Raw genomic sequence first — 115343 nt, forward strand, 5'->3', positions numbered from 1 at the left:
CGCTGGCCGAAGCAGTCGCCGAACGCACCGGACTGTCCCCGGACGCCCTCTACCCCCGCCTGCTGGGCGGCGTCGGACTGACGGTGCTGCGCTCCTCGATCCGCGCATGGGACCCCGAGTCACCGACCGAGGAACTGCTGGACATGCTCGACTCGTGCTTCGCCTCACTGGCCGCCGGACTGCCGCAGCCGACCGGGGGCGAGGGAGTGCGTCCGGCCGCACCGGGTACGGCCGGGTGACGGCTCAGCGGCCGCCGAGCGCCTCTTCCAGGTCGAACCGCACCGGCTCCTCCAGCTGCTCGTACGTGCACGAGCCCGGCTCGCGGTCCGGGCGCCAGCGGCGGAAGAGCACCGTGTGCCGGAAGCGCTTCCCCTCCATGTGGTCGTAGGCCACCTCGCACACCCGCTCGGGGCGCAGCGGCACCCAGGAGGCGTCCTTGCCACCGCTCCACCTGCTGGGCGCGCCCGGCATCCGGCCCTCCTCATGAGCGGCCTCGTCCTGCCAGCGGGCCCACGGGTGCTCCTCGGGGCGGTCCATGCCCAGCGGTGCCAGCTCGCGCATCAGCTCACGTCTGCGCGCGGCCGGGAACGAGGACGACGCGCCCACGTACTGCAGCACCCCCGAGTCGTCGTAGAGACCGAGCAGCAGGGAGCCCAGCGCCTCGGGACCGCTCTTGTGCGGGCGCAGCCCGGCCAGCACGCAGTCGGCCGTACGCTCGTGCTTGACCTTGAGCATCACCCGCTCCCCCGGCCGGTAGGGCAGATCGGTCCGCTTGGCCACCACGCCGTCGAGCCCGGCGCCCTCGTACTGCGCGAACCAGTCCTGGGCGACGGCGCTGTCGTAGGTCACCGGCGCCAGATACAGCGGCGGGCGCGTGCCCCGCAGCGCCCTCTCCAGGGTCCGGCGCCGCTCGGTCAGCGGGGCATCCAGGAAGCCGGTGTCGTCCAGGGCCAGCAGGTCGAAGGCGACCAAGGAGACGGGTGTGCGCTCCGCCAGCAGCCGTACCCGGGAGGCGGCCGGGTGGATGCGCTGCTGCAGCGCCTCGAAATCCAGCCGCCCGCCCAGCGGGAGCACGATCTCACCGTCCAGTACGCAGCGCTGCGGCATCCGCTCGCGCAGCCCGTCGACCAGTTCCGGGAAGTACCGCACAAGGGATTTCCCTGTCCGGCTGATCAGCTCGATCTCGTCACCGTCCCGGAAGACCAGACAGCGGAAACCGTCCCACTTGGCCTCGTACTGCATCCCCTGCGGTGCCTCGGGGATCGCGGAGACGGGCTTGGCGAGCATCGGTTTCACGGGCGGCAGCACCGGAAGATCCACACTGCCGATTCTGCGCCGGACAGTCCGGGGCCGCACGGCGTGCGGGCCGGCCGGGAGCGCACGCGGCCTCGATGGGCGACCATGAGGCCATGCTGCTGGCAGACATCGCTCGCACCTCCGCCCGGATCGCCCGGGCCACGGGCCGCAACGACAAGGTGGCGCTGCTCGCGGAGCTGTTCCGAAGGGCGGAGCCGTCCGAGGTGCCGGTGGTGGTCACCTATCTGGCGGGGCGGCTGCCGCAGCGCCGTACGGGAGTGGGCTGGCGCAGCGTGCGCGAGTTGCCCCCGGCCGCCGACGAGCCGGCGCTGAGCATCGCCGAGGTGGACGCCGCGTTCGCGCGGATCGCCGAGGTGAGCGGGAAGGGCGCGCAGGCGGAGCGCAAACGGCAGCTGGATGTGCTGATGGCGGCGGCCACCGAGGAGGAGCAGTGGTTCCTCGTCCGGCTGATCGGGGGCGAGCTGCGCCAGGGGGCGCTGGACGCCTTCGCCGTGGAGGGGCTGGCCGCAGCCGTCGCGGCCGATCCGGGCGAGGTGCGGCGGGCGGTGATGCTCGGCGGGTCGCTCGGCAGCGTCGCCCAGGCGCTGCTGGCCCAAGGGCCGGACGCACTGGCCCTGTTCCAGCTGCAGGTGGGCAGGCCGGTGCTGCCGATGCTGGCGCACACCGCCAAGGACGTGGACGAGGCGCTGGACAAACTAGGCCCGTGTGCCGTCGAGGAGAAGCTGGACGGCATCCGGGTGCAGGTGCACAAGGACGGCGACCAGGTGCGCGTCTACACCAGGACGCTGGACGAGATCACCGACCGGCTGCCGGAGGCGGCCGAGATCGCCCGCAGGGCCGACGCAGCACAGCTGGTGCTGGACGGGGAGGTGATCGCCCTCAAGGAGGACGGCTGGCCCCGGCCGTTCCAGGAGGTGTCGGGACGTGTCGCCTCCCGGCTGGACGTGGCAGGGGCCAGCAGCGAGCTGCCGCTGCATCCGGTCTTCTTCGACGTGCTGTATCTGGACGGCGAGGACCTGCTCGACCGGCCGTTCGTGGAACGGCACGCCGCGCTCGCCCGGGTACTGCCCGACAAGCTGCGGGTGCGCCGGGTGCCGGTGCCCGATCCGGCGGACGGGCCGACGCGTGTGGCGGCCCGCGAGTTCGCGGAGGAGGTGCTGGCGCGCGGCCACGAGGGAGTCGTCGTCAAGGCGCTCGACTCGCGGTACTCGGCGGGGCGGCGCGGGGCTTCCTGGCTGAAGGTCAAACCGGTGCACACCCTCGATCTGGTGGTGCTCGGCGCGGAGTGGGGGCACGGGCGGCGCGCGGGGAAGCTGTCGAACCTGCATCTGGGAGCGCGGCGCGAGGACGGCACCTTCGCGATGCTGGGCAAGACGTTCAAGGGGCTGACCGATGTGTTGCTGGCCTGGCAGACCGAGCGGCTGCGGGAGCTGGCCGTCGAGGAGAAGTCCTGGGGGGTGGTGGTCGCACCCGAACTGGTGGTGGAGATCGCCTTCGACGGGGTGCAGCGCTCCACCCGCTATCCGGAGGGCGTGACCCTGCGGTTCGCGCGGGTGGTGCGCTACCGGGACGACAAACGTGCACAGGAGGCCGACACGGTGGCGGCGGTCACGGCCCTGCTGCCCCAGTGACCGTCAGACGGGTCCTCGATCAGTCACGGCAGCCGCGGTCGTGCTCTTCGCGGAGCTGTGGCGTTCTGCGAGCAGCCTCTTGCGATGGCCGCTGCGGCGGACGGCGGTGACGACGACGATGGCGAGGCAGAGGCCGGTACCGAGAACGGGAAGCGGGAGGACCCGGTTCGAGCCTCAGGGTGACGGTGTCGCCGTTGGCGAACTGGCCCCGGGCGGATCGTCCGTCTCGTGGTCACAGCTGCGCGCGGATGCGTTCGGCGATCTGCTCGGCCTCCGACTCGTCGGCGTACCGGCCGCGCGGCCAGAAGAAACCGCGCAGACCGTCCTTGCGTCTGCGCGGCACCACGTGCATGTGCAGATGGGGCACGGACTGGCTGACGCGGTTGTTGCCCGCGACGAACGAGCCGTCGGCCGCCATGGCCCGCTCGACCGCGCCGGTGACCCGGCGTACGGCGGTGAAGTACGGGCCGACGGACTCCTCGGGCAGATCGGTCAGGGTCTCCACATGGCCGCGCGGCACCACCAGGGTGTGGCCCGGGAAGAGGGGCCGCTGGTCGAGGAAGGCGACGACGGCCTCGTCCTCGTGGACCCGGTGGGCGGGCTCCGTGCCGTCGATGATCCGGCAGAAGACGCACCCGCTGTCCCGGGCCATGGTCAGTTCAGGGTGCGGGGGTCAGGGCCGACGCGGGTGCCGTTCTCCAGGCGCTGGATCTCCCGCAGGTCCTCGCCGTCCAGCTCGAAGTCGAAGACGTCGATGTTCTCCTTGATCCGGGACGGGGTGACGGACTTGGGGATGACGACGTTGCCGAGCTGGATGTGCCAGCGCAGCACCACCTGAGCCGGGGTCCTGCCGTGCTTGGCGGCGGCCTTGCGGACCACGGGATCGTCCAGGACACCGTTGCCGCGGCCGAGCGGGGACCACGCCTCGGTGACGATGCCGTGCTCCGCGTCGAAGCTCCGCAGTTCCGGCTGCTGGAGGCGGGGGTGCAGCTCGATCTGGTTGACGGCGGGCACCACACCGGTCTCGTCGAAGAGCCGCTGGAGGTGATCGGTCTCGAAGTTGGAGACGCCGATGGTCCTGGCCCGGCCGCTGTCGTGGATCTCGGCCAGCGCCCGCCAGGTCTGCACATACAGCTCCCTGGCCGGCGCCGGCCAGTGGATGAGGTAGAGGTCGACGTAGTCGAGGCCGAGCCGCTCCAGGGAGTCGTCGAAGGCGCGCAGCGCCGTGTCGTGGCCCTGGTCGGTGTTCCACAGCTTGGTGGTGACGAACAGCTCCTCGCGGGGGATGCCGGACTCGCGCAGGGCCTTGCCGGTGCCGCCCTCGTTGCCGTAGAGCGCCGCGGTGTCGATGCTGCGGTATCCCGCCTCCAGCGCGGCGGAGACGGTGGCAGCCGCCTCGTCGTCGGGCACCTGGTACACACCGAACCCGAGCTGCGGCATCTCCGTGCCACTGTTCAGCAGGACGGTGGGGACGTGTGCGCTGCTCACTGTGCGACCTCGGCTCTCTCGGGGGCGGCTGTCGGGCGTTGTCCGTCAGCCGGGGTTTCCGCTGTGCCGAGGTCCATTCACGCACACACCGCCGGGACCGTGCCGACTCCTCGCCCGCACGAGCCCGGCGGTGTGTCCGCCGGAGCCGCTCAGCCGCGCTGTGCCCGCGCGGCCTGCTCGTCCGGGGCGGCCTGGGCGTCCCGGGCTTCCTGGGCGTCCTGCTCGTCCTGGGCGTCCCCCTGGCGGGGCGCGGAAACCGGCGCGGACGCCTCCCCCTCGCGGGGCGCGGGGAGCACCGCGAACAGCAGTGCGGCCAGCAGCGCGGTGGCGGCCCAGCCCAGCCCGTTCTCGCCGATCCAGGTGGAGTGGAGGGGGCCGGTGAACCAGTCGCAGGTGGTGAAGGCGAGCCCGAGCAGCAGGGCGATGCCCCAGGCCGTCATCGCCTGCCAGCAGTAGCCGCCGACGTACCAGTAGCGGCTGGTGCGGGAGGTGTCGAGCAGTCCGGCGGGGTCGTAGCGGACGGCCCGGTCGCGGCGCCGCAGCATGTCGACCCCGTAGACGCCGACCCAGGCGGAGAAGGAGACGGCGAGCAGCGAGAGGAAGGAGATGAACGAGCCGTAGAAGCTCTTGGCGACCAGCATCAGCAGCAGTCCGCCGACCAGGCTGATGACCGCGTTGACACTGACGGCCCAGGCGCGGGGCAGCTTCACGCCCATGGTCTGCGCGGTGAAGCCCGCCGAGTACATCGAGAGGCTGTTGATCAGCACCATCCCGATCACGGCGATCACCAGGTACGGCACGGCCAGCCACAGCGGCAGGGCCTCGCCGAGGAAGGAGACGGGGTCGTCGGTCTTGGCGAGCGCCGGGTCCTTCACCGACATCACGCCGCCCATCAGCACCATCGGCACCAGTACCAGCAGTGCGCCCGAGACGGTGGTGCCGAAGATCTTCCGTCCTTCGGCGCTGTGCGGCAGATAGCGGGCGAAGTCGGGGCCCGTCGGGATCCAGCTGATGCCGCCGGCCGCGATGGTGCCGATGCCCGCGATGAGCATGGCGGTGCCGCCCGCGGGCCGGGAGAAGACCTCCGCCCAGTCGATGGTGGTGACCAGGTAGCCCAGCACCAGGACGGTGAAGAGCCCGAAGAAGTAGGTCGACCAGGTGTTGCAGAGGTTGAGGACCTTCCGGCCCATGCCGCTGACCAGGAACGTCACCCCGACGAACAGCAGCAGGGTGACGACGACGAGCGGGGTGCTGCTCTCGATCCCGAAGAGCAGGCGGAGCACCGTGAGGACGGCGTAGGCGCCGGTGACGGCGTTGATCGTCTCCCAGCCGAAGCGTGCGACCCACAGGATCATGCCGGGGAAGTAGTTGCCCCGCACGCCGAACGTGGCCCGGGAGAGCATGGCGCCGGGCGCGCCGCCCCACTTGCCGGACACCGACAGCAGCCCGACCAGACCGAAGGAGACGCCACCGGCGACGGAGGCCGCGAGCAGCACCTGCCAGAAGTTGAGGCCGTTGAAGACGACCAGCCCGGCGCCCATGGTGAGCAGCAGGACGCTGATGTTGGCGGCCACCCAGGTGGGGAACAGCTCGCGGACCCGGCCCCGCCGCTCGTGATCGGGTACGGGCTCGATGCCGCGGCTCTCGACGGTCTCGTCGATCACGGCGGTCGCCGGCGTGGCGGAGTCAGACGTGGGGGCGGAGGAGTGCGCCGGGGCGGCGCCGTCGGCGTGGGATACGCCGGGGGAGACTGCCATGGGTAGGGCTCCGTGCGTGGTTCTCTGGTGCGACGTGCGTCGTTGCAGGGTCGTGACCTGGTGTCTCCGGCCGTCACCGGGGAGACTGCGGGGACTCTACGCGCGTTGCAAGACGCCCTCTATCGTACAGAGTCACACGATCGGCCCCCTCGGAGTCGGGTGATCCTCCAAGGGGGCCGGAAGCAGGCGGTCAGGACACGGGCACCAGCACCACCGAGCACTTGGCGTGCTGCAGGACCGCGTGCACCACCGGGCCCAGCTGGAGGCCGAGTCGCCGCTGCTGGCGCCGTACCCCCAGCACCACCATGTCGGCGCCCTCGCTCAGCTTGATCAGATGCTCGGCCGCCTGGCCCTGGTGCTGTTCGGCGCCCAGCCGCACGTTCGGATAGCGCTCCCGGAAGGGCCGCAGCGTGTCCTCCACGAACTGCTCGGCCCGCCTCGTCTCCGTCGAGGGCTCCTTCGGTGACAGCCGCAGCGCCACACCGGGCAGCATCGGATAGATCCAGCAGTGCACCACCCACAGCGGCGAACCGGAGCGCTCGGCCGTCCGGAAGCCGAACTCGACCGGCTGCGTCGCGCCTTCCCACTTCAGCCCGACGACCGTCTCCCCCGGTGTCGCACCGGGCTCGGGCATCTCGCCGCGTACGACCATCAGCGGTCCCGCCGCATGTGCCGCCAGTCGCAGGCTGACCGAGCCGAGCAGCAACCCGCGGAAGCCGCCGTGCCCGCGGGTGCCGACGACGGTCAGCTGAGCGGTGCGGCTGCGGTGCACCAGCGCGTCGGCCGCCGGTTCGCTCACGCCGGTCGCCACGACGGTCAGCCCGGGCGTGCGCTTACGGGCCCGCTCGGCGGCCTCGGCCGCGACCTGACCGGTGGCCTGCCGAAGCCGCTCCCTGTCCGCCTCGGTCTCCGGGTAGGCACCGCGCCGGGCCGAGGACCCGCCGCACAGCACCTCCAGCTCGGCGCCCCTGCGGTAGGCCTCGTCGGCGGCCCGGTCCAGGGCGCGGAAGGAGTGCGGGGAACCGTCGACGCCGACCACCACACGGCCGGTCTCGGGGGCGGGGGCGGGGGTCCCCGCGGGGGGCTCGCTGGTCTCCGACATGTCCGTCCTCTCCTCGCGTCCTCGCCTCGATGTGCGGGTACACCGCCAGTGTGGTGCACACGGGGCAGATGCGGTAGAAGCTGCGCCCGCCGTGTGGACTGCCGCCGTGCGCCCACCGCAAACAGCCACGCTCCCCCTCGGGCGACCTCCCGGGACAGCCTCCCCGAAGACCTCAGGGCAGCCTCCCGGGGTGACCCCTGAAGGCAACCCGGATACAAATTTAACCGAGTTACATTTCTCTGGTACGGTCGCCGCATGAGCGACCACCCCACCGGGCTGCGCGAACGCAAGCGGCAACGCACCTACCAGGCGATCTCCGACGCGGCCGTCGCCCTGTTCCTGCGCAAGGGCTTCGACGCGGTCTCCGTCTCCGAGATCGCGGCAGCCGCCGAGGTCTCCAAACCGACGCTCTTCCGCTACTTCCCCGCCAAGGAGGACATGGCCCTCCACCGCTTCGCGGACCACGAGGACGAGGCGGCCCGCGTGGTGGCGGGGCGCGGAGCGGGCGTCTCGCCCCTCACCGCGCTGGAGCAGCACTTCCTGGCCGGATTGGAGGCCCGCGATCCGGTCACCGGGCTGTGCGACGAGCCGGAAGTGCTCGCCTTCCACCGGCTGCTGTACGGCACCCCGACCCTGGTGGCCCGGCTGCACTCCTACACCGCCCGCTCCGAGGAGGCCCTGGCGGCCGAACTGACCAAAGGGCTCGACGGGCGGACCGAGCCGACCGAGGGCGCCGAGAGCACCGTGGGGGCGGCAGCCGACGCGGGCGCACCCCGCGCCGCGACGGCGCAGCCCACCCTGACGGCACGGCTGGCGGCCGGTCAGATCGTGACCTGCCAGCGGGTCCTCGCCACGGCCAACTGGCACCGCGTCGCCCAGGGGGCGAGCGCCGACAGCATGCACGAGTCGGCCTGCCGCGACGCCCGGCACGCCTTCGCACTGCTGCGCACCGGGCTGACGCCGTTCGCCTGACGCGCACCGCACACAGCCGACCCACCCAGCCGGAACGAGGACGAAGAGGAGCACCGCCCCATGTCCGGGGACCACACCGCCCAAGAGGAAGCCCTCCGGGCCGAACTGGCCGCCGAGCGCGCCCACGCCGACCGGTGCCGCGCCACGCTCGACCGTACGAACGCCGCGGCACAGCACCGGGTGCTGGAGGGCGCCGGTGTGCTGACTGGACAGCACACCGGGGAGGCGGCAGGCGAGGGCGTCGCGGGCGACGGAGCGAGCGCGGAGGCGCTGGGCCGCTATCTGCGCAGCCGGGCCAAGGAGGTACGGGAAGAGCCGGAGGGGCCGCCCTTCTTCGGCCGGCTCGACTTCAGCGACGGGGGACGCGGCGGCGAGGAGGCCGGCGAGCACCGCGGTCAGCGCTACTACATCGGCCGCCGCCGCGTCAGCGAGCACCCTTCGGCGCCGCCGCTGGTGCTGGACTGGCGGGCCCCCGTCTCCCGCGCCTTCTACCAGGCGACCGCACGGGAGCCGCGGGGCGTCCGCTTCCGGCGCCGGTTCGGCTGGTCGCCGAACGGCACCGGCACCGCCGAGGACCTGACAGGGCTGGAGGACGAGAGGCTGGAGGACGGGAGACCGGCGGGCGAGGGGCCGGCGGGGTCCGATGAGTCACCGGCCGGGGCCTCGGCCGCCGGATCGGCCCTCGCCTCCCGCATCGTCGCCGGCGAGATCGAACGCCCCCGGGTGGGGCCGATGCGCGACATCGTCGCCACCATCCAGCCCGAACAGGACGACCTGGTGCGCTCGGGCCCCGACGGTTCGATGTGCGTCCAGGGCGCGCCCGGCACCGGGAAGACCGCCGTCGGGCTGCACCGCGCGGCCTATCTCCTGTACACCTACCCTCGCCGCATCGAGCGCGGCGGCATGCTCGTCGTCGGGCCCAACACGGCGTTCCTCGGCTACATCTCGGCGGTGCTGCCGGCCCTGGGCGAGGTGGGGGTGCGGCAGTGCACCGTAGGGGATCTGCTGCCCGGCCATCCGGTGCGGGCCGAGGACAGCCCGGAGGCGGTGGAACTCAAGCACAGCGCGCGTATGGCGGCTGTACTGCGGCGCGCCCTCTACGCGCGCGTACGGCTGCCGGACGGCCCGGTGGCGGTGCCCGACGGCTCGTACCGCTGGCGGCTGGACGAGGACGAGCTGCGCGCCGTGGTCGAGGAGACCCTGGCGCAGCAGCCGCCGTACGAGGTCGGCCGGGAGCGGGTACGGGCGCGTACCGTGGCGCTGCTGCGCGACCAGGCCGAGCGCCGCGCCGGTCCGCCCGGGGGCGAGTGGCTGCGCCGGATGGGCAGGGTCAAGGCACTCTCCGGTTTCGTGGACTCCGTCTGGCCGAGGGTGAAGGCCGAGGAGGTGGTGGCCGGACTGCTGGGTGACGCGCGGACGTTGGCCGAGGCAGCCGACGGGCTGCTGACCGAGGACGAACAGCGGGCGCTGCTGTGGCAGGGCCGCCGCCCCCGGTCGCCCCGGACGGCACACTGGTCGCAGGCGGATCTGCTGCTGCTGGACGAGGTGGCGGGCCTGATCGCCCACCCCGAGGAGAGCTACGGACATGTGGTGGTGGACGAGGCACAGGACCTCTCCCCCATGCAGTGCAGGGTCCTGGCGCGCCGCAGCCGCTTCGGCTCGCTGACCGTGCTGGGCGACCTGGCGCAGGGCACCACCCCGTGGGCGGCCCGCGACTGGCCGGAGCAGCTGGCGCACCTGGGGGTTCCCGAGGCGACGGTCGCCCCGCTGACCACGGGCTTCCGGGTGCCGTCCGAACTGCTGGCGGCGGCCAACCGGTTGCTGGACTCGCTTCCGGTGGACGTCCCGCCGGCGCGGTCGCTGCGCACGGGCGGCGAGCTGAGGACGCTGCGGGTGCCGGGGGCGGACGGGCCGACCGGCGCCGTGGCGGAGCGGGTCGCTGCCGCGCTCGGGAGGGAGGGCTCGGTCGGGGTGATCGCGGCCGGGGCGCGGGTGGCGGCCGTGCGCCGAGCGCTGGCGGCGAACGGGATCGCGGCCGGGACGCCCGGCGCCGAACAGGAGGGTGAGCGGGTGACCGTGGTGGACGCCGAGTCGGCCAAGGGACTGGAGTACGACCACGTCGTCCTGGTGGAGCCCGCGGAGATAGCGGCGGGCGGGCCGCGCGGGCCGCAGCGCCTCTATGTGGCGCTCACCCGCGCGGTGTCACGGCTGGAGATCCTGTACGCGGCCGAGCTACCCGAGGCCCTGCGAGGCTGAGAGGGCGGCGGGGGTGCGGGCGGGGGCCGCCAGATCGCGGAGCCAGTCCGGCTGATCGGCGATCTCCAGGAGGAGGAGCAGCCGGGTGAGGGGGTGGTCGCAACTGAGGCCGTTGTCCACCGGGTCCGCAGGGGCGGGGAATTCGGCGCCTGGTGTGGTCACTGGGACTCCTGTAGACGGACGGAGCACGTGAACTCCGCTGTCGAGTCGTGGAGTTGAGCCCTTCTGCTGGGGCTCCGGTGTGGAGTACGACGGGCATTGTCGCGGTTCCGTACTTACTTCTGCAAGTACATCTGCAAGTACATCTGCAAGCACGCTCGGCTATGAGACGCTTCCAGACGTCGCAACCGCCCACGGGGGAACGCAAGTGACGTAGGGAGAGACGTACATGCAGATCGAGAACGGCATCGAGGCCACGAAGATCGAAGGCGCGGTCTGGCGCAAGAGCCGCCGCAGCAACCCGAACGGCAACTGTGTCGAGGTCGCCACTCTTCCCGGCCAGGGAGTCGCCGTCCGCAACTCCCGCTTCCCGTCGGGCCCCGCCCTGGTCTACACGCCCGCCGAGATCGCGGCCTTCGTCCAGGGCGCCAAGGACGGCGACTTCGACGACCTGCTCGACTCCTAGCACCCCACCCACCACCCGCCTGCACGCGGTTCCCACGGCCGGGTCGCAGGTCCCACAACTGAACAGCACCACGGGCACCGCCGCCGCACGACACGGACGTGCGGCGGCGGTTCACGCACAAAGCCCCCGGTACGGGGGCGACGGCGCGGCACGCGCGTACGGCGGGCGCGCCCGGCACGACGGCACCGAAGTGGCCCGAGCACGTCCACGCCACCGAAGGCTCCAAATCCGGTCGCGTAACCGGTATGGCTGTACGCTCAGTTGACGGAGTGGGACACTGAGCATCCGTAGAGTCACTCAGGGAAGCAAGGCGGACGCGATGGGAGCACAGCCGCGACGCGAGGCGTCGCCCGGACGCATCCAGGACCACCCCGGGGTGGACCCACGATCCTGCGCATCGTCCTGGGCACCCAACTGCGCCGGCTGCGCGAGGAGCGGGGCATCTCCCGTGAAGCGGCGGGCGAGGCGATCCGCGGTTCGCACGCCAAGATCAGCCGCCTGGAGCTGGGCCGCGTCGGCTGCAAGGAGCGCGACGTCGCCGACCTGCTGACGCTGTACGAGGTCTGGGACCGGGAGGAGCGCGAGGAGTATCTGGAGCTGGCGCGGCACGCCGGCTCGCCGGGGTGGTGGCAGAAGTACAGCGATGTGATGTCGCCATGGTTCGACCGGCTGCTCGGCCTGGAGGAGGCCGCCGCGATGATCCGCGCCTACGAGGTGCAGTTCGTCCCCGGCCTGCTGCAGACCCGTGACTACGCCCGCGAGGTCATCAGGCTCGGCCATCCGCGGGACGACAGCAGGCGCAGCGAGCGCCGGATCGAACTGCGCATGGAGCGGCAGTCGATTCTCGACAAGCCGCACTCGCCCCGGCTGTGGGCCGTGATGGACGAGGCGGCGCTGCGCCGCCCGCTGGGGTCCCGGCAGGTGATGCGCGCCCAGCTCGAACACCTCATCGAGGCCGCTCGGCAGCCCAACATCACCCTGCAGATCGCGCCGTTCAGCATGGGCGGACTCGCCGCCGCCGGCGGCCCGGTGACCATTCTGCGCTTCCTGGAGCCCGACCTCCCGGACATCGTCTACCTCGAACAACTCACCTCGTCCCTCTACCTGGAGAAGCGTGACGAGGTCGAGGGCTATCTGGTGGTCATGGACCGGCTGTGCGCGATGGCCGAGCCCCCGGCCAGGACCGCGGCGTTCCTGGAGAAGTTGCTCAGCGACTACTGAGCCGTCGCCCCTCCCGCCTCCCCTTCACCTTCCCCTCCCCCGGTCGGCCCCGCTTCCGCCGCCGCCTTCCCGGGCCGGTTCCGTGCCGCCGTCGAGCCGTGCGGCCTCCCGGAGTCGTCCGCACCCTGACGGATCACCTCCGAGCCCCGGTCGATCTTTCATTCACCTCTTCTCACCTGCTCGTTCACAAAACCTCCTTTGATCACAAGCCTGGAAGAAGACATTTTTCCGTAGAAGAGATTGCTTGACCGGGTTCCGAGCGAGCTGTTAGAAAGCATGCCGTCAAAGCGCACCGCCGACGGCGGGGCGCTGCATCACGGGGGATCTTCACGGGGGAATCTTGGGCGGCACAGCCATGGGGAATTCCGGCCCCCGTCAAGCCGGAAGTACACGGGTCGACAGCTCATTCCCGTAACGCCGCAGAAGCACTGACCACGTCCGCACGGTTGCTCACACGTGCGGCCCGGTCCTGCCCGGCGCCTTCTTTCGCACACCCACCTGCCGGTACCGACGTGCGCCGCACGCCTGCCCGGCTGCCTCTTCTGCCTTTTTCGGCCTACTGAACGGTGTGGACGTGAAAGCGTATCTGAGCATTTTACGTATCGGGGACTATCGGCTCCTGTGGTCGGCCCTGGTGCTCAATCTCCTCGGCGACGGCGCCACCTATGCGGCCCTCGCCTGGATCACTCTCGAAAAGGCGGGCGCCGCCGGCCTCGGGGTACTGGGCGTCTGCCTCACACTTCCGGTGATCGCGGGCGGCGCCATCGTCGGCCCTCTGCTCGACCGGTTCTCCCGGCGCAAGCTCTTCATCTACGACTCGATCTTCCGCGGCGCCGTGGTCGCCCTCATCCCGGTGCTGGCCGTGGCCGGTGTGCTGGAGGCCTGGCATCTGTACGTGGTCGCTCTGGTCTACGGCCTGCTGAAGATCATCCCGCTCGCCGGGACCCCCGCCGTGCTGCCGGAACTCGTACCCGCGGACAAGCTCCAGGCGGCATCCGGTCTGGAGGCCACCGCGATGGGAGCGGCCAACGTCCTGGGGCCGCCCATCGGCGCGGGACTCATCGCCCTGTTCGGCGCGCCCAACGTGCTGGTGCTCGACGCCGCAACCTATCTGCTCTTCGCCTTCCTGATCAGCCGGATCAAGGCACCGCTGGCCCGGCCGGAACCGTCCGGCGAGGCGGGGTCGCAGCAGCGGAAGCCGGGCTGGACACCGGTCTTCCTGCTCATCGTGCGGGACCGCTTCCTGCTGGTGCTCACCTTGTCGTTCGGCGCCTTCAACGTCTCGGCCGGGGCGCTGGTGGTGGCGATCCCCTGGCTGACCAAGTTCGAGTTCGGCAGCGGGCCCGGAGTGCTCGGACTGATGCTCGCGGTGATGGCGGCCGGCGAGCTGATCGGCTCCCTGGTCTCCGGCGCCGTGGAGACCTCCGAGAGACAGATGCTGCGCATCGGGGTGCTGCAACTGCTCTCCGGGGCCGTGCTGTTCCTGCTCATCCCGACCGCGCTGCCGTGGATCCTGCTCGGCCTCGCGCTCAACGGCATCCTCTCGGCGCCGATGACGGTGCTCGGCGGAGTCGTCCGGATGACCAGGGTGCCCAACGAGATGCGGGGCCGCGCGATGACGCTGATGCGCACGGTCATGGCCGGTGCGCTGCCCGCGGGTTCGGCGCTGGGCGGTGTGCTGCTGAGCGGCAGCCACTACACGGGGCTCATCTTCGTCGTCGCCGCCCTGGCCACCGCGCCCGGTGTGCTGACGGTCGTGCTCTTCCGCAACACGCCCTTCAGACTGGAGGTGACAGCAGCCGATGACCAGCGTGCACAGCGGGACTCCGACCCCGACGACGCAGGCACCGTCCCCGCAGCCTCCTGACGCGGCACCCGCCACCAACGGCGACGCGGTGCTGCTCGTCACCGATCATCCCCGCACCCGAAAGGCGGCCCGTGGCCCCTGGGCCCGGGTGCGGCTGACCGGCGCCGGTGCCCCCACCGCCCTGGCAGCCTTCGTCATCGTGCTGCACCGCTGGACCGGGCAGCGGCGGCTGAGGGTGGACATCGATCCGGCCGTCGGCGGCGCCTGCGCACTCACCGTCGAGGTCACCGGGCACGAACCGGTCGCCGCGCTCGCCACGGAAGTTGCTCGGACCGCACCCGCCCCACCCGGCCCGGGAAGCGCCACAGCGGTACGGTTCGCGGACGGTGCCCTGCCGAACGAGGGGCCGGACAACGCGCCGTACGAGCTCTCCCTCACCCGGGACGGTGCGGACCTGCTGCTCGGCTACCGCGCCTCGCTCTTCACCCGGGAGACCGCCGAGCGCTTCGGCCGCCATCTCCGGCGGGTGCTGTGCTGCCTGGCGGACCGGCCGCGCACCGCCGTGCGGGAGGTGGAACTGCTGGACGAGGGGGAGCGGGAGCTGGTTCTGCGGACGTTCAACGACACCGCCCGGCCGTACCCCTCCGCCGCCACCGTGCACGAGCTCTTCCGGGAACAGGCGCGGCGCGCCCCGGCGGCGGTCGCGGTCACCTGGCGGGACCGTACCTTGAGCTACGCGGAACTCGATACGCACAGCGACCGGTTGGCGTACGCGCTGCGGGCGGCCGGAGCGCGGCCCGGGGACCGGATCGGGCTGCACACGGGACGCACCCCGGAGCTGCTGGTCGGTGCGCTCGGCATCCTCAAGGCGGGCTGCGCCTATCTGCCGCTGGACACCGGGTATCCGGCGGAGCGCACCGAGTGGCTGCTCGCCGACTCCGCCGTCCGCGTCCTTGTCGCCTCCGCCGACCCGCCGGTGCCGTTCGCCTTCGCGGGGAAGATCCTCGCCCCGCAGGACGAGGCCGCAGGGCCGGGACAGCCGTTGCCCGTCCCGGCCGACTCCGCGGCACAGGACCTGGCCTACGTCTGCTACACCTCCGGGACGACCGGGCGGCCCAAGGGCGTCGAGGTCACCCACCGCAATGTGGTGCGGCTGGTCCGGGGCACGGACTATGTGCGCTTCGGCCCGGACATGACCGTCATGCCGACCGGCTCCATCGCCTTCGACGCCAGCACGTTCGAGCTGTGGGGGCCGCTGCTGAACGGCGGACGGGTTCATCTGACCGACAGCGACACGGTGCTGGACGCGGGCTCGCTGGGCCGGGAGCTGGCGGAGCGGGGCATCACCACGCTGTGGCTGACCTCACCGCTGTTCAACCAGCTCGTGGAGCAGGATGCGGCCGCACTCCGCCCGCTGCGGGAGCTCGTCGTCGGCGGGGACGCCCTGTCCGCCGCCCATCTGGCGAAGGCGATGGCCGCCTGCCCCGAGCTGGTGCTGGTCAACGGCTACGGCCCCACGGAGAACACCACCTTCTCGGTCACACACCGGCTCTCCCGCGCCGACCTGGGGCGTATCCCGATCGGACGGCCGATCGCCAACTCCACCGCACATGTGCTGGACGAGGCCGGGCAGCCGTGCCCGGTGGGGGTACCCGGTGAGTTGTACCTGGGCGGGGACGGGGTCGCCCGCGGCTATCTGGGGCGGCCCGAACTGACGGCGGAACGTTTCGTCGAAGACCCGTTCACCCCGGGCGGCCACCGCCTCTACCGCAGCGGCGACCTGGCGCGCCGGCGCTCAGACGGCGTCCTGGAGTTCCTGGGCCGACGTGACCACCAGGTCAAGGTCCGCGGCTTCCGGGTGGAGCCGGCCGAGGTCGAGAGCGTCATGCTCACCCACCCGGAGGTGGCCGAGGCGATCGTGACGGCCAGGACCCGCCCGGGGCGCAGCGACACCTGTCTGTACGGCTACTACACGGGGAAGGCCGGGCAGCAGCCACCGGCGCCGGAGAAGCTGCGGGCCCTGCTCGCCACAACGCTCCCCGGACACATGGTCCCCTCCTATCTGGTGCCGTTGCCCGAGCTCCCCCTCAATCCCAACGGCAAGGTGGACCGGGCCCTGCTGCCCGACCCCGACGGCTCCCATCTGCTGGCCGGGACCGCCTACGTACCGCCCACCGACGAGACCGAACGCGTCCTGGTGGAACTGGCCGAGGCCGCGCTGGGCATCACCGGCATCGGAACCTCCCACGACCTGCGGGACCTCGGCGCGGACTCGCTCACAGCGACGCTGCTGGCCGCCGGTGCGCGACAGCGGCTCGGCCGCGCCTGCCCGGTCAGCGCCGTACTGCGCTGCGGCACCCCGGCCCGGCTCGCCGCGCTGCTGCGCGACATTGCGGCCCACCCGGTTCCGCGGATACCGCGCGCTCCGCAGCAGGAGACGTATCCGCTCGCTCCGCAGCAGCGGCAGCTCTACTTCGAACAGATCAAGTACGAGCGGGCGGTGCACTACAACGTGCCGGTGACGCTCGGGCTGCCGGCCGACACCGACCCGCAACGGCTGGCCGCGGCGCTGCGGCGGTTGGCCGGGCGGCACGATGCGCTGCGGACCCGCTTCGTCACCGACGGAGGCGGGATCAGGCAGCGCGTCGAGCCCACCGTCGACGTTCCGGTGCGGGTGACCGAGGGGCCACCGGGGCCGCTGCCGGACTTCGTCCGCCCCTTCGATCTGGGACGGGCCCCGCTGTGGCGGGCCGAGATCCATCGAACGGCCACCGAGGTGACGCTCCGCCTCGATCTGCACCACATCGTGGTCGACGGGTTCTCCCTCGTCCCGCTGTTCGCCGACCTGTCCGCGCTCTACGGGGGCGAGGAACCCCCACCTCCGTCACTCCGGTACCGGGACTACGCCCAGTGGCTGGCCGGGCCTCAGGGTGCGGCGCTGCGTGCGGCCCAGCGGCCGTACTGGCAAGGGGTGTTCGCCGCTCCCCTCGACACCACGGACCTGCCGACGGACGCACCGCGGCCCGCGCTGCGGGCCCTCGACGGAGATGTCGTCTCCTTCGATCTGGGCCAGGTGCGGACCCGGCAGCTGCGCGGGCTGGCCCGCGACCACGGCGTGACCCTGTTCGCGGTACTGGCGTCCGCCCACAGCATGTTGCTGGCCGCGCTCAAGGGGGCCGCGGACGTCACGCTCGGTGTTCCGGTCTCCGGCCGTACGGTTCCCGGGCTGGAGGGGACGGTCGGCATGTGCGCCGGCACCGTGTGCCTGCGCTCGGCTCCCGAGCCCGGTCTGCCCTACGGGACCTTTCTGCAACGCACCGCGCAGGCGGCCGAGGACGCCTTCGCCCACCAGGACTTCCCGTTCGAGGACCTGGTGTCCTTGGCGGCCCCGGTGCGCGACTACAGCCGTACGCCGGTCTTCGACGCACTCATCGCCCTGCACAGCGGGCGCTATCTGACGGTGGACTTCCAGGGCGCCAGGGTGCCGGTGCGCCTCGAGCAGACCGGCCAGGCCGTCTTCGACCTCAACATGCAGATCCATGAGGACGCCGGCACCCTGCGCGTCGCCTGGCAGTACGCCGCCCGGCTGCTGCGCCGCGACACGGTCGAGAACTGGCGCGACCGCTTCATCGCCCTGTTGGACGCGATCGTCGCCGATCCTGCCGCTCCGCTCGGCGCGCTCGATCCCGCGCTCACCGCGGCGCGCTCCACCGCAGCGCGGACAGCGCCCGGTTCCACCTCAGCCTCCGACTTCGACTTCGACTTCGATCTCTGACGTCTCGCTCAGCTCCTTCGAGTACTTCAAGTCGGCTTCTCACCACAAGTGCAGGAGACATCCATGCCTCTGCTCCCATCCCAAGCAGCATCCTTCGCACCGTCACCGCAGACCACCTACTGGCGATCCCAGTTGGGCTCACTCACTCGGACGTGCGGATTCTGGCCCGACTTCCGTCCGGGCACCGGCCCGGACAGCGCCTCGGCGGCGGACGCCACCGACCGTGCCGGCCGGCACGCCGCCATCACCGTTCCCCTCGGCAGCACGCTCACCGAGCGTCTGGACCGGATCACCCGCAGCTGCCCCGAGATGCTGTGCGTGGTACTCACCTCGGCCCTGGCCGCACTGCTGGGCCGCTGCACCGGTCAGGAGGAGGTGGCCGTCGCGCTGCCGAAGCGGGGCGCTGCCGCGCGGTTCGCTGGCGGCCCACTGCTGGTGCGTACGGATCCGACCGGGTCGCTGCGCCAACTGCTGACCCGGGTCGGCGACGCGGTACGGGAGGCCGAGCGCAACCAGGAGTGCGACGTGGCCGCCCTCGCCGCCGAACTGGGCCGCTCCGATGCCTTCGACACCGGAGTGGCGCTCGACGGCTTCCACGATCCCGATTTCACCGCGCCCGGCGTCATGGTCACCGCCGCCCGGCAGGACGGCGAGCTGACGGTGACGCTCACGTACGCCGCGGACCGCTTCGCCGAGGAGTCCGTACGCCGCCTCGGAGCCCAGTACGCCCTGGTCCTGGACGGGGCGACGGCCGAGCCCGACCGACCGGTGGACACGCTCGACCTGTGGACGAGCGCGGACGAGAAGGCCGTCGCGGCGGCCAACGCGACCGAGCGCGACTTCGCCGCGGACGCCACGCTGCACGGTCTGTTCGCCGAACAGGCCGCCCGCACCCCGGACGCGCCCGCGCTGCTGACCGAGGACACCACCGTCACCTACGGGGAGCTGGAGGCACGCGCCAATCAGCTGGCGCGCACCCTGCGGGAGCGCGGCATCGGCCCGGGCTCGATCGTGGCGCTGCTGACCGAGCGGTCGACGGAGATGATGACCGCCGTCCTCGCCGTGCTGAAGTCCGGTGCCGCCTACCTTCCGGTCGACCCGTCCTATCCGCGGGCCCGCATCGATCATCTGCTCACCGACAGCGCGGCCCGGCTCGCCCTCCATCAGCGGCGGTTCGGCGCACTGGTGGGCGCCGCCCCGGCCCTGGACATCGAGGACCCGGCGTCGTACGCGACCTCGACCGAACCGCTCCAGCACACCGGCGGGGCGCGGGACGCCGCCTACGTCATCTACACCTCCGGGTCGACGGGCCGTCCCAAAGGCGTGGTGGTCGAACACCGCAGCGCCGTCAACCGGCTGCAGTGGATGCAGCGCGCGTACCCGATCGGCGCCGACGACGTCGTCCTGCAGAAGACGTCCATCTCCTTCGACGTGTCCGTGTGGGAGCTGTTCTGGTGGTCGTCGACCGGAGCGGCGCTCGCCCTGCCGGCGCCCGGCGCCGAGAAGGACCCGGCCGCGCTGCTGGCCGCCATCGACCGGCACCGGGTGACCACCATGCACTTCGTGCCGTCGATGCTCGGCATGTTCCTGGGCCATCTCGACCGGTTCGGCGGTGGAGCGGCCACCCGCACCCTGCGGCAGGTCTTCGCCAGCGGAGAGGCGCTCACCCCCGCGCAGGCCGCGCGGTTCGGCGCGCTCGTCCCCGACGCCCGGCTCGTCAATCTGTACGGGCCGACCGAGGCGACCGTGGACGTCACCCACCAGCCCGTGGAGGGGCTGACCGGCCGGGCGCGGCTGCCCATCGGCCGGCCGATCGACAACGTCCGGCTGTATGTGCTGGACGACGAGGGACGGCAGGCGCCGGTGGGCATCCCCGGCGAGCTCCATGTCGCCGGTGTGGGCGTGGCGAGGGGCTACCTCGGCAGGCCGGAACTGACCGCGGAGAAGTTCCTGACCGGGGACGCGGTGCGCGCCGCCACCGGTGAGGAACGGCTCTACCGCACCGGCGACCGGGCCCGCCGGCTGCCCGACGGCAGCCTCGACTACCTCGGCCGGGTCGACGAGCAGGTGAAGGTGCGCGGCTTCCGGGTGGAGCCCGGCGAGATCGAGGAGCGGCTGCGCACCCACCCGGGGGTACGGGATGCGGCAGTTGTCGCGGTCGACGACGGCTGGCAGACCTCGCTGCGGGGTTTCGCCGTACCGACCGACGGGGTGACCGGGGCGACCGGCGGGGCGGGGGCCGCCGGAGCGTCCGAGGCGGAGCTGAAGGAGCATCTGCGGGCCGCGCTTCCGGAGTACATGGTGCCCGGCAGGATCCGGGTGCTGGACGAGCTGCCGCTCACCCCCAACGGCAAGCTGGACCGGGCGGCGCTGCGCAGCCCGGACGCGCTCCGCAGGAAGGCACCGGCACATGTCGCCCCGCGCAACGGGACCGAGGAGGTGCTGGCGCGGATCTGGCGGGAGGTGCTGGGCCGGGAGAAGGTCGGGGTGCACGACAACTTCTTCGCGCTGGGCGGCAACTCGATCCACTTCGTCTCGGTCCTGGCCAAGTCCCGTGAGGCCGGGCTGGACTTCACCTTCCAGCAGCTGTTCCAGCACCAGACGATCGCGCTGCTGGCGGCGTCGATGGCGCAGGCGCCGGGTGCGGCGGCGGTGGAGGACGTCGCGGCGCGCGGTGCCTTCCAGCCGTTCGAGCTGATCTCCCCGCAGGACAGGGCACGGCTGCCCGAGGACGCCGAGGACGCCTATCCGCTCTCGATGCTGCAGGCCGGGCTGATCTTCCAGACGGAGATCACCGGCGGTCTGGGGCAGTACCACGACGTGCTCAGCTACGCGGTCACCGGCGCCTTCGACGCGGCGGCCTTCACCGAGGCGGTGCGGCTGCTGACGCTGCGGCACCCGATCCTGCGGACCACCTACCACCTGACCGGCTACAGCGAGTTCCTGCAGATCGTGCACCGCCAGGTGCCGCCCCCGCTGACCATCGAGGATCTGCGCCACCTGGACCATGCGGCGCAGGAGGCGTGGCACGAGCAGTGGCTGGCCCGCGAGAAGTCGCGCCGGTTCGAGTGGGAGCGCGGCGGCCTGGTCACCGTGCACATCCAGGTGCTCGGGGACGAGCTGTACCGGTACACGGTCAGCCAGCACAACTCGGCGCTGGACGGCTGGTCCATCTCCCTGCTGCACACCCAGCTGTTCGAGCTGTACCACCAGGTGCGGGAGGGCCGGGACACCTCCCGCCGCCCGGTCGACAACCATCTGCGCAACTTCGTCGGCCTGGAGAGGGAGGCGCTGCGCTCCGAGCGGTCCGAGCAGTACTGGCGCGGCGTCTTGGCGGACCCGCAGCCGGCCGACGTACCGCACAAGCCGGACGCCGTCGACACCGACGACTTCCGTGTCGTACTGCGGGACGTACCACTGCCCGCGGGGCTGACCCGGCGCGTCGAGGCGAGCGCGGACGCGCTGTCCGTGCCGGTCAAGGATGTCCTGCTGGCCGCCCACATGAAGGTGCTCAGCCTGGTGTCGGGCCGGCAGACGGTGCTGACCGGCTACGAGCACAGCGGCAGGCCCGAACTGCCGGACGCGGAGACGACGCTCGGGCTGCATCTGAACACGGTGCCGTTCCAGGTCGAGGTGGCCTCCGGCAGCTGGGCCGAGCTGATCCGGCGGGTGTACCGGGCGGAGCTGGAGCTGCTGCCGCACCGCCGCTACCCGATGGCTCAGATGAAGCAGGACCTGGCCACCCAGCGGCAGCTGTTCACCACCACCTTCAACTTCACCCACTTCTATCTGCTGCGGAACCTGCGGCAGCTGCCGGAGTTCTCGCTGCTGGAGATGCGGGTGGACTCGGAGACGGAGTTCCCCTTCCGTACCGAGTTCTCCCGCGACTTCCTCGACGACGAGCTGCGGCTGTGCCTGCACTACCACACACATCTCTACGACGAGGCGCAGATCGACCGGATCGGCGACTACTTCGTGCGCGTACTGGAGCTGATGGCGAGCGAGCCGGACGCGCCGCACACGGCACATCAGCTGCTGGCGGACGAGGACCGGGCCCTGCTGGGCGGCGGGGCCTCGGCCGGGGAACAGCCCGTACCGGTGCCGCAGCCCGGCCGGCCGGCGTCCCGGCAGACCGTCGCCCGCATCCGTACGGCCTGGCAGCACGTCCTGGAGCTGCCCGAGGAGGAGATCCGCGAGGCGGACGACTTCTTCGCGCTGGGCGGCAACTCGCTGTCCGCCCTGCGTGTCGTACTGGAGCTGGAGGGCCTGGTCACGCTCTCCGATCTGACCCGTGTGCCCCGGCTGGGCGAGCTGGCGGCACTCGTGGACGGCGGAGCGGAGGGGGACGACGCGGACGAGGAACTGCTGCAGCTGCTCTCCTCCACCACCGAGGGCGCCCGGGCCGCGGTGCTGTGTGTGCCGTACCCGTGCGGCCATCCGGTCAACTTCAAGCCGCTGGCGGAGGCCGTGGACAAGCGCACACCCAAGCTGGCGGTGTACGGGCTCGAACCGCCGGGCCACAACCCGAGCCGGCCGGGCAGCTTCACCGATGTCGCCGAGACGGTGGAGCGGGCGGTGGCACAGATCGAGCGGACGGCCGAACTGCCCGATCTGCCGCTGATCCTGTGGGGCCACTGCGGTGGCGCGGCAGTGACCGTGGAGCTGGCGCGGGTGCTGGAGGAGCGCGGCTTCGATCTGCGGCAGGTCTTCATCGGCTCCAAGCTGCTGCCGACGGCGGCCGACATGCGCGAGTCGATCGAGATGATCGAGAGCTGGAGCGACGACGACATCGTCAGCTACATGGTCGAGGAGACCGGTTACAGCGAGATGGACGGCCTCGACCACCGCTACACGTCGTTCATGGGCCGCCTCTTCCGGCACGACGTGTGCGGTGGCTACCGCTACTTCATCGATCTGACCGAACAGGATCCCAGCTGGCGGATCGAGGCGCCGTTCACCGTCGTCGTCGCCGAGGACGACAAGGGGCTGGCGCACGCCGCCGAGGAGTACCGCTGCTGGGAGCGGGTGGCGGCACGGGTGGGCTTCCACCGGCTCGGCTCCGGCGGCCACTACTTCGTGCGGGGCAACCCCGCCGAGACGGCTGAACTGATCGAGCGGGCGTGGGCGTCCGCGGCAGAGTTGGAGGGCTGACATGCCGGTTCCCGTATCCATGCCGATCCCCGTGCTGTGCTTCCCGTTCGCGGGCGCCGGGGCGTCCGCGTTCCGCCGCTGCCAGGAGTACGGCAGCGACACCGTTTCGATCACCCCGGTGCAGCTGCCGGGCCGCGAGGAGCGGTTCGGTGAGCCGCTGTTCACCGACGTGACGACAGCGGTGGACGGGCTGCTGCCCGAGGTGCTCGACCAGCTGGCCGGTGCGCCGGCCGTGGCGCTGTTCGGCCACAGCCTCGGGGCCGTGCTGGCGTACGAGATGGCGCACCGGATCGCCGCGCTGGGCCGCCCCGAGGTGGTGAAGCTCTTCGTCAGCGGATCACCCGGGCCCTGGACGCGGCGCGGAACGCGGGCCACCGGACTGTTGGACGAGGAGTTCCTGGAGCAGGTGCGGGAGTTCGCCGGATACACCCACCCCGCGCTGGAGCACCCGGAGCTGCGGCAGATGCTCCTGCCGCCGCTCCGTGCCGACGTGGAGATGCACGAGAACTATCTGGCGCCGTCCGACGAGCCGTTGACCGTGCCGGTCGTCTCGATCCGCGGGCAGGACGACGAGCTGGTCTCCCGCGAGCAGGCGGCCGAGTGGGACCGTGCCACCTCGGACGGCTGCGAGCAGGTCGAACTGCCGGGCGGCCATATGTATCTGGTGGACGACCCGGCCGGACTGGTGCGGCTGCTCGATCAGGAGCTGGCCTCGCAGGGGGTGGGGCTGTGAGCGCACTGCTCACCACTCCCCCGCCGGGCGGGGCCACCTCGGCACCGCTCGCGGGCAAAGCGGCGCTGATCACGGGCGCTGCCCGCGGCATCGGCCGGGCGTGCGCGCTGGCGTACGCCCGGGCCGGGGCCGATCTGCTGCTCACCGACATCGGCCACGACCTGGACGGCGTGCCGTATCCGCTGGGCAGCACCGGCCAGTTGGCGCACACCGCCCAGCTGTGCCGGGAGCTGTCCGCCGCCTCGGTGGTGGTCACCGCCGAGGCGGACGTACGGGATCTGGACGCCGTGCGTGCGGTGGTGGACGGCGCCCTGGACCGGTTCGGGCGGATCGACGTGCTGCTCAACAACGCGGGCATCGCGGCGCCTTCGGGCAAGACGGTGCACGACATCACGCCCGACGAGTGGGAGCTGATGCTCGACGTCGACGTGTCGGGCGCCTGGCGGATGATCCGCGCTGTCGGTGCCGCCATGACGGAGCAGCGTGCCGGCAGCGTCATCAACGTCGCCTCGACAGCCGGCCTGGTCGGCTACCGGCACTTCGCGGGGTATGTGACCGCGAAGCACGCGCTGGTCGGGCTGACCAAGTCGGCCGCCCTGGACTTCGCACCGTTCGGGGTACGGGTCAACGCGCTGTGCCCCGGCTCGGTACGGGACGACGACGCGGCCGAGGGGCGGATGCTCAGCGAGATCGCCCGCTCCCTGGACGTGCCGGTGGCCGAGCACGAGGAGACGTTCGTGGCGGCGCAACCGATGAACCGGCTGATCGAGCCCGAGGACGTGGCCGGGGCAGCCGTATGGCTCGGCTCCGACGCCTCGCGCCAGGTGACGGGCTCCACGGTCACCGTGGACGGCGGGTTCACCAGCCGGTGAGCGACAACGAGAACTACTGGCGCCACGGGGACTGCAGGAACCACGGGGACCACGGAGATCACGGGGACAACGGGGAGACGAAGACGATGAACGACACGGGCAGGCTGTGCCGGGCGCTCGCCGTATGCCTGCACAGCGGAGCGGACCCCGAACGGCTGGGCCACGAGCTGGCACGGCTGGCGGCCGGCGCCAGGCTGTGGGTGGACGACATCCCCGGCGGCGCCGACACCTCGCTCGCCGCGGTGCGCCGGGAACGCGAGCTGTCCCGGCCCGTCGACCCGCGCACCGGGCCCGGGATGCGGGCGGTGCTGCTGCGGTACACCGACGGAACGGCGGAGCTGGTCGTGGTCGCCCACCAGGCGGTGGCGGCCGAGCCGTACGACCTGGCCCGTGCCCTGCTGGGCGAGCCGGTGGACCTGTCGGCATGGCCCGGGGGCCCGGCCGCGGAGCGGGACGAGCGACTGCGGGCCGCGCTCGCGCGGCTCGACCGGCACCCGGCCCCGGAGTGGGGGCTCGGCGACCCCGGCGACCCGACGGTGGGGCAGCGGCGCTTGACGCTCCGGGCCCACGGCGACGTACCGGCCGCGGTCACCCTCCGGGCGGCGCTGGGGCTGGTGCTCGCCCGCTGCACCGGGCGCCTGGAGGTGGAGCTGGGGGTGGACGCCGAGCACGAGGTGGCGTTCTCCGCCGCACCGGCGCAGACCGTGGCGGAGTACCTGGAACAGGTCGGCCGGGCGCGCCCCGCGCCGGGCGGCACACCGGCCGTCGGGCTGGTGGTCGCACCGGCCGCCGAGATGATCGGCGGGACGGGAGCGAAGGCCGAACCGTTCGAGGTCAGGCCGTTCCTCGCTCCCCTCCACCCGCTGTCGCTGCACCTCACCGACGACGGCTCCACCGAGCTGAGCGGCAGCTGCGCCTACCGGCGCGCGGCGTTCGGCGACGCGGCGGTGGAGTGGTTCACCGGCATGCTGGCCACCGCGCACCGGGCGCTGGTCACGGCCGCCCCCGACACCCCGGTGGGCGAACTGCCCCTCTTCGACGAGGAGCAGCGGTTGGCGCTGGCCCGGCTCGGCGGGCTGGGGCGCCCACTGGACGTACCCGCCGAACGGATCGAGCAGGCCGTACGGCGCAGGGCCGAGCGCTCTCCCCACCGGCCGGCGGTCACCTGCGAGGGAGAGGGCCTCACCTACCGCCAGCTCGACCAACGTGCGGACCGGTTCGCCGCCGGGCTGCGCAGCCGCGGGGTGCGGCCCGGGGACCGGGTGGGCGTCTGTCTGGAGCGGTCACTCGACCTGGTGGTGGTGCTGCTCGCGGTGCTCAAGGCGGGCGCCGCCTACGTACCGATGGACCCGGCGTATCCGGCCGAGCGGCTCGCCTACACCGCCGAGGACGCCGAAGTCCCCCTCGTCGTCACGGACACGGATGCCTTCCCGAAGCTGGACGGGGTGTGCCTTGTGGGCCCCGCGGCACTCGACGGCCCGCACCCGCAACCGTCCCCGGACGGCACGGCGCACCGGCCGTCACCTCAGGACGCCGCCTACCTCATCTACACCTCCGGCTCGACGGGCCGCCCCAAGGGGGTCGTCGTACCGCACCGCAACGTCGCCGCCCTGCTCGCCGCCACCGAGGGGGACTTCGGGCTCGGCGAGGAGGACGTGTGGACGCTCTTCCACTCCAGCGCGTTCGACTTCTCGGTCTGGGAGATCTGGGGCTGTCTGACGACCGGCGGCAAGCTGGTGGTGGTGCCGTACTGGGCGGCACGGGAGCCGGCCGAGCTCGCCGCGCTGCTGGACCGGGAGCGGGTCACGGTGCTCAACCAGACGCCGAGCGCCTTCGCCCAGCTGGCGCAGCTCGACCGGGCCAGCCGGATCACCGACTCGTTGCGGCTGGTCGTCCTCGGCGGTGAGCCGCTCGACACCCGGCCGCTGCGGTTCTGGTTGGACCGGCATTCGGAGCGGGACTGCCGGCTGGTCAACATGTTCGGGATCACCGAGACCACCGTGCATGTGACCGCGCAGATCGTCACCCGCGGTGCGGCGCTGACCGGTTCGCGCTCGGTGGGCCGCCCGCTGCCCGGCTGGCATGTCTACGTCCTCGATCCCGACGGCCGTCCGCTGCCACCCGGCGTGCCGGGTGAGATCCACGTCGGCGGGGCCGGGGTGGCCGGGCAGTACCTCAACCGTCCGGAGCTGACCGCGCGGCGGTTTCTGCCGGATCCGCACGCGCCGGGGCCGATGTACCGCAGCGGTGACCGGGGCCGGCTGCTGCCGGACGGGCGGCTGGAGCACCTGGGACGGCTGGACAACCAGGTGAAGCTGCGCGGCTTCCGCATCGAGCTGGACGAGATCCGCGCCCAGCTGCTCGACGCGCCGTCGGTGACGGCTGCCGCCGTGGTGCTGCGCCGCGAGGGTGGGGATACGGCCGGGGCCCGGCTGGACGCCTACGTCGTCCTCCGGGCGGACGGGTCCGACGGCAGCCGGGCCGACGCCGCGCAAGAGGTGCGGCAGCACGCCGCGCGCTTCCTGCCCGCGCACATGGTGCCGTCCACCGTCACGGCGCTGCCCGCGCTGCCGCTGACCCCCAACGGGAAGGTGGACACCGCGCGGCTGCCGGCCCCGCTGCGGGGGCCGTCGGGGAGTGCGGAGGAACCGGCGGGGGACGACATCGAGTCGCGGCTGCGCGCGGTGTGGGAAGAGGTCTTCGGCTTCCGGATCGGCCTGGACGACGACTTCTTCGCGCTGGGCGGCAACTCCCTGCTCGGGGTACGGCTGCTGGCGGCGCTGAAGGCGGCCGGGCTGCCCGGCTTCCCGCTGCCGCAGCTGTATCTGCACCGTACGGTGCGCCAACTCGCCCCGCTGCTGGCCGAGGAGGAGGTTCCCGCATGACACTGCTGCTGGTCGGCGCCGGTTCGCAGGTCTACCGCGAGTATCTGCTGGCTTCGGTCGCCACCGAGTACGACGTCCATCTGCTCGCGGACCGCGCGCCGGCCTGGGAGGCGGCGTATCTGTCCGGGCACTCGGTGGTGGACACCTCGGACGTGGCCGCCATGGCGACGGCTGTCCGCCAGCTGGCGGTCGAGGGGGTACTCACTTGGGACGACACCCGGGTCGTGCAGACCGCTGAACTTGCCGAGCTGCTCGGGCTGCCCGGCAGCACCTCCCGGGCGGCGCTCGCCTGCCGGGACAAGCGGGCCACCCGCCTGGCGCTGGACGAGGCGGGGGTGCCGCAGGCCCGCTCGGTGCTGGTCACCTCGCTGCCGCAGGCGCGGGCGGCGGCGGCCCGGGTCGGTTACCCGCTGGTCCTCAAACCGCGCGCGCTCAACGCCAGTACGGGCGTCGTGCAGGTGCCCTCGGCGGACCGGCTGGCGAGCCGCTTCCGGCTGGCCCGAGGCGCCAGGACGCCGGGGGCGGTGGAGGTCGTCCCGGGCGACGTACTGGTCGAGGAGTATCTGGACGGCCCCGAGATCAGCGTGGACGCCGCCTGGTTCCGGGGCCGGATGGAGCCTGCCTTCGTGGCCCGTAAGGAGTGCGGATTCCCGCCGTACTTCGAGGAGACCGGCCACCTCGTCGACGGTTCCGACCCGCTTCAGGGCGATCCGGCGGTGCTGGAGGTGGTGGCGCGGGCGCACCGGGCGGTGGGGTTCGCCACCGGGTGGACCCACACCGAGCTGCGGCTGACCGCGCACGGTCCGAAGATCGTCGAGATCAACGCCCGGATCGGCGGCGACCGTATACCGGACATCGGCCGGCTGGCGCTGGGCACCGACGCGGCACTGACCGCGGCCCGGGTGGCCTGCGGCGCCGAGCCGGACATCCGCCCCGGGCGCCGCCGGGTGGCCGGGGTGCGGTTCTGCTATCCCGATGCGGACTGCCTGGCCCGCCAGGTGCGGATCGACGCCGCGGCGCTGCCGCCGTCGGTGACAAAGGCGCTGCCGATCGCACTGCCGGGGCAGGAGCTCCGGCTGCCGCCGCACGGTCAGGTGGCCGGCCGGTACGCGCTGGTGACGGCGGTGGCGGACACGCCGCAGGAGTGCCGTGCGGAGCTGGAGAAGGCTGCGGGGGCGGTACGGCTGGAGGTGCTCAGACCGCTCGCGGATCCGCGCACACCGAACGCCTAGCAGCCGCCCGGCTCCCCCCCCCCTCGGGGGAGCCGGGCTAGGGCTTCCGCGCCACCCCGCCGAACTCGAACCAGGTCTCGTCCTCCAGCTGGCGCGCGCACAGATCGGAGTCCGGGCGCCAGTTGTTGATCTCGACCAGGCCGGGCTCCAGCAGGTCGAGCCCCGCGAAGTACGGTTCGACCTCGTGCGGTTCACGGACCCGGCCCCAATTGCCGTGAGTGCTGCGGTTCATGAAGTCGGTGACGAAGTCGCGGGTCTCCTTGTCGTGGCTCACCAGCTGGTTGAGCACGACGAAGCTGCCGGAGGGGACGTGCTCCAGTGCGCGGCGTACGACGGCGGCCGGGTCGGAGGCATCGGGGATGCAGTGCATCACCGAGATGAACAACAGCGCGACCGGCTGCGACAGGTCGAGCAGTCCGCGCACCTCGGAGCTGTCGAAGATCGTCTCGGTGTCGCGCATGTCGGCCTGGATCACCCCCGTGTTGACGTTCTCCTCCAGCAGCGCCCGGCCGTGGGCCAGCACGATGGGGTCGTTGTCGACGTAGACGACGCGGGCCCGCGGGTCGGTGCGCTGTGCGACCTGGTGGACGTTGTCCTGGGTGGGCAGGCCCGAGCCGTGGTCGAGGAACTGGCGGATGCCGTAGTCCTCCGCCAGGATGCGCACGACCCGCTGCAGGAAGCGGCGGTTGTTGCGGGCGAGGGCGCCGGTGCGCGGCACTTTCTCGTCCAGCGCGGCGACGGCCTCGCGGTCGACCGCGTAGTTGTCCTTGCCGCCCAGATAGTGGTCGTACATCCGGGCCACGCTCGGGACAGTGATGTCCACCACGTGCTCCCCGTTACCGGTTCCGTCTTCCCGCATGTGTGCCCCACTGTGATCACCGGCGCACCGCACGCCGACCGCGCGGGCGCCTGTCTTCGCAGGAAGCATGCCATGGGGGTCGCGGCCGGACCAACGCCAAGTCGCTTTCGGGCGTGGGAATTTGACGCGTTGCGGGTACAGACCGGGATGAGCCGGGAGGGTTGCGACGTGCGCCGGGCCTGGGGTCAGTCGCTCACAGGGCGCCGGTCATGCCCAGTTCGGCCCAGACGACGCGGCCGCACCGGGTGCCGTGCGCGGAGACGCCCCAGCGCTGGGCGAGGGCACCCACCAGCTGCAGCCCCCGGCCGTTGACCTCGTCCAGGGTCGCGCTGCGGGGCTGCGGCGCGCAGTTCTGCGCGCCCTCGTCGGAGACCTCTATGCGCAGACGCTCGCTGTCCAGGTGGATGCGGCACCTTATGCGCACGGTGTCCGTGTGCAGTACGGCATTGGTGACGAACTCGGAGATCACCAGCTGCGCCGTGTGACCGAGCTCCTCGGGAAAGCCCCAGTGCTGCAGTTTGCTGCGCAGCCGGGCGCGGGCGCGGGCCACCGACGCGGTGTGAGCTGGGAGCTCGAATCCCTCCTGACGCGCTTCCTCGGCCGGTGCGGCCGACGGTGCGGTCAAAGAGAGCTGCGCAGGGGGATACGAGGAGGCCACGGGGGAACGCCTTCCGTCTACCTGTGAGGGGAGGGGACGGCTGCCGGGAACTGCTCCGCACAGGGCCGCCCCAGCGGGCCGGTACACCCGTGCGTCGACCGGAGGGCATCCGCTGGCCGGCCCTCAGGTGACGCGGGTGATGCTGTGCGGCTCCGGTGCCGGAGCCTCATGAGCTTGGTCACGCTGTTCACTATGCCCAGCATCTTTCACAGATGGCAAGAGGAGTTCTGCAATTCGCAGAATCGCACGGGCAGTATGGCTGCTGCATTGGACGCATGGCACACTGCTGACGCCAGGGTCCACCGGGGAGGCAGTCCAAGGAGGCAGTAGTGGCCGAGGCTCGTTCCGCGCCGACTGTGGGGCAGATAGTGCTCGGTCTACGCCTCCGCGATCTCCGCGAGCGCGCGGGGTGCTCCTTCACGGAGGCCGCGTACGCACTGAGTGTCAACACGACCACGGTGCGTCGCATGGAGAAGGCGGAGGTCGGCCTCAAGCCGCCCTACGTGGAGAAGCTGCTGCGGATGTACGGGCTCTCCGAAGAGGAGACGGCCTCCTTCCTGTCCCTGGTGGACGAGGCCAACCGGCCCGGCTGGTGGCACAGCTTCCGTGACGTGCTGCCGCCCTGGTTCAGCCTCTACGTGAGCCTGGAGGGCGAGGCCAGCCTGATCCGGGCCTACGAACCGCACTGCGTCCCCGGACTGCTCCAGACGGAGGAATACGCACGCGCCCTGCTGCGCACCGGATTCCCCTCCGCCGACGAGGAGGAGCTCGACCGTCGGGTCCAGCTGAGGATGGGGCGCCAGCGGCTCCTCCAGGACCCCGACGCGCCGGTGCTCTGGGCCGTGCTCGACGAGCAGGTGCTGCGCCGCCACGTGGGCTCCCCCGCGGTGATGCGCGAGCAGATCGACCGGCTCGTCGAGCTGTCCAAGCAGCAGAACATCACGCTGCAGATCATCCCGTTCACCGCAGGTGCGCACCCCGGCATGTTCGGGCCCTTCCAGCTCTTCCGTTTCGACATCCCGGAGCTCCCGGACATCGTCTACACGGAGGGGCTGACGGGAGCCACGTACCTGGACCAGCGTCCCGACACCGCCGCCTACCTGGAGGTGTTGGACCGCATGGGCGCTCAGGCAGCGCCAGTACCACACACCGAGACTGTTCTCGGTGAGATCCGCAAGGAGTTTTGAACCATGGGTCATTCAGGCCACCCCCCACACATATACAACGGCATGCCCGCCAAGCACCTCGGCACCGAGGGCTGGCAGAAGCCGTGGAGCGGCACCAACGGCGGCAGCTGCGTCGAAGCGATGAAGCTCGGCGACGGCAGAGTCGCGCTGCGTCAGTCGACCGACCCGGAAGGCCCGGCGCTGATCTACACCACCCACGAGTTCGAGACCTTCCTCCAGGGCGCCAAGCAGGGCGTGGCCGACTTCCTGCTGGCCTCCGACTGACCGCACGCCCAGCCGTGGACCCGGAGAACGGAGAGGCCGCATGACCGCAGAGGGGAAACTCCCCGGCATAGACACCACCAAGCCGCACTCGGCCCGGATGTACGACTACTACCTGGGGGGCAAGACCCACTACGAGGTGGACGTACAGGCGGCCGAGGCGGTTATCGCGACCGTGCCGTTCGCCGGCGCCATGGCACGCGCCAACCGTGACTTCATGATCCGCGCCACCCGCTGGCTGGCGGCCGAGGCGGGCATCAGGCAGTTCCTGGACATCGGCAGCGGCATCCCCACCGAACCCAACCTCCACCAGGTGGCGCAGTCGGTCGCCCCCGAAGCACGGGTCGTCTACACCGACAGCGACCCGATCGTGCTCCAGTACGCCCAGGCGCTGCTGCACAGCGCCCCCGAGGGCCGCACCGCCTACCTTCAGGCGGACGCCGCCAAGCCGGAGACGATCATCGACTCCGACGAGCTGCACGCCACGCTCGACCTCAGTCGGCCGGTGGCCCTCTCGGCCAACGCGCTCTTCCACTTCGTCCCCGACGAGTGGGGCCCGTACAAGATCCTCGCCGGTCTGCTCGACCGGCTGCCCTCCGGCAGCTATCTGTGCCTCACCCACACCACCTCGGACATCGACGACCCGGCGCTGGCGGCGCTGGGCCGCCAGGTGGAGGAGATCTACGCGAAGGGCGGCACCACGCTGCGACTGCGCAGCCGTGCCGAGATCGGCCGCTTCTTCGACGGGCTGGAGCTGGTGGAACCGGGACTGGTGATGGCGCACGACTGGCGCCCCGAGCCCGGCGCGACCACCGATCTCGAGGAAGGCCGACCCAGCATGATCGCCGGTGTGGCCCGCAAACCCTGAACCGGCGAGGACCACCACCACAGGACCGAGGGGGAACAAGATGTCCGAGCAGGACGCACCACCGATCGACACGGCCAAACCGCACTCCGCGCGCATGTACGACTACTACCTCGGGGGCAAGACGCACTACGAGGCGGACGTGCAGGCTGCCGAGGCGGTGGTCGCCAAACTGCCGGAGATCGTGACCGCGGCCCGGGCCAACCGCGATTTCATGATCCGTGTCACCCGCACCCTGGCTGCCGAATACGGGGTGCGGCAGTTCCTGGACATCGGCAGCGGCATCCCCACCGAACCCAACCTCCACCAGGTGGCGCAGTCGGTGGCCCCCGAAGCGCGGGTCGTCTACACCGACAACGATCCGATCGTGCTCCAGTACGCCCAGGCGCTGCTGCACAGCACGCCCGAGGGCCGCACCGCCTATCTGCACGCGGATGTGACCCGGCCCGAGGCCGTGCTGGAGTCGGAGGAGCTGCACAAGACGCTCGATCTGGACCGCCCGGTCGCCGTCTCGGTCAACGCGCTCATGCACTTCATCCCGGACGCGCAGGAGCCCGGACGGATACTGCGGGCCCTGCTCGACCGGCTCGCCCCCGGGAGCTTCCTGTCGCTGAGCCACGGCATCGGGGACGTCCCCGACAAGGAGGGCTCCGAGCGGATCGACGCCGTCGTGGAGATCTACAAGCGGAGCGGCACGGTCCTTGCCCCGCGGAGCCGGGAGCAGGTCGCCGGGTTCTTCGACGGGCTGGAACTGCTCGATCCCGGCGTCACCCAGGTGCATCTGTGGCGTCCCGACACCGACCCGCACGGCGGACTGCCGGAGGGCACCTTGACGCTGTACGCGGGGGTGGCCAGAAAGCCCTGAGCCGGTGGCCCGGCAGCGGAGCCGTTGACAGGGGATTCCCCCGGAGCGACCATAAGCAAGCGCTTAGAAACCGAGCGCTCCATGCTCGCTGCCACGCTGCCCCCGGGGATCGGACCACCTCATGCCCTCACCCTCGCTGCTGCTCTCCCGCCGCGACCTCGACTTCCAGCTCTACGACTGGCTGGACGTCGAGTCGCTGACCCGGCGCGCACGCTACGCCGAGCACTCCAGGGAGACCTTCGACGACGCCCTGGAGCTGAGCGAGCGGATCGCCACCCGCCACTTCGCGACGCACAACAAGAAGAACGACCAGGAGGAGCCCTGGTTCGACGGCGAACGGGTGCACACCGCCAAGGAGGTGTCCGAGGCGCTGGGGGTGTTCGCCGAGTCGGGCCTGCTGGCGGCAGCCGTGGACGAGGAGTTCGGCGGCATGGGAATGCCGCACACCGTCGCCACCGCCTGCTTCTCCTACTTCCACGCCGCCAACGTCGGCACCTCGGCGTATCCGTTCCTCACCCTCGGCAACGCGCGACTGCTGTGCGCACACGGCACCCGCGAGCAGATCGACACCTATGTACGGCCGATGCTCGAAGGGCGCTTCTTCGGCACCATGTGCCTGTCCGAACCGCAGGCCGGGTCATCGCTGGCAGATGTCACCACCCGCGCCGAGCGGCAGGAGGACGGCACCTACCGCCTGTTCGGCACCAAGATGTGGATCTCCGGCGGCGACCACGAGCTGTCCGAGAACATCGTTCACCTCGTGCTCGCCCGCGTCCCCGGCGGACCGGCGGGCGTCAAGGGGCTCTCGCTGTTCATCGTCCCCAAGTACCTGGTCGAGCCGGACGGCTCGCTCGGTGAGCGCAACGACGTGGTGCCGGCCGGGCTCAACCACAAGATGGGCTACCGGGGCACCACCAACACATTGCTCAACTTCGGTGAGGGGGCGCGCCACCGCCCCGGCGGAGAACCGGGCGCCGTGGGCCACCTGGTGGGCGAGGAGCACCGCGGGCTGGCGTACATGTTCCACATGATGAACGGCGCCCGCATCGGTGTCGGCGCCGGAGCGATGGCGCTGGGCTACACCGGCTATCTCAAATCCCTGGCCTACGCCCGCGAACGACCGCAGGGCAGGCCGCTGGCGGCCGGCGGCAAGGACGCGACGGCACCGCAGGTGCCGATCGTCGAGCACACGGACGTACGCCGGATGCTGCTGGCGCAGAAGTCCTATGTGGAAGGTGCGCTGGGCCTGCTGCTGTACTGCTCACGGCTGGTGGACGAGCAGCGTTCGGCGCCCGCCGAGGAAGACCGGGAGCGGGCCGGGCTGCTGCTGGACGTACTGACCCCGATCGCCAAGAGCTGGCCGTCGCAGTGGTGTCTGGAGGCCAACAACCTCGCCATCCAGGTGCACGGCGGCTACGGCTACACCCGCGAGTACGACGTCGAGCAGCACTACCGCGACAACCGCCTCAACCCCATCCACGAGGGCACGCACGGCATCCAGGGCCTCGATCTGCTGGGCCGCAAGGTGGTGCAGGGCGGCGGGGCCGGGCTGCGGGCCCTGGGCGAAGCCGTCCACGACACGCTGCGGCGCGCCGAGGCGGCGGGCGGCGAGGCCGCCGAACTGGCCGGTACGCTGCGCGCCCACTGGGAGCGGGTCACTGCCGTGACCGCACGCCTGTGGGAGGGCGGCGACCCCACGGTGGCGCTGGCCAACTCCTCCGTCTACCTGGAGGCTGTCGGCCACGTGGTGGTGGCGTGGATCTGGCTGGGGCAGTTCCTTGCCACGCTCCGCGCGGACACCCGGTCCGACAGCCCGGAGCAGGAGGCGTTCCTGCAGGGCAAGCGGCAGGCGGCACGGTACTTCTTCCGTGCGGAACTGCCGCGTACGGGCCCGCAGTTCGATCTGCTGGCAGCCCTGGAGACCGTCACGCTGGACACCGACCCGGCCTGGCTGTGAGCCGGGCCGCAGGCCGCCCCGTGAACCGCCGGACGGCAGGCCGCACGTGAGCCGGGGCCCGGGCGGGGTTCATCCCTCGCCCAGGTCCCGCTGCTCCAAAGGGCGGGTCGCCGGACCCTGTATCACCGATCCGTCCGTACCGAAGCGCGAGCCGTGGCAGGGGCACTCCCACGCCGACTCCGCGTCGTTGAACCGCACCAGGCACCCCAGATGGGTGCAGCGCGGCGAGACGGCACGCAGTTCGCCCTCGGTCGTCCGGTGCACCGCGCAGCGCCGCCCCTGCACCCGCACGATGGCGCCGGTGCCCGGCGGAATCTCCTCCACCGAGTCCACATGACTGGGCCGTAGCCGGTCCCCCACGAAACGTCGGGCCACCGCCGACTGGAGGCGCAGCAGCGCGGGCGCCTCCCTGGGCCTGAGCCGGACCGGGTCGTACAGCCGCGCCCACGGCGGCGGCGACTCGCCGGTGAGCTGCGCGGCCAGCAACTGCCCTGCCAGCACGCCCGCACTCATCCCCCAGCCGCCGAAGCCGGCGGCGACATGGACGTGCTGGGTGGCGGCGTGGAACCGGCCGATGTAGGGCACCCGGTCGGTGGTCTCGTTGTCCTGGGTGGCCCAGCGGTGGGCGAGACGGGCGTTGGGGAAGCGCTCGTAGGTCCAGGCCGCGAGCCGTTCGTAGCGGGCGCCGACCGAACCGATGCCGGGCATCCCGGGGGTGAACTTCTCCCCCGTGACGATGAGCAGCCGGCGCCCCTCACCGAACGGGTAGGGCGCGGTACGCACCGAGCGGGTGCCGCGCTCCGGGCACAGATAGGTGCCGCCGGGGTCCTCGTCCTCGGGCAGCAGCGCGGAGATCACCAGCTCCCGGCGCGGCTCCAGCCGGGAGAACATCAGCGCCCTGTCGAAGACCGGGTAGTGGGTGGCCACCACCACGTCACGGGCGACCACCTGGCCGCCGTTCTCCGTGTCCAGTCGGCACGGGTCGCCCTCGTCGAGCCCGACGACGCGGGTGCGCTCGTACAGCAGCCCGCCGTGCCGCCGGATGTCGTCGGCCAGCGCCAGCAGATACTTGCGCGGATGGAACTGCGCCTGGTTCTCGACCCGTACGGCGGCGCGCACCCGGAAGGGCAGCCCGGTCTCGGTGACGAAGGACGCCGGCAGCCCGGCCTCCGCCGCCGCCTCCGCCTCCGCCCGGACCTCGTCCACGTGATCGGCCGACTCGACGTAGGTGTGTGCCGGTACCCGCTCCAGCTCACAGTCGACACCCAACTGCTCGCTGACCGCGGCCACATGGTCGACCGCGCCCTGCTGCGAGAGGGCGTAGTGCCGCGCCTGCTCGGCGCCGCGGTGGGTCCGCAGCCAGCTGTAGATCAGCCCGTGCAGCGCGGAGAGCTTGGCCGTGGTGTGCCCGGTGACGCCGGCCGCCAGCCGGTCGGACTCCAGCACGGCGACGCCGCGCCCCGCGCGGGCCAGCTCCCACGCCACCGAGAGGCCCGCGATACCGCCGCCCACCACGGCCACGTCGACCTCGATGCGGCCGTCGGGCGGCAGCGGTGGGTAGGGCGCTCCCGCGGCCGAGAGCATCCAGTAGGACTCGTATCCGACGGGCAGTGTGGTCACCGCCGCCTCCCTTCGGCCCCGGTTCGTCGTACCTGTGGTTCCCGCTGGCACGCCGCTCACCCCCGCTGATCCTCCGGCATATCGCCTGGATTCGGCTGAAAAAACGCTCCGCGGAAGCGTTTCCGGCAGCGGAATTCCTCCAACTCCTCCCGCACGGCGCTCCGGGAGCGCTACGGTGTGTGCGCGCGGGGACGGTCGGTTGTTTGCTGCACGCCGGGAGGGTTCCGCGATGGGCGACAAAGGACATTCGACGCCTGCTCACCACCTCGAAGAGCTGCTGGCCCGCGCCCAGAACCCGTTCGACGTCCGCGACGAGGTGCTGGCCCGACTACGCAGCGCGGTGATGTTCCAGGTCGAGCTCTACGGCTGGCGGCATCGCAATTCCCCGCCGCCCGCGCTGCGATGCAGCAGTTTCCGCCATGTCTTCCTGCTCGCCGACGGCTCCAGCCTGCTGCTGTGGGAGTTGTGCTACGACAGCCCGGACGACAGGGGCGAGTTGTACGAGGTGTACGACGACGCCGCAGCGCTGCGCCGCTCCGAACACCGTGTGCACCGCCGGATGGGCGAGGAGGGCGAACCGGAGGGCGCGGGCCGGGCCGCCGTCCCGTTCGACTTTCTGACCGGCGCACCCGGCACCGCCTACCCGCGCCGGGAGTACCCGGAGGGCGACTCGGCCGAGCACGCCCGCAGGCTGCTGCGCCGGGCCGAGAACCAGGACCGGCCGGGCGAGGAGACGCTGCGGCTGCTGTCGACGGCGCTCGGCCACCACATCCTGCACGTCCCCGGCCCCCGGGTGCACGCCGGCGACTGCCAGGTGTGGTGCTCGGTCTACGAGCACGCCTTCCTGCTGGCCGACGGCACCGAGGTCAGCCTCTACGAGCTGGAGCACAACATGACGGGCAGCGGTCGTCTGGCGTGCGAGGTGTATCTGGACGAGTCCGTGGCCGACCAGGCAGCACACCGCCTCGCACGGGAGCGGGGTTTGGACCTGTAGACCCGGCCACGGTTGTCCGTGGGCCGCCGACCAACGGAGGATGGGCCATGTCCCCTCGTGGACGCCACCGCCGCCCTCAGCAACGCGCCACATCCCGCGTCTCCTTGCAGGTGACGGCGGGCGGCGCCGGATTAGCCATGCCCCTCGTCGGGGCCCATGTCGCCCAGGCGGCACCCACGGACGTGTGGGAGAAGGTCGCCGCGTGCGAGAGCAGCGGCAACTGGAAGATCAACACCGGTAACGGCTACTACGGCGGTCTCCAGTTCAGCCAGAGCACCTGGGAGGCGTACGGCGGCTCGGCCTACGCCGCCCGGGCCGACCTGGCCACCAGGAGCCAGCAGATCGCGGTCGCCGAGAAGGTGCTCAGGGGCCAGGGGCCGGGCGCCTGGCCCAACTGCGGCCCCCGGGCGGGGCTCTCCCGCGGCGAGGCGGCGCCCGGCAGTGCGGCAGCGGCTGCCGGACAGCCGACCCAAAGATCCCAGGCGCAGCAGCAGGCGCCGAAGGCGCCGAAGAAGGCCGCCGACCCGGAACGGGAGCGGGCCGCCAAGGAGAAGGCGGACCGCGCCAGGGCCGAGCGCAGCAAGAAGCTGACCACCTATCACGTGGTCGGCGGCGACACGCTGTCCGGCATCGCCGACGAGCACCAGGTTGCGGGCGGCTGGCACGCCCTCTACGACACCAACCGCGCCACCATCGGTGACGATCCCGATCTGATCCTGCCCGGCCAGCGCCTGAGCCTGACCGGCAGTCCGCGGCGGACGGAGCGCGTTCCCTCGCAGCCCACCGCCCCCGAGCGCTCCCCCGAGGCGGACTCCCCGCACAAGCGGGCCCCGCAGAAGCAGAGCCCTCAGCAGCGGAGCCCCCAGAAGAAGGCGCCCCAGCAGAAGACGCCGCAGCAGAAGACGCCGCACAAGCCGGCGCAGCAGCAGGCGCCCGAACGCGAGGCTCCCGAACGCAAGGCGCCGTCCGCCACCGCGCCCGTGACCGGCGTCGGCCCCAGCACCCCCTACGGCGCCTCGGGCAGCAGTTGGTCCTCCGGGCACCACACCGGGGTCGACTTCCCCGTCGGCACCGGCACCAGCGTCAAGGCGGTCAGCAGCGGCACGGTCGTCTCGGCGGGCTGGGGCGGTGCCTACGGCTACCAGGTGGTGCTGCGGCACCCGGACGGCAAGTACAGCCAGTACGGCCATCTGTCGGCCATCTCCGTGCGCTCCGGGCAGTCCGTGGACACGGGCCAGCGCATCGGCCGCTCCGGTTCGACCGGCAACTCGACCGGCCCGCATCTGCACTTCGAGATCCGTACCGGGCCCGGCTACGGCAGCGACATCAACCCGCTGACGTATCTGCGGGGGCGCGGGGTGCGGATCTGACCTCCTCGCCGTCCGTGCCGCCGCCCGCCCCGGCCAGCTCGACCGTGCGGTCGCACCAGCGCTCCAGCAGGGTGCGGTCGTGGCCGACGGCCAGCAGCGCGGCGCCGGAGCGCTGCCGGTAGTCCTCCACCACGGTGACGAGCGCCGCCGTGGTGGAGGCGTCCAGCATCGCCGTCATCTCGTCGCAGACCAGTACCCGGGGCCGCAGCACCAGCGCGCGTGCGACGCAGGCGCGCTGCAGCTGCCCGTCGCTGACCTCGTGCGGGCGGCGGTCGAGCAGGTCGCCGCCGAGGCCGACGGCGTCCGCCAGCTCGCGCACGCGCTCGGTCGCCTCCCGGCCGCGTCCCGTGGCGCGCAGCGGTTCGGCGATCAGCGCGGCGAGGGTGAGCCGGGGGTCGGCGGCGAGCCGGGGCTGTTGGAAGACGACGCCCACGGCGGTGCGCTGCGCGCGCGGCGCCCGGTGCCGCCAGCCCCGGGCCGGTTCACCGCCGAGCCGTACGGTGCCCGCGTAGGGGCGGTGCAGCAGCGCCGCGACCTTGGCGAGGGTGGACTTGCCGCAGCCGCTCGGCCCCAGCAGTCCGACCGCCTCGCTCCCGTGCACGGTCAGCGAGACGTCACGCAGCACGGGCGCGCGCCGCTCGTATCCCGCGGTGATGCCGCTCAGCTCCAGCGCGGGGTGCGGGTCCGCGGTCATACCTTGCTTCCTTCGCTTCCTTCGCGTCGGCCGACGGCGGGCCGGGCGCCGGTGACGGGGTGGTGACAGGCCACACCTTCCTCCGCCGCCGGCAACCGGGCGCACTCGGCGCTCGCCCGGGTGCAGCGGGGCGCGAAGGCACAGCCGTCCGGGAGAGCGTCCAGTTCGGGCGGCATACCGGGGATCGGGGTGAACGCGCGTTCGGGCAGCGCCGCCAGCAGACCACGGGCGTAGGGGTGGCGGGGGCCCGGCTCGCCGAAGAAGTCCCCTGCGTCGGCCAGTTCGACCACGCGCCCGGCGTACATCACCGCCACCCGGTCGGCGACCCGCTCGGCGGCCGCGAGATCGTGGGTGATCAGCAGCAGGCCCCGCCCGTCGTCGGTGTGGGCACGCAGTTCGTCCACGGTGCGCTCCACCAGGTCGCGGTCGAGTCCGGTGGTCGGCTCGTCGGCGAGCAGCAGCGGCGCGTCGCCGACCAGCGCCAGCGCGGTGGCGGCCCGCTGGGCGAGCCCGCCGGAGAGCTGGTGCGGGTAGCGGTCCAGGTGGTCGACGGGGAAGGCGGCCCGCTCGGCCGCCGCCCGGGTCACGGCGGCCAGCTCCCGCCCCCGGGCACCGGTCAGCTCCCGTACCGTCTCGGCGAGTTGGGAGCGCACCGTGCGCACCGGGGTCAGATGGGCGGCCGGGCTCTGCGGTACGAGACCGACGCGCCGCCCGCGCACCGTGCGGGCGAGGGTGGCCTCGTCGGCAGCGAGCAGATCGAGCCCGGTGCCCTGCCCGGGACCGTACAGCAGTGCGCTGCCGTCGGTGCGGGCGTTGGCCGGGAGCAGCCCGAGCAGTGCGGAGGCGAGCACCGACTTTCCGCAGCCGCTCTCCCCCACCAGCGCCAGGCACTCCCCGGCCGCCAGGTCGAAGGAGACGTCGCTGACGGCGGCGATCCGGCGGCCGTGGCGCATCCCGAAGCGAACGGTCAGCTCCCGCACCCGCAGCAGCGGGCGGCGCGTGCCGTCCGTGGTGGCCGTGTCCTGGCTCACAGCATCAGCTCCGATCGGCGCCGCGGGTTGATCCGCTCCCGCCATACGCCGGCCAGTGAGGCGATGGCGAGGGTGGGGATGATGAGGAACAGGCCGGGGAAGAGTGTGGGCCACCAGTCGCCGGCCAGCAGCGTGCCCCGGGCGCTTTGGATCATGTTGCCCAGGCTGGCGCGGTGCGTGGGCAGTCCGAGGCCCAAGAAGGAGAGCGCCGACTCGTGCCAGATGGCGTGCGGCACCATCAGCACGGCGGCGAGCCCCGCCTGCGGCAGCACCCCCGGCAGCAGATGGCGTACGGCGACCCGCCACCGCGAGGCGCCGCCGGAGACCGCGGCGTCGACGAAGTCCCGGGAGCGCAGGGACAGCATCTCGGCGCGGACGATCCGTGCGGTGGACAGCCAGTGGGTGAGCCCGACGGAGGCGACGACGGGCCAGACACCGGGGCGGAACATGGCGACGATGAAGATGCCCAGCAGCAGGTGCGGTACGGAGGAGAAGACGTCCACCACCCGCATCACCATCCGGTCCGTGCGGCCGCCGGCGGCCCCGGCAGCCGCACCGACGGCGGTGCCGATGACGGTCGCCGCCAGCGCGGCCACCACGCCGACCAGCAGCGAGACGCGCAGCCCGTAGACGCAGCGCAGCAGTACGTCGCGGCCCACGTCGTCGGTGCCGAACGGGTGGGCCGCCGAGGGGGCATGCAGCTTGTTGGCCATGTCGACGGCCTGCTCGTCCAGCGGGAACAGCAGCGGCACCAGGAGTACGGCGGCGAGCACGGCCACGAGCACCGCGGCCGAGGCGCGCACGCGCAGCCTGCGGCCCCTTCCGGCTCGGAGCGTCGGGCCGCCCTTGAGTACGGCGCTCACATCTCCTCCAGGGCGACGCGCGGGTCGGCCAGCCCGTACAGCAGGTCGGAGAGCAGGTTCCCACCGAGCACCGCCACCGTGGCCAGGGTGGTGAGGGCCGCCAGCAGCGGGAAGTCCGTCGCGGTGGCGGCCTTGACGGTGACCGAGGCGATACCGGGCCAGCTGAAGACGGTCTCCACCAGCAGTGCTCCGGTGATGAGTTCGGGCACCCGCGAACCGACCAGCGTCAGCAGCGGCAGCAGTCCGGAGCGCAGCGCATGCTGCAGCAGCACCGTGCGCTCGGCCAGCCCTCGGGCGCGTGCCCCGCGCACGGCGTCCTCCTCCAGCGCGTCGGCGACACCCTGGCGTACGTACAGCAGGAACCACGGCACCTGTGAGAGCCCCAGCACCAGTGCGGGCAGTGCGAGATGGCGCAGCAGCGCGCCCGCGGTGACGATGTCGCTGCCGGAGTCGGTCAGCCCACCGGCCGGCAGTACGTCGAACCGGACGGCGAACAGCCAGATGCCCAGCAGCCCGATCCAGAAGGGCGGTGCGGCCTCCAGGGTGTAGGCGAGCGAGGTGACCGTCCGGTCCAGTAGCCCGCCCTTGCGGCGTGCCGCGGCGACGCCGAGCGCCGTACCGACGAGGACGGCGAAGGCGAAGCCCACCGCGCACAGCAGCACCGACCAGCCGAGTCGTTCACCGATGACCTGGGAGACGGGCTGCCGCAGCGAGGTGGAGTCCCCCAGGTCGCCCGACAGCGCGCCGGTCAGCCAGTCCCACCAGCGCTGTGTGAAGGGCCCGTCGACGTCGAGATTGCTGCGCAGTTGGTCCAGCGTCTCCTGCGAGGCGCTGAGTCCGGCTGCTCCGGCGTACTGCTGCACGGGGTCGAAGGGGGACGCCGCCGCTACGGCGAACACCCCGAAGGTGACCGCCGCCAGAATCGGCACCGCGGCCATGAGGCGCCGCCCCACCATGCGCATCACGGCGCCCCATCGCGCCCGCTCTGCATTGCTGTGCTTGGGCAGTCTGCTCCCCCAGCCTCCGGCCGGGAGGCGCCCCCAGGGGCGCAGGGTGGGCAAGCGCAGCACCCACCACCGGCCCGCACCCGACGGGCGCCCACGCTGCGGTGCCGGGTGCGGCCGGTTCGCGTCTGCGGCCTGCTCGTGCCCACCCTCCCCCAGCCTCCGGCCGGGAGGTGCCCCCACGCCCCTGCGGAACGACTGCCCACAAGCGGATACTCCTGCTCTCACGCCTCCGGCTTCCAGTCCTGGAGGTTCCACCAGGGGCCGGCGCCGATGCCGTGGTCGTGGGGCTCGACCTGGGTGGTCAGGCCACGCCACTTGTCGTCGATGACATAGACGTGGTCGATGTGGGTGAGGAAGGTGTAGCCGGGGTTCTTCGCCAGCGCCCGCTGCACCTTGTCGTAGGCGTTCTTGCGCACCTCGGGGTCGCGGCTGCGGCGGGCCACGTCGAGCTGCTTGTCCACGGTCTTGTCGTGGTAGGCGGCGAGGTTGTTCCAGCCATCACCGATCTGCGAGGAGTGCAGTGTCGGGTAGAGGTCGAAGTCGGGGTCGGCGGGGAAGCCGTTGCCCATCAGCATCGCGTCGTGGTCGAGCTTGGGGCGGACGACCTCCCGGCTGCCGGCCTGGACCTTGACGTCGATGCCGGCCTTCTTGGCGTCGGAGGCGTAGGCCAGGGCGTGGTCCTGCCGCAGCTTGTCCCCGGAGAAGTACCAGAGGGTGAACGCGGCGCGCCTGCCGTCCTTGACGCGGATGCCGTCCTTGCCCGGCTTCCAGCCCGCCTCGCCCAGGATCTTCTTGGCGCGGGCCAGGTCGTGGGGGCGCTCGGTGCCCTTGGCGAACCAGGGACTGTCGGTGGGCAGCGGACCGTAGGCAGGCTTGCCGGCACCGTTGAGGACGGACTTGACCAGGGCCTTGCGGTCGACGGCCAGGTCGAGGGCGCGGCGGACCGCCTTGTCCTTGGTGACCGGGTTGCCGCTGGGGAGCGTCACGGCGCGGTAGTCGGCGGTCTTGGCGCTGAAGGTGCGCTTCTCCTCATCCTCCTCGTACGCCTTGGCGAGGTTGGGCGGGAGGATGGCGCCGTCCAGGTCGCCGGAGCGCAACCGGGTGGCGCGCACGTCGTCGTCCTCGATGACGGCCACGGTGAACCGCTCGACCTTCGGCTTGCCGCCCCAGTAGTGCGGGTTGGCCTTGAAGCTGAGCTTCTCGCCCTTGCGCCAGCTGGTGAGCATGTACGGCCCGGTGCCCACCGGCTTGGTGTTGTAGGAGCCGGTGTTGACGTCGGTCCTGGAGGCGACGGCCTTGGAGGCGATGGGCAGCACGGTGCGCTCGGCGAACGCGGCGTAGGGGTACTTGAGCCGGAAGACGACCCGGTGGCGGCCCTGGGCCCGGACGCTCTCGACGGCGTCCAGTTCGCCCTTGGACGCGTTGTTGGTCTTCTTGTCGAGGATCGTCTCGTAGGTGTAGACGACGTCCTCGGCGGTGAAGGGCTTGCCGTTGCTGAAGGTGACGCCCTTGCGCAGCTCGTAGGTGTAGGTGCGGCCGTCCTTGCTCACCTTCGGCAGCCGCGTGGCGAGTGCGGGCCGCAGATGCATCTTGGCGTCGTGGGTGAGCAGGCCGTCGAATATCTTCGAGTTGCCCTCCTTGCCGTAGCCCAGCAGCGGGCTGAGGGTCTCCGGCTCCTGGGCGACGCCGACCGTGAGCGAGTCCGTGCCGCCGCCCGGACCGTCACCGTCGCCGGGCGCGGAACACGCCGGGGCCCCCGCGAGCACGACCGCGGCGAGGGCCATCGCGGTGGCTGTCCGTACCGTCCGGGCAGTCATCTGTGGCACACTCCTTGTTCGAGATCACACGCTCTTGCAACTCGTTCGCAATTAGACTGATTAAATCACGGGGCCTGCGGTGCGCTATGCCCCGATACCTCCCGGCTGGGCTGTCAAGGCCCGCGCAAGATCCAGCCCCAGTAACGCTGTTTCCTTCCACGCGCCGCTTCTCGGTCAGTAGCCTCAGGGCCCCGACCGGAACTCCCCGGTGAATGAAGCGAGCTGGAGACCCTTCGATGGAACGTCCCGCCTGGGCCCCGCAGGGCATCGACCTCACCGTGCCGAGCGTGTCGCGGATGTACGACTACTACCTGGGCGGGTCGCACAACTTCGAGGTCGACAGGGAGACGGCACGGCGGGCGATCAGGGCCTGGCCCGGACTACCCAAGATCATGCAGGCCAACCGCGCCTTCATGCGCCGGGCAATCCGCTTCGCCGTCCAGGAGGGGATCACCCAGTTCCTCGACATCGGCTCGGGCATCCCCACCTTCGGCAACGTCCACGAGGTGGCCCACGCACTCGACCGCGACGCACGGGTCGTCTACGTCGACAACGACCCGGTGGCCGTCGCGCACAGCCGCGCGGTGCTGGAGGGCGACAGCAGGGTGGGCATCGTCTCGGCGGACTTCCGCTCACCGCAGGACATCCTGGAGAGCCCCGAGGTGGAGAACCTGCTGGATCCCCGCCGGCCGGTGGTGCTGATGCTCGTCGCACTGCTGCACTTCATCGAGGACCGCGACGAGCCCCGCAAGTGCGTGGCGGAGCTGGCCCGGCACCTGGCGCCCGGCAGTCTGCTGGTGCTCACCCACGGCTCCCCCGAGGGCGGGCCCGTGCGCGACGGCGGCGCGGCGCTGCAGGAGGTCTACAGCACCGCGAGCGCCCCGCTGGTCATCCGGTCCAAGCAGGAAGTGGCGGAGTTCTTCGAGGAGTTCGAGATGGTGGAGCCGGGTCTGGTCGCAGTGCCGCGCTGGCGCCCCGACAGCCCCACGGAGCACGAGGACCCCGTCGTCTTCGGCGGATTCGCGGGAGTGGGCCGTAAGGCGGGATTGTCCGAGTGACCTCCCAGGACGAGCCCGCGCAGCACGAGGGGCATACGAGCTCGACACACGGCGGCACCGGCCCGGCGGAGGGCGAGGACGGACCGCGCCGCTTCGCGCGGATCTGGAGCCGCACCGTCTACCCGGCCACCCAGACCTCGCTCTCCCGAGCCGAGCTGGAGGACTTCCTCCACCCGCTGGCCATCCGGCTGGGAGAGGCGCTGCACGCCTACCCGTTCAGCCCGGCACCCGCCCGGGAGGTCGGCGAGGTGCTGGTGAACGAGGCGCACTGCACCAGCCCCGACGCGCTGCCGCACATCCTCGGCGTCGTCGAGTCGTATCTCGTGCTCTACGCCGGAACGCCCGGCTCGCTCGGCGTCGACGAGGCCCGCTCGCGCTGCGCCCGGCTCCAGCACGCCATCGCCGCGGGCTTCGCCCTCGCCCTGCGCGAGCGCACCTTGGCCGAGCAGGAGGCACTCTCGCGTGCGGCGCTGGCCGCGCAGACCGCCGTCGAGGAGGCCCTGCACGCCTCCGAGACCCGGTTCCGTGCCGTCTTCAAGGAAGCCACGATCGGTATCGGCATCGCCGACATGAACGGCCGGCTGCGCGACGCCAACGGCGCACTGGCGCGGATGTTCGGGCACTCCGAGGAGGAGATGCGCCGCCGCAACATCAACGACTGGGTGCACCCGGACGACGCCCCGGACGTGTGGCGGCTGCACCGCGAGCTGGCCGCCGGCCGGCGCGACCACTTCCGCGTCGAGAAGCCCTACCAGCGTCCCGACGGCACCGTGCTGTGGACCAATCTGACGGTCTCGCTGCTGCGGGACGCCGACGGCGAACCCCGCTACCAGCTGGCCCTCATGGAGGACATCACCGAGCGCCGCCTGCTGCATCTGCGGCTGCGCTACGAGGCGACCCACGACGAGCTGACCGGGCTGCCCAACCGCACGCTGTTCGCCGAGCGCCTGGACCGCATCCTGACGCCCGGCAACGGGGTGGCCCGGTTCGGGCTGTGCTATCTGGACATCGACGGCTTCAAGACGGTCAACGACAGCCTGGGCCACGCCGTGGGCGACCAGCTCCTGGTCGCCGTCGGCGAGCGCCTGCAGTCCTGCACCACGGCGCCCGCACACCTGGTGGCCCGCATCGGGGGCGACGAATTCGCCGTACTGATGTCCGACCCGCAGGGGACGGAGGAGGTCACCGGCCTGGCGCGGGCGCTGCTGGCGGCGCTGGCGACCCCCATCTCGGTGGACGGGCGCGAGCTGTCCGTACGCGCCAGCATCGGCATCGTCGAGGGCGCCTCCGGTCAGCTGGAGCCCGCCGAGGTGCTGCGCAGCGCCGACATCACCATGTACCGGGCCAAGGACTCGGGCGGCAACCGCTACGAGCTGGCCGACCCCGACTCCGAGGCCCGCGCCATAGACCGGCACAGCCTCACCAACCGGCTGCCCGCCGCGCTGGAGCGGGACGAGTTCTTCCTGGAGTACCAGCCGCTGATCCGGATGAGCGACGGCCGGGTGGACGGGGCCGAGGCACTGGTGCGCTGGAGGCATCCGGTGCACGGCCGGCTCGGCCCGGACCGGTTCATCCCGCTGGCCGAACACACCGGGCTGATCGTGCCGTTGGGTCGCTGGGTGCTGGAGCAGGCGGTGGCGCAGACCTGCACCTGGGCGAGCGGACAGCCGCTGCGCGTCAACGTCAACCTCTCCCCCCGGCAGCTGCACCACCCGGATCTGGTGCCGGACACCATCGCCGTGCTGGAGGCCGCGGGCGTGGCGCCCTCCTCGCTGTGCCTGGAGGTCACCGAGAGCGCGCTGATCGGCGCGGACGAGGACGAGCTCAAACCGCTGTGGCAGCTGGCCGAGATCGGCGTCGACATCGCGCTGGACGACTTCGGCACCGGCTACTCCAACCTCGCCAATCTGCGCAAGCTGCCGGCGACCACGCTCAAGCTGGACCGCTCCTTCACCCAGGGCCTCCAGCGGCATCCGGCCGATCCGGTGGACCTCACCTTCGTGGAGGGCATCGTCTCGCTGGCGCACGCGCTCGGGCTGGCCGTCACCGTCGAGGGGGTGGAGACCGAGAGCCAGGCCGACCAGCTGCGCAACCTGGGTTGCGACACGGCGCAGGGCTGGTACTACGCGCGTCCTTCCTCGCCCGGCGAGTTCGCCAAGGAGTGGACGACGACGGGCTGACGCGGCACGCGCGGCAGGCTAGGGCGCCAGATCCAGGTGGCTCTCGAACCACTCGACCAGGTCGGCCTCGACCTCGTCCCGGTTGGTCTCGTTGAGGATCTCGTGCCGTGCGCCGTCGTAGGCGCGCCAGCTCAGATCGCGCGTACCCAGGTAGCGGAAGTCCTCCAGCAGTTCGTAGACGAGCGTCATGCCCTGGTTGCACGGGTCCTGGTCGCCGACGGCGATGTGCACGGGCAGTCCGCGCGGAATACGGGCGAACTGCTCCGGGTCGTTGATCTTGCGGGAACCGCGCACCCAGTCCAGGGCCAGGCCCGCGCCGAACGGGAAGCCGCAGCGCTCGTCCTGGGCGTAGGCGTCGACCTCGGCCTCGTCGCGGGAGAGCCATTCGAAGCCGGTGCGGTGCTCGAACGGGTCGTTGAAGGAGCTGAACAGCACCGCGGTGAAGTCGGACGGTGCGTCCCTGCCCCGCTCGGCGATCTCCCGCTCCAGCCGCTGCACGGCGGCTTCGGTCTCGCAGCCGGGCAGCGAGCGGAAGGTGCCCGACAGCACCAGCCCGGACAGCCCCTGGCCGTACTCCTGTGCGTAGTCGCGGGCGAGCTGCGAGCCCATGCTGTGCCCGAGCAGGAAGAGCGGGGCGTCGGAGGGCATATGGGCACGGACCCGGTCGCCGACCTCCTTGAGATCGGCGACCGTGGTCCGCCAGCCCTCGGCGCCCACGGCGCCGTAGCCGCCGGTGTGCGCGGCCGTGCCGCCGTGCCCCCGGTGGTCGGAGGCGACGACCGCGTAGCCGCCTGCCGTCAGCCGGCGGGCGAACCGGTCGTAGCGCAGCGCGTGTTCGGCGGCGCCGTGCGCGAGCTGGACCAGGGCGCGGACGTCGCCCTCGGGGAGCCAGGTGTAGGTCGCCACCCGGGTCCCGTCCGCCACGGTCGTGAAATCGTCCCGCCGCTCCGCCACGCTCGGCTCCTCTCCGCTCGCCTGCCGCGTTCTTCCACGCGCCTGCCGCGTCCGCTACCGCCCGCGGATCACCGCACCGCGCGCAGGCGGTAACCGTAGCGGTAGGTGCGGTCCGCGTGAAGGAGGTACTTCTCCAGCGGAGCGGCGCCCCACGAGTCGTTGCCGCCGACGCCCATCTGCCGGTGGTTGACGCCGAGCACCGTCTCCTTCCTGGGCTTCAGCTCGTAGGGGTGCTCAGGTCCGTCGAGGTCGGCGGGGGTGTACCGCAGGGCGCCGAGCTCCAGATGATCGCCGTCCTCCGTGGTGACGCGCAGCCCCGAGCCGTGTTTGCCGGTCAGCTCGCCCCAGCGCACACCGATGACGTTGCCGCACTCCTGCGGGCGTACGTACGGCGTGAACCGGTCCGCCACCTCGGAGCGGTGGCGGCCCACCCGGGCCCCGGTCGCACGGTCCTGGTAGTTCTCCTGCGGGCCACGGCCGTACCAGCTGAAGGTGGACAGCCCGGCGGGGAGGGTGAGCAGCGCTCCGACCACCGGCAGATCCGGCAGGCCCTTGCCGGGCTCCAGGGTGTGGGCCACGCGCACCTCGCCGTCGCCGCGCACGGTGAAGACGGTGCTGTACGCGCTGGTCGTGGGCGCGGTGGGCAGGGTGCTGCGGACCTCGACGGTGACGACCGAGCGGCTCTCGCGGGCCACCTTCACCTCGTTGGTGGTGCGTTTGCGGCCCGCCTCCTTCCACGTCTTGGCGGTCTGATGGAAATTCCGGCCGCGGTCGTTGTCGGTGGGGGCGCGCCAGAAGTTGGGCACCGGGCCCTCGGTGAGCAGGACGACGCCCTTGTGCCGGAAGTCGGTGAGGGTGCCGCTGGTCTTGTCGAGGGTGAGGGTGAAGTCCCGCCCGGAGACGGTGACCTGCTTGTCGCTCTCCTCGTACTCGACAGGCGGCAGCTTTCCGTCCCCGGGCTCCCGGGGGGCGGGCGCCTGCCACGCCTTGAGCTGGAACTGGCCGCCGGCCACCTCGTGCCCCGCCTCGGCCCAGGAGGTGCCGTGCCGCAGCACGAGGGAGAGGTCGAGCCAGTACTCGGCGCCCGGCCGGGGCCGCCCGGGCCGGTCGAGGGGCAGGCGTACGGTGCCGGTGCCGCCGGGCCCGGTACGGGGCGGCCGTACGGTGCCGTGCTGGACGCGCTCGCCGTCGCGGGTGACCTCCCAGCGCAGCTCGTAGGCGTCGAGCCCGCTGAACAGCTGCTTGTTGGTGATCTCCACCTCGCCGTCGGCCGCCTTCTTTCCCGCGAAGCCGATCGGCTGGTACACGCGTTTGACCTCGTGCATTGCGGGATTGGGCGTGCGGTCGGAGCGCACCACGCCGTTGCAGCAGAAGTTGCCGTCCGTCGGATAGCCGGGAACCCAGTCGCCGCCGTAGGACAAATAGCTGCGGGAGGCGTCGCCGGGCACCGGCTTCTTGATCGTCTGGTCCACCCAGTCCCAGATGAAGCCGCCGTGCAGGTTGGGGTACTTCTCGAAGAGGTCCCAGTACTCCTGCAGATTCCCGGTGCTGTTGCCCATGGAGTGCGCGTACTCGCACAGCATGAACGGCTTCTCGTTGCCCGACCTGCCGTACTTCTCGACCTCGTCGGGCTTGGCGTACATCCGGCTCTCCACATCGGCGACGGAGCTCATGCCCTCGTAGTGCACCGGCCGGGTCGCGTCGCGCTGGTGGAACCAGTCGGCCATCTTGCGGAAGTTGTCGCCGCTGCCCGCCTCGTTGCCCAGCGACCACAGCACGACACAGGGGTGGTTCTTGTCGCGCTCCAGCATGCTGCGCGCCCGGTCCAGGCATGCCTCGGTCCACTCGGGGAGGGAACCGGGGAGGGTGTCGCGGACCTCGTGGGTCTCCAGATTGGTCTCGTCGACGACATACAGGCCGTACTCGTCGCACAGCTCCAGCCAGCGGGGCGAGTTGGGGTAGTGCGAGGTGCGCACGGCATTGATGTTGTGCTGCTTCATCAGCTTGATGTCGCGCAGCATCGTCTCTTCCGGTACGGCCTGCCCGTGCACCGGGTCCGTCTCGTGCCGGTTGGTGCCCGCGAAGAGCAGCGGCTTCCCGTTGATCTCCAGTTTGCCGGGGCCGAACGTCAGCTTGCGGAAACCGAACCGCACCCGGTGGACCTCGCTGCGGTCGCCGCCGGGGTCCCGCACGCTCAGCACCAGCGTGTAGCAGCTGGGGCTCTCGGCCGACCACAGCTGCGGCCGGTGCACCGTGCCGGTCAGCTCGACATCGGCGATGCCGCCCGCCGGAGGTTCGGCGCTGCCGGTGAGGGGGCCGGTCCGCACCCGGTGCCCGTCCGCGTCGTAGAGGACGCCGGTGACGGTGTACTTCCCTGCCGTCCCGCCCGTGGTGTCCCGTATCCGGGTGCGGACGGTGAGCTCTGCCGTGGTGAGCGCGTCGTCGAGCGCGGTGCGCACCTCGGCGTCGTGGAGGTGGACGCGGGGCACGGAGTACAGATACACGTCGCGGAAGATCCCCGACAGGTCGATCATGTCCTGGTCTTCCAGCCAGCTGCCGTCCGACCAGCGGTAGACCTGTACGGCGAGCGTGTTGTCGCCGTCCTTCAGATGCTCGCTGATGTCGAACTCGGCCGGGGTGTAGCTGTCCTCGCTGTAGCCGACCTGCTCGCCGTTCACCCACACGAAGAAGGCCGACTTCACCCCCTGGAAGGAGATCAGGGTGCGCCTGCCGCGCCAGCCGCGCGGCACCTCGAAGGTGCGGCGGTAGGAGCCGACCGGGTTGAACTCCTTGGGTACGGCCGGTGGTTCGGGCTTCTCGTACCCCGTCCAGGGATACTTGATGTTCAGATAGATGGGCTCCCGGTAGCCGTGCATCTCCCAGTTGGAGGGCACGGGCAGCCGGTCCCAGTCGCCGTCGTCGTAGTCGGCGGCCTGGAACCCCTCCGGACGCCGGGCGGGGCTCTCCGACCAGCGGAAGCGCCAGTTCCCGTTCAGCGAGCGGTAGTACGGGGAATCCTCGTGCCTGCCCTTGAGCGCCGATCGTGGGTCGCGGTAGGGGATGAGGGCGGTGCGTGCCGGTTCGCGGTTGACCTGGAAGACGGTGGGGTCGGCGTCCCACTCCCGCCCCTCGGGGTCCGCGGCCGGTCTCCGGCGCCCGGCGGCGAAGGCCGCCTTCTGCTCACGGAAGGCGGCCAGACCGGCCACCGCACCACCGGTCGTTGCCAGAAAGCTCCGTCGTGCCCATGGCTTCGCATCCATGGCTCCACAAGACACCACAGAGCCAAATGGATATCAACGCTTTCGCACAGCTTCTTTCAGGACGGGTCCACTCCTCTCCCGGTGCCGACCGACGCCCTCCGCCAGGCTCGCGCCCCGTCGGAAAGCCGCCGCCGACCCCGGAGCTCCCTTCGCCGGCAGCTCGCCGTCGCCGCGTACCGCGCGGGAGTCCCGCGCCTGCGGGACGGCACGGTTCCGCGTGGGCAGCGGCGGGCGTCCCGCGGTCTCGGCGCCACCGTCCCCCTCCGCCGCGGCAGGCGCCCCGAAGGGCAACGGTGCGGCCGGCCCCCGCCCCTTCCCCCGGGCCCGGGCGCGGGGCCGCGGATCGGTACCGGCTCCGGGGCCCGCGTCCCCGTCCCCGTCCCCGTCCATCTCCGTCTCCGGCGCGGGGGCGGGTTCGGGCGCGGGTTCGGGCGGGACGGCCGGGGCGTCCTCCCGGGACCGGCCCAGCAGGCGCCCGGGCAGCACCGCGACAGCCTGCACACCGCCGTAGATGTTGTGCTGCAGTTGGACGACGATGCCGTGCCGACGCGCCAGGGCCGCCACGACGTAGAGGCCGATACGCCCGTCCCGCACCAGCTCGGGCACGTCGATGCCCTCCGGCTCGGCGAGCACCGCGTTGAGGCGGTGCTGCACCTCGGGGTCCATGCCCGGCCCGCGGTCCTCGATCTCGACCGCGAGCCCGGCCGTGACGCGCTGGGTGCGCACCAGTACCTGCGACCGGGGGTCCGAGAACGCCGTGGCGTTCTCGACGAGTTCGGCCAGCAGATGGATCACATCGGCGACAGCGTGCCCGCGCACCAAACCCTCGATCGGGGGCACCAACTGGATGCGCGTGTAGTGCTCGACCTCCGCGACGGCCGAGCGCAGCACCTCGGAGAGGGAGACCGGGCGGGTCCAGTGGCGGTGGGCGAGGGCGCCACCGAGCACGGCGAGGTTCTCCGCGTGGCGCCGGGTGCGGGTGGCGAGGTGGTCGACGTCGAAGACGCCCTTGAGCAGGTCCGGGTCCTCGACCTTGTTCTCCAACGCGTCGATGAGCTCGATCTCCCGGTGCACCAGGGACTGCACCCGATGGGCGAGCTGGACGAAGACCTCGGCCCGCTCCGCACCGCCACCGCGCGGTCGGGCCGCCAGCGCGACCGCCTCCACGACGGCCGACTCCGCGGCGCACTGGGCGAGCGCGGCCTGATGGCCGAGCAGGTCCAGCGCGTCGCCGACCGGCTCGTCCCCGGGAGCGGGGGTGCGGGTGACGGGCCGCTCGCCGTGCCGCAACGTCCACAGCATCGAGCGGAGTTCGGCCTGGCCCCGTACCAACGACCGCCGCAGCGCGGCACACCGTGCGGCCGTACCACGCGCTTCGGCCGCGGCGAGCACCCCTTGGACGCCGAGCACCGCGCAGACCAGCACGGCCCCGGTGATCAGCACCGCCCACAGCAGCGCGCCGAGCTGTCCCGCACCGGCCCCGCCCCGCAGCACGCAGCCGACCACGACGGCGCCGATGACCGCGACCAGCCCCGAGGGGAGCACGGCGAGCCGTACCAGGCGACGGCGTACGGCGGCGTCGCCCACGCCCTCGCGTGGCCGGGCCTGCGTCCGGGGCCTGCCGTGCCGCCGCCGTGCGGGGACGTTTCTCCCGGTGGTTCGGGTCGGTGGAGCGGCCGGGGCGGCGCGGGAGACGGTGCGTGGTTCCCCGTTTCCGTTCTGCGCCGGGTGGCTCGGAGATTCGGGCATGGGTTCCTCGGAAGAGTTGAGGCAGGTGAGAGGCCGACGAGCCGCGAAGGGGCCGGCCGGGCCAGCAGGCCGCTACCGCGGAGGTGGGAGGGAGGCGTCGACCGCTGGTCACGCTAGCCCGCGGTCCCGCCCCGCCCTGGCCCTTGCACCGGATTCGCCAGGGTTCGCCAGCTCCCAACGAGTGAAAGCCGATGGATTCCGCTTGACAGCCGGCGCCCGCGCAACTCGGCGCCTCCCGCGCCCCCTTCGCGCGCGGGTCAGTACGCCCGGACGGTGACGTTCACCCGTCCCCGCAGCCCCAGCGCGGGCGGCGCCGAGCCGGGCTCGGTACGGGGCACGCCGTGATACGCCAGCCGCGCGGGCCCGCCGAAGACGAAGGCGTCCCCGCTGCGCAGCTCCACGTCCCTCCCCCAGACTTCGTCCGGGGGGACCCCCAAGGGCCGCCCCCGCCCCTCGGTGTTTCCGAACCGGAAGACGCAGGCGTCCCCGAGGCTGAAGGAGACGACGGGCGCGGCGGAGCGCTCGTCGCTGTCCCGGTGCATGCCCATGCGCGCGCCGTCACCGTAGAAGTTCACCAGCGCGATGTCGTACTCGACGGCACACGGCACGGCTCCGAACACCGGCTCCCCGGCCACCTCGGCGGCGGCGTCCACGGCGGCCCGTGCCCACCGGCCCAACCAGTCGGGGAAGGGCTTCACCGGCTCTCCGCCGCCGTCCACGACAGTGGCGGCGTAACCGTACGGATACCAGTGCCGTCCCAGGCTGACCTGCCGCACCGACATCCGCGAACCGTTGGGCATCCGTACCGTCCGCAGCCCCGCGGGCGGCACCGCCCACCGCCGGCACGCCGCGAGCAGCTCGCGCTGCGCGCCGGGCGCCAGCCGACGGGGCAGATGCACGGCTCCCGCGGCGACCTGCACCGCAGGCGGAGGGAACAGCTCCTCGCTCACCCGGCCAGCGTACGGCCTCCCAGCACAGGCGGGACCGGGCGCCGGGCGGCGGGGCGTCGTCGTGCAAGTCACCACGCAAGGACTGATCGCCTCAGGCATCCATGCCTTATGGTCGAACGGACGGTCGTCGCAGATGCTGGGAGCGCGCGTGAGTGTGGAGTCCGCCGAGACGGTGCTGACGGGGGTACGCAACTTCCGGGACGTCGGTGGCCTGCCGACGGTGGACGGGCGCCGGGTCCGGCGCGGGGTGCTCTTCCGCAGCGGGCACCTGGCGCAGGCGACGCCCGAGGACGCCGCCTTCCTCGGCGAGCTCAAGCTGCACACGGTCTTCGACTTCCGCAACTCCGCCGACCAGGCGCTCGACGGCCCCGACATCGAACTGCCCGGCGTCCGCAACGTCAATCTGCCGCTCTCCGACCCGGCCGACGGCGCCGAGTTCTGGAAGATGGTGCGCGACGGCGAGCTGGACCAGCTCCGGGCCGTCCTCGGCGACGGGCTCGCCGCCCGGCGGATGACCGACTCCTACCGCACCATGATCCGCGAGCGCACGGCCGAGCACAGCCGCATCCTGCACGCGCTCGCCGAGGACAGTGTGCCCGCGCTGATGCACTGCGCGGCCGGCAAGGACCGGGCGGGCCTCTCGATCGCCATCACGCTGCTGGCGCTCGATGTCGAGCGGGCCGCCATCGAGGAGGACTACCTCCAGTCCAACCAGCCGCACCGGCGCTACAAGGTGTACCGCAGCAGAAAGTCCAAGGCGGGGATGTCGCCGGAGGTCATGGAGCTGCTCGCCCCGCTCTTCGATGCCCGCGCCGCCTATCTGCACGCGGCCTTCGAGACCATCGACGAGACGTGGGGCGACGTGGAGACCTATCTGGCGCAGGGCCTCGCGCTCTCCCCCGCCACCCGCGCCCGGCTCAAATCCCGCCTCCTGGAGCCGTAGGCACCACCCGCCACTGGCCGCACCCGGCGCGCCCCCGGCTATGCTGGCCGTGCAGCTGGTTCGCCCCGTCCGCCAGGCGGGAGGCGTCGTAAGAGGGAACCCGGTGTGAATCCGGGACTGCCCCGCAGCGGTGAGCGGGAACGACCGCCGTCACACGCACTGGACCGAGGACCGGTCCGGGAAGCGACGGCCAGTAGATGCCCGCCGGGAGACCGGCAGGCGTGCCCGCGAGTCCGAAGACCTGCCCGCTGCCCGTACGCGTCCACCCGCGTACGGTCCTCCCGGAGACCTCGAGGGCGGGTCGGAGAGCACGCGCACAAGGCGACGGACACCAGCCACGCGTCCGTCCGCACCGTGTCGCCGCCATCCCTTCGCGTCCTCGTCCCGTTCCGGGAGCGCTGAGACACTCGCGAAGGAGAGTTGCGTGACAGCGACAGCAGCGAACCCGGGCGCCACCGCCCCGACCGCGCCGGTGCGCGCCACCGTGCACGGCTACCCCCGGCAGGGGCCGAACCGTGAGCTCAAGAAGGCCGTCGAGGGGTACTGGGAGGGCCGCGTCACCGCCGAGGCCCTGCACTCCACGGCCGCCGAACTGCGCCGCGGCAACTGGCGGCAGCTGGCCGACGCGGGCATCGACGAGGTGCCCACCGGGGACTTCTCATACTACGACCACATGCTGGACACCACCGTCATGGTCGGTGCCCTCCCCGAGCGGCACCGCGCAGCGGTGGCGGCCGATCCGCTGGCCGGCTACTTCGCGATGGCCCGCGGTACGCAGGAGGCGGCGCCGCTGGAGATGACCAAGTGGTTCGACACCAACTACCACTACCTGGTGCCCGAACTGGGTCCGGACACCGTCTTCCGGGCGGACGCCGGCAAGCAGACGGCCGAGCTGGGGGAAGCCCTGGCGCTGGGCGCCGCGGCGGCCCGGCCGGTACTCGTCGGCCCCGTCACCTATCTGCTGCTGGCCAAGCCGGCGCCCGGGGTCGCCCCCGACTTCGAACCGCTGACACTGCTGGAGCGGCTGCTGCCGGTCTACGCGGAGCTGCTCGCGGACCTGCGTGCCGCCGGTGCCCGATGGGTGCAGCTGGACGAGCCCGCACTGGTGCAGGACCGCACCCCTGGCGAGCTGGCGGCGGCCGGGGAGGCGTACCGGGCCCTCGGCGAGCTCGCCGACCGCCCGCGGCTGCTGGTGGCCTCCTACTTCGACCGGCTCGGTGAGGCGCTGCCCGTGCTGGCGAAGGCGCCCGTGGAGGGGCTGGCCCTCGACTTCACCGGTCCGGCCGCCGCCAACCTGGACGCGCTCGCCGCGGTCGGCGGGCTGCCCGGCAAGCGGCTGGTCGCCGGCGTCGTCGACGGCCGCAACGTGTGGATCAACGACCTCGAGCGGTCCATGGCCACCCTCGCCACCCTGCTGGGCCTCGCCGGGCGGGTCGATGTGGCGACCTCCTGCTCGCTGCTCCATGTGCCGCTGGACGCACGGGCCGAGCGCCGGATCGATCCGCAGGTCGCCCGCTGGCTGGCGTTCGCGCGCCAGAAGGCGGCCGAGGCCGCCACCCTGGCGCGCGGCCTGACAAAGGGGACCGGCGCGATCAGCGCCGAGCTGGCCGCCAACCGCGCCGACCTGGCCTCCCGTACGGCCTCGCCGCTCACCCACGACAAGGCCGTACGGGCGCGCAGCGCCGCCGTCACCGAGGCGGACACCCGCCGTGCGCTCCCGTACCACCGGCGAACGGCGGCACAGCGCACCCGGCTCGGTCTGCCGCCGCTGCCGACCACCACCATCGGCTCGTTCCCGCAGACGGCCGAGCTGCGCAGGGCCCGCGCCGATCTGCGGGCCGGCCGGATCGACGAGACCGCCTACGAGCAGCGGATCGCGGCGCAGATCCGGGAGGTGGTCGCCTTCCAGGAGCGGGCCGGACTCGATGTGCTGGTGCACGGCGAGGGCGAACGCAACGACATGGTGCAGTACTTCGCCGAACAGCTCACCGGGTATCTCGCCACCCGGCACGGCTGGGTGCAGTCGTACGGCACCCGCTATGTGCGCCCGCCGATCCTCGCCGGAGATGTCGCCCGCCCGCGGCCGATGTCGGTCCGCTGGACGCAGTACGCCCAGTCGCTGACCTCCCGCCCGGTCAAGGGCATGCTCACCGGTCCGGTCACCATGCTCGCCTGGTCGTTCGTACGGGACGACCAGCCGGTGGCCGAAACGGCGCGCCAGGTGGCGCTCGCGCTGCGCGACGAGGTGTGCGAGCTGGAGGCCGGCGGGGCCGCCGTCATCCAGGTCGACGAGCCCGCGCTGCGCGAGACGCTGCCGCTGCGCGCGGCCGACCGGCCCGGATATCTGGCGTGGGCGACGGCCGCCTTCCGGCTCGCCACCAGCGGGGTGCGCCCGGACACCCAGATCCACACCCATATGTGCTACGCGGAGTTCGGCGACATCATCGGGGCGATCGAACAGCTCGACGCCGACGTCATCAGCCTGGAGGCGGCCCGCTCCCATATGCAGGTGGCGGACGAGCTGGCGGGCCACGGGTATCCGCGTGAGGCGGGCCCCGGCGTGTACGACATCCACTCACCGCGCGTTCCCGGTCCCGAGGAGCTGGCGGCCCTGCTGCGCAAGGGACTTACGGCCATCCCCGCCGACCGGCTGTGGGCGAACCCCGACTGCGGTCTGAAGACCCGCGGCTGGCCGGAGGTCCGTGAGGCGCTGCGGAACATGGTGGCCGCCGCCCGCACGGTGCGCCGGGAGCTGCCGCGCCAGAGCTGACCCTCTGGGGCCTGCGTACCCCGCGCATGGAGAGGTGCGCGGCTGGTCACGGGCTGCCCCGTCCTGTGCGTTGCAGGCTGCGGCGTACACCGTGGCTGGTCGCGCCGTTCCCCGCGCCCCTTCGGGGCGCGGGGAACCCCTCAGCGGTTGGCCACCGCCTGGCGGACCAAGGTGCGCCCGAAGTCCCACATCAGGCCGCCGTTGTGCGCGTCCTCCATGACCTGCGTGAACGCGCTCACGAAGCGGTCCACTTCGGCCTCGCCGATCACCAGCGGCGGGATCAGCTTGATGACCTCCAGATGGTCACCGGAGACCTGGGTGAGAATGCGGTGCTTCTGCAGCAGCGGCACGACGACCATCTGTGCGAACAGCCCCTTGCGCGCGGCCTGGAGCATCGTCCAGCGGCTGCGCAGCTTCAGCGATCTGGGCCGGCCGAACTCGATGCCGATCATCAGCCCCCGACCGCGCACCTCGTGCAGCAGCTCGTAGGTGTCCACGAGCGCCGCCAGCCGGGTGCGCAGCAGATCGCCGGTGCGGCGGGCGTTCTCGGTGAGGCGTTCGTCGTCCATGACGGCGAGGGTGGCCAGACCCGCCGCCATGGCCTGGGCGTTGGCGCCGAAGCTGGCGGAGTGGACGAGCACCCGGTCCATGGACGAGTAGACCCTTTTGAAGATCCACTCCTTGCCGAGCGTCGCACCCACCGGGACGTAGCCGCCGGACAGCGACTTGGCCACGCACACCAGGTCGGGCTCGACGTCCTTCTCGTGCTGGTAGGCGAAGAAGTCCCCGGTACGGCCGAGCCCCGTCTGCACCTCGTCGACGATCAGCAGTGCCCCGTACCGGTGCAGCAGCTCCCGTGCGGTGCGCAGATAGCCGGGCGGTGCCGCGTGCACACCCTTGCCCTGGACGGGCTCGACGACCAGCGCGGCCACGTCCTTCTTCCGCAACTGACGCTCCAGCGCCTCCAGATCGCCCAGCGGGACGGAGGTGTCGGGCAGCAGGGGAGCGAAGCCGTCGCGGAAGCCGTCCTCGCCATTGACGGAGAGCGACCCGGCGGTCAGTCCGTGGAAGGCGTGGGCGCAGTACAGCACCCTGGGCCTGCCGGTGGCGCAGCGGGCGAACTTGAGCGCGGTCTCCACCGCTTCGGTGCCGCTGTTGCCGAAGAAGACCCGGTCGAGCTCCGGCGCGTACGAGAGGAGCTTCTCGGCCAGCAGTCCGGGCAGTGGCTGGCAGTCGAAGCGGGTGAGGTCGGCCAGCTGTGCGTCCAGTACGTCGTGCAGTGCCTCCCGTACGACCGGATGATGGCGGCCCACGCCCATGACACCGAAGCCGGCGAGCATGTCGAGGTAGTCGTTGCCCTCGGCGTCGTAGAAGTAGGCCCCCTCCGCCCGCTCGTAGACCTTGTCGAAACCGATGGTGCGCAGCATGCGCGGCAGCTGGTGGTTGAGGTGGCGCATGTGCAGCTCATAGCGCTCGCCGCCCCGTTCGGCCAGCAGCTTCGTCAGGTCGAAGCCGGTCACGCCATACTCCCCTCACCCGTGCGGGCCACGCCCACGCGTGCCGCACCCCGCGGGCCCTTCGCGCTCTTCGGCCGCCGGCGCCCGCACCCGGCCCGGCCGCCCTCCTCGACAGGCGCCGGGTCCGCCCACGCGGGGTGACCCCAGGGACTGGCCTCGGCCCGCAGCCCGGCGGGTGCCCGCTGCCCGGCGGACAGCGCGTCGAGGTCGGGTAGCCCGTCGACGGGCTCCGGCAAGGACATGGTCGGCCCCCCTGCTCCAGCGGTTCGGTCCGGTGATCCGGGGCGGTGGCGGCGCCCGGTGCGTCAGCGCGACGGGCTTCCCGCGGTCTCACGGGCGGCGCGCAGGGACTCCTTGAGGGAGCCCATGGTCGCAAGTACGGCGGTCGGCTCGTAACCGCAGTGCGCCATGCAGTTGGCGCAGCGGGGGTCCTTGCCACGGCCGTACTTGTCCCAGTCGGTCTCCTCCACCAGCTCACGGTACGTGGGCACATAGCCGTCGCTCATCAGGTAGCAGGGGCGCTGCCAGCCGAAGAGGGAGTAGTTGGGAATGGCCCATGCGGTGCAGTCGAAGTCGGCCTTGCCCTCCAGGAAGTCGAGGAAGAGCGGGCTGTGGTTGAGTCGCCAGCGCTCCCTGTTGCCCCCGGAGAACGCCTTCTTGAACAGCTCCCTGGTCTGTTCGACTCCGAGGAAGTGCTCCTGGTCGGGGGCCTTTTCATAGGCGTAGGCGGGCGAGACCATCATCTCGTCCACCTTCAGTTCGTCGTTGAGGTAGTTGAGGACCTCGACGACGGTCTGCGGGGTGTCGGTGTTGAAGAAGGTCGAGTTGGTGGTGACCCGGAATCCGCGGCGCTTCGCCTCCTTCATCGCCGCCACCGCTTCGTCGAAGACGCCCTCCTTGGCGACGGATTCGTCGTGCCGCTCCCGCAACCCGTCGATGTGCACGGCGAACGCGAAATACGGGGAAGGCTTGAACTCGTCCATCTTCTTGCGCAGCAGCATGGCGTTGGTACACAGAAAGACATATTTGCGCCGGGCCACCAGCTGCCGCACGATCTCCCCGATCTGCGGGTGCATCAGCGGCTCGCCACCCGCGATGGAGACCATCGGCGCACCGGATTCCAGCACCGCTCCGACCGCCTGGGCCACCGGCATCCGCTGCTTGAGCACCCCGGCCGGGTGCTGGATCTTTCCACAGCCCTCACATTTGAGATTGCAGGCGAAGAGTGGTTCGAGCTCCACGATCAAGGGGAACTTCTCCCGCTTGCGGAGCTTCTGCTGAAAGAGATACGTCCCGATACGGAGTGTCTGGCGGAGCGGCATGGCCATTTCTGGCTCACCTCCAGGGGAGCAGCAGGGATCGGTGCCATTCAAGGAATGCGGGCAGGACACCGCGAAGGACGCGGAATGCCGATATTCCACCCCGCAGTGTCCCGATGCGGATCAGTTCATGGCCCGGAGCGTCCACCACCACCCGTACGGCCGCAACCGGACGCCGGGCCGTGCCCGCGGCGGCGACGTCCAAGGTGGCGGCGGACTCCATGTCGGCGGCGATGGCTCCGGCGTCGTGCAGTGCGGTTCTGGCCTGGCCCCGCACCACCTGGTCGGTGCCCGCCAGAGTGCCCACGTGGACCGTGCCGTACCGGGCCAGCGCGACGGCCAGCAGTTCGGTTCCGGTGCAGGGCGTATGTCCCCGCGCGTCGCGGGTCTGTGCGGCCACGACCAGGTCACCCGGCCGCATCCCGGGCACCAGCCCCGCACAGAAACCGGTGGCCAGTACGGCGGTGCCGCCGGGCACGGTCTCCTGGGCGAGTGCCCGGGTCGTGGCGCGCCGCGCGGCCTGGGCGCCCATTCCGCTGCACAGCAGCCGCACGTTGTCGGGGCCGGTTCCCCCGTTCGGGTCGGGGATGCCCGGGCCTCCCAGGCCGCGGCGCAGCGCGAGGTGCTCGATGCCGAGCGCACACGTCAGCAGCAGCGGGTGGGGGGCTGCCGGGCTCTCCATCACACGTCCCGCCGCACGACCCGCTCCAGGCCGTCACCGTGCAGATAGCGCCCCAGGGCGGTGAGTGGGAAGACCATCCGGTAGAGGTGGTAGTTGATCGAGAAGTCCCAGGGGAAGCCGGTGCCGGTGAAGTACGGCTCGTCCCAGTAGCCGTCCTCCCGCTGGGTGGCGGCCAGCCATTCGACACCGCGTTCGACGGCCTTGCCGTCCTTCTCACCGGCCGCCAGCAGCGCCATCAGCGCCCACCCGGTCTGCGACGCGGTGGAGGTGCCGTTGGCGGCCCACTCGGAGTCGATGTAGGAGCGCAGGTCCTCTCCCCAGCCTCCGTCGTCGTTCTGGACGCTCTCCAGCCAGTTGACGGCGCGCCGGATGGCGGGGTGCGAGGGGGGCATCCCGGCAGCGACCAGCGCCGGTACGACGGAGCCCGTGCCGTAGAGGTAGTTGACGCCCCAGCGGCCGAACCAGGAGCCGTCGGTCTCCTGTTCGGCCAGCAGCCAGGAGATGGCCTTGCGGGTGCGCGGGTCGTGCTGCTTGCCCTCGGCGGCCAGCATCTCCACCACATGCGCCGTCACATCGGCCGACGGGGGGTCGATGACCTCGCCGAAGTCGCAGAACGGCAGCCGATTGGGGAACTTGCTGGTGTTGTCGACGTCGAAGGCGCCCCACGCGCCGTCGCTGGACTGCATACCGAGATTCCAGCGCACTGCGCGGCCGATGGCCCGCTCGACCCGCTCGGGGTCGGGGTGCTGGATGCGGCGCAGCGCCAGTGCGACCTCGGCGGTGTCGTCGGTGTCGGGGTAGTTGTCGTTGTGGAACTCGAACGCCCAGCCGCCGGGGACCAGTTGGGGACGGCGCACGGACCAGTCGCCGGGCCGTACGACCTGCTCGCCGAGCATCCAGTCGGCCGCCTTGACGAGTGCGGGGTGGTCGCGGGGCAGTCCGGCGTCGGCCAGCGCGATGGACGCCAGGCAGGTGTCCCACACCGGGGACTGGCACGCCTCGACCATCCTGGTGTGCTCGTCGGGCCAGACGGCGAACCGGTCCAGCGATTCCAGTCCGGCCCGCATCACCGGGTGGTCCAGGTCGTAGCCGAGCAGCCGCAGCGCGATCAGCGAGTAGACGGCGGGCGGCTGGATGCCGCCCCAGCAGCCGTCGTTCTCCTGGCGCTCGATGATCCAGCGTGAGGCGTCCTTGAGGGCCGCGCGGCGCAGCCGGCGGGAGGCCACCTTGCGGTAGGCGTGCAGCGCGCGGTCGATCCGCTGGAAGGCGCCGTCCCAGGTGGTGGCGGGCGCCATCGGGGTGTGCGGCAGCGGGCGGGCGGGATCGCGGTGCAGCTCGTCCAGCCGGAAGGTCGCGGGATGGACGGGGCGGAAGGCGGAGACGACGGTGAGGGGCACGATGGTCTGCCGGGCCCAGCAGCCGAAGTCGTAGATGTTGAGGGGCACCCATTTGGGCAAGTAGATGATCTCCGGGGGCAGCTCCGGCAGGTCCTCCCAGCGCCACCAGCCGAACAGGGCGAGCCAGATGCGGGTGAAGACCCTGCTGCGGGCCACTCCCCCGCGCTCGCGCACCCACTGTGCGGCGCGCGTCATATGGGGTGCCTCGGGGTCGTCTCCCGCGAGCTTGAGGGCCACATATCCCTCGACGGTGGCGGACAGGTCACCGGGACCGCCGTAGAAGGTGGCCCAGGTGCCGTCCGCGCGCTGCTGCGAGCGGATGAACCGGGCGGCCGCTGCGGTGGTGCGCTCGTCGCGGACGCCGAGGAACTCGCGCAGCAGCAGGTCCTCGGCGTCCATGGTGATGTTGGTTTCCAGGTCGCCCTTCCACCAGCCGGCCTCGTCCTGGCGGGCGAGCAGATGGTCGACGGCGCGGGCCGCGGTCCGCTCCGCCAGCGCGGTCACACCGCCGGTTCCCGCAGGGGCCGCGGTGGCAAGGTCGCGCTCTTTGTTCTTCGTTCCGGAGACGCCGGGTCCAGCGGGTCCGTCCGTCGTGGCTGTCATCCCTTCTCCTTCCGAAGTGTCCGATTGCTCGGAGCGGCGAGTGGGAGTTGTGCTCACCCCCGCCGTACGACGACGAAGTCGGCGAGTGCGGCGAACCGGTCGCGCACCCTGCCCGGCATCTCGACCGAGTCGAGCGCCGCCAGGGCCGTGGTGTGCTGGCGCTGGGCCTCCTGCGAGGTCCACTCGCGGCCGCCGGCCTCCTCGATCAGCGCGGCCCGCTCGGCGAACTCCGCCTCCTGGAAGTCCTCGAACTCCGCCTGGCTCTTCTTGGCGTCCTCCGTCATCAGCTTCGCGAGCCGCGCCGCGGCGGGGCCCTGGGAGCCGAGTGCGGCGGCGACGGGCAGCGACTTCTTGCGTTGCCGCAGGTCGCTCCAGGTCTGCTTGCCGGTGGCCTGGGGGTCGCCCCAGATGCCGAGCAGGTCGTCGACGGCCTGGAAGGCGAGGCCCAGATGGTGGCCGTAGGCCTCCAGCGCGTCCGCCGTGCGGTCGTCGGCACCGCCGAGCACCGCGCCGATGGAGGCGGCGCAGGCCAGCAGCGCGCCGGTCTTGTTCCCCTCCATCTCCAGGCATTCCTCCACCGTCACCAGGTCGCGGTGCTCGTAGGAGATGTCCTGTGCCTGGCCGTCGATGAGCTTGCGGGTCGCCACCGTGAGCCGCCGGGTGGCGCGCCCGGCCTCCACCGTGCCCAGCTCCAGCAGTATCTCCCCGGCGAGTGCGAACAGCGCGTCTCCCACAAGGATGGCCTGCGCCGGCCCGTGCACCTTCCAGACCGTGTCGCGGTGGCGGCGCTGTTCGTCGCCGTCCATCAGGTCGTCGTGCAGCAGCGAGAAGTTGTGTACCAGTTCGACGGCGACGGCGCCGGGGATACCGGTCTGCGGCGGGCCGCCGGTCACCTCGGCGGACAGCAGCGCCAGCGCGGGCCGTACCGCCTTGCCGCCCGCGGCGTCCGAGGGGCGGCCGTCGGCGTCGATCCAGCCGAAGTGGTAGGCGGCGACGGTGTCCATCGGCGGGGCCAGCCGCTCGACAGCAGCGCGCAGTACCGGGGTGGAGAGGGTGCGCCCACGCTCCAGCAGTGCGCTCACGTCCCTGCCGGCCTCTTCGCCCTTCACGCCCTCGTCGTCCTCGTTCACGAGTTGTTGGTTCGGCGGGGTCACAGGGTCTCCTCTGTGCGGTGCTGTCGTGCTGGCTGTGCTGGCCGGGATGCCTGGGCCGGCCGGACCTACTGCGTCAGTGGTGCTCATGGGCCCTTCCTTCGATGCCGGGGACCGGTTCCGACCCGTACGGGCGGCCCAGTGCGACGAGGGCTTCGCGCGCGGCTGTGGCCCCACTGCGGACAGCGCTTTCCATGGTCGCGGGCCAGCCCGTGGCGGTCCATGCGCCCGCGAGATAGACGCCGGGGGCCGAGGTGCGTGCCGCGGGGCGCAGCCGCCCGACCCCGGGCGCCGGGTCGAAGGTGGCGGTGCGCTCCCGGGTGACGAAGAAGTCCCGCACACCGGCGCCCCTGGCGGCGGGCAGCAACCGCTCCAGCTCGGGCAGGTACCGCTCGCGGAGCGCGGCGACCGGCAGGTCGATCTCGTCGTGCGCGACCGACTGGGAGAGCGCCAGATACTGGCCGCCGCCGGTGAGGCCGGAGGCCGCGGTGCGGTCGAAGACCCATTGGACGGGTGTGCCGAGTGCGGCGAAGAAGGGTCTGCGCAGCACCTTGCGGTCGTAGACCACATGGACGTTGAGGATGGGCGCCGTGCCGATGTCCAGCAGCCTCCCCGGGTCGGCGAGGGCGCCGGCGGGCAGCAGCCGGTGTGCCTCGCGCTGCGGGACGGCGAGCACGACCGTGCCGGCCGCCAGTTCGTCGGCGCCGCTGCCGCCCTGATCGACCGTCACCCGCCAGCCGCCCTCCTCGGCGGCCTCGACGGCTCGCGCCCGGGTACGCAGCAGGATGCGCACCCCGGCCTTCTCCAGCGCCGTGCGGGCGAGGACGTCGTGGATGTCGCCGAGCGGGACGTGCGAGAAGCCGATGTCGGCGGCCCCCGGTTCGGAGAGCAGACCGGTCTTGAAGACCATCGCCGCCAGCCCCATGGAGGCCTGCGGGGCGCGGGCGTTGAGGGTGGCGGTGCCCACCAGGTCCCACAGCGCCTCGACGGTGCGGGCCGACTGGCCGTGCCGGTGCAGCCAGGTGCCGAAGTCGATGGCGTCCAGCGCCGGGTCGGCCGGGTCGAGCCCCTTGAGGGCGAGCGCCGCGCGGGCCACCGCACCGCGTTCGGCGAGCGAGAGGTGCGGATAGCCGGCCAGGCTCGCCGCCAGGTGCAGCGGTACGGGCAGCGCGGTGCGGCGCAGCCGTCCGAGCCGGGGGCGGCCGCCGCCGACGTCGAGGACCGGCACATCCAGCCGGTCCTGCAGCGGGGCGAGCCCGGCGGCGCCCACCCGGTCCAGGAACCAGCTGTAGGCGGTGCAGCAGCGCAGATGGACGTGCTGGCCGTTGTCGACGGTCAGTGGTCCGGCGGCGGAGTCGCGCCGGAAGGAGAAGGCGAGCCCGCCCAGCCGGGGGCGGCTCTCCACGAGGGTGGTCTCCACTCCCGCCTCGGCCAGCCGCAGCGCGGCCGTCGTTCCGGCCAGACCGCCGCCGAGGACCACGGCGCGGCGCGCCCCGCCCGACCGCTCACCGGACCGCACATCGTCCGCCGTCATGGACGCTCCTCCCCCTGGGTCCGGTGCGTGGGTGTGCTCCGCTTCCGCTGGGACGCCCCACCGTCGCGGCGGGTTGCCCGGCGGCGGGCCGGCAGCGGCGTCGTCCGCAGCGGCATCAGGCGCTCCGCCGCGACGTCTGGCGGGAGACCAGCCGCGCGTCGAAGCCGGACAGGCCGCGCACGGCCACGTACGCCTTCTCGTGTCCCGGCAGGGAGACGCGGCCGCGCAGCACCGCGGCGGGGTCCGCCGCGATGCGGTCGAGCAGGCGATGGTAGATCCCGGCCATCGCCGCGACGCAGGCGCCCGAACGCCGATCGAGCATCGGCAGCAGTCGGTAGCCCTCGGCGAAGAGCGCGCGTGCGCGCCGCACCTCGAAGTGGACCAGCCCGGTGAAGTCGGCGCCGGGCGGCACCGTGTCGGTGGTAAATCCCGCGGCACAGCCAAATTTCTCGAGATCCTCCGAGGGCAGGTACGTTCGTCCGCCCTCGGCGTCTTCCCGCACGTCCCGGAGGATATTGGTCAGTTGGAGGGCGAGCCCGAGGGTGTCGGCGTACTCGGAGGCGCGGGACGTCTCGCGTGCGCCGGGTACGGTGCCGAAGACGCCGAGCGAGAGCCGGCCGATGGCGCCGGCCACACAGCGGCAGTACACCTTCAGCTCCTCCCAGGTCTCGTAGCCGGCGCCGCGCACATCCATCAGCACGCCGTCGATGAGCTCGTCGAGCGCGTCGAGCGGGATCGGGAAGCGGCCCGCCGCGTGGCTGAGTGCCACCGCGACCGGGTCGGTGTCGTCCGGGGGGACCTCGCCGTCCTTGATCCGGGCGAGCAGTGCGCGGGTCTCCTCCAGCCGCCGCTGTTTGGCCTCCGGGGCGAGGCCGCCGTCGCCGATGTCGTCCACCCGCCGGGAGAAGGCGTACAGCGCGGACATGGCCTGCCGCTTGGCCGCGGGCAGCAGCCGGATGCCGTAGGCGAAGTTACGGGCCTGCGCCCCGGTGACGGCCTCGCAGTAGCGATAGGCGGCGGTCACCTGAGCGGGGAGCTGCTGCGCGGGCCTGGCCCGGGGCCGCTGCGCTCCGGCGGCCTTCTCCGGCTTCCCCACCGTCCCGGTCACCCCTCTCCTCGCAGGCTCGCCCAGGACTCGCGCAGCACAACTGCGGCGCCGGCCCGGGGGGCTCCCGCCAGTACGTCGTACCGCGCGGCCCGCAGGGCGGAGGCCGCCGCGCGCCCGCCGCCGGTGAACCCAGCCAGCAGCAGCCGGAGTCTGCCGTGCACGCTGCGCACCAGCGGGGTGCCCTCGTCCAGCAGGCCGAGCGCGCGTTCGGTCTCGTAGGCGATCAGGGCACGCACCGAGGCGTTCGCGGTGGGGGCCGCCAGATCCGTCTCGGCGACCCGGAAGCGGGCCATGTCCTCGGCCGGCAGATAGATCCGGTCCCGGGCCAGGTCCTCGGCGACGTCCTGGAGATGTTCGATGATCTGGAGCCCCGTGCAGACCGCGTCCGAGCGGCGTACCCGCTCGGGTGTCATGGTGCCGGTGATGGCGAGGACGAGACGGCCGACGGGGTTGGCGGACAGCTCGCAGTAGGCCAGGAGTTCGGCGTAGGTGGCGTAGCGGCGGACCTTCTGGTCCTGCCGGTTGGCCTCGATCAGGGCGAGGAACGGCTCGGGGGTCAGCCCCCGGCGGCGGACGGTGGGCACCAGGTCGCGCAGCAGCGGGTGGCCCGGCCCGTGTCCGGCACCGGCTGCGCCGTACGGGGAGGGTCCGTCGGACGGGGGGCCGCCCGGGATGGCGCCGTCGAACACCCGGTGGACGTCGGCCTCGAACGCGTCCAGCATGGCGAGCGGGTCGTCGGCCTGGCCGGGGGCGAGGCCGAGGGAGGCGGCGTGCGCGGGACCGGAGTCGCCCAGGTCCCCGTCGCCGATGTCGTCGACCAGACGGGCGAATCCGTAGACGGCCATCAGATCGTCCCGCCAGGCACGGGGGAGGAAACGGGGCGCCACCGGGAAGTTCTCCGCCTTGGCCTTGGAGAGCACCGCGCTCGCGTGCGCGTCCTCCTCCGCGGTCACCACGTGCTGCCCATGGCCATTGCCGTCACATCTCCGTTTCTACACCGCTGCGCCAGAAGATCCTATTTCGGACACGCCGCACGCGCTGGCCTGCGAAAGCGGCCGACGGCACAGTCCGGCCGGGCCCTGTTCGCCCGACTTACCGCGAATCAGCACCGAAACAGCTTACGCCGTACATCAACCCCGTGTGTGCGGGGTGAGGGTCCTGGGCCGGGCCGGATCCCGACCCCGCGTCGGGGCCGCATTTCGCCCGGACGGGTATCGAACACCCCCGGAACAGCCGGACCCCCGGGCGCGGTACGGCGACACCTCGGCCGGTGGAGGGGGTTCGGCCGCAGGGCGGTGTTCGGCCACAGCGCGAGTGCGACCGCAGGCGGAGGTTCGGCCACCGGGGTGACCGGGCCACCCGCCCGGCACCGGAGGACCGGCAGCCGGTGACGGCCGGGGCGCCGCGACGGGGGGGGGCGGTGGGCCCGCCGACGGGTCGGCGCGACGGCGCGACGGCGCGACGGCGGGTCAGCGGGTCGACGCGACGGCGGGTCGACCGTCAGGGGGTGGTCAGACCGGCGATGACGTCGCGCAGGACCCGCTCGATGACATAGCCCGCCTCCTCCTCGGAGAGCACATCCAGCGGCCCGTCGAGGAAGAGCATCGCCGTGCCGTGCACCATGGCCCAGGCGCTGAGCTCGGCTCCGGGCCTGCGCTCGGGCGGGATCAGGCCGACGGTGACCGCCTCGTCCAGCGTCTCGGTGAGCATTTCGAACGAGCGCGCCTCCCAGCCGGGCTGGTGGCCGGCTTCCGTGACGGCACCTTCCTCGGTGACGCCGAAGCCGCCGAGGGCCTTGCGACAGAAGGCCGTGCGGTAGAGACCGGGTTCCTGCCTGGCGAAGCCGATGTAGCCGCGGCCGAGTCCCAGCATGCGCTGCCTGGTCGCCTCCGGGCCCGAGCCGCGCACCTCGCGCCCACCCGCCTCCATGCACTCGACCAACCGCTGCTGACCGTGGTCCTTGACCGCTCCCAGCAGGTCGCTGTGGCTGTCGAAGTGCCGGTAGGCAGCGGTGGCGGAGACCCCCACCTTGCGGGCGGCGGCGCGCAGGACGACGGCGTCCGGGCCGCCTTCGGCGGCCAGCTCGATGGCGGCCCGGATCAGCGCGTTGCGCAGGTCTCCGTGGTGGTAGCGGCCTTTACCGGGGCGTCCTCCTGCCGCTGCGCCCGTGGCTTCGGTGTTCGCGTTCGCCTGCATGCCTCCATCCTGCCCGATGTTGACAGCAATAACATCCATGGCATGATGCATGTTGACGCCGTGAACATCTGGTCGGCGCCATCCTTCCATCCTCACTAGCGCTCCCGGGGGACCCGACGTGCTGGACCGCATAGCCAACCTGACCTATCGCAGGGCACGAGGTGTGCTCGTGCTCTCCCTGCTCGCGGTGGTGGCCCTGGCCGCCGTCGGTTTCGGCGCCTTCGGCAAACTCCAGGGCGGCGGGTTCGACGACCCCGACTCGCCCTCCTCACGCGCCGCAGCGCTGATCGACGAGAAGTTCCACGGCCAGGACAACCTCGTCCTCCTCGTCCGCGCCAAGGACGGAGACCTCCGGGCGCCCGAGGTCGAACAGGCCGGACAGCGGCTGACCCGCGGCCTGCGCAAGGAGCCCGGCGTCACCCAGGTGACCTCCTACTGGGCACCCGGCGGTTCGGCCCTCACCTCACGCGACGGCGCCCAGGCGCTGGTGCTCGCCCACATGGACGAGAACGACACCGAGCGCGTCTCCGAGGTGACCGAGAAGTGGACCGGCGAGCGGGGTGCCGTCCAGGTCCGCGCGGGCGGCGGAGCCGCACTCAACGAACAGATCAACGCGCAGGTCTCCAAGGACCTCGCGATCGCCGAGGCGATCGCCGTACCCGTGACGCTGCTGCTGCTCATCGTCGCGTTCGGCAGCGTCGTCGCGGCGTTGCTGCCGCTGGCCATCGGGCTCGTCGCGATCCTGGGCACCTTCGCAGAGCTGTATGTGCTCGGCAGCATCACGGACGTCTCCGTCTTCGCGGTCAACCTCACCACCGCGCTGGGCCTCGGGCTGGGCATCGACTACGGCCTGCTGCTCGTCAGCCGCTTCCGCGAGCGGCTCGGCGCCGGGGACGAGACGGCACAGGCGCTGCGCACCACCGTGCGCACGGCGGGCCGGACCGTGCTGTTCTCCGCCGCCACCGTGGTCGCCGCACTCGCCGCACTGCTGCTCTTCCCACCGTTCTTCCTGCGCTCCTTCGCCTACGCGGGCATCGGCGTGGTCGCCATCGCCGCGCTCTCCGCGCTGCTGATCGTCCCGGCGCTGCTGGCGGTGCTCGGGCCCCGCGTCAACAAGGGGCGGCTGCCGTGGGCGGACGCGGTGCGCAAGCCGGAGGCCCCGCTGTGGGGCAAGCTGGCCCGCACGGTGATGCGGCGGCCCGCGCTGACCGCGCTGCCGGTGCTGGCCGTACTGCTGCTGGCCGCGAGCCCACTGCTGGGCGCCACGTTCGGCACCCCCGACGCACGGGTGCTCCCCGAGAGCGCGGAGAGCCGCCAGGTCTCCACCGCGATCCAGCACGACTTCGCGGGCAACGACGCGGCGGGCGTCTCGATCGTCGTCGAGGGGCGGACCACCGGCCAGGCCGTGGACGGCTACGCCGCCCGGCTCTCCCGGCTGGAGGGCGTCACCCGTGTCCAGGCGGCCACCGGCACCTACGCCCAAGGGCGCTCGGTACGGGCGCCGGGCGCCGCGAGTGCCGCCTTCGAGCAGAGCGGCACCCACCGGCTTACGGTCACCTCCGGCCTCACACCCGCCTCGGACAAGGCGCAGGACCTCGTACGCGAGATCCGCGGCCTTTCGGGGCCCGGTGGGGCCAAGACCCTGGTCGGCGGCCAGGACGCACAGCTGATCGACTCCAAGAAGGCCATCGCCGACAAGTTGCCGGCCGCCGTGGCCTGGGTCGTCGGCTCGACGTTCGTGCTGCTGTTCCTATTCACCGGCAGCGTCATGCAGCCGCTGCGCGCCCTGGTGCTGAACGCCGTCAGCCTGACCGCCGCGATCGGCGCGATGGTGTGGATCTTCCAGGACGGGCATCTCTCCTCGCTGCTGGGCTTCACCCCGATGCCGATGGACACCTCCATGACGGTGCTGATGTTCTGCATCGTCTTCGGCCTGTCCATGGACTACGAGGTCTTCGTGACCAGCCGCATCAAGGAGCTGCACGACGCCGGGGCCGACAACCGCGAGGCGGTGACCGGCGGGCTCTCCCGCACCGGACGGATCGTGACCATGGCGGCCGGACTGCTGGCGGTCAGCTTCTTCGCCTTCGCCACCAGCAGCGTCTCCTTCATCCAGATGTTCGGCCTGGGCAGCGGGCTGGCCATCCTCATCGACGCGGTGGCGGTTCGCGGGGTGCTGGTACCGGCCGCGATGCGGGTGCTCGGCCGTACGGCCTGGTACGCCCCGGCCCTGCTGCGCAGGGTGCATGCGAAGGCCGGGCTGAGCGAGGGAGCGGACCCCGACACCGCCGAACCGCCGCACGGGCGGCCCGACGAGCGGGAGCCCGCCCGTACCGGGGTGTGACCCCGGGGCCCGCTCACACCGAAGCGGCCCGCTCCACCGGTGGCCACCGGTGGAGCGGGCCGCTTCGGCGCTTGCGCCAGGCAGGGGCCCACCAGCTACTTGCTGGTGAACTTCTCGTACTCCTTCAGGACCTCTTCGGTCGGCCCGTCCAGCATGAGCTCGCCCTTCTCCAGCCACAGCACCCGCTCGCACGTGTCGCGGATGGACTTGTTGTTGTGGCTGACGAGGAAGACCGTGCCGGCTTCCTTGCGGAGCTCGCGGATGCGGGCCTCGGAGCGCTTCTGGAACCTCTTGTCACCGGTCGCCAGCGCCTCGTCGATCATGAGGACGTCGTGGTTCTTGGCGGCGGCGATGGAAAAGCGCAGCCGGGCCGCCATGCCGGAGGAGTAGGTCCGCATCGGCAGGGTGATGAAGTCGCCCTTCTCGTTGATGCCCGAGAAGTCGACGATGTCCTGGTAGCGACGGGCGACCTCCTCGCGGGACATCCCCATCGCCAGGCCGCCCAGAACGACGTTCCGCTCGCCGGTCAGGTCGTTCATCATGGCCGCGTTGACGCCCAGCAGCGAGGGCTGACCGTCGGTGTAGACCTTGCCGCTCTCGGCCGGCAGCAGCCCGGCGATGGCCTTGAGCAGCGTGGACTTCCCCGAGCCGTTGGAGCCGATGAGCCCGATGGCCTGGCCCCGGTACGCGGTGAAGCTGACGCCCCGCACCGCGTGCACCTCGCGCATGCCGCCGCCCGGCTTGCGGCGGACGATCCGGTTGAGGGCCGCGGTGGCGCTGCCCTTGCCCTTGGAGCCGCCGTAGACGCGGTAGACGATGTGCAGGTCCTCGGCGATGACGGTGGGCACCCAGGGGCCAGGAGTCTGCGCCGCCTCCGCCTCCGTCTTGGTGCCGGACTCGGCGGACGCTCCGCTCTGCTCGGTCTGCTCAGCCACGGCCATAACGCTCCTCCGCCTTCCAGAAGAAAACAAATCCGCCGATGCCCACGACCACGGCCCAGCCCAGCGCGAGCGCCCAGACGTGCGGGGGGAGCTGGCTGCTGGGGTACTCCTCGATGAAGGCGAACCGCATCAGGTCCATGTAGACCGCGGCGGGATTGGCCTGCAGCAGGTCGGCCAGCCAGCCCGGAGCGCTCGCCCGCTTCTCCAGCATGTACTTGAGCGGGAACATCACACCGGACGCGTACATCCAGGTGCGGGTTATGAACGGCATCAGCTGTGCCAGGTCGGGCGTCTTGCTGCCGAGCCGGGCCAGGATCAGCGCCAGTCCGGTGTTGAAGACGAACTGGAAGGCCAGCGTCGGGAGGATCAGCAGCCAGGAAAGCCGCGGCAGCTCACCGAACCCGAGCAGGATGACGACCAGCACGATCATCGAATAGAGCAGCTGCTGGAGCTGCTGGAGCGCCACCGAGATCGGCAGTGCCGCGCGCGGGAAGTGCAGCGCGCGCACCAGCCCGAGGTTCGAGGAGATCGCCCGCACCCCGTTGAGCACCGAGGTCTGGGTGAAGGTGAAGACGAACACCCCGGTGATCAGGAACGGGACGTAGTTGTCCTTGCCGCCCGGGGTGCCGTCCCGGCCGCCGAGCAGCACACCGAAGATGAAGTAGTAGACGGCCGCGTTCAGCAGCGGTGTGGCGACCTGCCACAACTGGCCCAGCTTCGCCTGGCTGTACTGCGCCGTCAGCTTCGCCCGGGAGAAGGCGAGAATGAAATGCCGCCGCGCCCAGAGCTGCCGCACGTAGTCGGGCAGCGAGGGGCGCGCTCCGCTCACCGACAGGCCGTATTTGGCCGCGAGTTCGGACGGAGTCAGACGGTCGTCCGGTGACGGCGGAGGCAGCACGCCGACCGAGCTGTCGGCGCTGTCGTGGGTTGTCTCGCTCACGTTGGAAACTTTCGTCCTCACACTGCGCAAGTGGATCCGGGGCTGATGCTCGTCAGGGACGAGCTTGTCAGATCACGGGCGGGCGTCCCAGCCGCGTCAGACGCCATACCGTACGCCACCGCATCGGCCTGCGGGCTCCCGCGGGCGTGGTCCAGCCTTCCTTGAAGCCGCCCAGCCAGGCCCGCAGTGCCGGCATGGAGGGGCGCCGGGCGAGCGTGAGCAGCAGCCACACGCCCAGGTAGACGGGGACGAGCAGCGCGGGAAGGTTGCGCCGGGCGAGCCAGACGCGGTTGCGGGCCACCATCCGGTGGTACACGGCATGCCTGCTGGGAGCGGTGGTCGGGTGGTGCAGCACCATGTCGGCGCGGTACTCGATGCCCCAGCCGGCGTCGAGCGCACGCCAGGCCAGGTCGGTCTCCTCATGGGCGTAGAAGAACTCGTCGGGCAGACCGCCGACTTCGGCCAGCACCTTGGTGCGCACGGCGTTGGCGCCACCGAGGAAGGTGGTGACCTTCGAGGAGCGCATCGGGTCGGAGGCGCGCAGCCGGGGCACGTGGCGGCGCTGGGTGACGCCCGTGTCCGGGTCGGCGATGCGGAAGCTGATGATGCCGAGTTTCGGGTCGGCCTCGAACGCCTCGCGCACCAGTTCGGCGGTGTCGGAGGAGGGCAGCAGCCCGTCGTCGTCCAGGAAGAGCAGCGCGTCCACCTCGGCACCCGAGGGGCCGAACGCCTCGATACCGACATTCCGCCCACCGGGGATGCCGAGATTTTCCGGAAGCTCGACCTTCCGTACACCGTCCGGCAGCTCGGGCAACGGCGCGCCGTTACCCACCACGACGACCTCGATCGGCTCGCCGTCCTGCTTGGCGACCGACTCCAGCAGTGCGCGCAGCTCCTCGGGGCGGTTGCCCATGGTGAGTACGACGGCACCCAGTCGCATCGCTTTCCCGGCCTCCGTCACTTCTTCCCGCCTCCTGTCACTTCAGCGGTCACTTCAGCCTGCTGGAGGCGAGGATGGACACCAGGTGCAGCAGCGTCTGCAGCACCGCGATACCGGCGAGCACCGCGACGCCGAGCCGGGTGAGGAACAGATCGCCGCGGATCTGGTCCACGACCGCCACCACCAGGATCAGCAGCGACGCCTCGATCCCCAGCACCAGCCGGTGGAACTTCAGCGCCGCGGCGGCCTTGCGCGCCAGCGCCAGCCCCGAGGAGCGCGGCTCGGACGCCGACTCCTTGACCGGCGGCAGCCCGCCCTGGTGGCGGGCGACGCCCACCAGGTCGGACTCCGCCTTGATCAGGATGGCCCCGAGCGCGGCCAGCGTGCCCAGGAAGGCCCACAGCCAGTCGATCCGGCCGCCGCCCCACAGGTCTGCGGCACGCAGCCCGAAGCCGACCAGCACCGCCGCGTCGCACAGATAAGCGCCGACGCGGTCCAGGTAGACCCCGCCCAGCGAGAACTGCTTCTTCCAGCGGGCCACCTCGCCGTCGACACAGTCGAGCAGCAGGTAGAGCTGGACCATCACCACACCCAGCACCGCGCCGACGATCCCCGGCACCAGCAGCGCCGGCAGCGCCAGCACTCCGGCGAGGGTCATCACATACGTCAGCTGGTTGGGGGTGATCCGGGTGTTCACCAGGTGCCGGTCGACGCGCAGCGACAGCTCGCGCATGTAGAGGCGGCCGGCCCAGTGCTCACCGCTTCGCCGGTCCTTCACCCCGGCGGGGTGGACGACCGGCCGCAGCTCAGCTACCGATGGTTTGTGCATAGTCCGCGTACGCGTCCCTGATCTGGTCGGTGGACAGGTCGAGGTGTTCCAGGATCGTGTACCGCCCGGGGCGGGTCTGCGGCGCGTACGCGACGGCCTCGACGAACTCGTCCGGGTCGAAGCCGATGTCGGCGGGCAGCACCGGCAGCTTGTGCCGACGCAGCACCTGGACCATCAGCTTGGCCGTGTCCTTGTCCCCGCGCAGATAGGTGGCGAAGGCGGCGCCGAGGCCGCACTGCTCGCCGTGCGGAGCGGCACGCTTGGGGTAGAGCAGGTCGAAGGCATGGTTGATCTCGTGGCAGGCGCCCGAGGCCGGACGGCTGTCCCCGGCCACCGACATCGAGATGCCGGTGAGCACCAGGCCCTCGGCGAGCACCTGGAGGAAGTTGTCGTCGCTGACGTCCCCCGGGTGGTGCAGGATCGCCTCTCCGGCCTGCCGGGCCATGGCGGCGGCCAGCCCGTCGATGGCCTCGCCGCGCACCTCGTGCCCCAGCTCCCAGTCCTTGACGGCCGAGACGTTGGAGATCACATCGCCGATCCCGGAGCGGATGTAGCGCTCGGGGGCCTCGCGGATGACGTCGAGGTCGATGACGACGGCGATCGGGTTGGGCACCCCGTAGGAGCCGCGGCCCGCGTCGTTGTCGAGGGTGGCGACCGGTGAGCACAGTCCGTCGTGCGACAGATTGGTGGCCACCGCCACCAGCGGCAGGCCGATCCGGGCCGCCGCGTACTTCGCACAGTCGATGATCTTGCCGCCGCCGAGTCCGACCACCGCGTCGTAGCGGCCGGACTTCATCGCGTCGGCGAGCTTGATCGCGTCGTCCAGCGTGCCGCCGCCGACCTCGTACCAGGAGGCGTTGGGCAGCAGAGGTGCGAAACGCTCGCGCAGCGCGGCACCGGAGCCGCCGCTGATGGCGAAGGCGAGCTTGCCGTTGGTGGAGATCCGCTGATCGGCCAACAGGCCCGCCAGGTCGTCCAGCGCGCCGCGGCTGATGTCCACGACGACCGGCGACGGGATGAGGCGGGTCAGTACTGGCATGCGATCTCCCGGCCCTTGGCGAGGTCGTCGTGGTTGTCGATCTCGACCCACTTGACGTCCCCGATGGGGGCGATGTCGACCTTGAAGCCGCGGTTGACCAGCTCCTGGTAGCCGTCCTCGTAGTAGAGCTGCGGGTCGCGCTCGAAGGTGGCCTTCAGCGCGTCGGCCAGCTCGGCGCCGGCCTCCGGCTCGATCAGGGTGAGGCCGATGTACTCGCCGGTCGCCTCGGCGGGGTCCATCAGCTTGGTGATGCGCTGGACGCCCTTGGCGGGGTCGACGACGACCTTCATCTCCTCGTCGGCGAGGTCCTTGACGGTGTCGAGGGCCAGGATGATCTTCCGGCCGTCACCGCGCGCGTTCAGCAGCGTCTGCTCGACCGAGACGGGGTGCACGGTGTCGCCGTTGGCGAGCAGCACGCCCTCCTTGAAGACATCCCGGGCGCAGTAGAGGGAGTAGGCGTTGTTCCACTCCTCGGCCTTGTCGTTGTCGATCAGGGTGAGCTTGACGCCGTGCTTGGCCTCCAGCTCGGCCTGCCGCTCGTAGACGGCTTCCTTGCGGTAGCCCACGACGACCGCGACATCGGTGAGACCGACCTGTGCGAAGTTGGCCAGGGCGATGTCGAGGACGGTGGTCTCGCCATCGACGGGCACCAGGGCCTTGGGCAGGGTGTCGGTGTAGGGGCGCAGACGCCGTCCGGCGCCGGCGGCCAGCACGAGGCCGATCATGCGGGTTCTCCTTCGTCGTGTACTGCGGGTGCTTGCGACGACACCCAGAAACGGATGCTCTCGACGAGCACCACGGCCGCGATGACCACGGCGAGCGTGGTCAGCGCGAAGATGAAGCCTTGTGTGCGGCCTCCGCCGCCCAGCCAGAGGGCCGCGGCGACGGTGACCAGCAGGGTCCGTCCTTCGTGCCCCCCGACCGCCCGCACCAGCCAGTGCGGAGGCGCTCCGGTGCCACCGCGGATGCGGTACACCGTGTCGTAGTGATGGTAGGCGAGAGCCGCCACCAGCCCGAATGCCGCGGGAAGCGCGCCGTCGGTCTCCGTACGGGCGGCCAGCACCAGGATCGTGCCGTATTCCGCGATACGAAAGAAGGGTGGCAGCAGCCAGTCGACGGGGCCCTTGAGGGGCCTCGCGAGGGCGACCCCGGCGCACAGGGCGTAGACCACGGCGGCCGGTACGGGCCAGGGGCTGCCCAGTGGCGCGGCCCACGCGGTGGCGAGGATCACGGCACCGCCGAGGAAGGCGACGGCGGGCGCGGCAGCCGGGGGCAGCGGGAGCGGGCGCAGCAGCCGGGCACCGAGTTCGGCGAGGGGGCCGCTGTCGGTGAGCGCGCGGACCCCCTCGGCCGCGCGGTCGGTGCGGGCCCTGCGGTGCAGGGAGCGCAGCAGCCGGCCTGCCGTGGTGTAGCAGGCGGCGAGGGTCCCGGCGACGAGCAGTACGAGGAAGGTGATGCGCGGTGTGGTGGCGGCCGTCAGCACGGCGATGAGGGCCCAGCGCTCCCCGATGGGCAGCACTATCATCCGCCGGGCCCACACGGTCCACCCCGCGCTGTCCAGCCGGCTGGAGAGCGCGGCGGTGCGGCTGGTGGTGGCGCCCTCGTCGCGCGCGGCCTCGTTGAAGGAGAAGTCGACGGTGTGCCGCGCGGTCATCAGCAGCATGGCGCCGAGCGCGAGCGCCCACACGTCGTCGTGGCTGCCGCGTGCGGCCCCGAGCGCCAGGCCCGCGTAGTAGGCGTACTCCTTGGCCCGGTCGAAGGTGGCGTCCAGCCAGGCGCCGAGCTTGGAGTACTGCAGGTCGTAGCGGGCGAGCTGGCCGTCCGTCGCGTCCAGCACGAACGAGGCGATCAGCAGCACCCCGGCGGTCACGAAGCCCCACCGCTCGCCCGTCGCGGCGCACCCCGCGGCGATCAGCGCGGTGAGCAGCGAGGCCGTGGTGACCTGGTTGGGGGTCAGCCCGCGGCGGGCGCACCAGCGGGCGAGGTAGCGCGAGTAGGGGCTGACGCAGAAGGTGGTGAAGAAGCCGTCGCGGGACTTGACCGCGGAACGCAGCCGGACGGCTTCGTCGTCGACGGCGGCGACGGCGGCCTCGGCTTCCTTGCGGGCCGTCTCGTCGGCGGGCACCGTCGCCACGAGAGTCCCCAGCTCGGGCCGGTGGATCTCGACGCCCGCCGCCTCCAGCGCTGTGGCCGCCTCCTGGGGGCCGCCCGTCAGGTCGGGCGGCAGCGCGCGCCGCGCCTCGGGGGTGACACCGAGCACACCGGGCAGCGCGCCCGCCTCGAAGCGGGGGTCCTTCAGGGCGAGCCGCAGCGCATGGGTGTGGCCGACGAAGCGCGGGTCGATCAGGGCGAGCCGTTCGTTCGCCGCGGCGGCGGCAAGGTGGGTGCTGACCTCGGCGGGCCGGGAGGCCACACGCACATCGAAACCGAGCGAGCGCAGGTCGGTCTCGAGCGACGACCCGGCAACCGGCGGACCGGTGAGGATGGCGGTCGACAGAACGAACTCACTCCTTGGAAGCTGGCATACCCGCGCGAGAGGGGACAACTGAGGCAGCGGGCAGCGTGCGCCGTCACCCGCAAGGGGTCGGCGGCACGTCGGCAGAGAGTATCGGATCGCCGGAGGGAGCCTTCACCGAGCGTTCATCGCCCCGGTGTTGCCCGGGAAGCGCCCGCGCGCCCCAGCATGGTGGATCATGGGCTCGCGCCACAACCGGGGCCGATAGGGTTCGGGACATGACGTGGTTGATCACAGGCGGCGCGGGGTACATCGGCGCGCATGTCGCACGAGCCATGACGGCCGCCGGTGAGCGGGCCGTCGCGCTGGACGACCTCTCCTCGGGGCTGGCCGAGCGGCTGCCCGCCGAGGTGCCGCTGGTGCGCGGCTCGGTGCTCGACCGTCCGACGCTGGACCGCGTGCTCGCCGAGCACGACGTGAGCGGTGTGATCCATCTCGCGGCCAAGAAGCAGGTCGGCGAGTCCGTCGAGCAGCCGCTGTCCTACTACGAGGAGAACGTGCACGGTCTGGTCACCCTGCTGGGCGCGGTGGTCGACGCGGGGGTGGGCCGCTTCGTCTTCTCCTCCTCGGCCGCCGTCTACGGCATGCCGGACGTGGACCTGGTCACCGAGCGGACCCCGACGGTACCGATGAACCCGTACGGCGAGACCAAGCTGGCCGGCGAGTGGCTGGTACGGGCGGCGGGCCGGGCGCACGGGCTGTCCACCGCCTGTCTGCGCTACTTCAACGTCGCCGGGACCGCGGAGCCCGAGCTGGCCGACAGCGGAGTCTCCAACATCGTTCCGATGTTCTTCGACGCGCTGACCCGCGGCGAGGCCCCCCGGATCTTCGGCGACGACTATCCGACCCCGGACGGCACCTGTGTGCGGGACTACATCCATGTCCAGGACCTGGCCGAGGCGCATGTCACCGCGGCCCGCGCGCTGGCGGCGGGCGGCACCGGCGCGGGCGGTGATCTGACGCTCAACGTCGGTACCGGCGCGGGCGTCTCCGTGCGGGAGATGGCCGAGCTCGTCGCCGAGGTCACCGGCAGGCGGGAGCCGGCGCCCCTGGTGGTCGCGCGCCGCCCCGGTGACCCGGCACGGGTGGTCGCCTCGGCGGACCGGATCCGCAAGGAGCTGGGCTGGGAGCCGCACTGCGGGGTGCGCGAGATGGTCGCCTCGGCGTGGGAGGGCTGGCTGCTGCGCCATCCGGAGGCTCGTACCTCGACGGGTTGAGGCCGCAGAACGACAGCAATGGGCACAGATGTGCGCGATATAGACAGAATCCCGCAGAATGCGGAGTTACCGCGTCGCCTGCGGCACACTGGATCACGCTGCCCACAGGCCCACCCGAAGGATCACCATGGCGAACAGCTCAGCGGCCCCGATCATGCTCGAACTGGTCGACGAGGACGGGACGACGATCGGTACCGCGGAGAAGCTCTCCGCCCATGTGGCCCCCGGGCGGCTGCACCGCGCCTTTTCCGTCTTCCTCTTCGACGAGGAGGGCAGACTCCTCCTCCAGCGCCGTGCGCTGGGCAAATACCACTCTCCGGGGGTGTGGTCCAACACCTGCTGCGGCCATCCCTATCCCGGTGAGCCGCCGTTCGCCGCCGCCACCCGGCGGGTCGGCGAGGAGTTGGGGGTGGCGCCCTCGCTGCTGCGGGAGGCCGGCACCGTCCGCTACAACCACCCGGACCCGGCCTCGGGGCTGGTCGAGCAGGAGTTCAACCATCTGTTCGTAGGGCTGCTGCGCCAGGAGCCGCGGCCGGACCCCGCGGAGATCGCCGAGACCGCGTTCGTGACCTGGGACGAGCTGGACAAGCGGCATGCGACGGACACGTTCTCCACCTGGTTCATGACCGTGCTGGACGCGGCCCGTCCGGCCATCCGCGAGGTGACGGGCGGCGCCGGGAGCTGGTGACCGCCGCAGGACCGACGCCGGTGCTCACCGAGGAGGAGCAGTACCGCGCCACCGGTCCCTCATCGCAGGGCGCGGGGATCGGCGCCCGCCGCTTGCGGGGACAGCGGCAGTGCGGCCCACACGACCTTGCCACCGGTGCTGGTCTGCTCCACGTCGCAGACGCCGCCCGCCTCGAAGGTGAGCGTCTTGACCAGCAGCAGACCCCGGCCACCGGTGTGCTCCCGGAACGGCTCGGCCTCCAGCGCCTTGGGCCGGTAGGGGTGGCTGTCCTCCACGGCCACCCGGAGCCATCCGCCGTCCAGCGCGACCTCGACCGCGATCTCGGGCGACAGCAGCGCCGCGTGCTGCACGGCGTTGGTGACCAGTTCCGAGAGGATCAGTAGCGCCCCCTGCAACGCCTCCGCCGGAACACCGGCGGGCCGGCGCTCCAGCAGATCCCGCACGGCATGCCGCAACCGGGGCACCGAGGAGGCGGTCGCCGGCGCGGTGAACCGCCACTCCCCTTCCTGGGCGGGGCCCGGCGCGGTGGAATGTGCGCTCCCCGGCGAGCCCTCATGGCCGCACCCGAGTGTTCTGGGCGCGGACCTGCGCTGCCGCTCCGCCCGCTCCCGCAGCGGCAGGACGGTGGCGACGGCACTCACCGCGCCCGTCCCCACCCCGCTGCGCACCGCGCTCAGGGATTCGTTTCTCTCCCCGGCTGGTGGAGCCTCGTCGACAACGCCGGTCAGCTGCCCACCGCGGCTCTCCATCTGAGCACCCACTCTCCTGCTCCGTACCGGATGTACTTGCAGATGTACTTGCATTGCATGGTGGTACCGCGCGCGGCGGACCTGGCCGGGTGACTGCAAGTTGGCACGTATCGATGGCATTTGACAGAAGACTTACGCCACGGTCAGCTCCATGACAGATCGTGGAACGCCCCGGATACGATCACGCCCATGGAGCCGACCCTCGCACCTGGTGGGACCGGCCACCGCCGAGTTCCTTCACCAAGAACGCCGCCACTCCCTCTGCGGCCTTGCCGCCGTCGGCCGCCTCGCGCTGCCGATGCTCGACCCGGCCCGGTCCGCAGCGCCCGTCCGGCGTCGACCGGTTCCCCGCTCCCTTGATGGGGCGCAGCCTTCAAGCGTGACGTACCCAGCGGTAGCGTACGGGCATGACGCCACTTCCCGAACGCGCCGGGCGGCGCTGCCACAACGCCCTGAACGCCCTGCACTCCGCGCTCTACTTCTCACCCGCGCTGGGGAAGGAGCTCTCGCCCTACGGCATCGACGACCCGCACGCGGTCAATCTGGCCGCGCGGTCGGCGCCGCTGGGCGCCGTGGGCGCGGGCACGGTGACGGCCACCTTCTACAACTACAGCCACGCGCTGGTCGCCCGATTCGTCCCCGAGGTGTGGGACGCCGCGTCGCCGGAGACCGTACTGGCCGCACGGCTGCGCGCCGCCGACACCACACTGCGCGACCTGCTGGGCGAGGAGGCCGTGCACTCCGCGGAGATGACGGAGGCCGCGCGGCTGGCGCTGCGCGCCGCCGAGGGCTGCACCCGCTCCGGGCGCCCGCTGCACTCCGCCAACGCGGACCTGCCCGTGCCACCGGTGGACCAGTCGCCGCACCTGGCGCTGTGGCACGCGGCGACGCTGCTGCGCGAGCACCGCGGGGACGGCCACATAGCGGCCCTGCAGAACGCCGAACTGGACGCGTTGGAGGCCGTGGTGAGCCACACCGCCAGCGGACGCGGAATGAACCCCAAGTGGGTGATGAGCACCCGTGGCTACAACGAGCGGGACTGGGCGGCGGCGCAGCAGCGGCTGACCGGGCGCGGACTGCTGGACGCCGACTGTGAGCTGACCGAGCAGGGCGTGGAGCTGCGAAAGCACCTGGAGGCGGAGACCGATCGGCTGGACCGTCGGCCCTACGAGCTGCTGGGCGCCGAGGGCGTGGCGCGGCTGACGGAGCTGGCGGGCGGTTTCGCGCGGACGGCGACCGAGGCGGGCGCGTTCCCCGCCGATCTGATCAGCAAGGGCTGACCGGCAGCACTACGACGGGCCGGCGCCCCCCGGCGGGGGCCCGCCGTCGCGCCCGCCTGCGCGGGGCTGTCCGACCCGCCTGCCACAATGCATGCCTACCGGGGGACCACAGCACCGAGAAGGCGGAACGAACCATCGTGACGACGACCATCGAAGGCAGGATCGCCGAGGAACTCGGCGTACGCGAGCGGCAGGTCCGCGCCGCTGTCGAGCTGCTCGACGGCGGGTCGACCGTGCCGTTCATCGCGCGCTACCGCAAGGAAGCGACCGAGACGCTCGACGACGCGCAGCTGCGCTCCCTGGAGGAGCGGCTGCGCTATCTGCGGGAGCTGGAGGAGCGGCGCGAGTCGATCCTGGAATCCGTACGCGGGCAGGGCAAGCTCACCGACGAGCTGGCGGAGCAGATCCGCGCCGCCGACTCCAAGGCGCGCCTGGAGGACATCTACCTGCCGTACAAGCCCAAGCGGCGCACCAAGGCGCAGATCGCCCGCGAGGCCGGTCTCGAACCACTGGCCGAAGGGCTGCTCGCCGACCCGACGGTGGAGCCGTCCGCCGCGGCTGCCGCGTTCGTCGACGCGGACAAGGGCGTCGCGGACACCGCCGCCGCTCTGGAGGGTGCGCGCGCGATCCTGGCCGAGCGCTTCAGCGAGGACGCCGACCTGATCGGCGAGCTGCGCGAGCGCATGTGGGAGCAGGGCCGGCTGGCGGCCAAGGTGCGGGAGGGCAAGGAGGAGCAGGGCGCCAAGTTCGCCGACTACTTCGACTTCTCCGAGGGCTTCACCGAGCTGCCCTCGCACCGGGTCCTGGCGATGCTGCGCGGCGAGAAGGAAGAGGTCCTCGACCTCACCATGGAGCCCGAGCCGGCCGGCGCGCCGAGCACGGTGCCGGAGGGGCCGAGCTCCTACGAGCGCTCCATCGCCCACCGCTTCGGGGTGCGCGACGAGGGCCGCCCGGCCGACGCCTGGCTGGCCGAGACGGTGCGCTGGGCATGGCGTACGCGCATCCTGGTGCATCTGGGGATCGACCTGCGCACCCGGCTGCGGACGGCGGCCGAGGACGAGGCGGTGCGGGTCTTCGCGGCCAACCTGCGCGACCTGCTGCTGGCCGCGCCCGCGGGCACCCGTGCGACCCTCGGTCTGGACCCGGGACTGCGGACGGGTGTGAAGGTGGCCGTGATCGACGCGACGGGCAAGGTGGCCGCCACGGACACCATCTACCCGCACGCCCCGCAGAAGCAGTGGGACCAGTCGCTGGCGAAGCTGGCGGCGCTCGCCGAGGCGCACAAGGTGGAGCTCGTCGCGATCGGCAACGGCACCGCGTCCCGCGAGACCGACAAGCTCGCGGGTGAACTCATCGCGGCCAGGCCGGAGCTCAAGCTGACCAAGGTGATGGTCTCGGAGGCGGGCGCCTCCGTCTACTCCGCCTCGGCCTACGCCTCGCAGGAGCTGCCCGAGCTGGATGTGTCGCTGCGCGGCGCCGTCTCCATCGCCCGCCGGCTGCAGGACCCGCTGGCCGAGCTGGTGAAGATCGACCCCAAGTCGATCGGCGTGGGGCAGTACCAGCACGACCTGTCCGAGGTGAAGCTCTCGCGCTCGCTGGACGCCGTGGTGGAGGACTGTGTGAACGGCGTCGGAGTGGACGTCAACACGGCCTCGGCACCGCTGCTCTCCCGCGTCTCGGGCATCGGCTCGGTACTGGCGGAGAACATCGTCGCGCACCGCGACGCCAACGGCCCGTTCAAGAGCCGTCAGGAGCTCAAGGACGTCGCACGGCTCGGTCCCAAGGCGTTCGAGCAGTGCGCGGGCTTCCTGCGGATCCGCGGCGGGGACGACCCGCTGGACGCCTCGGCGGTGCACCCGGAGGCGTACCCGGTCGTGCGGGACATGGTGACGAAGGCGGGCACCGATGTGCCGTCGCTGATCGGCAACGCGAAGGTGCTGCGCGCGCTGGATCCGAAGGAGTTCGTCAACGGCTCGTTCGGTCTGCCCACGGTCACCGACATCCTGCGCGAGCTGGAGAAGCCGGGCCGCGACCCGCGTCCCGCGTTCCGCACGGCGAGCTTCAAGGAGGGCGTCGAGAAGCTCGGCGACCTGTCCAAGGGCATGGTCCTGGAGGGCGTGGTCACCAATGTCGCCGCGTTCGGCGCCTTTGTGGACGTCGGGGTGCACCAGGACGGTCTGGTGCATGTCTCGGCGATGTCGAAGACGTTCGTGAAGGACCCGCGCGATGTGGTCAAGCCCGGCGACATCGTCAAGGTGCGGGTGCTGGACGTCGACGAGGCGCGCAAGCGGATCTCGCTGACGCTCCGGCTGGACGACGAGCCCGAGTCCGGTGGCGGTTCCCGACGGGGCGGCCGTCGCGGCGGTGCCCCCGCGGGCGGCGGCGCCCCGCGCCAGCGCCAGGGCTCGCCCAAGGGCGGCGGCAACAACGGCGGCGGCAACGGTGGTGGCGGCAACAAGCGCCGCGGCCAGGGCTCGTCGGCCCCGGCGCCGAACAACAGCGAGATGGCCGAGGCCCTCCGCCGCGCCGGCCTGGCCTGACGACCCGCGGACCGTCCCGTCCACCCGCCCCCCTTCCGTCCGTCGGGACGGCGGGGGCCCGGCGGTGCCGCCGATCGGCTGAGCCCGGTCGGCGGCACCGGGCGGGAGGGCCGGCAAGGGGCGAGCCGCACCGGTCCTCGAGCGCCCGGTGACCTCAGGTGTCGGTGCCGGGCATCTTGCCGTTCTGGTCGGAGCCGGCGGCGGCGCCGGTCATCTCGTACTCGGTGCCGAGGAGCTCGGCCTTGCCCTTCGCCGGGATGTGGGCGCTGGATATGTGCAGCCAGTCCACGAAGAAGGAGGGCGCCGAGGTGTTGCCGACGTAGACCTTCATCGAGTCGGACGGGTGGATGGTGGCGGTCACCTGGGTGCCCCGGTCGTGTTCGCGTACCTGGGTGCTGAAGACGGCGAACGAGCCGCCGTCCTCGGTGCGGAGCGCGTGGATCTTCTCGTGGGTCGCCTCGCCCCGGCTGTAGACGGCTTCACCGTAGGGGCGCAGCAGCTTGTTCTGCGAGCCGGGGATCTTGCCGATCGAGTCGGTGGACTTCGAGGTGCGGAAGCCGCTGTTGGCGGCGCCCTTCTTGGTGTAGAGGTCCAGCAGGGAGTCGGAGAGGGAGTCCGGTGCCATGGCACCCGACTTCTTCGCCGTGTCGGAAACGGGCTTCACGAAGCCGTCCTTGTCCTTGGCGAGCTTCGGCAGCCGCTTGCTCTCGCTGTAGCTGCTGGAGACCATCTTCCAGTCGCCGCTCTTCTGCTTCTCCATGATGAGGACGCCGGGGTACTTGCCCTTCTTCTCCCCCGGTGACTTGGAGTACGCCACCATCGCGAACCAGTCGGCGGAGCCCTTCCGGGGGATGTGGAACTTCCGGTCGACGTAGTGGAACGGTTCCCGGTAGTCGGCCCGCTCCTTGGCCGACCAGTTCTTCTGCATCTTGTAGACGGCCTTGCTCTGCTCGAAGACCGCTCCGCCTTCCACGGTGGACAGCAGCTTCGGGTCCGAGTTCTTGTTGGCCCGGTTGTTGACCTTCTCGTAGTGGTTGACGAGCTGCTCGGCCTTGGCGCGGCTGACGACACCGACCGCGGCCGGCTGCTCCTTCTTGTCGTCGGCGGAGCCCGAACCGCCCGCGGAATCCTTCTCGGAACCGCCGCCGCACCCCGCCACCATGAGGACCAGACCGCTCACGCAGGCCACGCCCGCGATCCCCCGTACCGCACTCTTCATCGCATGCTCCCGTTGCTCACTGATGTGCGCTGGGAGTATGCCGGGTGATCCAGCCCCTGGTGACGGCGGGGTCCTCACAAACGCACCAGCACCTCCTCCAGTTCCTTCCTGGTGAGGTCCGGGACCCGGGTGCCGGGGGCCGGGTAGCCGACGGGGATGACATAGGCGCCGCGTTCCTCGGCGGGGCGTTCGCAGATCTCGTTGAGGAACCGCATGGGGCTGGGGGTGTGGGTGAGGGTGGCCAGGCCCGCCTGATGCAGGGTGGCGAGGAGGAAGCCGACGGCGATGCCGACCGACTCCTTGGTGTAGTAGGGGCGCGGCGTGTGCGGGCCCTTGTGCACCTCGAAGACCACGATGACGGCGGGTGCTTCTTGAAGGAACGGCTTGTGCTCGTCGGTGCCGAGCGGGGCGAGGGCCGCCAGCCATTCGTCGGAGGCGCGCCGCCGGTAGAACTCGCGCTCCTCCTCCTCGGCGGCGGCCCGCAGCCGCCGCTTGCGGTCGGGGTCGGTGAGCACCACGAACCGCCAGGGCTGGACGTGTGCCCCGCTGGGAGCGGTCGCGGCGGTACGGACCGCCCACTCCAGGACGGCTTCGGGGACGGGGCGGCTGTCGAAGTCGCGGACGGTGCGGCGGCGGGACATGATCTCGTAGAAGGACCTGGCGCGGTCCTCGGCCTGCTGCGCGGGGATCTCCAGCGGCCGGAGCGGAACCGTCGGGTAGCGGCTCGGACCGGAACCGGAACTGGGATGACTGGTACGGACCATGCCCGCAGCACAGCACACCGCGGCGCGCGGAAAAAGAGTTGCGGGCCGCAGAATTACGGGCCTATCGTCCTCGACGACTCTGTTGTCGTCGTCAGGAGAGGCCGTTGCGTATCTGAGGTCTGAGACACCGTGTGCCCTGTCTGTGTGCCACGAGTGTGACCTCGGAAGCGAGTCGGCCGGCGATCTGCGCCCCTCTTCTCCTTTCTGATCTCCGTCCCCAGGTGCAGCCGCCGGGGCCCGGTGTCTCCCGCGTTGTCCATCCCCCACCGCGAGACGACCAGGAGGCCCCTGTGACCACCCCTGCCCACTCCCCCTCTCTCAGCTGCTCCCGACTGTCCTTCTCCTGGCCGGACGGCAGTCCCGTCTTCACCGACTTCGACCTGGCCGTCGGCCCCGGCCGTACCGGCCTGATCGGGCTCAACGGCAGTGGCAAGTCCACCCTGTTGAAGCTGCTCGCGGGCGAGCTGCGGCCGGACGCGGGGAGCGTCAGCGCCCTGGGCGAGGTCGGCTATCTGCCGCAGGATCTCACCCTCGACACCGCCCTGCGGGTGGACGAGGCGCTGGGCATCGCCGGCGCCAGGGCCGCGCTGCACGCCATCGAGGCGGGTGACGTCAGCGAGGAGCAGTTCACCGCCGTCGGCGACGACTGGGATGTCGAGGAGCGTGCCCGGGCGACGCTGGACCAGCTCGGCCTCGCCCATGTGGAGCTGGATCGAACCATCGGCGAGGTGTCCGGCGGCGAGTCGGTACTGCTGCGCCTGGCCGCACTGCTGCTGGCCCGGCCGGACGTCCTGCTGCTGGACGAGCCCACCAACAACCTCGACCGGGCCGCCCGGCGGCGCCTCCACGACGCGGTCGCCTCCTTCAACGGTGTACTCGTGGTGGTCAGCCACGATCGTGAACTGCTCGCGCTGGTCGATCGGATCGCCGATCTGCGCGGCGGCGAGGTCGTGTGGTACGGCGGCAATCTGGCGGCGTACGAGGAGGCCGTCGCCGCCGAGCAGCAGGCGGCCGAACGGATGGTACGCGCGGCCGAGACCGACGTGCGGCGGCAGCAGCGCGAACTGTCCGAGGCCCGCACCAAGCTGGCCCGGCGCGCCCGGTACGGCAACAAGGTGCAGGCCAGTAGGAGCGAGCCGAAGATCCTGATGGGAGCGCGCAAACGGAAGGCGCAGGAGTCGGCGGGCAAGCACCGCATTCTGCACGAGCAGCGCCTCGAAGAGGCGAAGGAGCGGCTGGAGGAGGCGGCCGAACGGGTCCGGGAGGACGACGAGATCCGTATCGAGCTGCCGTTCACCGCGGTACCGCGCGGACGGAAGGTGCTGGAGCTGGACGACGTGGAGCTGCGCAACGGCGCCCGCGTCACGCTGGATGTGCACGGCCCCGACCGGATCGCACTCGTCGGCGCCAACGGTGCGGGCAAGACCACGCTGCTGCGTACGATCACCGGTCAGCCGGCACCGGCGGCGGGCGAGGTGCGCACCCATGTGCCGCTGCGCTACCTCCCCCAGCGGCTGGATGTGCTCGATGACGCGCTGTCGCTCGTCGAGAACGTCGCCGCGCTCGCCCCGGAGGCGACCAACCAGCAGATCCGCTCGCGGCTGGCCCGGTTCCTCTTCCGCGGCCGGCACGCCGACCGCGCGGTGGGCACGCTCTCCGGCGGCGAGCGCTTCCGCGCGACGCTCGCCGCGGTGATGCTGACCGAGCCCGGTCCCCAGTTGCTGCTGCTGGACGAGCCGACCAACAATCTGGACCTCTCCAGCGTCCGGCAGTTGCGCGAGGCGCTCGCCGCGTACGAGGGGGCGCTGATCGTCGCCAGCCATGACGTCCCGTTCCTCCACGAGTTGGGCATCACCCGGTGGCTGGAGCTGGACGGTGAGCTGCGGGAGGTGGATCCGACGGTGCTGCGATAAGGGGCTCCCCCGTCTCCCCCTGCCGAGCTTGCCCACCGTGCCGGGCTACCGAAGCGCCTGGTCCAGCAACTGCTGGAGCCGCAACCCGCGTTGCGCGTCGACAGGCCCGGCGGAGCCACTCCGTACGGCGGCAGCGAACTCGCGGCGCAGCACCGGCCAGCACTCCTCGTGATCGAGGTCGGCGGTGTCGTAGACCAGCTCCCCCTCGGGTCCGTACAGCTCCACCCTGGTACGGGCCCGGGGCAGCGCGACCGCGCCGGAGAGTGACGCCTGACTGACGGCGCCGTTCTCGTGCTCGCACGTCAGCTCCGTCCAGCGGCGCGGATCGCCGGTGCCGTGCACGGCGGTGACGGGGCCGACGGCGAGGTCGAGCAGGTCGAGCAGGTGCGGGCCCAGGTCGAGCAGGGCGCCGTGTGCCAGCCGCCAGGCCGTGGCCTGGTCGCCGCCGAGGAAGGCGCCGTGCAGATAGCAGGAGCGGGCCCCGGTGACCGTCATCCCACGGGCCCGGGCGAGAAAGTGCCGGGTGGCCGGGTGGTAGCGCTTGGTCAGCACCAGCTGGGAGACGACGCCGGATTCCGCGACCGCGTCGGCGACGGCGCGGGCGGCGGCAAGGTCGGGCCCCAGCGGCTTCTCCAGCAGCAGCGCCCGGCCCGCGCGGGCGGCGCGGGGCGCCAGCTGGGCCTGGACGGCGGGGGGCACGGCGAAGGCGACGGCCTCGCACCTCTCGAAGAGCTCGTCGGGACAGGCCGCGGTCCTCGCGCCGTGTTCCACGGCGACCTGGGCGGCGGCCTCCGGCCTGCGTGCCCAGACGGCGGTCAGCTCGGTCTCCGGCCCGGCGGCGAGCATGCGGGCGTGCATGGTGCGGGCCCACGGCCCGGCACCGACGAGCCCGACGCGTATCGCCGGGCCGGTCCAGGGTGCGGTCATGGTGCTGTCTCCTGCGAACGCGTGGGGGCGGCGGCGGTCACCGTGCCGACGCGGCCAGCCGGGCGTCGGCGCGGTCGGGGGCGTAGCGGTCCTCCACGACCATGGCGGCGGCGCCGATCAGACCGGCCCGCTCGCCCAGCCGCGAGGTGACCACGTTGAGGTGGGCCGTGGTGCGGGGCATGGCGCGCTGGTACAGCAGCTCCCGTACGCCGGTCAGGAACGGGGTACCGGCCAGGTCGCCGGCGATCATCAGCACCCCGGGGTTGAGCAGCGTGACCACGGTCACCAGCACCTCCCCCACCCGGCGCCCGGCCTCGCGGGCCAGCCGGACCGCCTCGGGCCGGCCCGAGGCGAGGTGCTCGCGGACGCCGGAGCCGGAGGTGGTGGGCACACCGGCGGCGGTGAGCTGCTTGGCCAGCGCGCGCCCGCTGGCGACGGCGGCGAGGCAGCCGTAGTTGCCGCACATGCACAGCGCGTCCTGGCAGTCGTGCAGCCGGATGTGGCCGATGTCGCCGGCGCCGCCGTCGATGCCTCGGTAGGGCTGCCCGTCCACGACGACGCCCGCACCGATACCGGTGGCCACCTTGATCAGCAGGAAGGCCGCACAGTCGGGATGGCCGACGCGCTGTTCGGCGTAGGCCATGAGGTTGGCGTCGTTGTCGACGAGCACGGGCACGGGCGCTCCCGCCCGCACATGTGCCGCGTACGCCTCCTGCATCCGCTCGCGCAGCGGGTAGCCGTCCCAGCCGGGCATGATCGGCGGCTGGATGACCAGCCCGGAGTCGTAATCGACCGGCCCGGGCACCGACAGACCGATGCCGCAGATCCGGGAGGGGTCCGTGCCCTGCTCCTTGAGCAGCTCGGCGAACCACTGCCCGAGCCGGTCGAGCACCTGGTCGGGTCCGTCGCCTATGACCAGCTCGCCCGAGCGTTCGACCAGCACGTTCCCGGCGAGGTCGAGCAGGCCCACGGCGGCGTGCCGGGTGCCGAGGTCGGCGGCGAGCACCGCGGCGTGCCCGGTGTCGAACTCCAGACGTGCCGAGGGCCGCCCGCCGGTGGAGCCCGCTGTCGGCCGGGCCTCGCCCTCGCGCAGCCAGCCCGCCGCGAAGAGCTGGTCGAGCCGGTGTCCGACGGTGGACCTGGACAGCCCGGTGGCCTGCTGCAGGGCACCGCGGGTGGTGGCCCGGCCGTCCCGGATGAGCTGCAGCAGATGGCCCGCGCTCGACTGGTTGCCGGTGGTACCGGTCATGCTCTCCTCAGCTCTTGTCCGCGCCGCTGGTCAGGCCCTCGGTCAGGAGCCGTTCCGCGGCGAAGAACAGCCCGACGACGGGGATGGTCAACACCACCGATCCTGCCATCAGCACCGTCTTGGAGACCTCGACACCGTTGGCGAGCTGCTGCAGCCCGAGCGAGACCGTCCACTTCTCCGGCTGCGCGGCCAGGAAGAGCAGCGCGAAGAGGAACTCGTTCCAGGCGATCATGAAGACGTAGAGTCCGGTCGCCATCAGCGAGGGCGCGGCCAGCGGCAGGACCACTTTGCGCACCGTCTGCAGCCGAGTGCAGCCGTCGAGGGCCGCCGCCTCCTCGATGGAGTAGGGAATGGTGACGAAGTAGTTCTTCATCATGTAGATCGACACCGGCACGGTCTGCGCGATGTAGACGATGGCGAGCCCGACCAGGCTGCCCTGGAGCCCCATCTTGGCGAACATCACGAACAGCGGCACGGCCAGCAGCGTCGCGGGGAAGAGGTAGACCGCGAGGAAGAGGACGCTCACCTGCCTGTTGCCGAAGAAGTTCAGCCGGCTGACCGCGTAGGCGCCGGGGATGGCGGCGAGCAGGGTCAGTACCACCGCGCCGAGGGAGACGAGCGCGGAGTTGGCGAGCATGTGCACAAAGCCCTGGCCGCCCTCGGAGGTGGGCTTCAGCACCTCCTCGTAGGTGCTGAGGGTGAAGTCCTCGGCGCTGACCCACAGTTGTCCCGGGTTCAGCAGCAGTGCGTCGATGGGTTTCACCGACAGCAGCAGCATGTAGCAGAAGGGCAGCAGGGTGATCAGCGCCAGGAAGGCGATCACCACCCGCCGGAGCACCCCGAAGAGCCGCTCCTCGAACTGCGCGCGGCTCGGCAGGGAGGTTCGCACACCGCTCATCACGCCTCCTCCTCGACCTTCTTGGCGAAGAACTTGAAGTACACGCCCAGCAGCGCCATCAGTACGACGGCGAGCACCAGCGCCTGGGCCGCGGCGGCACCCACGTCGAAGCGTGCCGTGAGGAAGTCGTAGACCCGTACGGCCACCACGTCGGTGCCGGAGCCGCCGCCGGTGAGCAGGTAGATGTCGTCGAACTTGTTGAACGTCATGATGAAGCGCAGGACGCACAGCAGCGCGATGACCGGCATCAGCTGGGGCAGCAGGACGTGGCGGAAGCGCTGGGTGGGCGTGGCGCCGTCGACCGTGGCGGCTTCCTCCAGGACGTCGGGGACCGCCTGGAGGCGGGCCAGCAGGAAGAGGAAGGCGAACGGGAAGTAGCGCCAGGTCTCGAAGGCGATGACGGTCAGCAGCGCCAGCGGCACATCGAAGTGCAGCCCGAGCAGGGAGACCTCGTAGGAGCGGGTGGAGAGGAAGGCGACGGGGTCGTCCCAGCCCAGCAGCTTGCCGCCCCACTCGTTGACGATCCCGAACTGCGGACTGAGCGCGATCTGCCACACGAAGGCGGCGGCCACCACGGGCGCCACGTACGGCAGCAGCATGGAGCCGCGCAGCAGACCGCGGCCGCGGAACGGTCTGCGCAGCGCGAGGGCGGCGACCAGTCCGAGGACGACGGAGCCCGCGGTGGAGCCGACGGTGTACAGCAGGGTCGTCCACAGGCTGGTCCAGAACCCGGGCGAGGTGAGGATGCCGGTGAAGTTGTGCAGCGACCAGTTGCCGAACAGGCCCATGCTCTGGATGTCCACCAGCCGGGCGCGCTGGAAGGCCAGCAGCACCGTCCAGAGGATCGGCAGGACGACGACCACGAGGACGACGAGAAAGGTGGGCGTGACGAAGGCCAGTCCGGCCCGGTTCTCCCGTGCGGCGCCGGTCAGCGGGCGGCGGTCGGGGCGGCGGGAGCCCGGTCCGCGCCCTTTGCGCCCGCTGCCGGTTGCGCCGACGCTGTCGGCCGACGCGGGCGCCGCGCTCGACGGGGTGGGGGATGTGGTGCTCATCGCAGGGACCTCCGCAGTGCGCCGACTTCCTCGTCGACCGCGCGGGCCGTCTCATCGGGTTCCGTCTGCCCGGCGGCCAGCTCGCCGACGGCCTTGGCGACGGGCAGCTCGCCGTTGGTGGCGCCGACCAGCGCGCCCTCGCCTTCGGCGATGCCCCAGCGGCGCAGGTGGCCGACGCCCTCGGTCAGCTCCTCCAGCAGCTTGTCGGGGTAGATCTCATCGAGCCGCTTGCGGTGGGTGGCCTCGACCCCGAGCCGGCTGCCGCGCCATGCGCGGGTGTATTTGCGCGGGTCCTCGGCCGTGCCCTGCCGGACCGGGATCTTGCCCTCGGGTGCCATGCCGAACCAGTCCTGGTACCCGGTGCCCATCATGTACTCGACGAAGCCGCGGGAGGCCGCCGTCTCGGCGGTCCTGGTCACCGTCCAGGACGTGATCTCGCCGAACTGGCCGGCCTCGGCCGCGTCCGGGCCCTTGAGCGCGGTGGTGATCCCGCTGTGCTCGGCGAGGAAGCCGGGGTCGTCCTTGCACCGAGGGCAGCTGGGGCGGGCGTCGGCGCGCTCCCCGGCCAGCTCGTCCAGCAGGAAGGAGGACCACATCACCATGGGTGAGCGGCCCGCGAAGTAGGTGGCGCGGGTCGAGTCGACCGTCTGGGTGCCCACCGGGCCGTGATCGCGGGCGAGTGTCCGGTAGGTGGCGAAGGCCCGGCGGCAGGCGGGCGAGTCGAGCGCCACCTCACCCTTGGTGATCAGTTGGCAGTCGTTGGCCAGCGCCAGGTTCTCGAAGCTCTGCTGGGTGAAGGCGTCGCCCGGGTCGGTGGCCAGCGAGATGCCGTCCATCCGGCCCTTGTCGAGCTTCCTGGCGGCCTTCGTCATGGTGGCGTAGCTGGTGGGGGGCTCAAGGCCCGCCTTGTTGAACAGGTCCTTGCGGTAGACGAGCAGCTGGAGCCAGGCGTCGGAGGGGACCGTCAGCCGGGTGCTGCCGTCGGCGGTGAGCCGTAGCGCGTTGGCGTTGAAGGTGCCGGGGCCGAGCTTCTTGACGACCTGTGCCGGGATCTCGGTGTTGAGCAGGTCGTTCTCGTACATCTGCCACACCTGGCCGAGCGGGAGCGCGCCGATCACATCGGGGAGGTCGCCCGCGGCGGCGGCCGACATGATCAGCTGCGGGAGCTGTCCCTCGTCGACGCCGACGAGCTTGACCTGGACGCCGCTCCTGCGCTCATAGCGGGAGACGATCTTCTTGGTGGCCGCCATGCGGGCCGGCAGGTTCTCCAGGGTCCACACCGTAAGCTTTTTGTCCGGTTTGTCCGGACCTGCCGCAGCACTTCCGGAGCAGCCGGCCAGGAGACCCGCCCCGAGCACTCCGGCGAGCCCGGCCGCGGCCACCCTCGATCGCCGCATCCACCTTTGCATGCCTCACCCTCGGTTCCGACGTCGGTTCGCCATGAATTCAGCTTGTGAGTTACGCATCTCAACACCAGTTCTGTCTGTTCACAAGACGTAACTCCGATGTATCTTCTACGAAACCGCCGCCGCCGAGCCGTTCGGAGTCCCTTGTGGAGCGAGTTGTCCAGTTCACCGGCCCGCGAGCGGTCGAGGTGGCAGAGCAGGAGAGCGCACCCCTGCCGCCCGGCCACTTGCGCGTCCGCACCCGCTATTCGGGCATATCGGCAGGCACGGAACTGACCGCGTACCGGGGAACGAACCCCTACCTCACCCGCACCTGGGACCCGGAGGCACGGCTCTTCCGGGAGGGCGCGGCGGGCATCGCGTACCCGGTGACCGGCTGGGGCTACTCGGAGGTCGGCGAAGTCACCGAGGTGTCGCCCGAGTTGGCCGACACGCCCGGCATCCCCCGCGCGGGCGACCTGGTGTGGGGCATCTGGGGCCACCGCAGCGAAGGCATCGTCCCCGCCGAGCGGATGGCCGGGCACACCCTGCCCGACGGGCTCGACCCGCTGGCCGGAGCGTTCGCGCGGGTCGGCGCCATCGCCTACAACGCCGTCCTCGGCGCCGACATCCACCTCGGCGAGGACATCGCCGTCTTCGGCCAGGGCGTCATCGGTCTGCTGGCCACCCGGCTCGCCCGGCTCAACGGTGCCCGCGTGACGGCCGTCGACGCGCTGGACGTACGGCTGGAGCACGCGAGGAGCCACGGCGCCGACCAGCTGCTCAACGCCCGCACCGACAGCGTCGCGGAGCGGATCCGCGAGACGACGGACGGGCGCGGCGCCGACGCGGCGATCGAGATCAGCGGTGCCTACCCCGCACTGCACGAGGCGCTGCGGTCGGTCGCGGTCGGCGGGCGCGTGGTCGCCTCCGGCTTCTACCAGGGCGACGGGGCCGGACTACGGCTCGGCGACGAGTTCCACCACAACCGCGCCCAGCTCGTCTGCTCCCAGATCGGCGGCGTCCCGCAGGCCCTCTCCTGCCGGTGGACCGTCGAGCGGTTGCAGCGGACCTTCCTGCGGCTGGTGGCCGAGGGCCGGGTGGATGTCGCTTCGCTGGTCAGCCATGTGGTGCCGGTGGCCGACGCCGCGAACGCGTATGTGCTGCTGGACGAGCGGCCCCAGGACGCGTTGCAGGTGGTGCTGGAGTTCTGACGCCCCTTCGGCCGGACCCTTCGGCGTTCGGCACCGAGCTCACCGGCAGCACCCCCGACCTTCCGAAAGGCGAACCATGTTCAAGACGGCCTGCCAGGAGCAGCTGCTCCCGGGCGAAACCCTGCAGCACAAGTGGGAGTTCGCCCAGGAGGCCGGGTACGACGGCATCGAACTGCGCGGCAAGGGCGACTTCCACTTCCGCGACCGGCTGCCCGAGCTGCGCCGGGCCAAGGCGGACGGTGTGGTGATGCCGACGGTCTGCGTGGACATGCTGCACTTCTTCGCGGCCTTCGACTCGGACCTGCGCCGCGACGCGCTCGCCCAGTTGACCTCCCAGCTCTCGGTCATCGCCGAGCTGGGCGGCGTAGGGGCGCAGACCCCCGCCTCGTACGGGATGTTCTCGCGCCGGCTGCCGCCCTTCACCCCGCCCCGCAGCGCGGAGCAGGACCGCGATGTGCTCCTCGACGGGCTGACGAGGCTGGGCGAGCACGCCCGTGCCGAGGGGGTCACCCTCTTCCTGGAGCCGCTGAACCGCTACGAGGACCACATGGTCAACCGGCTGGAGCAGGCGGCGGAGCTGATCCGCACCGTCGGCCTGGACTCCGTCCGCATCGGGATCGACAGCTACCACATGAACATCGAGGAGGCCGACCCACCGGCCGCGATCCTGGCGGCGGCCCCGTACATCGGGCACGCGCAGGTCAGCGACTCCAACCGGTACCAGCCGGGCGCCGGGCACCTGGACTGGTCCGCGTGGCTGGGGGCCCTGGACAGCGCCGGTTACGACGGGTACCTGGCCGTGGAGTGCCGGCTGGCGCCGGAGGCGGAACCCGCCGAGGCCCTCGCCTCCATACCGCCGTTCCTCGCCGCCCGCGCGGGAGGGACGGTACGGTGACGCTTCCCGCAGCGCCGACCGCCACCGCCTCCCCCGCCGCGGCGCCCCGCGCCCCGGAGCCGTCGCAACGGGCCGGGACCGGCGGTGACCTGCGCCGCGCCGCCTGCCAGGTGCTGCTCGGCAACTGGACCGGCAGCTCGACCGTGCCGTCCCACCAGCTGTATCCGCACCAGTGGAGCTGGGATTCGGCCTTCATCGCCATCGGACTGCGCCACCTCTCCCCCGTGCGGGCACAGCAGGAGGTGGAGACGCTGCTGGCCGCGCAGTGGGGCGACGGACGCGTGCCGCACATCGTCTTCAACCGCGCGGTGCCGCTGGACGCGTACTTCCCCAGCCCGGACTTCTGGCGCTCCTCCTCGGCGGGCGCCGCGGCCGGTGCGCCGCGCACGACCGAGACGTCCGGTGTGGTGCAGCCACCGGTGCACGCGCTGGCCGCCTGGCTGGTGCACAGCGCCGATCCGGACACCTCGGCACGGCGCGGCTTTCTGGCCCGGGTGTATCCGCGGCTGGTGGCCTGGCACCGCTATCTGGCCGACCACCGCGACCTGGGCGGGCACGGGCTGGCGGCCGTGGTGCACCCCTGGGAGCCGGGGATGGACAACAGCCCGTGCTGGGACGGCCCGCTGGCCCGCGTCGAGCCCGCGGCGGCCGGTTCGTTCCGGCGTGCCGACCTGGTGCACGGATCGGCGGCCGACCGGCCCACCGATCTGGACTACCGGCGCTATGTGCGGCTGGCCGCCGAATACCGCGACCACGGCTACCGCGACGCCGAGGCCCCGCACTCCTTCGCCGTGGAGGACCCCGGGTTCAACGCCCTGTTCATCGCCGCCGAGTACGCGCTGGCCCGGATCGCCGAGGCGCTGGGTGGGGAAGCCGAGCCGCACCGGCAGCGGGCCGCGGCGCTGACCGAGGCGCTGGTGGAGCGGCTGTGGTCGCCCGAGGCCGGGCAGTTCCTCTGCCGCGACCTGCGCGCGGCATCCGGTGGCCGGGCGGCGCGGGACGGGCAGGGCGGGCGGCTGGTGGCCGAGCGCAGCGCCGCCGGGCTGCTGCCGCTGGTGGCCCCGCAACTGCCCCGCCCCATCGTGCGGACGCTGCTGCGCACGGTCTCGGGCGAGCACTACGGACTGGGCACGGCCGTGCGGCTGCTGCCCAGTTACGACCTGCGCGGCGCGGCGTTCGACCGGCACCGCTACTGGCGCGGTCCGGCCTGGTTCAACGTCAACTGGCTGCTGGAGCGCGGACTTCGCCGGCACGGCGAGGAAGCGCGCGCCGACGCGCTGGCCGCCGAGGTGCTGCACGCCGCTGCGGCCAGCGGCTTCGCGGAGTACCTCGACCCGTACACCGGGCAGGGCCGTGGTGCCCGCGGCTTCAGCTGGACGGCCGCACTCGCCCTCGACCTGCTCGCCCGGGACGCGGCCGGCCCGAAGCCCGCCGCCGCTGAGGCCCCTCCGGCGGCGTCCGGCCCCGCACCGCGCATTCCGGCGCCCGCGCCGGTGCCCGCGTCCGAGAAGGGACCGTGAACCGATGACGGTGACCGAGCACCGGCTGCTCGTGCACGACGGGACCTTCGCGGTACTGGCCCCTTCCGGGGACATCGCCGGAGCCTCCTCGGGGACGACGCCGCAGGGGCTCTTCCGCCGGGACACCCGCCATCTGAGCCGCTGGCAGCTGACGCTGGACGGCTCGGCCCCGACGGTGCTGGTCCCGGCCCCGGAGCCCGACCGGGACGGTGACCCGGCCGCTGCCGTGCTGACTCCGCCCGGCACCCGCGAGGCGCCGCCCGGGGTCACCCTCTTCCGTGAACAAGCCGTGGCGGACGGTGTGCTGACGGAGCACATACGCCTCGTCAGCAACCGTGGCACGGTGGCCCCGGTACGGCTGTCCCTGACCGTGGACGCCGACTTCGCCGACCAGCTGGAGCTGCGCTCGCCGCACCACCGCCACCCGGGACCGGACACCGTACGCGGCGCCGTCACCCGCCCGGACGGGATCGAGTTCCACCACCGGCGCGGGGCGCGCTGGCACGCCCGTACGGTCGTCACCGCCGACCCCGCGCCCGTCGAGGCCACGCCCGCCGAGGCCACGCCCGCCGCCGAGGACGCGGTGACCGGGCCCGTGGCGATCGGGGCCACGGCATCCGAGGGCACGGCACACACCCTCAGCTGGCTGCTGGAGCCGTCGCCGCACGGCGCGGTCGAGCTGCGGCTGCGGGTGACGGCGCTGCCGCACGGCACCCCGCAGGCCGACCCGGCCACCGCGGCGGACGCGAGCCGGGACCCGGCTCCCGTACGGCGGCGACTGGCCGCCGAGCGGCAGGCGTTCGTGGCGGCCGAGCCGTCCCCGAGCCTGCGTACCGCCAGCCGTGAGCTGGCCCGCGCCTGCGAGCGGGGGCTGGCCGACCTGGCCGGGCTGCGCGTCACCGTCCCCGGTCCCGACGGTGCGCCACTGCGGGTACCGGGCGCCGGAGTGCCCTGGTTCCTGGCGCTGTTCGGCCGGGACTCGCTCCTCACCTCCTACTTCGCGCTCCCCTACCGCCCGGGGCTCGCCGAGGCCACCCTGCTGGCGCTGGCCGCCACCCAGTCCACTACGACCGACCCGGAGCGGGTGGCCGAGCCGGGGAAGATCGTGCACGAGGTGCGGCACGGTGAACTCGCCTCGTTCGGACAGGTGCCCTACGGCCGCTACTACGGATCCGTCGACTCCACCCCGCTCTTCCTCGTCCTCCTCGGCGCGTACGCCCAGCAGCAGGGTGCCCGGGGCCGGAGGCTCGCCGCCCGCCTGGAGCCGCAGGCGCGGGCCGCCGTGGAGTGGATGTTCACCCACGGTGGCCTGGAGGAGACGGGCTACCTCGCCTACCGGCCGGACGAAGGCGGCCTGGCCAACCAGAACTGGAAGGACTCCCCCGGCGCGATCTGCGCGGCCGACGGCACCCTGCCGACCGGCGCGGTGCTGGTCGCCGAGGTGCAGGGCTACGCGTACGACGCGCTGTGCCGCACCGCCGAGCTCGCCCGTACGGTCTGGGACGACCCCGGTTACGCGGGCCGGCTGGAGCGGGCCGCGGCCGAGCTGCGCCGGCGTTTCGGGGCGGACTTCTGGCTGCCGGAGCACGGCTTCCCACCGCTCGCGCTGGACGGGACCGGACGCCGCCTGGACGCGCTCGCCTCCGACGCGGGGCATCTGCTGTGGTCGGGCATCCTGGGGCAGCGCCGGGGCGAGACGGTGGGACGGCGGCTGCTGGAGCCGGACTTCTTCTCCGGCTGGGGCGTGCGCACGCTGGCCGCCGGGCAGGGCGCCTACCATCCGCTCTCCTACCACCGGGGCAGCGTCTGGCCGCAGGACAACGCGCTGATCGCACTCGGCCTGGCCCGCTACAGCATGCGCGCGGAAGCCGCACGGCTGGCGGAGGGCCTGCTGGCCGCGGCGGCGCACCACGGGTACCGGCTGCCGGAAGTCCTGGCGGGCTACTCCCGCGACGACCATCCCGCCCCGGTGCCCTATCCGCACGCCTGCTCCCCCCAGGCGTGGGCGGCAGCCACCCCGCTGGCACTGCTGACGGCGCTGGACCGATGACCGTCCGCCGCGCGGGACGTAGTGTCGCGGCATGGGCGAGGTGACATATGAGTGAGGCGCATCGGCACGGCGGCGTGGTCGTCCTGGGCGGCGGGGTCATCGGGCTGACGACGGCCGTGGTGCTGGCGGAGCGCGGCACGGACGTACGGGTGTGGAGCCCGGAGCCGCCCGGCGCGACGACCTCCGCGGTGGCGGGCGGACTGATCTGGCCGTACCGCATCGAGCCGGAGAAGCAGGCCCTTGAGTGGGCGGTGCGCTCCTTCCGGCACTTCTCCTGGCTCGCCGAGCAGCCGCCGACCACCGGGGTGCGGCTGGTGCGCGGCCGGATGCCGGGCTCCGCTCCGCCCCCGGAGTGGACCGCGCTGACCGGTACGCCGCCCCGTGCGCCGCTTGTCGACATGGGGACCTATCTGCGGTATCTGCGCGGCCGGTTCGAGGCCGCGGGCGGCCGCTGGGAGCAGCGCGCGGCCCGCTCCCTCACCGAGGCGGCGGCAGCGGCCCCCACCGTCGTGAACTGCAGCGGCCTCGGTGCCCGTCAGTTGGTGCCCGACCCGACGGTGAGTGCCGTGCGCGGTCAGGTCCTCGTCGTCGAGGACCCGGGCATCGAGGAGTGGTACGTGGCCGCGAGCGACAGCGCCCGTGAGACGACGTACATCCTGCCGCAGCCCTACGGGGTGGTCCTCGGCGGTACGGCGGACGACGGCGCCGAGGACCGCGAGCCGGCCCCCGCGACGGCGGCGGCCATCGTGGAGCGGTGCGCCGCCGTCCATCCCGAGCTGGCCACCGCCGCGGTCCTCGAACACCGGGTGGGTCTGCGGCCGTTCCGTCCCAGCGTCCGGCTGGAGGCGGAGCGGGTGCCCGACGGGCGGGGAGGCACCTCGCTGTGTGTGCACAACTACGGGCACGGGGGCGCGGGCGTCACCGTCTCCTGGGGCTGCGCGGTGGACGCCGCCCGCCTGGTCGGCCCGCCCGACCCGGCCGGCTGACCGGCATCGCACCTGGCGAGGCCCCGCTCACCCGCACTTCGCCACCGGCCTCCCCGCCGTCAGCCCGAATTTCGCGCGCCCGTCCAGCAGCAGCGGCACCAGCGCCCGCTGCGACTGCCGCAACGGCACGAACGCTCCGCCGCCGCGCCGCCGCTCGACCCGCACACCGTGCAGCTCCAGCGTGGAGCCGACCTCGCGCCACTGCCCCGCACTCAGCGCGTACCCGCAAGGAGGGTCGGTCAGCACCTGGTCGTCGGCGGGCTCGTCGTTGTCCGCGCCGTCCAGATGGACGGGGCCGCGGTCGGCCAGGCCGCGCTTGCGGGCCCGGTCGGTGGCCGCCTCGATACGGCCGCGGCGGCTGTCGGCGAAGTCGAACGCGCCCTTGAGCGCCGCAAGATGGGAGCCGACACGGCGGCGGTTGTTGCGCGCCTCCCGGTCCCCTTGGGTGAGCGCAGCGGGATGGAGGGCCTCCCGGCCGGAGACCGGGGGAGGGTCGGTGCGCGTCTCGGCCAGCAGCCCGACGGAGTGTTTGACGCCCACCGTGTTGCGCAGGATGCGCTCCTGCCCGTCGCCGGCTACCTGTTTGACGGGATCGCCGGTCTCCGGGTCGGTCCAGATGCCGTAGATGCCGGTGCTGCGGCCCTTCCGTTCGGCGGCCGGGCGCACATACCTCTCGGACAGCACGGTGGACTCCCGGCGCACGGCGGGGTCCGCGTTGAGGTTGCGGGGCCACAGGGTGAGCAGATCCTTGACGTAGTACGGCGCGTGGGCGCTGTACTCGTGCAGATCGTGGACGATGTCGGGACGCCGGTCGCGCAGCACGGCCGCGATGGCGCGGGCCTCGGCCGTCCTCAGGGCGAGGTGGTCGCGATTGATGTCGGTGCCGGTGGAGTTGGTGCGGGTGCCGGCGGCCCTGCCATCGGGGTTGGCGGTGGGGACGACCAGCAGCGTCGTACGGGAGAGAAAGCGCCGGGTGGCGCGGTCCTCGGCGAACGCCAGATCCCGCACGGTGGTCAGGCACGCCTCCCGGCCCGCGGGTTCGTCACCGTGCTGGGAGCAGATGAGCAGCATCGAGTTGCCGCCGCGCGCCCGGGCCGGGCCCGCCGGTGCGGGGGAGCCGATACGGACGAGTCGCACGGGGCGGCCCTGCGCGGTACGGCCGAGGGTGTCGAGGTCGACGTGGCGGCCGGCCGCCTCGACGGTGCGCAGGAACCGCTCTTCCTCGGACTGTGTCGTCCAGCGCGCGCCGTGCGAGCGTTCGAACCCGGTGCGGGGCACCGGGGACGCCCCCGGCGAGCCCTGGGTGGCCTGCGCGGACGTGGTGGCGAGCGGCGGAACGAGCAGCACGGCCGCGGTCAGGGCCGCGGTCTTCCACCGGGAGCGGCCGGGCCGCGGGCGTATCACCATATGGGGGACGGTAATCGCACGCACTGTCGTGCAGAAGGGGGCGCATGGCAACCGGACGACGGCCGAATGACAGTGGTTGCTGTGGACATGCAATGTGACGTGGGAGTACATACGCTTCCACCGAAGTGACTCCTGTCGCGAAGAGTTGGAGGACTCGTGCGTCACAGACTGATCGTCCCGGGTGCCATAGCGGCGGCCTCGCTGCTGCTCGCGGTCCCGGCCTCGGCGGCCGAACCGTCCCCGGGATCCCCGGGCGTGGGCGACCCCTACTACCCGGACTACGGGAACGGCGGCTACGACGTCTCCCACTACGACCTTCGGCTCACCTACCGGCCGAAGACGGACAAACTGGCGGGCACCGCCACCCTGCTGGCCACCGCGAAGCAGGACCTGTCCCGCTTCAACCTGGACTTCGCGCTGGATGTGAGCGAGGTACGGGTCAACGGGAAGAAGGCCCGCTTCGACACCTCCGGCGCACACGAGTTGCGCATCACCCCCGCCGCACCGCTCGCCAAGGGCGAGAAGGCCACCGTCGTCGTCCGCTACCAGGGCGTCCCCTCCAAGGTCGAGGTGAACGGCTTCACCTCCTGGCACCGCACCGAGGACGGCGGGGTGGCGGCCAACGAGCCCGAGGCCGCCTGGTGGTGGTTCCCGAGCAACGACCACCCCACCGACAAGGCGAGCTACGACGTCAGCGTCGCCGTCCCCGACGGCACCCAGGCGATCAGCAACGGCACCCTGCAGTCGCAGCGCTCACGCGCCGGCTGGACGCGCTACAACTGGCGCTCCCGCGCGCCGCAGGCCACCTATCTGGCCACCCTCGCCGTGGGCAGGTTCGACATCACGAAGGCGAAGACCGACTCCGGACTGCCCATCATCAACGCCTACAGCAAGGACCTGGGCGAGCACGAGGGCGCGGCGCGGGCCAGCGTCGAGCGGACGGCCGAGATCACCGAATGGCTGGAAGGCTACTTCGGCACGTATCCCTTCGACGCCATGGGCGGCTACGTCCCCAACACCGACACCACCTTCGCGCTGGAGACCCAGACGCGCCCCTTCTACAGCCCCGACGACTTCGCGGACGGCTCCAACACCTCCGTGGTGGTCCATGAGATGGCCCACCAGTGGTACGGGAACAGCGTCTCGGTCAAGGGCTGGAAGGACATCTGGATCAACGAGGGCTTCGCGCGGTACGCGCAGTGGCTGTGGTCCGAGGACCAGGGCGAGGGCACCGCTCAGGAGCTGGCCGACTACGCGTACGCCTCGCACCCCGCCGACGACCCCTTCTGGAAGGTCGCACCCGGTGACCCCGGCCCCGACAACCAGTTCCACCGCGCGGTCTACGACCGCGGTGCCATGGCGCTGCAGGCGCTGCGCAACGAGATCGGGGACAAGGACTTCTTCGCCGTCCTGAAGGGCTGGCCGCAGCTGCACAAGGGCGGCAACGCCGACGTGGGCGACTTCGTCGCCTACGCGGAGAAGGTGTCCGGCAAGCCACTGGCCGGGCTCTTCGACACCTGGCTGTACCAGCCGTCCAAGCCCGCCTCGAAGGCGGCGGGCACGGCGGCCTTCGCCGCCGGGGAGGCCCCCGAGCAGCCCCGCTCCTGGAAGCAGATCCACACCGCCGACCACCCGCGTCCCTGACCTGAGACCCAGCGCTGACGGGGTCCGCGCCCGTTCGGCCCGGCGCCGTGCCGGCGTGGGCCCCCGCAGCACTCAGCGGCGGGCGGCGCGCGCCCTGCGCGCGTAGGGCAGGTAGCGCAGACGCTCCGGCAGCAGCGGGAGGACGTGCGCCAGCACCCGGCCGAGGCGGCGCAGCCGCCGGTCCTGACGGGGCGTCCAGCTCAGCTGCAGGGCCTCTCGCGCCTCGGGGGGCATCAGCCCGACGGTCATGAACCTCCGGAACCTGGCGAACCCGGGGACGAGGAGCGGCCACACCGCCCGGAGTGCCCACCGCACCGGCCGCGGCCCGTAGGGCGGCGGCGGGATGTCGGTGCTGACCGAGACGAGCTCGTCGACGACCTTGGTGCGCTCGATCTCCTCAGTCAGCATGCGCTGCCAGTAGGGCCAGAACTCCTCGGGCGTGCGGGGCATGTCCCGGTCGTGGATGCCCAGGACGCGGCCGACCTGGAGCCATTCGGCGTACAGCTGCCGCTCCTCGGCGTCGGTGTAGGGGCGGCGGCCGAGGTAGCGCTGGGCGTGCCGGTAGGTGGGGAAGCCGGTGGCGTGCACCCACGCGTAGTACGCGGGTGTGAGCGCGTGGTAGCGGCGGCCGTGTGCGTCGACCCCCTGGATGTGCTTGTGCAGCTCGCGCAGCCTGCGCCCCTCGACGAGGGCTTCCTCTCCGCCGTAGACCCAGGTCAGAAAGGACTGCAGGGAGCGCTCGCCGCGGCCCCAGGGGTCGGTGCGGAAGACGGAGTGCTCGTCCACCCCGGCGCCCACGGCGGGGTGGCCGACCTGCAGGGTGAGCGCGGCGGGCAGCATGAGCAACTGGCGGATCTCCCCGACCACGTCCCACAGGATGCCATCCGGGGGCGGGGGCTGGGGCCCGGGGCCTGCCAGGTGTCGTCGCTCGCTTGCTTGCACACTTCTCATGATGCCTCCGGCATCCTCATGATGCCTGTGGTGACCGCCGTGAAGCATGTGGTGACCGTTTCGGGCGTGGCGTCACCGGGTCGAGCGGCGGTGGCACGGAGCGAGTGGGTGCGACCGGAACACCCCACCGCTACTTAGTGATCACTAACTGGCCTATATTGGTGCGACGTTGATCGGAGGGCTGCGGCTCAGCTCTCGCCTCTGCCCGGCTCCGTCCCCTAGGACCTGATTGATGACCTCCCCCGAGATATCACCGCCACCGGCCGCGGGCACGGGCCGACCGGCAGCCGGCACCGCGCAGCCGGTCACGGGCACCACTCGGCCGGCGACCACCGGCGGCGGGACCGCCACCGGTACGGCGCTCGCACTGCTGGTGTCCGTCGTGGTCGCGAGCGTCGCCACACTGGCCGCCGTGCAAGCCGGCGACGAGTCGGCGCGTACCGCGATCGCCTGGGGCGCCGGCGCGGCCGGTGCGGTGCTGTGCGCGGCGGTCACGGTGGCGGCGCACGCCCGGCTCACCAACCGCTCGCTGCGCGCCGCGCTGGCGGCCGGCAACGCCCGGGCGGCCGAACGCGAGGCAGCGGACAACCACTTCGCCGACGCCACCGTGCCCACCGTGGTGGAGCGGCTGCGGAACGGCGGCTCGGCCGAGACCGCGCTGGCCGAGGCGCCCCCGGTGGCCTCCGAGGCGCAGCGCCGGGTGCTGGTCACCCTGGCGCGCGAGGTCCACAAGGGCGAGAACATGCGGGCCGCGGCGATGTCCGCGTGCGCCAACGCGGCGGGGCGGGTGCAGGCGCTGGCCACCAGCATGGCCGCCGACCTGCGCGAGATGGAGCACCGGCACGCGGACGAGGACGTACTGGCCGACCTGCTGCAGTTGGATCACAGGAACGCGCAGATGGGCCGGATCGCCGACTCCATCGCCGTACTGACCGGTGCGCGCTCCGGGCGCCGTTGGGCCAAGCCGATCGTGATGGAGTCCATCCTGCGCGGCGCCATGGGCCGGATCGGCGGCTACCAGCGGGTGCGGCTGCACTCGACGAGCGAGGTCGCCGTCGCGGGCCACGCCGCCGAGGGCGTGATGCACCTGCTGGCCGAACTGATGGACAACGCGGCGAACTTCTCCCCGCCCACCTCCGAAGTGCACGTCTACGTCGAGGAGGTGGCCGCCGGTGTGGTCATCACCGTCGAGGACGGCGGCCTGGTGATGGGAGAGGTCGCCCTGCGCCGCGCCGAGCAGGCCGTCCTGGGCGAGCACGGCGATCTGACCGCGCTCTCCGGCACCCGGCTCGGTCTGGCGGTGGTGGGCCGGCTGGCCCGCAAGCACGGCCTGTCCGTCTCCTTCCGGCCCTCCGCGCACGGCGGCACGGGTGTGCTCGTGCGGATCCCGCGTGAGCTGATCACCGAGGCGCGCCACGAGGAGCGCGCCCCCGCGCCGCCCCCGGCGGCCGGGCCCGCCCCCTCCTCGCCCCGCGCCCCGCTGGGCGCCGCCCCCGGCACACCGCCGCCGGCAGCGGAGCGGACCCGCCCGGCGGCCGACCACAGTCGTCCGGACACCGGCCCTCCGCGGCAGGCGGAGCCCGTCGGCACCGCCCAGCACGACGCGCAGGGCCACGAGCAGGCGGAGAGCGGCGGCTACGCGACCGCGGCACCACCGCCCCAGCAGTTCGGCGAGAGCGGGCTGCCCAAGCGGCGGCGGGGCCAGACCCTCGCCGCCGTCGCCCGGGCCTCGGCAACCCCCTCGCGGACGGCGGACTCCCCGCACGGCTCCCGGTCCGGGGCCGACGGCCGGGCCGACGACGACCGGGCCGCGGACGGCCGGGCTCCGGCGGCCTCGCCTAAGAAACGTCCCTCCGGTGCGCGGTTCGGCGACTTCCGCCGGGCAGTCCAGGGCGCCGGTGACCCGGAAGAAACCGGCCAGACCCCGCTGCCTTCCGCCTCCTCCCCCACCCGCTCCTCTTCCCTCTCGGAGGACGACACCGAATGATCACTGACAGCAAGCTCGACTGGCTGCTGGAAAACCTCCTGGAGCGCACGCCCGGCGCCCGGCATGCCCTGGTGCTCTCCCGCGACGGCCTCAAGCTGTGCCGCACCCCCGAGCTCTCCATCGACCAGGCCGACCAGCTGGCGGCCATCTCGGCCGGCATCCAGAGCCTGTCGCACGGAGCTTCCGTCGAGTTCGGCAACGGCAACGGCGGTGTCCGCCAGGCGATGGCGGAGTTCTACGGCGGCATCCTGTTCGTCGTGGAGGCGGGCGACGGCGCGCATCTGGCCGTCGTCGCCGAGGAGGACTCCGACGTCGGTCTCATCGGCCACAACATGAACGAGCTGATCGAGCAGCTCAGCGAATACCTCAGTGCCCCGCCGCGCCAGTCGGAGACCGGTGACGTCCACGGCGGCGGAGCAGATGGAGGCGGAGCAGTATGACCCGGCCGGGCCGGGACGAGGACCCGGACCGGCTGTACACCGTGACCGGGGGGCGCAGCCGTTCCACGACCGGGGCCGAGACCTTCGACCTGGTGACGCTCGTGGTCAGCGAGAGCGCCCCGGTGCGCGGCATGCAGTCGGAGCACGCCGCGATCCTCCGTATCTGCCGGTTCCCCACCGCGGTCGTGGAACTGGCCGCGGACCTGGGCCTGCCGGTGAGCGTCGTCCGCATCCTGCTGGGCGATCTGCTCGCCCAGGGGAAGATCACCGCCCGTCACCCGCGGCGGGCCCAGACCGCCGACGCACTGCCCGATCCCGACATCCTGAAGCAGGTGCTCGTTGGACTCCGCAACATTTGAAGCGAATCCGGTGGCGACAGCAGGCACCGAGGCCCGTCCGCCGCTGCTCAGCACGGCGGCCCAGGGGCTGAAGATCGTGGTCGTGGGCGGCTTCGGTGTCGGCAAGACGACCATGGTGCGGGCCGTCAGCGACATCCGTCCGCTGAACACCGAGGAGACGATGACCCGCGCCGGCGAGGGCGTCGACGACCTCTCGGCCGTACAGGACAAGACGACCACCACCATCGCCTTCGACTTCGGCCGCATCAGCCTCAACGACGAGACGGTGCTCTACCTGTTCGGCGCACCGGGGCAGGAGAGGTTCTGGTTCCTGTGGGACCGGCTCTTCTCCGGCACCCTGGGCGCCGTCGTCCTGGTGGACACCCGGCGGCTGGAGGACTCCTGGTACGCCATCGACCGGCTGGAGGCGCACGGCACCCCGTTCATCGTCGCCAGCAACGACTTCGGCGGCCCCCGGCACACGACCGAACAGGTGCGCGAGGCCCTGGACCTGCCGGCGGAGGTCCCGCTCGTCGAGTGCGACGCGCGCTCCCGCGAGTCCAGCAAGGACGTACTGCTCGCCCTCGTCCACCACCTGTACGCCCTCTCGACCGCGCGTTCCGCCTCGGAGAACACCCCGTGACATCCCCGCAGCAGCACAGCACCGCCTCCGCACCGCCCCCCGGTTGCCCCGCGCACCAGGGCACGGACGCCGTCCCCCTGATGGGGCCGCGCTTCCAGAACAACGACCGCGCGCGGCTGTACCGGGAGATCTACGAGCAGCACGGCCCGATCGCCCCGGTCGTACTGCCGGGAGACGTGCCCTGCTGGCTGGTGCTCGGTTACCGGGAGCTGCACCAGATCACCTCCGACCCGGTGCTGTTCAGCCGGGACTCCCAGCTGTGGAACCGGTGGCCCGAGATTCCGGCCGACTGGCCGCTGCTGCCGATGGTCGGCAAGCAGCCCTCGATCCTCTACACCGTCGGTGAGCGCCACCAGCGCCGCGCTGCGCTGATCAGCGACGCCCTCGCCGCCGTGGACCCGTTCGAACTGCGCAGCCACTCCGAGCGGTTCGCCGACCGGCTGATCGACGAACTGTGCGGGCGCGGCTCGGGCGATCTGATCTCCGAGTACGCCAAGGTGCTGCCCGCGCTGGTGCTCGCCCAGCTCTACGGCTTCTCCGACGAGGCCGGCGCCCGGCTGGTGCCCAGCATCAACGCGCTGGTCGACGGCGGTCCTGACGCGCTGGCGGGTCGCGACACGGTCAAGTCGGCGATGAGCACGCTGCTCGCCTCCCGCCGCGCCGCACCGGCCGCCGGGGTGGCCTCCCGGCTGCTGTACCACGACTACGCGCGCGACTTCTCCTTCGAGGAGATCCTCGAGGACATGATGGTGAACATCGTCGCCGGCCACCAGCCGACCGCCGACTGGATCGGCAACTCGCTGCGGCTGATGCTCACCGACGACCGCTTCGCCGCCTCCCTCTCCGGCGGTCGGCACAGCGTGGCCGAGGCCATGAACGAAGTGCTGTGGGAGGACACCCCCACCCAGAACATCGCCGGCCGCTGGACGACGCGCGACACCCAGCTGGCGGGGCGCCATATCGCCGCGGGCGACCTGCTGATGCTCAGCTTCGCCGCCGCCAACGGCGACCCCCAGGTGCGCCCGGACCGCGGTTCCTTCACCGGCGGCAACAGCGCCTTCCTCTCCTTCGGGCACGGCGAGCACCGCTGCCCCTACCCCGCGCAGGACATCGCCGAGGGCATCGCGCGTACCGGTATCGAGGTCCTGCTGGACCGGCTGCCTGACGTGGACCTGGCAGTGAGTCCGCAGGCCCTGGTCTGGCGCCCTTCGCCGTTCCTGCGCGGTCTGGCCTCGCTCCCGGTCCGCTTCACCCCGACCCCCAAGAGCACCGCAGGAGGCAGCAGATGACGTCGTGCCCCGTCACCGGAACCGGTTCGGGCCCGGACAGCGAAGGCACCGGCGACGAGGTGATCGTGCTCGACCCGCTGGTGCGCGACCTGGCGGGCGAGGGCGCCCGGCTGCGCGCGGCCGGACCCCTGGCACCCGTCGAGCTGCCGGGCGGGGTACGGGTATGGGCGGTCACCCGGCACGCGGAGGCCCGGCGGCTGCTGACCGACAGCAGGCTCGTCAAGAACATCGACCACTGGGCCGCCTACCAGCGCGGCGAGATCCCGAAGACCTGGCCGCTGATCGGGCTGGCCGACCCGGGGCCCAGCATGCTCACCTTCGACGGCCCGGAGCACCGCAGGCTGCGCACCCTGACCGCGCAGGCGCTCACCCCGCGCCGGGTGGCGGCGATGCGGCCCCGCATCGAGGAGATCACCCACGAGCTGCTGGACGAGCTGGCCGCTTCGGCCGACGCGGCCGGACGCGTCGATCTCAAGTCCGCCTTCGCCTACCCGCTGCCGATGGCCGTCATCGGCGACCTGCTGGGCATCGACACCACCCAGATCCCCCGGCTGCGCACGCTGTACGACGGCTTCTTCAGCAGCGTCACACCGGCCGAGGAGGTCCCGGCCATCATCGCCGAGCTGGGGGCGCTGTTCAGCGCCGTCGTCGCGCAGAAGAAGCAGGCGCCCGGCGACGATCTGACCAGCGCGCTGCTGGCGGCGGCCGAGGAGGGCGACTCGCTCAGCGACGAGGAGATCGTCGCCACCGTCCAGGTGCTGATCACCGCGGGTCACGAGACGACGATCAGCCTGATCGTCAGCGCGGTGCGGGCGCTGCTCACCCACCCCGAACAGCTCGCCCTGGTCCGCTCCGGCGAGGTGAGTTGGGAGGCGGCCATCGAGGAGACCCTGCGCTGGGACGCGCCGACCACCCATGTGCTGATCCGCTTCGCCACCGAGGACGTGGAGGTCGGCGGCACCGTGATGAAGCGGGGCGACGCGGTGATCATCGCCTATGGCGCGATCGGGCGGGACGAGCGGCACCACGGCGCCGACGCCGAGCGCTTCGATGTGACCCGCACCCCGACGCGGCACCTGTCCTTCGGCCACGGCCCGCATGTGTGCCCCGGGGCGCCGCTGTCCCGGCTGGAGGCGCTGGTGGCCCTCCCGGCGCTCTTCGACCGCTTCCCGGAGCTCGACCTCGCGGTCGACCCCGCCGAGCTCCGCAACAAGCCCGCGATCACGCAGAACGAGCTGTACGAGCTGCCTGTGCGGCTGCACTAGCTGCTCGCGCGGTTCCCCGCGCCCCTGAAGGGGCGCGGGGAACCGCGCGACGAGCCACAGCCGACCCGCAGCCTGCGACGGGCAGCAAGGGGCACCCCTACTTCAGCTGCTCCTCGGCAGCAAGCGCGCGCACGCGCCCCCGCACCGCGTACCAGCCGCCCACCAGCGCGGCGGCGATCACCGGCACCAGCATCACCGTCCTGCGCCCGACGTCGGGGTCGTTCCACATCAGGACAACAACGCCGACCAGGAAAGCGATCGTCACCCACTCGGTGACGGGCGAGCCGGGCAGCCGGAAGGAGGGCCGGGCCACCAGCCCGGCCTTGGCGCGCCGTACGAACACGATGTGGCAGAGCATGATGGTGCACCAGGTGCTGATGATGCCGAGCGCGGCGATGTTCAGCACGATCTCGAACGCCTTGCCGGGCACCACATAGTTGAGGCCGACCCCCACGACACACACGGCGGCAGTCAGCAGGATGCCGCCGTACGGCACCTGGCTGGCGTTCATCCGGGCGGTGAACCTGGGCGCCGACCCGGCGGCCGCCATGGACCGCAGGATGCGCCCGGTCGAGTAGAGGCCGGAGTTGAGGCTGGACATGGCGGCGGTCAGGACCACGAGGTTCATCACATCGCCGGCCCCGGAGACGCCCAGCTTGGAGAGCACGGTCACGAACGGGCTCTCCCCCTCCTCGAACTGGTTCCAGGGCAGCAGCAGCGCGAGCAGCAGCACGGAGCCGACGTAGAAGAAGCCCACGCGCCACATGATGGCGTTGACGGCCTTGGGCACGACCTTGTGCGGCTCGGCGGTCTCCCCCGCGGTCACGCCCACCAGTTCCACGCAGGAGTAGGCGAAGACCACGCCCTGCATCACGATCACCACGGGCATCAGTCCGCTGGGAAAGACGCCGCCGTGGTCGGTGATCTGGCCGAGTCCGGGGGTGGTGCCGCCGACCGGGTGCTGGGTGGCGAGCAGCACGATGCCGATGGCCATGAAGACCACCAGCGCCGCCACCTTGATCACGGCGAACCAGAACTCCAGCTCACCGAAGATCTTCACGGAGATCATGTTGATGGCCAGCACCACGGCCAGCGCGATCAGCGCGAGCACCCACTGCGGGATGTCGGTGAAGAAGCTCCAGTAGTGCGTGTAGAGCGCGATGGCGGTGATGTCGGCGATGCCGGTCGTCGACCAGTTGAGAAAGTACATCCAACCGGCGACGTAGGCGCCCTTCTCACCGAGGAACTCGCGTGAGTAGGAGACGAAGGAACCGGACGAGGGCCGGTGCAGCACCAGTTCGCCGAGTGCCTTGACGACGAAGAACGCGAACAGGCCGCAGACGGCGTAGGCGAGGGCGAGCGCGGGTCCCGCGGAGGCGAGGCGCCCGCCGGCGCCCAGGAAGAGCCCGGTACCGATCGCCCCGCCGATGGCGATCATGTTGATGTGACGTGCTTTGAGGTCCTTGCTGTAGCCGGTGTCACCGGCATCCGCGACCGCCCCGTTCGGGGGCGGCGGTGCGACCTGGCCGCCCCCGCCGGGTTGCGACGGTGTGGCGTCCTGGACGACGTCGTTGCTCACAGTTGGTCCAACTCACTCAGGGATGGGCTTTGCCGGGCCGACGGCCGCCGTGATCACGGCTGCGGACCGAAGCGTCACCTAACCCCCGAGACCCCGGCTATGCGGTGAGGCACACCACACCAGGAGGTTTCTCACACATGATCTTCGTACAACCCGTCGATGATCTGCCGGTAACGGGACCGGACGACCCGCCGCCGCAGCTTGAGCGAGGGGGTCAGCTCACCGGTCAGCGGCGTCCACTCGTCCTCCAGCAGGCGGTAGCGCTTGACCTGTTCGGTGCGGTTGAGGCGGGCGTTGGCGGCGGCCACGGCACGGTCGACCTCGGCGCGTACGGCGGGGTGCGCCGCCAGTCCGCCGGGCGAGCCGGGCGGTAGGTCGATCCCGTTGCGAGCCGCCCAGGCCCGGGCCGTCTCACCGTCCAGGACGAGTAGGGCGACCAGGTAGGAGCGGCCGTCCCCGTCCACCAGGGCCTGGCCGACGAGCGGGTGCTCCTTGAGGGCGTTCTCGACCAGCGCAGGGGAGACGTTCTTGCCCGTGGAGGTGACGATCATCTCCTTCTTGCGGTCGGTCAGCCACAGGAAGCCGTCCTCGTCGATACGGCCGATGTCGCCGGTGGCGAACCAGCCGTCCGCGTCGGTGCCCGGCTCGACCGAGCCGTCGGGGCGCAGATACCCGGCGAACAGGGTGGTGCCGCGCACCAGGATCTCGCCGTCCTCGGCGGTACGGATCTCGGTGCCCTCCAGCGGGCGTCCGACGGAGCCGAGGCGGAAGGCGGCGGGGCCGTTGAGGGTGAGGGCTCCGGTGGTCTCCGTCAGCCCCCAAGCGTCCATGATCACGATGCCGAGGCCCGCCCAGAAGTCGAGTACGTCCGGGGGCATCGGGGCCGAGGCGCTGGCCGTCCAGACCAGCCGGTCGAAGCCCACGGGCGCGAGCAAGGGCCGCAGAACCTCGCTGTGGGCCTTCTCATGCGCCGCGGCCAGTCGCGGGTCGGGCTCGGTGCCGCGCTCCCGGCAGCGCACCACGGCGCGGGCCACCTTCGACGCCTCGGCCACGGCGGTCCTGCGCGGTGCGGGCAGCGACTCCAGCATGGTGCGTACGGCGGCGGCCAGCTTCTCCCACACCCGCGGCACCCCGAAGAACTCGGCGGGGCGCAGCTCCCGCACGAGCGCGGCGACCTCGCCGGGGCCGGGGCACAGGTGGACGTGCGAGGCGCGCAGGACCGGCAGATAGATGCCCAGCATCCGCTCGGCGATGTGGGCGAGGGGCAGATAGCAGATGTGGTCGGCGTGGTCGGGCAGTTCGGCGATCCCGTCGAGCGCGATGCCGTTGAGGACGACGTTGCGGTGGCTGATGACCACGCCTTTGGGGTCGCCGGTGGTGCCGGAGGTGTAGACGACGGTCACCGGATCCTCGGGGCGCGACCGGCGCCAGCTGCCCTCGAAGTCGGCGGGCGGGTACGGGCG

The 115343-nt window shown here is 72.0% G+C and carries 89 protein-coding genes and 1 riboswitch (2 of these 90 only partly in view); of the genes, 42 read left to right on the forward strand and 47 right to left on the reverse strand.

Annotation, left to right across the window (positions count from 1 at the left end; all coding sequences use genetic code 11):
- On the forward strand, positions 1 to 239 hold the end of the coding sequence (locus JW613_RS01810; RefSeq protein ID WP_209208901.1) for a TetR/AcrR family transcriptional regulator. It extends 415 nt beyond the left edge of the window; the window shows 239 of its 654 coding nt (coding positions 416-654); its start codon lies off the left edge, out of view; its stop codon occupies positions 237 to 239.
- Positions 240 to 243: 4 nt separating this feature from the next.
- Here JW613_RS01810 and JW613_RS01815 read toward each other — a convergent pair whose 3' ends face one another.
- Positions 244 to 1320, reverse strand: coding sequence for an ATP-dependent DNA ligase (locus tag JW613_RS01815; protein WP_209208902.1), 1077 nt, complete (start codon positions 1318 to 1320; stop codon positions 244 to 246).
- Positions 1321 to 1409: 89 nt separating this feature from the next.
- Here JW613_RS01815 and JW613_RS01820 point away from each other — a divergent pair, with 89 nt between their 5' ends.
- The gene (locus tag JW613_RS01820; protein ID WP_209208903.1) at positions 1410 to 2948 is read left to right on the forward strand and encodes an ATP-dependent DNA ligase; all 1539 of its coding nucleotides are present in this window, start codon (positions 1410 to 1412) and stop codon (positions 2946 to 2948) included.
- Positions 2949 to 3180: 232 nt separating this feature from the next.
- On the opposite strand, the gene JW613_RS01825 is transcribed toward JW613_RS01820, so the two are convergent.
- The 4 genes from JW613_RS01825 to JW613_RS01840 all read right to left on the reverse strand — a co-directional run bounded on the left by JW613_RS01825 (position 3181) and on the right by JW613_RS01840 (position 7295).
- Entirely contained in the window at positions 3181 to 3600 is a 420-nt protein-coding gene (locus JW613_RS01825; RefSeq protein ID WP_209208904.1) for an HIT family protein, read from the reverse strand.
- A gap of 2 nt (positions 3601 to 3602) precedes the next feature.
- A complete protein-coding gene (locus tag JW613_RS01830) occupies positions 3603 to 4388 on the reverse strand; it encodes an aldo/keto reductase (protein WP_209209200.1) in 786 nt (261 codons plus the stop codon).
- A 197-nt stretch (positions 4389 to 4585) separates the two neighbouring features.
- The gene (locus JW613_RS01835) at positions 4586 to 6193 is read right to left on the reverse strand and encodes a purine-cytosine permease family protein (RefSeq protein WP_245224780.1); all 1608 of its coding nucleotides are present in this window, start codon (positions 6191 to 6193) and stop codon (positions 4586 to 4588) included.
- A 190-nt stretch (positions 6194 to 6383) separates the two neighbouring features.
- Positions 6384 to 7295, reverse strand: a complete 912-nt coding sequence (locus JW613_RS01840; protein ID WP_209208905.1) for a universal stress protein — start codon at positions 7293 to 7295, stop codon at positions 6384 to 6386.
- Positions 7296 to 7550: 255 nt separating this feature from the next.
- Here JW613_RS01840 and JW613_RS01845 point away from each other — a divergent pair, with 255 nt between their 5' ends.
- Positions 7551 to 8267: a TetR/AcrR family transcriptional regulator gene (locus JW613_RS01845; protein WP_209208906.1), complete on the forward strand. Its 717-nt coding sequence runs from the start codon at positions 7551 to 7553 to the stop codon at positions 8265 to 8267.
- Positions 8268 to 8327: 60 nt separating this feature from the next.
- Positions 8328 to 10523 carry a HelD family protein gene (locus JW613_RS01850; protein WP_209208907.1) on the forward strand — a complete coding sequence of 732 codons (2196 nt, stop codon included), beginning with the start codon at positions 8328 to 8330 and terminating at the stop codon, positions 10521 to 10523.
- On the opposite strand, the gene JW613_RS01855 is transcribed toward JW613_RS01850, so the two are convergent.
- A complete protein-coding gene (locus JW613_RS01855) occupies positions 10500 to 10685 on the reverse strand; it encodes a hypothetical protein (RefSeq protein ID WP_209208908.1) in 186 nt (61 codons plus the stop codon). The genes JW613_RS01850 and JW613_RS01855 overlap by 24 nt on opposite strands.
- A gap of 226 nt (positions 10686 to 10911) precedes the next feature.
- On the opposite strand from JW613_RS01855, the gene JW613_RS01860 reads away from it, so the two are divergent.
- The 9 genes from JW613_RS01860 to JW613_RS01900 all read left to right on the forward strand — a co-directional run bounded on the left by JW613_RS01860 (position 10912) and on the right by JW613_RS01900 (position 28824).
- Positions 10912 to 11148 (forward strand): DUF397 domain-containing protein, encoded by a 237-nt coding sequence (locus tag JW613_RS01860; protein WP_209208909.1) that lies wholly within the window; start codon positions 10912 to 10914, stop codon positions 11146 to 11148.
- A 423-nt stretch (positions 11149 to 11571) separates the two neighbouring features.
- Positions 11572 to 12369: a Sco1979 family transcriptional regulator gene (locus JW613_RS01865; RefSeq protein ID WP_504739752.1), complete on the forward strand. Its 798-nt coding sequence runs from the start codon at positions 11572 to 11574 to the stop codon at positions 12367 to 12369.
- 568 nt (positions 12370 to 12937) lie between these two features.
- Positions 12938 to 14236 (forward strand): MFS transporter, encoded by a 1299-nt coding sequence (locus tag JW613_RS01870; protein ID WP_209208910.1) that lies wholly within the window; start codon positions 12938 to 12940, stop codon positions 14234 to 14236.
- Positions 14172 to 17951, forward strand: a complete 3780-nt coding sequence (locus JW613_RS01875; protein WP_209208911.1) for a non-ribosomal peptide synthetase — start codon at positions 14172 to 14174, stop codon at positions 17949 to 17951. The genes JW613_RS01870 and JW613_RS01875 overlap by 65 nt, the downstream gene beginning before the upstream one ends.
- A 63-nt stretch (positions 17952 to 18014) precedes the next feature.
- Positions 18015 to 23102: a non-ribosomal peptide synthetase gene (locus JW613_RS01880; protein ID WP_209208912.1), complete on the forward strand. Its 5088-nt coding sequence runs from the start codon at positions 18015 to 18017 to the stop codon at positions 23100 to 23102.
- A gap of 1 nt (position 23103) precedes the next feature.
- Positions 23104 to 23835: a thioesterase II family protein gene (locus JW613_RS01885; protein ID WP_209208913.1), complete on the forward strand. Its 732-nt coding sequence runs from the start codon at positions 23104 to 23106 to the stop codon at positions 23833 to 23835.
- The gene (locus JW613_RS01890) at positions 23832 to 24707 is read left to right on the forward strand and encodes an SDR family oxidoreductase (protein ID WP_307865751.1); all 876 of its coding nucleotides are present in this window, start codon (positions 23832 to 23834) and stop codon (positions 24705 to 24707) included. The genes JW613_RS01885 and JW613_RS01890 overlap by 4 nt, the downstream gene beginning before the upstream one ends.
- Complete coding sequence (locus tag JW613_RS01895; RefSeq protein WP_307865752.1) at positions 24704 to 27592, forward strand: amino acid adenylation domain-containing protein; 2889 nt, start codon at positions 24704 to 24706, stop codon at positions 27590 to 27592. The genes JW613_RS01890 and JW613_RS01895 overlap by 4 nt, the downstream gene beginning before the upstream one ends.
- Positions 27589 to 28824, forward strand: coding sequence for an ATP-grasp domain-containing protein (locus JW613_RS01900; protein ID WP_209208914.1), 1236 nt, complete (start codon positions 27589 to 27591; stop codon positions 28822 to 28824). Before JW613_RS01895 ends, JW613_RS01900 begins: the two co-directional genes overlap by 4 nt.
- 37 nt (positions 28825 to 28861) lie before the next feature.
- Here the strand turns inward: JW613_RS01900 and JW613_RS01905 are convergent, their stop codons facing one another.
- Positions 28862 to 29683: an SAM-dependent methyltransferase gene (locus JW613_RS01905; protein ID WP_209208915.1), complete on the reverse strand. Its 822-nt coding sequence runs from the start codon at positions 29681 to 29683 to the stop codon at positions 28862 to 28864.
- Between the two features lie 193 nt (positions 29684 to 29876).
- Positions 29877 to 30341, reverse strand: coding sequence for an ATP-binding protein (locus JW613_RS01910; RefSeq protein ID WP_209208916.1), 465 nt, complete (start codon positions 30339 to 30341; stop codon positions 29877 to 29879).
- 329 nt (positions 30342 to 30670) lie between these two features.
- Here JW613_RS01910 and JW613_RS01915 point away from each other — a divergent pair, with 329 nt between their 5' ends.
- The 5 genes from JW613_RS01915 to JW613_RS01935 all read left to right on the forward strand — a co-directional run bounded on the left by JW613_RS01915 (position 30671) and on the right by JW613_RS01935 (position 35476).
- Entirely contained in the window at positions 30671 to 31528 is an 858-nt protein-coding gene (locus tag JW613_RS01915; RefSeq protein WP_209208917.1) for a Sco1979 family transcriptional regulator, read from the forward strand.
- A gap of 3 nt (positions 31529 to 31531) precedes the next feature.
- Complete coding sequence (locus JW613_RS01920; RefSeq protein WP_099885342.1) at positions 31532 to 31792, forward strand: DUF397 domain-containing protein; 261 nt, start codon at positions 31532 to 31534, stop codon at positions 31790 to 31792.
- A 40-nt stretch (positions 31793 to 31832) separates the two neighbouring features.
- Complete coding sequence (locus tag JW613_RS01925; protein WP_209208918.1) at positions 31833 to 32657, forward strand: SAM-dependent methyltransferase; 825 nt, start codon at positions 31833 to 31835, stop codon at positions 32655 to 32657.
- 40 nt (positions 32658 to 32697) lie between these two features.
- Positions 32698 to 33519 (forward strand): SAM-dependent methyltransferase, encoded by an 822-nt coding sequence (locus tag JW613_RS01930; protein WP_209208919.1) that lies wholly within the window; start codon positions 32698 to 32700, stop codon positions 33517 to 33519.
- Positions 33520 to 33640: 121 nt separating this feature from the next.
- Positions 33641 to 35476, forward strand: coding sequence for an acyl-CoA dehydrogenase (locus JW613_RS01935; protein WP_209208920.1), 1836 nt, complete (start codon positions 33641 to 33643; stop codon positions 35474 to 35476).
- Positions 35477 to 35545: 69 nt separating this feature from the next.
- Here JW613_RS01935 and JW613_RS01940 read toward each other — a convergent pair whose 3' ends face one another.
- Positions 35546 to 37096 (reverse strand): FAD-dependent oxidoreductase, encoded by a 1551-nt coding sequence (locus JW613_RS01940; protein WP_209208921.1) that lies wholly within the window; start codon positions 37094 to 37096, stop codon positions 35546 to 35548.
- 229 nt (positions 37097 to 37325) lie between these two features.
- Here JW613_RS01940 and JW613_RS01945 point away from each other — a divergent pair, with 229 nt between their 5' ends.
- Entirely contained in the window at positions 37326 to 38090 is a 765-nt protein-coding gene (locus JW613_RS01945; RefSeq protein ID WP_209208922.1) for a DUF6227 family protein, read from the forward strand.
- Between the two features lie 47 nt (positions 38091 to 38137).
- On the forward strand, positions 38138 to 39460 hold the full coding sequence (locus JW613_RS01950; RefSeq protein WP_209208923.1) for a transglycosylase family protein: 1323 nt from the start codon (positions 38138 to 38140) through the stop codon (positions 39458 to 39460).
- Here the strand turns inward: JW613_RS01950 and JW613_RS01955 are convergent.
- The 5 genes from JW613_RS01955 to JW613_RS01975 form a co-directional block, all read right to left on the reverse strand.
- Entirely contained in the window at positions 39417 to 40154 is a 738-nt protein-coding gene (locus JW613_RS01955) for an ABC transporter ATP-binding protein (protein WP_209208924.1), read from the reverse strand. The two genes, JW613_RS01950 and JW613_RS01955, sit on opposite strands and share 44 nt — an antisense overlap.
- Entirely contained in the window at positions 40151 to 41230 is a 1080-nt protein-coding gene (locus JW613_RS01960) for an ABC transporter ATP-binding protein (protein ID WP_209208925.1), read from the reverse strand. Before JW613_RS01960 ends, JW613_RS01955 begins: the two co-directional genes overlap by 4 nt.
- Complete coding sequence (locus JW613_RS01965) at positions 41182 to 42048, reverse strand: ABC transporter permease (protein ID WP_209208926.1); 867 nt, start codon at positions 42046 to 42048, stop codon at positions 41182 to 41184. The genes JW613_RS01960 and JW613_RS01965 overlap by 49 nt, the downstream gene beginning before the upstream one ends.
- Positions 42045 to 43010: an ABC transporter permease gene (locus tag JW613_RS01970; protein WP_209208927.1), complete on the reverse strand. Its 966-nt coding sequence runs from the start codon at positions 43008 to 43010 to the stop codon at positions 42045 to 42047. The genes JW613_RS01965 and JW613_RS01970 overlap by 4 nt, the downstream gene beginning before the upstream one ends.
- 266 nt (positions 43011 to 43276) lie before the next feature.
- Positions 43277 to 44872 (reverse strand): ABC transporter substrate-binding protein, encoded by a 1596-nt coding sequence (locus tag JW613_RS01975; RefSeq protein ID WP_209208928.1) that lies wholly within the window; start codon positions 44870 to 44872, stop codon positions 43277 to 43279.
- Between the two features lie 236 nt (positions 44873 to 45108).
- Between JW613_RS01975 and JW613_RS01980 the strand changes: the two genes are divergently transcribed.
- Positions 45109 to 45930 (forward strand): SAM-dependent methyltransferase, encoded by an 822-nt coding sequence (locus JW613_RS01980; protein ID WP_209208929.1) that lies wholly within the window; start codon positions 45109 to 45111, stop codon positions 45928 to 45930.
- Positions 45927 to 48110 (forward strand): putative bifunctional diguanylate cyclase/phosphodiesterase, encoded by a 2184-nt coding sequence (locus tag JW613_RS01985; protein WP_372447884.1) that lies wholly within the window; start codon positions 45927 to 45929, stop codon positions 48108 to 48110. Before JW613_RS01980 ends, JW613_RS01985 begins: the two co-directional genes overlap by 4 nt.
- An 18-nt stretch (positions 48111 to 48128) precedes the next feature.
- On the opposite strand, the gene JW613_RS01990 is transcribed toward JW613_RS01985, so the two are convergent.
- From JW613_RS01990 to JW613_RS02005, 4 genes are all read right to left on the reverse strand, one after another.
- Complete coding sequence (locus JW613_RS01990; protein ID WP_209208930.1) at positions 48129 to 49064, reverse strand: alpha/beta fold hydrolase; 936 nt, start codon at positions 49062 to 49064, stop codon at positions 48129 to 48131.
- Between the two features lie 68 nt (positions 49065 to 49132).
- Positions 49133 to 52324, reverse strand: coding sequence for a beta-galactosidase, LacZ type (gene lacZ / locus JW613_RS01995; RefSeq protein WP_209208931.1), 3192 nt, complete (start codon positions 52322 to 52324; stop codon positions 49133 to 49135).
- A gap of 33 nt (positions 52325 to 52357) precedes the next feature.
- Positions 52358 to 54073 (reverse strand): sensor histidine kinase, encoded by a 1716-nt coding sequence (locus JW613_RS02000; RefSeq protein WP_209208932.1) that lies wholly within the window; start codon positions 54071 to 54073, stop codon positions 52358 to 52360.
- 257 nt (positions 54074 to 54330) lie between these two features.
- Complete coding sequence (locus tag JW613_RS02005) at positions 54331 to 55023, reverse strand: alpha-ketoglutarate-dependent dioxygenase AlkB (protein WP_209208933.1); 693 nt, start codon at positions 55021 to 55023, stop codon at positions 54331 to 54333.
- A gap of 133 nt (positions 55024 to 55156) precedes the next feature.
- Here JW613_RS02005 and JW613_RS02010 point away from each other — a divergent pair, with 133 nt between their 5' ends.
- Together JW613_RS02010 and metE are read left to right on the forward strand one after the other, a co-directional pair.
- On the forward strand, positions 55157 to 55966 hold the full coding sequence (locus JW613_RS02010) for a tyrosine-protein phosphatase (protein WP_209208934.1): 810 nt from the start codon (positions 55157 to 55159) through the stop codon (positions 55964 to 55966).
- Positions 55967 to 56005: 39 nt separating this feature from the next.
- Positions 56006 to 56229, forward strand: a riboswitch (cobalamin riboswitch).
- 161 nt (positions 56230 to 56390) lie between these two features.
- Positions 56391 to 58736: a 5-methyltetrahydropteroyltriglutamate--homocysteine S-methyltransferase gene (gene metE, locus JW613_RS02015; RefSeq protein ID WP_307865753.1), complete on the forward strand. Its 2346-nt coding sequence runs from the start codon at positions 56391 to 56393 to the stop codon at positions 58734 to 58736.
- Between the two features lie 140 nt (positions 58737 to 58876).
- Here the strand turns inward: metE and JW613_RS02020 are convergent, their stop codons facing one another.
- The 10 genes from JW613_RS02020 to JW613_RS02065 all read right to left on the reverse strand — a co-directional run bounded on the left by JW613_RS02020 (position 58877) and on the right by JW613_RS02065 (position 70243).
- Positions 58877 to 60256 (reverse strand): aspartate aminotransferase family protein, encoded by a 1380-nt coding sequence (locus JW613_RS02020; protein WP_209208935.1) that lies wholly within the window; start codon positions 60254 to 60256, stop codon positions 58877 to 58879.
- Entirely contained in the window at positions 60253 to 60495 is a 243-nt protein-coding gene (locus JW613_RS02025) for a hypothetical protein (RefSeq protein WP_209208936.1), read from the reverse strand. The genes JW613_RS02020 and JW613_RS02025 overlap by 4 nt, the downstream gene beginning before the upstream one ends.
- A 63-nt stretch (positions 60496 to 60558) precedes the next feature.
- The gene (gene hpnH, locus JW613_RS02030; RefSeq protein ID WP_209208937.1) at positions 60559 to 61581 is read right to left on the reverse strand and encodes an adenosyl-hopene transferase HpnH; all 1023 of its coding nucleotides are present in this window, start codon (positions 61579 to 61581) and stop codon (positions 60559 to 60561) included.
- A 7-nt stretch (positions 61582 to 61588) separates the two neighbouring features.
- The gene (locus JW613_RS02035) at positions 61589 to 62254 is read right to left on the reverse strand and encodes a phosphorylase family protein (protein WP_209208938.1); all 666 of its coding nucleotides are present in this window, start codon (positions 62252 to 62254) and stop codon (positions 61589 to 61591) included.
- Positions 62254 to 64254, reverse strand: coding sequence for a squalene--hopene cyclase (shc, locus tag JW613_RS02040; RefSeq protein ID WP_209208939.1), 2001 nt, complete (start codon positions 64252 to 64254; stop codon positions 62254 to 62256). The genes JW613_RS02035 and shc overlap by 1 nt, the downstream gene beginning before the upstream one ends.
- Positions 64255 to 64307: 53 nt before the next feature.
- Entirely contained in the window at positions 64308 to 65495 is a 1188-nt protein-coding gene (locus tag JW613_RS02045) for a polyprenyl synthetase family protein (protein WP_209208940.1), read from the reverse strand.
- Complete coding sequence (gene hpnE / locus JW613_RS02050) at positions 65482 to 66939, reverse strand: hydroxysqualene dehydroxylase HpnE (protein ID WP_209208941.1); 1458 nt, start codon at positions 66937 to 66939, stop codon at positions 65482 to 65484. Before hpnE ends, JW613_RS02045 begins: the two co-directional genes overlap by 14 nt.
- A 115-nt stretch (positions 66940 to 67054) precedes the next feature.
- Positions 67055 to 67963 carry a presqualene diphosphate synthase HpnD gene (gene hpnD / locus JW613_RS02055; RefSeq protein ID WP_209209206.1) on the reverse strand — a complete coding sequence of 303 codons (909 nt, stop codon included), beginning with the start codon at positions 67961 to 67963 and terminating at the stop codon, positions 67055 to 67057.
- Between the two features lie 80 nt (positions 67964 to 68043).
- Positions 68044 to 69003 (reverse strand): squalene synthase HpnC, encoded by a 960-nt coding sequence (gene hpnC / locus JW613_RS02060; RefSeq protein WP_209208942.1) that lies wholly within the window; start codon positions 69001 to 69003, stop codon positions 68044 to 68046.
- A 544-nt stretch (positions 69004 to 69547) separates the two neighbouring features.
- Positions 69548 to 70243 carry a TetR/AcrR family transcriptional regulator gene (locus tag JW613_RS02065; RefSeq protein ID WP_209208943.1) on the reverse strand — a complete coding sequence of 232 codons (696 nt, stop codon included), beginning with the start codon at positions 70241 to 70243 and terminating at the stop codon, positions 69548 to 69550.
- A gap of 118 nt (positions 70244 to 70361) precedes the next feature.
- Here JW613_RS02065 and JW613_RS02070 point away from each other — a divergent pair, with 118 nt between their 5' ends.
- Positions 70362 to 72587: an MMPL family transporter gene (locus JW613_RS02070; protein WP_209208944.1), complete on the forward strand. Its 2226-nt coding sequence runs from the start codon at positions 70362 to 70364 to the stop codon at positions 72585 to 72587.
- A 95-nt stretch (positions 72588 to 72682) separates the two neighbouring features.
- Here the strand turns inward: JW613_RS02070 and JW613_RS02075 are convergent, their stop codons facing one another.
- From JW613_RS02075 to JW613_RS02105, 7 genes are all read right to left on the reverse strand, one after another.
- Positions 72683 to 73528: an ABC transporter ATP-binding protein gene (locus JW613_RS02075; RefSeq protein WP_099885313.1), complete on the reverse strand. Its 846-nt coding sequence runs from the start codon at positions 73526 to 73528 to the stop codon at positions 72683 to 72685.
- Positions 73515 to 74468: an ABC transporter permease gene (locus tag JW613_RS02080; RefSeq protein ID WP_209208945.1), complete on the reverse strand. Its 954-nt coding sequence runs from the start codon at positions 74466 to 74468 to the stop codon at positions 73515 to 73517. Before JW613_RS02080 ends, JW613_RS02075 begins: the two co-directional genes overlap by 14 nt.
- A gap of 67 nt (positions 74469 to 74535) precedes the next feature.
- Positions 74536 to 75408, reverse strand: a complete 873-nt coding sequence (locus tag JW613_RS02085) for a glycosyltransferase family 2 protein (RefSeq protein WP_209209207.1) — start codon at positions 75406 to 75408, stop codon at positions 74536 to 74538.
- Positions 75409 to 75457: 49 nt separating this feature from the next.
- Positions 75458 to 76237 carry a CDP-alcohol phosphatidyltransferase family protein gene (locus JW613_RS02090; RefSeq protein ID WP_099886912.1) on the reverse strand — a complete coding sequence of 260 codons (780 nt, stop codon included), beginning with the start codon at positions 76235 to 76237 and terminating at the stop codon, positions 75458 to 75460.
- Positions 76215 to 77276 carry an iron-containing alcohol dehydrogenase family protein gene (locus JW613_RS02095; protein ID WP_209208946.1) on the reverse strand — a complete coding sequence of 354 codons (1062 nt, stop codon included), beginning with the start codon at positions 77274 to 77276 and terminating at the stop codon, positions 76215 to 76217. The genes JW613_RS02090 and JW613_RS02095 overlap by 23 nt, the downstream gene beginning before the upstream one ends.
- A complete protein-coding gene (locus JW613_RS02100) occupies positions 77264 to 78001 on the reverse strand; it encodes a phosphocholine cytidylyltransferase family protein (protein ID WP_209208947.1) in 738 nt (245 codons plus the stop codon). Before JW613_RS02100 ends, JW613_RS02095 begins: the two co-directional genes overlap by 13 nt.
- Entirely contained in the window at positions 77998 to 79773 is a 1776-nt protein-coding gene (locus JW613_RS02105) for a DUF5941 domain-containing protein (protein WP_209209208.1), read from the reverse strand. The genes JW613_RS02100 and JW613_RS02105 overlap by 4 nt, the downstream gene beginning before the upstream one ends.
- Before the next feature lie 236 nt (positions 79774 to 80009).
- Between JW613_RS02105 and galE the strand changes: the two genes are divergently transcribed.
- Both galE and idi read left to right on the forward strand, forming a co-directional pair.
- Positions 80010 to 81008 carry a UDP-glucose 4-epimerase GalE gene (gene galE / locus JW613_RS02110; RefSeq protein WP_209208948.1) on the forward strand — a complete coding sequence of 333 codons (999 nt, stop codon included), beginning with the start codon at positions 80010 to 80012 and terminating at the stop codon, positions 81006 to 81008.
- Between the two features lie 127 nt (positions 81009 to 81135).
- Complete coding sequence (gene idi, locus JW613_RS02115) at positions 81136 to 81696, forward strand: isopentenyl-diphosphate Delta-isomerase (RefSeq protein WP_209208949.1); 561 nt, start codon at positions 81136 to 81138, stop codon at positions 81694 to 81696.
- 59 nt (positions 81697 to 81755) lie between these two features.
- Here idi and JW613_RS02120 read toward each other — a convergent pair whose 3' ends face one another.
- Positions 81756 to 82310, reverse strand: coding sequence for an ATP-binding protein (locus JW613_RS02120; protein WP_245224936.1), 555 nt, complete (start codon positions 82308 to 82310; stop codon positions 81756 to 81758).
- Positions 82311 to 82852: 542 nt separating this feature from the next.
- Between JW613_RS02120 and JW613_RS02125 the strand changes: the two genes are divergently transcribed.
- Both JW613_RS02125 and JW613_RS02130 read left to right on the forward strand, forming a co-directional pair.
- Complete coding sequence (locus JW613_RS02125) at positions 82853 to 83725, forward strand: SCO6745 family protein (RefSeq protein ID WP_209208950.1); 873 nt, start codon at positions 82853 to 82855, stop codon at positions 83723 to 83725.
- A gap of 137 nt (positions 83726 to 83862) precedes the next feature.
- A complete protein-coding gene (locus JW613_RS02130) occupies positions 83863 to 86265 on the forward strand; it encodes a Tex family protein (protein WP_209208951.1) in 2403 nt (800 codons plus the stop codon).
- A 154-nt stretch (positions 86266 to 86419) separates the two neighbouring features.
- Here JW613_RS02130 and JW613_RS02135 read toward each other — a convergent pair whose 3' ends face one another.
- Entirely contained in the window at positions 86420 to 87484 is a 1065-nt protein-coding gene (locus tag JW613_RS02135; protein WP_209208952.1) for a DUF8094 domain-containing protein, read from the reverse strand.
- A 74-nt stretch (positions 87485 to 87558) separates the two neighbouring features.
- A complete protein-coding gene (locus JW613_RS02140) occupies positions 87559 to 88248 on the reverse strand; it encodes a nitroreductase family protein (protein ID WP_209208953.1) in 690 nt (229 codons plus the stop codon).
- A 290-nt stretch (positions 88249 to 88538) separates the two neighbouring features.
- On the opposite strand from JW613_RS02140, the gene JW613_RS02145 reads away from it, so the two are divergent.
- Positions 88539 to 90161, forward strand: a complete 1623-nt coding sequence (locus JW613_RS02145; protein WP_209208954.1) for an ABC-F family ATP-binding cassette domain-containing protein — start codon at positions 88539 to 88541, stop codon at positions 90159 to 90161.
- Positions 90162 to 90206: 45 nt separating this feature from the next.
- Here the strand turns inward: JW613_RS02145 and JW613_RS02150 are convergent, their stop codons facing one another.
- Genes JW613_RS02150 through JW613_RS02170 form a run of 5 tightly spaced genes read right to left on the reverse strand, consistent with a single transcriptional unit; the run spans position 90207 to position 95696 of the window.
- On the reverse strand, positions 90207 to 91088 hold the full coding sequence (locus JW613_RS02150) for a Gfo/Idh/MocA family protein (protein ID WP_209208955.1): 882 nt from the start codon (positions 91086 to 91088) through the stop codon (positions 90207 to 90209).
- A gap of 37 nt (positions 91089 to 91125) precedes the next feature.
- On the reverse strand, positions 91126 to 92337 hold the full coding sequence (locus JW613_RS02155; RefSeq protein WP_209208956.1) for an ROK family transcriptional regulator: 1212 nt from the start codon (positions 92335 to 92337) through the stop codon (positions 91126 to 91128).
- Between the two features lie 7 nt (positions 92338 to 92344).
- A complete protein-coding gene (locus JW613_RS02160; protein ID WP_209208957.1) occupies positions 92345 to 93235 on the reverse strand; it encodes a carbohydrate ABC transporter permease in 891 nt (296 codons plus the stop codon).
- Complete coding sequence (locus JW613_RS02165) at positions 93235 to 94287, reverse strand: carbohydrate ABC transporter permease (protein ID WP_209208958.1); 1053 nt, start codon at positions 94285 to 94287, stop codon at positions 93235 to 93237. The genes JW613_RS02160 and JW613_RS02165 overlap by 1 nt, the downstream gene beginning before the upstream one ends.
- Complete coding sequence (locus tag JW613_RS02170) at positions 94284 to 95696, reverse strand: ABC transporter substrate-binding protein (RefSeq protein WP_209208959.1); 1413 nt, start codon at positions 95694 to 95696, stop codon at positions 94284 to 94286. The genes JW613_RS02165 and JW613_RS02170 overlap by 4 nt, the downstream gene beginning before the upstream one ends.
- Positions 95697 to 95839: 143 nt before the next feature.
- On the opposite strand from JW613_RS02170, the gene JW613_RS02175 reads away from it, so the two are divergent.
- The 5 genes from JW613_RS02175 to JW613_RS02195 all read left to right on the forward strand — a co-directional run bounded on the left by JW613_RS02175 (position 95840) and on the right by JW613_RS02195 (position 102337).
- On the forward strand, positions 95840 to 96886 hold the full coding sequence (locus tag JW613_RS02175) for a zinc-dependent alcohol dehydrogenase (RefSeq protein ID WP_209208960.1): 1047 nt from the start codon (positions 95840 to 95842) through the stop codon (positions 96884 to 96886).
- A gap of 76 nt (positions 96887 to 96962) precedes the next feature.
- Positions 96963 to 97781: a sugar phosphate isomerase/epimerase family protein gene (locus tag JW613_RS02180; protein ID WP_209208961.1), complete on the forward strand. Its 819-nt coding sequence runs from the start codon at positions 96963 to 96965 to the stop codon at positions 97779 to 97781.
- On the forward strand, positions 97778 to 99301 hold the full coding sequence (locus JW613_RS02185) for an MGH1-like glycoside hydrolase domain-containing protein (protein ID WP_307865754.1): 1524 nt from the start codon (positions 97778 to 97780) through the stop codon (positions 99299 to 99301). The genes JW613_RS02180 and JW613_RS02185 overlap by 4 nt, the downstream gene beginning before the upstream one ends.
- A gap of 4 nt (positions 99302 to 99305) precedes the next feature.
- Positions 99306 to 101351: an amylo-alpha-1,6-glucosidase gene (locus tag JW613_RS02190; protein WP_209208962.1), complete on the forward strand. Its 2046-nt coding sequence runs from the start codon at positions 99306 to 99308 to the stop codon at positions 101349 to 101351.
- A gap of 47 nt (positions 101352 to 101398) precedes the next feature.
- Positions 101399 to 102337 (forward strand): FAD-dependent oxidoreductase, encoded by a 939-nt coding sequence (locus JW613_RS02195; protein ID WP_209208963.1) that lies wholly within the window; start codon positions 101399 to 101401, stop codon positions 102335 to 102337.
- Positions 102338 to 102364: 27 nt separating this feature from the next.
- Here the strand turns inward: JW613_RS02195 and JW613_RS02200 are convergent, their stop codons facing one another.
- Positions 102365 to 103744 (reverse strand): M14 family metallopeptidase, encoded by a 1380-nt coding sequence (locus JW613_RS02200; RefSeq protein ID WP_209208964.1) that lies wholly within the window; start codon positions 103742 to 103744, stop codon positions 102365 to 102367.
- A gap of 156 nt (positions 103745 to 103900) precedes the next feature.
- Between JW613_RS02200 and JW613_RS02205 the strand changes: the two genes are divergently transcribed.
- A complete protein-coding gene (locus JW613_RS02205) occupies positions 103901 to 105388 on the forward strand; it encodes a M1 family metallopeptidase (RefSeq protein WP_209208965.1) in 1488 nt (495 codons plus the stop codon).
- 72 nt (positions 105389 to 105460) lie between these two features.
- Here JW613_RS02205 and JW613_RS02210 read toward each other — a convergent pair whose 3' ends face one another.
- Positions 105461 to 106339 carry an oxygenase MpaB family protein gene (locus JW613_RS02210; RefSeq protein ID WP_209208966.1) on the reverse strand — a complete coding sequence of 293 codons (879 nt, stop codon included), beginning with the start codon at positions 106337 to 106339 and terminating at the stop codon, positions 105461 to 105463.
- A gap of 232 nt (positions 106340 to 106571) precedes the next feature.
- Between JW613_RS02210 and JW613_RS02215 the strand changes: the two genes are divergently transcribed.
- From JW613_RS02215 to JW613_RS02240, 6 genes are all read left to right on the forward strand, one after another.
- Positions 106572 to 108326 carry a sensor histidine kinase gene (locus JW613_RS02215; RefSeq protein WP_209208967.1) on the forward strand — a complete coding sequence of 585 codons (1755 nt, stop codon included), beginning with the start codon at positions 106572 to 106574 and terminating at the stop codon, positions 108324 to 108326.
- Positions 108323 to 108766: a roadblock/LC7 domain-containing protein gene (locus tag JW613_RS02220; RefSeq protein WP_209208968.1), complete on the forward strand. Its 444-nt coding sequence runs from the start codon at positions 108323 to 108325 to the stop codon at positions 108764 to 108766. The genes JW613_RS02215 and JW613_RS02220 overlap by 4 nt, the downstream gene beginning before the upstream one ends.
- On the forward strand, positions 108763 to 109125 hold the full coding sequence (locus tag JW613_RS02225; RefSeq protein WP_099885289.1) for a DUF742 domain-containing protein: 363 nt from the start codon (positions 108763 to 108765) through the stop codon (positions 109123 to 109125). Before JW613_RS02220 ends, JW613_RS02225 begins: the two co-directional genes overlap by 4 nt.
- On the forward strand, positions 109106 to 109747 hold the full coding sequence (locus JW613_RS02230) for a GTP-binding protein (RefSeq protein ID WP_372447885.1): 642 nt from the start codon (positions 109106 to 109108) through the stop codon (positions 109745 to 109747). Before JW613_RS02225 ends, JW613_RS02230 begins: the two co-directional genes overlap by 20 nt.
- A gap of 80 nt (positions 109748 to 109827) precedes the next feature.
- A complete protein-coding gene (locus tag JW613_RS02235; protein WP_209209211.1) occupies positions 109828 to 111036 on the forward strand; it encodes a cytochrome P450 in 1209 nt (402 codons plus the stop codon).
- On the forward strand, positions 111033 to 112301 hold the full coding sequence (locus tag JW613_RS02240; protein WP_209208970.1) for a cytochrome P450 family protein: 1269 nt from the start codon (positions 111033 to 111035) through the stop codon (positions 112299 to 112301). The genes JW613_RS02235 and JW613_RS02240 overlap by 4 nt, the downstream gene beginning before the upstream one ends.
- 97 nt (positions 112302 to 112398) lie before the next feature.
- On the opposite strand, the gene JW613_RS02245 is transcribed toward JW613_RS02240, so the two are convergent.
- Both JW613_RS02245 and JW613_RS02250 read right to left on the reverse strand, forming a co-directional pair.
- A complete protein-coding gene (locus JW613_RS02245) occupies positions 112399 to 113880 on the reverse strand; it encodes an amino acid permease (RefSeq protein ID WP_209208971.1) in 1482 nt (493 codons plus the stop codon).
- 131 nt (positions 113881 to 114011) lie between these two features.
- Positions 114012 to 115343, reverse strand: partial view of an AMP-dependent synthetase/ligase gene (locus JW613_RS02250; protein WP_209208972.1) — the 3' portion only. 507 nt of this gene lie beyond the right edge of the window; 1332 of the gene's 1839 nt are visible here — the last part of the coding sequence; the start codon falls outside the window, past its right edge — the gene reads right to left on this strand; it ends in the stop codon at positions 114012 to 114014.

Origin of the sequence: Streptomyces smyrnaeus, assembly GCF_017676345.1 — a bacterium.
GTDB lineage: Bacteria > Actinomycetota > Actinomycetes > Streptomycetales > Streptomycetaceae > Streptomyces > Streptomyces smyrnaeus.

Excerpts from the sequence above, each read along its gene's own strand:
- JW613_RS02000 (WP_209208932.1), bottom strand. The coding sequence starts at position 54,073 with ATGCCCGAATCTCCGAGCCACCCGGCGCAGAACGGAAACGGGGAACCA.
- JW613_RS01900 (WP_209208914.1), top strand. The coding sequence starts at position 27,589 with ATGACACTGCTGCTGGTCGGCGCCGGTTCGCAGGTCTACCGCGAGTAT.
- JW613_RS01845 (WP_209208906.1), top strand. The coding sequence starts at position 7,551 with ATGAGCGACCACCCCACCGGGCTGCGCGAACGCAAGCGGCAACGCACC.
- JW613_RS02190 (WP_209208962.1), top strand. The coding sequence starts at position 99,306 with ATGACGGTGACCGAGCACCGGCTGCTCGTGCACGACGGGACCTTCGCG.
- JW613_RS01920 (WP_099885342.1), top strand. The coding sequence starts at position 31,532 with ATGGGTCATTCAGGCCACCCCCCACACATATACAACGGCATGCCCGCC.
- JW613_RS02160 (WP_209208957.1), bottom strand. The coding sequence starts at position 93,235 with ATGAGCGGTGTGCGAACCTCCCTGCCGAGCCGCGCGCAGTTCGAGGAG.
- JW613_RS02225 (WP_099885289.1), top strand. The coding sequence starts at position 108,763 with ATGACCCGGCCGGGCCGGGACGAGGACCCGGACCGGCTGTACACCGTG.
- JW613_RS01830 (WP_209209200.1), bottom strand. The coding sequence starts at position 4,388 with ATGCCGCAGCTCGGGTTCGGTGTGTACCAGGTGCCCGACGACGAGGCG.
- JW613_RS01850 (WP_209208907.1), top strand. The coding sequence starts at position 8,328 with ATGTCCGGGGACCACACCGCCCAAGAGGAAGCCCTCCGGGCCGAACTG.
- idi (WP_209208949.1), top strand. The coding sequence starts at position 81,136 with ATGGCGAACAGCTCAGCGGCCCCGATCATGCTCGAACTGGTCGACGAG.
- JW613_RS02210 (WP_209208966.1), bottom strand. The coding sequence starts at position 106,339 with ATGAGAAGTGTGCAAGCAAGCGAGCGACGACACCTGGCAGGCCCCGGG.
- JW613_RS02125 (WP_209208950.1), top strand. The coding sequence starts at position 82,853 with ATGACGCCACTTCCCGAACGCGCCGGGCGGCGCTGCCACAACGCCCTG.
- JW613_RS01980 (WP_209208929.1), top strand. The coding sequence starts at position 45,109 with ATGGAACGTCCCGCCTGGGCCCCGCAGGGCATCGACCTCACCGTGCCG.
- JW613_RS01970 (WP_209208927.1), bottom strand. The coding sequence starts at position 43,010 with ATGCGCATGGTGGGGCGGCGCCTCATGGCCGCGGTGCCGATTCTGGCG.
- JW613_RS01945 (WP_209208922.1), top strand. The coding sequence starts at position 37,326 with ATGGGCGACAAAGGACATTCGACGCCTGCTCACCACCTCGAAGAGCTG.
- hpnE (WP_209208941.1), bottom strand. The coding sequence starts at position 66,939 with ATGACGGCGGACGATGTGCGGTCCGGTGAGCGGTCGGGCGGGGCGCGC.
- JW613_RS01860 (WP_209208909.1), top strand. The coding sequence starts at position 10,912 with ATGCAGATCGAGAACGGCATCGAGGCCACGAAGATCGAAGGCGCGGTC.
- JW613_RS02170 (WP_209208959.1), bottom strand. The coding sequence starts at position 95,696 with ATGCAAAGGTGGATGCGGCGATCGAGGGTGGCCGCGGCCGGGCTCGCC.
- JW613_RS02240 (WP_209208970.1), top strand. The coding sequence starts at position 111,033 with ATGACGTCGTGCCCCGTCACCGGAACCGGTTCGGGCCCGGACAGCGAA.
- JW613_RS02090 (WP_099886912.1), bottom strand. The coding sequence starts at position 76,237 with ATGCACAAACCATCGGTAGCTGAGCTGCGGCCGGTCGTCCACCCCGCC.
- JW613_RS01825 (WP_209208904.1), bottom strand. The coding sequence starts at position 3,600 with ATGGCCCGGGACAGCGGGTGCGTCTTCTGCCGGATCATCGACGGCACG.
- JW613_RS02220 (WP_209208968.1), top strand. The coding sequence starts at position 108,323 with ATGATCACTGACAGCAAGCTCGACTGGCTGCTGGAAAACCTCCTGGAG.
- JW613_RS02195 (WP_209208963.1), top strand. The coding sequence starts at position 101,399 with ATGAGTGAGGCGCATCGGCACGGCGGCGTGGTCGTCCTGGGCGGCGGG.
- JW613_RS02025 (WP_209208936.1), bottom strand. The coding sequence starts at position 60,495 with ATGTCCTTGCCGGAGCCCGTCGACGGGCTACCCGACCTCGACGCGCTG.
- JW613_RS02065 (WP_209208943.1), bottom strand. The coding sequence starts at position 70,243 with ATGCAGGCGAACGCGAACACCGAAGCCACGGGCGCAGCGGCAGGAGGA.
- lacZ (WP_209208931.1), bottom strand. The coding sequence starts at position 52,324 with ATGGATGCGAAGCCATGGGCACGACGGAGCTTTCTGGCAACGACCGGT.
- JW613_RS02215 (WP_209208967.1), top strand. The coding sequence starts at position 106,572 with ATGACCTCCCCCGAGATATCACCGCCACCGGCCGCGGGCACGGGCCGA.
- shc (WP_209208939.1), bottom strand. The coding sequence starts at position 64,254 with ATGACAGCCACGACGGACGGACCCGCTGGACCCGGCGTCTCCGGAACG.
- JW613_RS02045 (WP_209208940.1), bottom strand. The coding sequence starts at position 65,495 with ATGAGCACCACTGACGCAGTAGGTCCGGCCGGCCCAGGCATCCCGGCC.
- JW613_RS01820 (WP_209208903.1), top strand. The coding sequence starts at position 1,410 with ATGCTGCTGGCAGACATCGCTCGCACCTCCGCCCGGATCGCCCGGGCC.
- JW613_RS02095 (WP_209208946.1), bottom strand. The coding sequence starts at position 77,276 with ATGCCAGTACTGACCCGCCTCATCCCGTCGCCGGTCGTCGTGGACATC.
- JW613_RS01950 (WP_209208923.1), top strand. The coding sequence starts at position 38,138 with ATGTCCCCTCGTGGACGCCACCGCCGCCCTCAGCAACGCGCCACATCC.
- JW613_RS02165 (WP_209208958.1), bottom strand. The coding sequence starts at position 94,287 with ATGAGCACCACATCCCCCACCCCGTCGAGCGCGGCGCCCGCGTCGGCC.
- JW613_RS02180 (WP_209208961.1), top strand. The coding sequence starts at position 96,963 with ATGTTCAAGACGGCCTGCCAGGAGCAGCTGCTCCCGGGCGAAACCCTG.
- JW613_RS01975 (WP_209208928.1), bottom strand. The coding sequence starts at position 44,872 with ATGACTGCCCGGACGGTACGGACAGCCACCGCGATGGCCCTCGCCGCG.
- hpnH (WP_209208937.1), bottom strand. The coding sequence starts at position 61,581 with ATGGCCATGCCGCTCCGCCAGACACTCCGTATCGGGACGTATCTCTTT.
- JW613_RS02035 (WP_209208938.1), bottom strand. The coding sequence starts at position 62,254 with ATGGAGAGCCCGGCAGCCCCCCACCCGCTGCTGCTGACGTGTGCGCTC.
- JW613_RS02075 (WP_099885313.1), bottom strand. The coding sequence starts at position 73,528 with ATGGCCGTGGCTGAGCAGACCGAGCAGAGCGGAGCGTCCGCCGAGTCC.
- JW613_RS02135 (WP_209208952.1), bottom strand. The coding sequence starts at position 87,484 with ATGAAGAGTGCGGTACGGGGGATCGCGGGCGTGGCCTGCGTGAGCGGT.
- JW613_RS01960 (WP_209208925.1), bottom strand. The coding sequence starts at position 41,230 with ATGGCGGGAGCGGATCAACCCGCGGCGCCGATCGGAGCTGATGCTGTG.
- JW613_RS01885 (WP_209208913.1), top strand. The coding sequence starts at position 23,104 with ATGCCGGTTCCCGTATCCATGCCGATCCCCGTGCTGTGCTTCCCGTTC.
- JW613_RS02150 (WP_209208955.1), bottom strand. The coding sequence starts at position 91,088 with ATGACCGCACCCTGGACCGGCCCGGCGATACGCGTCGGGCTCGTCGGT.
- JW613_RS02200 (WP_209208964.1), bottom strand. The coding sequence starts at position 103,744 with ATGGTGATACGCCCGCGGCCCGGCCGCTCCCGGTGGAAGACCGCGGCC.
- JW613_RS01835 (WP_245224780.1), bottom strand. The coding sequence starts at position 6,193 with ATGGCAGTCTCCCCCGGCGTATCCCACGCCGACGGCGCCGCCCCGGCG.
- JW613_RS02155 (WP_209208956.1), bottom strand. The coding sequence starts at position 92,337 with ATGACCGGTACCACCGGCAACCAGTCGAGCGCGGGCCATCTGCTGCAG.
- galE (WP_209208948.1), top strand. The coding sequence starts at position 80,010 with ATGACGTGGTTGATCACAGGCGGCGCGGGGTACATCGGCGCGCATGTC.
- JW613_RS01875 (WP_209208911.1), top strand. The coding sequence starts at position 14,172 with ATGACCAGCGTGCACAGCGGGACTCCGACCCCGACGACGCAGGCACCG.
- JW613_RS01930 (WP_209208919.1), top strand. The coding sequence starts at position 32,698 with ATGTCCGAGCAGGACGCACCACCGATCGACACGGCCAAACCGCACTCC.
- JW613_RS02100 (WP_209208947.1), bottom strand. The coding sequence starts at position 78,001 with ATGATCGGCCTCGTGCTGGCCGCCGGCGCCGGACGGCGTCTGCGCCCC.
- JW613_RS02235 (WP_209209211.1), top strand. The coding sequence starts at position 109,828 with ATGGGGCCGCGCTTCCAGAACAACGACCGCGCGCGGCTGTACCGGGAG.
- JW613_RS01935 (WP_209208920.1), top strand. The coding sequence starts at position 33,641 with ATGCCCTCACCCTCGCTGCTGCTCTCCCGCCGCGACCTCGACTTCCAG.
- JW613_RS02085 (WP_209209207.1), bottom strand. The coding sequence starts at position 75,408 with ATGCGACTGGGTGCCGTCGTACTCACCATGGGCAACCGCCCCGAGGAG.
- JW613_RS02140 (WP_209208953.1), bottom strand. The coding sequence starts at position 88,248 with ATGGTCCGTACCAGTCATCCCAGTTCCGGTTCCGGTCCGAGCCGCTAC.
- JW613_RS02010 (WP_209208934.1), top strand. The coding sequence starts at position 55,157 with ATGCTGGGAGCGCGCGTGAGTGTGGAGTCCGCCGAGACGGTGCTGACG.
- JW613_RS01840 (WP_209208905.1), bottom strand. The coding sequence starts at position 7,295 with ATGTCGGAGACCAGCGAGCCCCCCGCGGGGACCCCCGCCCCCGCCCCC.
- JW613_RS01925 (WP_209208918.1), top strand. The coding sequence starts at position 31,833 with ATGACCGCAGAGGGGAAACTCCCCGGCATAGACACCACCAAGCCGCAC.
- JW613_RS01955 (WP_209208924.1), bottom strand. The coding sequence starts at position 40,154 with ATGACCGCGGACCCGCACCCCGCGCTGGAGCTGAGCGGCATCACCGCG.
- JW613_RS01905 (WP_209208915.1), bottom strand. The coding sequence starts at position 29,683 with ATGCGGGAAGACGGAACCGGTAACGGGGAGCACGTGGTGGACATCACT.
- JW613_RS01880 (WP_209208912.1), top strand. The coding sequence starts at position 18,015 with ATGCCTCTGCTCCCATCCCAAGCAGCATCCTTCGCACCGTCACCGCAG.